The organism is Candidatus Accumulibacter necessarius, from assembly GCF_036625085.1.
The window spans coordinates 228,737-344,079 of the sequence record NZ_JAZKUM010000005.1; the positions used below are offsets into that span (position 1 = coordinate 228,737).

The following is a 115,343-nucleotide window of genomic DNA, read 5'->3' on the forward strand; positions in this document are numbered from 1 at the left end:
CGGGTGCCGGGTAGTTCCCTGATCGATACCGCGCATCCCGATGACCAAACGAGCCTGGGGTTGCCGGCGGCGAACGATCCGCTGATCAGGTCACTGGTCGTGGCTGAGCTCGATCGCGGAGCCGGGAAATCAGGGTCGGCGCACGGCGGCTCCGGCAAGCCGCAATCACCGTTGATCGAGCGGCGGCGGAGCGACCGCCGGCACATCGCGAGGCGACAGGATGATGGCCAGCGGAGCCACTGGCGTGTCGACGATCGGCGGGCAGGCGAGCGCCGGCGTCACGCCAGAGCGGATCTGGCGGTCGCTGATGTTGAGCAGCCGTGGCCTCCCGGCTTGCCCGCCAGGTCAGGCGATCCGGAAGCCATTTGCGTGTTCATCGCCTCGCAGCGCCGAGACCTCGTCGCGGCGCTTGGCTCGGGGCTGGCCAGTCAAACGGGCATGCATCTGGTCGGAGTTTGCCACGCTCAGATCAGGGATATCCGTGCTTTCGTTGCCCATGCCTCGCCTGACCTCATCCTGTTCGACACCGCGCTGCTCGCGCTTTTCGGGGCGGAGTGCCTTGAAGAACTCCGCGAAGCGGTTGTCGACGCAAAGCTCATCCTGATCTGGGATGACGCTCATCCGCTGGCGGTCGAAGAGATCGAAAAGCACGGCATCTGTGGCTGCATTCCGCTCCTCGCGTCAGCCCGTCACTACGCGCAAGCAATCCGTGAGGTGAGTCAGGGTGGGCTATGGCTGCCGCGCTGGATCATGAGTCGGGTATGCCGGCGAATCCTGGTGAGGGAAGGGTCGCCGGCCGAAGCCGCGAGCGCCCCGTCCACCACGCTGCCGGCACTGACCGCGCGCGAGCAGGCGATCGCCAGGCGCGCTGCGGCCGGCAAGACCAACAAGGAGATCGCGATCGAGTTGAACGTCTCCTCCGACACCATCAAGAAACACCTGGGGGCGGTTTTCGACAAGGTCGGTGTGCGCCGACGCAGCCAGTTGGCCTATTGCCTCGCGGTGCCCGGGCAGAGGAGGCCAGAGTAGATGATGACCGGTCGACGAATACGCTGGCGTAGCGCCGCGGCCCAGGGTCCGCGCGATCGGACGTGCCCTGGCGCCCTGCTCTCGGCAGATGCTGGCCGAGCGCCGTGCACTGGCTGTCGCCGCATGGGGTGGGAAAAGCCCTTGCCGTCGCATCCGACGACAGGGGAGCGGAGAGCCCAGGGGAAAGGTCGCCGGCCGTGCAAACGTACCCGTTTGGGGAATAGGCAAGCGGGCCTTCCGAAGTTATGGTTTTGGCACGTTTTGAGATCATCGAGGCGCCATCCGTCCCATTGACCTGGCGACCGAAGAGAACACCAACACCGACGTGCGGGCTGGCAACTGATCGGCCGTCACACGTTCGACGAAGAGCAGTCACGATTTTGCAGGGCAAAGCCGGGGCCGGCAGGGGTGCACGATGCCACCCGGCGACGCCCGAAGAGCACATTAACCATCGATTCAATTTCTTGGAGTAGGCAGCCATGGCGACGACACTGAAGACCAACCAGAGAGACTATTTCCCCGGCGAGACCGTCACCTTGACGCTGGGCGAGTTCGATCCCGGCTCAAGTTTCGTGTTTGCCGTGCGTGACAGCGCTAGCGATCCGGGTGACGATGGTGTGGCCAATGTCTATTCGCCTTTCTGGGTCACCGATGGCGGCTGGGGAGATCGTGATGGTCTGGTGAATGGGCAGATCGTTGCCCAGTGGGTCGTGCCCTCGGATCCCGATGGCTCCGGTCCTCTGGTGGCACCGGCCCTGCACGCCACGCTCGAGGTGACCGCGAGTACCGCGAGCACATCCGGGACGGGCGGGGTGGTCGTCGCGTCGACGACCTTTACGGATGCCAATCCAACCCCGGTACAGTTGTTTTATGTGCCGATGCCGGAGAATCAGCTATTGCAGGCGCTCCAGGCCATCGATACAGGAAATAGTTCTCCTGACCCAGTCAACCCGATGCAGACCTATATCTCCATTGCGGCCTCGAATAGCGGAACATGGATCTACTATGACCACTGGGAAGACGGTTACGAAGCCGATATCTCCAACCCGACTCAGGCCACTACACGGGTCTGGGGGGACGGGAACCTCGCCAATGGCGTTGCACCGGGCACTGTCAATGATCTGATCACCGCGGGCACCGTGCTTGTCCTCAACAATCCGGTGGATACAAACAATCCGCTGCCGACCGACTACGATGGCGGCGACAAATTCGCCGCCTCCAAAACGGTAGCCGTGACGCGCGTTGGCTGGGCAAGCGGCTCCGATACGCTGCTCGCAGGCAGCGTGGAAGTCCTCGATACGAACAACTGGGGGACCAGTTTTCGTGCCCCGGTCGGGCAGAACATCCCTAATACCGACTCTTTCCAGATGTTCGAGTACACCGGCCTGTTCATTCAGGCTGGTGAAGGGGGTGCGGTCATCAATGTGGATGTCAACGCCAACGGCTTGGTCGATGCCGGTGACGTCGTGAATGTAGCGCTCGCCGAGGGAAAGAGTTACCTGGTCAATGACGGAGTCAATATTGGCGCGACGGTCACCTCCAGCAAGCCGGTTCAGGTCGATATCCTGACTGGCGACATTGGTTCCAACTATGAAAGCCGCGATTCTGCACTGTTGCCGACCAATCTGTGGTCGAACAACTACTACACGCCTGTTTCGACTCAGGACGCCAATGCGACCACCGTGTGGCTCTACAATCCCGGCGCGACGTCAATTAATGTGACCTACACGTACCGTTCCAATAGTACGACGACGCCATCAACGACAATCACAGTGGCTGCCAACAGCTACGCCAAGCAGGTCATCCCTGACGGCTCGGGCGCGCGTTTCCATACGGCGAGCGGAGCGAACTTTTACGCCTTCTCGACCACTGACTCGAACAGCGGGCAAAGTGATGGGGGGGGGAACCAAGCCTATGACTGGGGTTTTACCCTGATCCCGCAGTACTCGCTAACGAATCAGGTGCTCATCGGACTTGGAATCGGTCGCGATCCTACATCGGGCACCAATCCCAACGAAAACGGCAATCCGGTCTGGGTCACACCCATCGGCAATGGCAATACGCCGGTCAACGTCTATGTCGATCGCAATAACGATGGCGTGGTTGACCAAACCCTGAGTCTCAGGGAGCTGGAGCGGGCCAAGGTATTCGATCCCGACGGTAACCAGACCGGCATGCGGATCTATACCGATGCGCCAGGGGTGAAATTGGCAGCCGCCTGGGGCCAGGATCCGGCCAGCGCCAGTCCCGGAGCGCCGGGTCTGGACGTCGGCACGGGAGTGCCGCCGTTGCCGCAGTTTGGTGCAGGAAAGAATGGTACGTTACTGGTAGATGCTGACGGTGGTGGGCAAATCACCGCCGGTGACACGCTGTTGTACACGATTACCATCCCGAACATCAGCACCGTGCCCGTGCCAGACGTGAAGCTGCAGGACATTCTGCCTGCGGATACTACGTATATCTCCAACAGCACGAAGATCAATCGCGGTGATGGTCTGGGTTTCGTTTCTATTCCCGATGCCGGAACAACACCCTTCCCCCTGGACGAGGGGGGTGCCATCCTCGGTACGATCCCGGTCGGAAAGACGTACACGGTTACCTTTGAAGCCAGGATTGACGCGTTCAAGGATCTCGATCCGGGACGGATCGCCATCGTGAACAACGGCACGGTCAACGCTCTCGGTGAGACCAAGCCGATTTCCGACACGACGCCCCTCTACTTCTTCACCAATATCGACATCGAGAAGTTCACCAACGGCGAGGACGCGGATACCCCGACTGGTCCCGTACTACTGGTTAACTCACCGGTCGTGTGGACCTATGAGGTGAAGACCACCGGCAACGTCTGGCTTTCGGGAATCTCTGTCACTGACAGCGTTTTTGGCGTGAATCCCGTCAAAGTGGATGCCAACAACGATACGTTCAACGACGGCGACACCAATAAAGACAACATTCTCCAGACAGGTGAAACCTGGCTGTACCAAGCCACTGGCATCGCCACCACGATTGGGCAATACACGAATACCGGCACGGCCACCGGAACGCCGGTCTATGGTAACGGGACAACAGTCGTTCCAGGTTTGGCGAATCCGGTCGTCGACACCGATCCCAGCCATTACTTCGGGTCGAACGCCACCATCGATGTGGAAAAATACGTCTCCATTGACGGTGGCGCGAACTGGGTCGATGCGGACCTGGCCACGGGCCCGTACCTGAGCAGCGGCACCGACCCGCAGTTCAAGTTCGTGGTCACCAACACCGGCAACGTTGATCTGGCCAACGTCACCCTGACCGACAGCGACTTCAACATCGACGGGGCTGACAAGAGCGTGAGCATTGGCGCCCTGGCGGCTGGCGCGAGCTATGAGCTCATCTACGCCGACGCGGCGTGGGCGGCTGGACAACACACCGACACCGCCACGGCGAGCGGTGAGTACACCGACGACAATGGCGACACCACCACCCCGACCGACACGGACGACGCCAACTACTTCGGGTCGAACGCCACCATCGATGTGGAAAAATACGTCTCCATTGACGGTGGCGCGAACTGGGTCGATGCGGACCTGGCCACGGGCCCGTACCTGAGCAGCGGCACCGACCCGCAGTTCAAGTTCGTGGTCACCAACACCGGCAACGTTGATCTGGCCAACGTCACCCTGACCGACAGCGACTTCAACATCGACGGGGCTGACAAGAGCGTGAGCATTGGCGCCCTGGCGGCTGGCGCGAGCTATGAGCTCATCTACGCCGACGCGGCGTGGGCGGCTGGACAACACACCGACACCGCCACGGCGAGCGGTGAGTACACCGACGACAATGGCGACACCACCACCCCGACCGACACGGACGACGCCAACTACTTCGGGTCGAACGCCACCATCGATGTGGAAAAATACGTCTCCATTGACGGTGGCGCGAACTGGGTCGATGCGGACCTGGCCACGGGCCCGTACCTGAGCAGCGGCACCGACCCGCAGTTCAAGTTCGTGGTCACCAACACCGGCAACGTTGATCTGGCCAACGTCACCCTGACCGACAGCGACTTCAACATCGACGGGGCTGACAAGAGCGTGAGCATTGGCGCCCTGGCGGCTGGCGCGAGCTATGAGCTCATCTACGCCGACGCGGCGTGGGCGGCTGGACAACACACCGACACCGCCACGGCGAGCGGTGAGTACACCGACGACAATGGCGACACCACCACCCCGACCGACACGGACGACGCCAACTACTTCGGGTCGAACGCCACCATCGATGTGGAAAAATACGTCTCCATTGACGGTGGCGCGAACTGGGTCGATGCGGACCTGGCCACGGGCCCGTACCTGAGCAGCGGCACCGACCCGCAGTTCAAGTTCGTGGTCACCAACACCGTGACGTTGATCTGGCCAACGTCACCCTGACCGACAGCGACTTCAACATCGACGGGGCTGACGCCGACGCGGCGTGGGCGGCTGGACAACACACCGACACCGCCACGGCGAGCGGTGAGTACACCGACGACAATGGCGACACCACCACCCCGACCGACACGGACGACGCCAACTACTTCGTCGAACGCCACCATCGATGTGGAAAAATACGTCTCCATTGACGGTGGCGCGAACTGGGTCGATGCGGACCTGGCCACGGGCCCGCTCACGCGGCGTGGGCGGCTGGACAACACACCGACACCGCCACGGCGAGCGGTGAGTACACCGACGACAATGGCGACACCACCACCCCGACCGACACGGACGACGCCAACTACTTCGGGTCGAACGCCACCATCGATGTGGAAAAATACATTGACGGTGGCGCGAACTGGGTCGATGCGGACCTGGCCACGGGCCCGTACCTGAGCAGCGGCACCGACCCGCAGTTCAAGTTCGTGGTCACCAACACCGGCAACGTTGATCTGGCCAACGTCACCCTGACCGACAGCGACTTCAACATCGACGGGGCTGACAAGAGCGTGAGCATTGGCGCCCTGGCGGCTGGCGCGAGCTATGAGCTCATCTACGCCGACGCGGCGTGGGCGGCTGGACAACACACCGACACCGCCACGGCGAGCGGTGAGTACACCGACGACAATGGCGACACCACCACCCCGACCGACACGGACGACGCCAACTACTTCGGGTCGAACGCCACCATCGATGTGGAAAAATACGTCTCCATTGACGGTGGCGCGAACTGGGTCGATGCGGACCTGGCCACGGGCCCGTACCTGAGCAGCGGCACCGACCCGCAGTTCAAGTTCGTGGTCACCAACACCGGCAACGTTGATCTGGCCAACGTCACCCTGACCGACAGCGACTTCAACATCGACGGGGCTGACAAGAGCGTGAGCATTGGCGCCCTGGCGGCTGGCGCGAGCTATGAGCTCATCTACGCCGACGCGGCGTGGGCGGCTGGACAACACACCGACACCGCCACGGCGAGCGGTGAGTACACCGACGACAATGGCGACACCACCACCCCGACCGACACGGACGACGCCAACTACTTCGGGTCGAACGCCACCATCGATGTGGAAAAATACGTCTCCATTGACGGTGGCGCGAACTGGGTCGATGCGGACCTGGCCACGGGCCCGTACCTGAGCAGCGGCACCGACCCGCAGTTCAAGTTCGTGGTCACCAACACCGGCAACGTTGATCTGGCCAACGTCACCCTGACCGACAGCGACTTCAACATCGACGGGGCTGACAAGAGCGTGAGCATTGGCGCCCTGGCGGCTGGCGCGAGCTATGAGCTCATCTACGCCGACGCGGCGTGGGCGGCTGGACAACACACCGACACCGCCACGGCGAGCGGTGAGTACACCGACGACAATGGCGACACCACCACCCCGACCGACACGGACGACGCCAACTACTTCGGGTCGAACGCCACCATCGATGTGGAAAAATACGTCTCCATTGACGGTGGCGCGAACTGGGTCGATGCGGACCTGGCCACGGGCCCGTACCTGAGCAGCGGCACCGACCCGCAGTTCAAGTTCGTGGTCACCAACACCGGCAACGTTGATCTGGCCAACGTCACCCTGACCGACAGCGACTTCAACATCGACGGGGCTGACAAGAGCGTGAGCATTGGCGCCCTGGCGGCTGGCGCGAGCTATGAGCTCATCTACGCCGACGCGGCGTGGGCGGCTGGACAACACACCGACACCGCCACGGCGAGCGGTGAGTACACCGACGACAATGGCGACACCACCACCCCGACCGACACGGACGACGCCAACTACTTCGGGTCGAACGCCACCATCGATGTGGAAAAATACGTCTCCATTGACGGTGGCGCGAACTGGGTCGATGCGGACCTGGCCACGGGCCCGTACCTGAGCAGCGGCACCGACCCGCAGTTCAAGTTCGTGGTCACCAACACCGGCAACGTTGATCTGGCCAACGTCACCCTGACCGACAGCGACTTCAACATCGACGGGGCTGACAAGAGCGTGAGCATTGGCGCCCTGGCGGCTGGCGCGAGCTATGAGCTCATCTACGCCGACGCGGCGTGGGCGGCTGGACAACACACCGACACCGCCACGGCGAGCGGTGAGTACACCGACGACAATGGCGACACCACCACCCCGACCGACACGGACGACGCCAACTACTTCGGGTCGAACGCCACCATCGATGTGGAAAAATACGTCTCCATTGACGGTGGCGCGAACTGGGTCGATGCGGACCTGGCCACGGGCCCGTACCTGAGCAGCGGCACCGACCCGCAGTTCAAGTTCGTGGTCACCAACACCGGCAACGTTGATCTGGCCAACGTCACCCTGACCGACAGCGACTTCAACATCGACGGGGCTGACAAGAGCGTGAGCATTGGCGCCCTGGCGGCTGGCGCGAGCTATGAGCTCATCTACGCCGACGCGGCGTGGGCGGCTGGACAACACACCGACACCGCCACGGCGAGCGGTGAGTACACCGACGACAATGGCGACACCACCACCCCGACCGACACGGACGACGCCAACTACTTCGGGTCGAACGCCACCATCGATGTGGAAAAATACGTCTCCATTGACGGTGGCGCGAACTGGGTCGATGCGGACCTGGCCACGGGCCCGTACCTGAGCAGCGGCACCGACCCGCAGTTCAAGTTCGTGGTCACCAACACCGGCAACGTTGATCTGGCCAACGTCACCCTGACCGACAGCGACTTCAACATCGACGGGGCTGACAAGAGCGTGAGCATTGGCGCCCTGGCGGCTGGCGCGAGCTATGAGCTCATCTACGCCGACGCGGCGTGGGCGGCTGGACAACACACCGACACCGCCACGGCGAGCGGTGAGTACACCGACGACAATGGCGACACCACCACCCCGACCGACACGGACGACGCCAACTACTTCGGGTCGAACGCCACCATCGATGTGGAAAAATACGTCTCCATTGACGGTGGCGCGAACTGGGTCGATGCGGACCTGGCCACGGGCCCGTACCTGAGCAGCGGCACCGACCCGCAGTTCAAGTTCGTGGTCACCAACACCGGTGACGTTGATCTGGCCAACGTCACCCTGACCGACAGCGACTTCAACATCGACGGGGCTGACAAGAGCGTGAGCATTGGCGCCCTGGCGGCTGGCGCGAGCTATGAGCTCATCTACGCCGACGCGGCGTGGGCGGCTGGACAACACACCGACACCGCCACGGCGAGCGGTGAGTACACCGACGACAATGGCGACACCACCACCCCGACCGACACGGACGACGCCAACTACTTCGGGTCGAACGCCACCATCGATGTGGAAAAATACGTCTCCATTGACGGTGGCGCGAACTGGGTCGATGCGGACCTGGCCACGGGCCCGTACCTGAGCAGCGGCACCGACCCGCAGTTCAAGTTCGTGGTCACCAACACCGGCAACGTTGATCTGGCCAACGTCACCCTGACCGACAGCGACTTCAACATCGACGGGGCTGACAAGAGCGTGAGCATTGGCGCCCTGGCGGCTGGCGCGAGCTATGAGCTCATCTACGCCGACGCGGCGTGGGCGGCTGGACAACACACCGACACCGCCACGGCGAGCGGTGAGTACACCGACGACAATGGCGACACCACCACCCCGACCGACACGGACGACGCCAACTACTTCGGGTCGAACGCCACCATCGATGTGGAAAAATACGTCTCCATTGACGGTGGCGCGAACTGGGTCGATGCGGACCTGGCCACGGGCCCGTACCTGAGCAGCGGCACCGACCCGCAGTTCAAGTTCGTGGTCACCAACACCGGCAACGTTGATCTGGCCAACGTCACCCTGACCGACAGCGACTTCAACATCGACGGGGCTGACAAGAGCGTGAGCATTGGCGCCCTGGCGGCTGGCGCGAGCTATGAGCTCATCTACGCCGACGCGGCGTGGGCGGCTGGACAACACACCGACACCGCCACGGCGAGCGGTGAGTACACCGACGACAATGGCGACACCACCACCCCGACCGACACGGACGACGCCAACTACTTCGGGTCGAACGCCACCATCGATGTGGAAAAATACGTCTCCATTGACGGTGGCGCGAACTGGGTCGATGCGGACCTGGCCACGGGCCCGTACCTGAGCAGCGGCACCGACCCGCAGTTCAAGTTCGTGGTCACCAACACCGGCAACGTTGATCTGGCCAACGTCACCCTGACCGACAGCGACTTCAACATCGACGGGGCTGACAAGAGCGTGAGCATTGGCGCCCTGGCGGCTGGCGCGAGCTATGAGCTCATCTACGCCGACGCGGCGTGGGCGGCTGGACAACACACCGACACCGCCACGGCGAGCGGTGAGTACACCGACGACAATGGCGACACCACCACCCCGACCGACACGGACGACGCCAACTACTTCGGTTTCGAACCAACCGGCTCCATCGGCGACTTCGTCTGGGAAGACCTCAACTACAACGGGAAGCAGGATGCAAACGAGCCAGGTATTGCCGGCGTCACGGTCAACTTGCTGGACACCAATGGCAACGTTGTCAAAACCACGCAAACGGGTTCCGGCAACGATCTCGGAAAGTATCTGTTTGGCAACGTTGCTCCAGGCGACTACAGCATCCAGGTAGTCAAACCGTCCAATGGCTATTTCTTCACCAAGCCGAATGTTCCCGGTGACGATGCTCTGGATTCAGACGTCGGCGATACGGGCCTTACGGCGATTTTCAATCTATCTGCCGGAGAGAATGATCTGACTGTGGATGCGGGTCTTTATCGCAAGGCCAACCTCGGTGACCTGGTCTGGCTCGACAGGGATAATGACGGTATTCAGGATAGTAATGAGAGGGGTGTGGATAAGGTCATAGTGAAGCTGCTGGACGCCAGCGGAGCACAGGTTGCCATGACCACTACCGATGCTTCTGGCAAGTACCTCTTCAGCAATCTGGACCCAGGCAGTTACAAGCTTGAGTTTGACAAGAGCCTTGCGCTGACCGGGGCGATCTCGGTGGCGAAATATCCGTGGAGCAGCAAGCAGAATCAAGGCAATGATGATGGGCTGGATTCGGATGTCGCAGGTTCTGGATTCAAAGCCACTACGGCCCTCTTCACGCTGGAGTCCGGCGAGAACGATCTGACCCAGGATGCGGCAATCACGCCAATTGTCATCGATCTCAATGGGGATGGCATCAAGACGATTGCCCGCGCCGATTCTCAGGGTACTTTTGATCTGTTGGGTACGGGTAGCGGCATAAACTCCGGGTGGTTGTCGGGTGATGACGGGTTCCTGGTGATCGACCGCAACGGCAACGGCAGCATCGATGACATTTCCGAGATGTTTGGCGGTTCCAGCAAGGGCGACGGGTTTGCCAAACTGGCCAGCTTCGACAGCAACGCTGACGGGATGGTGAATGCCAATGACGCCGACTTCGCCGGCCTCAAGATCTGGCGGGATGTCAATGGCAATCACCAGACCGATGACGGTGAGTTGATGAGCCTGGCGGATGCTGGTCTGGTTGGCTTGTCGATCAGCTACAGCGAGCTGCCGTTCCTGGACGCCAAGGGGAACCTGCATCTTGAGCGTGGCAGCGCAACCCGGGCCGATGGCAGTGTGGTGGACATGACCGATGTCTACTTCAACATTTCGGCCAGCGACGCGGCAGCGGCCGGTGTTCAGGCGCCCACCCTCGCCGAGCTGATGGGTAGCGACAACAGCTTCGACAGTCTGATGACTGATGTGGCGGCGGTTGCAGGACAGGAGCCGTTCGACACGGCCATGGGTGATGCGGCTGATTCCACGAATGGTGGCTGTGCTGCGGATTGGAGTGGGATGAACTCAATGGAGGTGCAGCTTATCGGTCAAGCCGAGGCGTCTTTCTCCGGCGTGTTCTGAGCATTGATTCATTGTCGAGTGCACACTGGTTCTGGTTTGACGCTGAAAGCGTTCCCGGTTTCTCCGGGAGCGGCTTTCAGCGGAACTGGAGTCGGTGTTCGACTTGCCGGAGTTCCTTCCTCAAGGCTCGCTTGTCCATAGGGGCCGTTTATCGCGCAGCCGAACGGCAGCAGATTGTGTGCCGGGTCGGTCGGGGAGAGCGTGGGTGCTGCCAGGAGAGCGTGTCTCCCCGAGGTCAGGCGCGCTGACTTGTCGCGAAGCTTGCCGTGGTGAGGAATGAAGGTGGTGCGCCGGGGTTTTCGGTCGGTGGGGCAGCCTTGCCAATTCGCGGAAGCTGACAGGGTTTGCTGCCGAGAGACCTGTCGTTGTTCTTTGCCGTGGGCCAGAGGCGGAACAGGGCCTTTGGTTTCGTTCAGGGCAAAGCAACGGGGTGTCGACCCTTTTTACAGTTCATTTTTCGACACTCCCTCCGCAGGAGATAAAAATACAATAAATCAATAGCTGAGATCGCCGGGTATGCTTCTTGCTAAATAAAAACCATGGATGGTTTCACTGGTATTCGAATTCAGAGTGTCACATTGTTTAAAGGAGAATAGTCATGAGTCACACGAGTCTCAACTCGTTTCCTGGAGGGGCGCTGAAATGAATCATCTGTCCCGGTTCAGTATTCTAGGAGCCCTCTGTGCGCTAAGTGCCACAGCGTCTGGCGCACCCATTAACCAGGATTTTGAAGTGAATCCGCCAGCGCCACCGCCAGTGGTCGTGCCAGGGTGGCAGATCCTGGGCAACGTCAAGACTACGGGTGCCACAACAGTCATAACCTATAATGGTCCCCAGGATGTATTCCCTTTCCAAAAGCGAATGGCTCAGTTGGTGAGTAACGACGGGCAGGACCACGGCGCGAGCACTGGCGACTACAACCCACCGTCCAATGCCGCGGATCTGGATACTTTCTTCGGTTTGTCCGCCGGAACCCTGGCTACGTCGTATCAGGCGTACAACGGATCAGGGATAAAGCAAACGTTTTCGGGCTCCGCTGGTGAAGTTCTGAGGCAACGCTGGAATTTTTTCTCGACGGAAGACCCAGACCCAGTTTACGGACTTAATGACACGGCTTTTGCCGTGATAACCGGCCCTGGCGTAATCAACCCGTTCATCATCTTTCTGGAGGATTCCTTGGGCGTCGGGAATTCTGGAACCTCCGGATGGAGAACCTTCTCGTACAATCTTCCGGCAGATGGCGATTACACGATTGGCTTCGGCGTCGTAAATGGGGTCGATTACAAATACGATGCCGAGCTTTTCCTGGACGATTTTACGGGTGTTCCAGAGCCCGCTTCTCTCGCGCTCCTCGGGCTCGGCCTGGCTTGCCTCGGCGGCTTGCGCCGGAACAGGTCTGAACGCCTGTAGTTCAAGGGCGAATGGCTGCAATCAGGAAAAAACTCACTGATTGAAAAGGAAAAGCAGTGTCCAATTCGACTTGCCGTGACCAGGTGCCCGATGTGTCGCTGCGGCGGATGCCTTGAGCTGCCGTTCCCGTTGGGCTGAAGCACGGCTGCGAAGCGAAACGCTTTCTTAACCTTTGATAACAGACGAGAGAAAACCTATGAGCAACAAGAAGGATACCCCGAACGATCCGGAGGCTTTGCCGGATGCCGAAGTCGCCAAACCAGCTCAGACGGCTACCCAATCCGTTTCCGTGGCGGTCCGCCTGCAGCCGGTCGAGCATTCGCAACAGCCGATCTTCTCCAACTTCGCCACCGTACAAGCCGGCACCGGTGTCGTCTTTATCGACTTTGGTTTCCTCGAGCCGCAGACGATGGCGCACCTGGCCCGCCTCGGCCAGCCCGGGGTAAGCGTCCCGGAAGCCATTGCTGGCACGCTCGCATGCCGCATGGCCTTGAGTCTCGACACCGTGGCCAACCTGGCGAATCAGTTGAACCAGTTATTACGCAACGCCGCTGCGGCGCAGGGCCAAGCGGCACAGGCCGTGGCGCCAGCAGCAGAGGGTGCGGCAGCAGGGCCGATCCACTGACCACAGGGAAGGGCTGTCACGATCCGCTTCATGCCGTTCGGGCGCGCAGCCCTCAAGGCGCGCCGTTCAGCGCGCGCGGTGCGGGCCACTCCCGCGCCTGGACGCTGTTGAAAAAAAGCCCCGCCTTTTTAGCGGGGCTTTTTTTCGTGGTGCGCCGGGCAGGAACGGTTTTCCGCCCGGGACTCGCTATCCTCGCCGGTTCGCGTTGGCTGCGGGCAATGGGTCGCCATGACCCGTCGGGTTGCTCCTTTCTGCGCCGCCTTGCCGCGGGGTTGTCGCCCGGGAAGCCCGGGGGAATGGTCGGGCTGGCGTGCCAGTCGACCCGGTGTCGATCGAACTTCTGTTGACGGATGGCTGCGGCCTCGGCATTCTCCGCTTCTTGGCCGGTGGCGGTGACTTGGGGGTCAACAACAAGCACGGCCCGGGGCAAGGGCCACTGGTCAATCGAGGCGGAGCCAACAACAACCAAGGAGGAAGGTCATGGATTTCGGTTACGAAGAGTGCTCATCAAAGTCTCACCGCGGCGGCCAGTTGTATCAGATACGGGTGGCCGATCTGCATCCGACCCAGAGCGCGGTCGGGCTCGACGAGGTGTACGCCAAGGCGGAGGCGATGCGCAAGAAGAGCGAGGATGAACTCACGGCCTATCTGATCACCCGGCCGGTGCCGATTGTCATTGGCAATGACAACAAGTTCTGCCTGACCGATCATCACCATCAGGCGCGTGCGGTCTGGGAGGCGGCCAAAAAGAAGAACGAGGCTGGCATCGATCAAGGCAACGCGCGCGTCGTCGTCGAGGTGTTGTACAACTGGAGCGTGCTCAAGGACTACGAGTTCTGGAAGGCGATGCATGGCAATGGCTGGGTTTATCTGTTCAACAGTCAGGGCGGCGGACCGCTGCAACCTGCTTCCCTGCCCAAGCATATCAAGGATTTGCGCAATGACCCGTATCGGGGCCTCGCCTGGTACGTGCGCTCCCGCTTCGGCTACTCAAAACGGCCGGCCGACTTCGCCGAGTTCCAGTGGGCGCAGTATTTCCGCATGCGCCTGATCCTCGACAATCGCCTGCTCAGGAACGAGATCGAGGACGTGGACATCCTGCTTTCCGAGATGAAGGAAGAGGACCGCAACGCCATCGTCGAGGAGGCAATTGCCCTGGCCAGGTCGCCGGAAGCCGCGGGTCTGCCCGGGCATTCAGGGTTCGTCACCCGCGGTTGATGGCGCAGGAAACGGCGGGCGGTAGTGGAACTGCCGTCCGCCGGCGTGGGAGCGCTTGGGGGTAGCCGATACCACGGCTGCCGGGCGAAGACGGCGATCCGCTGTTGCCGCCAATCCCCCGGCGCATTGCCTCTCTGGTGCAGGAGATACGAACATGCGCAATCTGCGTTGCTGGCCGGCAGGTGCTTCGTGGCAGGCTTGGTCGCTCATTCTGTTGACCGCCACTGCCTGTGGTCGGTCGCCGGTTCCGCCGCCCGTTCCGGTGGCTTCGCACGAGATTCGTCCCTTCACCGGAACCTGGATCGCCACCGGTACCCGGCAAACGCTGACCCTTGAACCGGGACGCCAGGCGGCGATCTTCAATCTGACCGGGTCGCTGCTGCTGAGCGGAAAGGAGCGGCTGAAACTCGGCTTCAAGGCGGATGTGATCGGTTTTTCCGATACTTCGCAGGGCATGCAGGGGCGCAGCGTATGGACTGACGACAAGGGCGAAAAGGTTTTCAGCGACTTGCGGGGTCAGGCGGTGGGCCCCGGAAATCTCGTCGAGGGCCGCTTCGTCGGTGGCACCGGTCGTTACGCCGGCGTCAGCGGTGAGTACAGTTTCACCTGGAAGTACCTGGTGGATAATGAGGAGGGGATGGTCAGCGGGCGGGTGGTCGGGCTCAAGGGGTGGGCGCGCCTGGCATCGCCTGGTGCGGCGTCGTCGACTGCAGGAGGCCAGCCATGAATGCGCCGGCATCGGGGGGTCTCGGAATCCTCAAGCAACTCGCGCCACTGGTTCTTGCGATCAGCATCTGGTTTGCCCCGATTCCCGAGGGGCTGACGCGAGAGGCGTGGCAGCTGTTCGCGATTTTTGCCGCGGCGATCTTTGCGGTGATTATCAATGCCTTGCCGCTACTGACCTCGGCGCTGCTCGCCGGCGCTGCCGCGGTTCTCAGCGAAACGGTCGATCCAGCCAAGGTCTTCGGCGGTTTTGCCAACCCCAGCGTGCTCCTGGTCGTCGTTGCCTTTCTCGTCGCGCAGGCGGTGGTCAAGTGTGGATTGGGACGACGGATCAGCCTGCGCGTGGTGACCGTATTCGGCAAATCAACCCTCGGCCTCGCGTACAGCATCTTCATCACCGACGCTCTGATCGCTCCGGGCTTTCCGAGCAATACGGCGCGCGGTGGCGTACTCTACCCGATCATTCTCTCGCTCGCCCAGAGCAGCGGCTCGGTACCGGAGGACGAGAACAGGCGCCGCCTGGGCGGCTATCTGATGTTCTGCGGCATGGCCAGTATCAGCGTTTCGTCGGCACTGTGGCTGACCGCCACCTCGGCCAATCCGATCGGCGTCTCGCTGGCGGCGGAACACGGCTTGCAGGTCAGTTTCGGCTCCTGGTTGCTGGTCGCATCGGTGCCCGCGCTGGCCGCGATCGGCTCGCTGCCGCTGTTGCTCTACCGGCTTTTTCCGCCCGGGGTGACCGACACCCCTGATGCGCCGCACGCCGCTCGCGAAGCGCTGCGCTCGATGGGACCGCTGTCCCGCGATGAGTGGATCACTGCCGTCGTTTTCGCGGTCATGATCTGCGCCTGGATTCTCGCCGGGACCTTGAACCTCAGCCTGACGGGGGTCGCCATTGCCGGCCTCGGCGTCCTGCTTGCAACCCGGGTGCTGACGCTCGAAGACATTTACCTGCAGGGTGGCACCTTGGCCACTTTTCTCTGGCTGGCGGTCCTTTTCGCATTGAGCGGGCAGCTCAACGAGATGGGTTTCATGAGCTATGTCGGGGAAAGGCTGGCTTCGATGCTTGGCGATCTGGACTGGCCGATTGCCTACGTTGTCCTGCTCCTCCTCTACGTGCTCATGCATTACATGTTTGTCAGCCAGTCGGCGCAGGTTCTGGCTCTGCTCGGGGTGTTTCTCGATGTCGGTGTGCAGACCGGCGTGCCCGTGCACCTGATGGGTTTTGCCCTGTTGTTCGCCAGCAGCTACTTCTCGACGCTGACGCCGCAGGGCGGCAGCCAGAACGTCATCTTCGTCGCCAGTGGCTATCTGACCCAGGGCGAACTCTACCGCCTGGGGTTGTTGACGACGGTTTTCTGCACGCTGGTGTTTCTGGTCGTCGGCACACCGTGGATTCTCTGGGTGGGCTGACAGGCTGCTGGTCAACCCCTTGCCAAGCTCCATTCGTACGACAGCAGGGCCGCTTTGTAGTATTCTGCGACCAAGTTGTCTGACAAGCTGACGATCATGGGCACCAAAGAGCTGAAGAAAGTTGTTCGCCGGCCGCGTTTGAGCGAGGAGGTCTGCCTCGCCCTCGAAGGAAGGATTGCGCGCGGCGAACTCAAACCGGGCGAGCGACTGCCGGCCGAGAAGGTGCTGGGCGAGGCCTTCGGCGTCAGCCGCGCGGTCGTTCGCGAAGCGGTGGCACGCCTCAAGGCCGACGGTCGTGTCGAGACGCGGCAGGGAGCCGGCGCCTTTGTCGCGCGCGTGCCGAAATGTCTGAACTTCAGGTTCTGGCAGGGGGACGGTCCGGCGCCGGACGAGCTGCGCGAGATCTTCGAGTTGCGGGCGATGATCGAAAGCTCGATTGCCGAACTGGCCGCGCGCCGTCGGCTGCCGGAGGACCTCGTGGTGATGCGGCGCTCCCTGCTGGCCATGGACGATGCGCTGGCCAACGGCAACGACGGCTCCGAGGCCGATGACGATTTTCATCTGGCGACCGCAGCGGCAACGCACAATGGCTACGCGCATCGCTTGCTGGAGTTCATGGGGCGGCGTTTTTCCGACTCGCGGCGCCTGGCATGGACGCTGCCCGGCCGTACGGGCGATTTGCCGCAGGCGGCCCAGGTCGAACACCGGGCGATCTACGCAGCCATCGCCGCGGGTGATGCCGAGCGTGCACGCTGCGAGGCGCACGCGCACCTGCGCTGCGCCGCCCTGCGCGTCGGGATCGTTCTCTCCGATGATCTGATCAGCGAAAGCGCCGGCGATTTCGCATGACCGTTGCCGTGTCTGGTCAGTGGTCCCGCCAGAGTCATCACTGTCTGAGGATGGAGCATGAGCATGGAAGACACGATTGCCGATCGTCGTTTCAGCATTGACCGAGCGACGCTTATCAGGCACTTGCGCGAGGTGTTGCCGGTGCAGGCGTTACTGGCCGAGGAGGAGGAGATGCGGCCCTATGACTGCGATGGCCTCACCGCCTTTCGGCAGTTGCCGCTGCTGGTCGCCCTGCCGGAAGATGAGGCGCAGGCGCAGGCGGTCCTCAAGGTGTGCCATCAACTGCAGGTGCCGGTGGTGCCACGGGGCGCGGCGACTGGCCTGTCGGGGGGCGCCACGCCCCATCCGGACGGGGTGCTGGTGTCGCTCGCCAAGCTCAAGAGGATCATTCGCGTCGACCCCCTGTCGCGCACTGCGGTGGTGCAACCCGGGGTGCGCAACCTGGCGGTGTCCGAGGCGGCGGCGCCCTTTGGTCTCTACTACGCGCCAGACCCGTCGTCGCAGATCGCCTGCACGATCGGCGGCAATGTCGCCGAGAACGCCGGCGGCGTGCATTGCCTGAAGTATGGCCTGACCGTCCATAACGTGATGCGCGTGCGCGGTCTGACGATCGAAGGCGAGATCGTCGAGTTCGGCAACGCCGCGCTCGACGCCGCCGGTTACGACCTGCTGGCGCTGCTCAACGGCTCGGAAGGCCTGCTGGCGATGATCACCGAGGTGACCGTGAAGCTGACGCCCAAACCCGAGCTGGCGCAGGTGGTGATTGCCTCCTTCGACGATGTCCGCAAAGCCGGCGACGCGGTGGCGAGCATCATCGCGGCCGGCATCATTCCGGCCGGCCTGGAGATGATGGACAAGAAGGCCATCCACGCCGTTGAGCCCTACGTCAACGCCGGTTACGACATGGACGCCGAGGCGATCCTGCTCTGCGAGTCGGACGGGACGCCGGAAGAAGTGGCCGAGGAGATCGGGCGCATGACCGCGGTGCTGGAGAGGAGTGGTGCGGCCGGGATCCGCGTCTCGCAGAACGAAGCCGAGCGGCTGAAGTTCTGGGCCGGACGCAAAGCGGCGTTTCCGGCGGTCGGTCGATTGACGCCCGACTATCTGTGCATGGACGGCACGATTCCCAGAAAGCGTCTGGCGGAGATGCTCGAAGCGATCGCTGCTCTGTCCGGGAAGTACGCGCTGCGTTGTGCCAATGTCTTTCACGCCGGGGATGGCAATCTGCATCCGCTGATCATGTACGACGCCAACCAGCCGGGAGAGCTCGATCGGGCGGCGGCCTTCGGCTCCGAGATCCTCGAACTGTCGGTGCGCTTTGGCGGCACGATCACCGGCGAGCATGGGGTGGGCATCGAGAAGATCCTGCTCATGGCCGAGCAGTTCACCGAGGCCGAGATCGGCGCCTTCCATCGGCTCAAGGCCGCCTTCGACGAGCATGGGCTGCTCAATCCCGGCAAGGGCGTGCCGACGCTTGCCCGTTGTCGCGAATATACCCAGGCGCGTGCCGGCACCGCGTCTCCTTCACCGAGGCTGTGATGGATACCCTGATCGAACACTGGACCGCGCGCATCAGCGAGGCCGCCAGCGCTGGCGGCAAGCTGGCCATTCGCGGTGGCGGCAGCAAGTCGTTTTATGGTGGCCCGGAAGACGGCGAGGCCCTCGACGTCGGCGGCTATCGTGGCATCGTGGCCTACGAACCGACCGAACTGGTGGTCACCGCGCGCGCCGGAACGCCGCTCACCGAACTGGCCGCTACGCTGGCGGAAAAGGGGCAGTGGCTGGCGTTCGAGCCGCCGTATTTCGGGCCGGCAGCGACCGTCGGCGGCATGCTCGCCAGCGGTCTGTCGGGGCCGCGCCGGCAGGCGGTGGGGGCGGTGCGCGATTTCGTTCTGGGCGTGAAACTGCTGAATGGCCTTGGCGAGGTGCTCTCCTTCGGCGGCCAGGTGATGAAGAACGTGGCCGGCTACGATGTCCCGCGGCTGATCGCTGGCAGCCTCGGCACGCTTGGCGTGGTACTCGAGGTGTCGCTGAAGGTGTTGCCGCTGCCGGTGGCCGAGAAGAGCCTGCGTTTTGCGCTCGATGAAGCTGCTGCGCTGCGGAGGCTTAACCAGTGGGGCGGCCGGCCATTGCCGATCTCGGCGTCGGCCTGGCACGATGGGATATTGACGCTGCGCCTGTCGGGGGCGGCGGCGGCGGTCGCGGCCGCGCAGCGGACGCTCGCCGGGGAGGTTCTGGAGGACGCCGAGGCGGCGGCGTTCTGGTCTTCATTGCGCGAGCAGACGCACGCCTTCTTCGCCGGCGATGCGCCGCTGTGGCGGCTGTCGCTGCCTTCGGTCGCGCCACCGCAGGCGTTCGGGCCGACGCTGATCGAATGGGGCGGCGCGCAGCGCTGGCTGCGCGCAGGCGATGCGACGGCGATCCGCGCGGCGGCGACACAAGCGGGTGGTCACGCAACGCTGTTCCGCGCTAACGACGCCCTGAAGACCGCGGTCGGCGTTTTCCAGCCGCTGACCGAACCGCTGGCGCGGATTCATCGCAATCTGAAGCGCGCCTTCGATCCGCAGGCGGTATTCAACCCTGGCCGGCTCTATCCCGGACTCTGAAAGTTCGCTGACCATGCAAACCAATCTGGCTGATTTCATCAAGGACACGGCTGCCGGGCGCGAGGCGGATGCGATTCTGCGTAGCTGCGTGCACTGCGGCTTCTGTACCGCCACCTGCCCAACCTTCCAGTTGCTCGGCGACGAACTCGACGGGCCTCGCGGTCGCATCTATCTGATCAAGCAGATGCTCGAAGGGCAGCCAGTGACCGAAAAGACGCAGCTCCATCTCGATCGCTGTCTGAGCTGCCGTGCCTGCGAGACGACCTGTCCGTCCGGCGTCAAGTATCACCGCCTGCTCGAGATCGGGCGCGAGGTGCTCGAGGAGCGGGTGCCGCGTTCGTTGGCCAGCCGGGCGACGCGTTTCCTGCTTTGCGAGGCACTGCCGCGCAACTGGATCTTCAAGCCGGCGGTGAGGATTGGACAACTGATGCGACCGCTGTTGCCGGCGGTGCTGGCCGACAAGGTGCCGATGGCCGCCGGGGGCGTCCGCCTTCCCTGGCCGCAGCCGGCCGGGCACAAGCGACGGATGATTGCACTCGCCGGGTGTGTGCAACCGACCTTGACGCCGAACACCAATGCCGCGACGGCACGCGTCCTCGACCGGCTCGGTATCGAGTTGATCGAGGTGCCGGGTGCCGCCTGTTGTGGCGCCTTGCGTTATCACCTGCACGCACAGGAAAAGGCGCTCGACGACATGCGGCAGGTCATCGACGCCTGGTGGCCGCAGGTCGAGAGCGGGCAGGTCGAAGGCTTCGTGATGACCGCGTCGGGTTGCGGTGAGCATGTAAGGGTCTATGGCGAGTTGCTGCAACATGATCCGGCCTATGCCGACAAGGCGGCGCGGATTGCCGCTCTGACGCGCGATGCCTCCGAGGTGCTTGCCGCCGAGCAGGATCGCCTGGCCGAGTTGCTGCGCCAGGCTGCCGTCGGCACCGGCCAGCGGGTGGCCTTTCATTCGCCGTGTACCTTGCAGCATGCGCAGAAGATCCGCGGGGTCGTCGAAGCGCTGCTGGCGGCTGCCGGTTACCAGCTCTCGCCGGTGGCCGATCCGCACCTGTGCTGCGGTTCGGCGGGCACCTATTCGATCAGCCAGCCGGTGCTGGCGACACAGCTGCGCGACAACAAGCTGGCGGCCATGGCGGCCGGTTCGCCGGCCGTTCTGGTGACCGCCAACATCGGCTGCCAGACGCACCTGCAGGGCGGCAGTACGATGCCGGTGCGGCACTGGATCGAGCTGATCGACGAGCGCTTGCGTGCGGCTTCCTGAGCCGTACCGGCAAGGCCAGCAGGGGCGCGATGGAAATTGATTGTCAGGGGTGCAGTGATGAGGTGCCTGGCCGGACTGTCGATTCGCCACTTCCCGAGCACTTCAATATCGCCGTCGACGTTTGTGGCCGATGGGCCGAGGACCGCAGCCGCTTCGCGCTGTACTACGAGGACGAGGAGGGTTTTACCTCGGCGCATACCTTCTGGGACATCCAGCGCGAGGCGAACCGCCTGTCCAATGTGCTGGCTGCACTTGGCACGCTGCGTGGTGATCGGGTGGCAATCCTCCTGCCGCAATGCCCGGAAGCCGCGATCGCGCAGATCGCCATCTACCAGCTGGGCGCTGTCGCAGTCCCTTTGTCGCAACGCCTGGCTCCCGATGCGCTGGCCTATCGGCTGGGCGATTCCGGGGCGCACCTGGCGATCGTCGATCAAACGACTCAGCACGGGTTGCTGCCGCTTCGCCAGCAACTGCCGGAGCTGCGGCACGTGCTTGGCATCGGTGGCGCTGCCGGCGAGGGCGTCAGGCGGTGGGCCGAAGTGCTGGCGCATGCCTCGCCACGCTACACGCCGGCAGCCACTGCGGCGAGCGACCCGGCTATGATCCTTTATGGCGGCGACACGCCCAGGATGCCGAAGCGTACGTTGATGGCACATTGCGTGCTGTTTGGCGAGCTCGGTGGGTACGTTTGCGCGCATGACGGGTTTCCGCAGCCGCGTGACCTGTTCTGGTCGCCTGTCGACTGGGCGTCGCCCGACGGTCTCTGGAAGGTGCTGTTGCCGACCTGGCACTTCGGCGTGCCGTTGCTGGCGTACAAGGGGCATGTCGATGGCGGCAGGGCGTTTTCCCTGATGGAGAAGTATGGGGTACGCAACTGCTTTCTCCCGCTGACGACCTTGAGCAGGATGATGGCGGCGGCACCCGAGCCGAGGGCGACCTATGATCTGGATTTGCGCACGCTGACAAGCGGCGGCGAGGCGGTTGGTCAGGCAGTGCTGCAGTGGGCCAGGGAGAAACTCGGCGTCTCGATCCATGAGATGTTCGGGTAGATCGAGATGAAGTCCGGGTCTGGCACCCTGCGAGCCGCCGAAAGCGATAGAATTTGTCATCGCTGGCCCAATGACCACGGGTGGCAGGGTCCACGCGTCAATGAAGGGAACAAATCCGGGTGTGCCAGGAGAGGGATGGTATGAGCGAACAGGCTGAGCAGACGACCCGCGTGACCCGGGAGCGGCGGCAAAACCTGCCTCTGCGCTCGGCTTTCGATGATGCCTTCGTGATGATCGAGCCGTTTTTCGACCCGGAGCAGGGCTGGGCCGGGCAGTCGCTCGAACATCTGGCGTATCGCATCGTGCGCGAGAATTTTCCGCTGCTGAGTGCGGAGGAGGTGCATCTCGTGGTAGTTGCGGCGCACCGGGTGTATATCGAGCGTTATCCGGACCGGAGTGGTCATCTGCCGCGCCCGGGAAATCTGCGACAGGTTACCCTCTGAACAGCAGGGAATTCCACCTGGCAGGCGCCGCAGCCTGCCGCCAGCCGGCCGTTCCCACGGCGGCCGGTGCCGCGCGGCCACGGAGACAGCCAGACGATGCCGATTTCAGTTGATGCCTGTGTCGCCCAGCATCAGGGTGATCGCCGTGAGCAGCAGGACCGGGTGGCCATCCTGCCGCATCCGCGAGGCGGGGGCGTAGCGCTGGCCGTGGTGGCGGATGGCATGGGCGGCCATACCGGCGGCGTCATTGCTGCGCAGCAGGTGATCCATACCGCGCGTACCAATCTCGAAGGATTTTCAGCGCGCACGGAATCGGCACGCCACCTGCTGCAGTCATGCATCAATGAAGCGCACATGCTGATCAAGGCATCACGTTTCATGAACGAAAAGGATCCACACAGCACCGTCGTGATGCTGCTCTTGCAGCCCGGCAAGGTGAGCTGGGCGCACTGCGGCGACAGCCGCGTGTATCATTTTCGTGGCGACAGCCTGGTTTTTCGCAGCACCGATCATTCCTACGTCGAACAACTGGTGGTTCAGGGCCGGATCACGCCCGAGCAGGCGCTCGTCCATCCTAACCGGAACATTCTGTTGACCTCGCTCGGTGGCGTTGACGCACCCAGGATCGCTTTTGGCGAAGCCGAGGGCCTGCAGCCGGGGGATACTTTTCTGCTGTGCTCGGATGGCCTCTGGGCCTATTTCACCGATCAGGAACTGGCGTGGGTGATCAATGGCTCGGCTTCGGCGCGCGAAGCATCCGAGTTGCTGATCGGCCGGGCGCGGGCGATGGGCAATGGCGATGGCGACAACATCTCGATCGCGATCCTCAAACTGGTGGAGGCGCCGCCCGCGTAGCAGGCGGCTGCGGCAAGGCCTGTCCTACTTTCGTCCCAGCCCGCCGAGCAGTGCCGCTACCGGGCGGAGTGGCTTGTGCGGGTGTTCGCTGCGGACCAGTGCTTTCTCGCCGTTCCTGTCGATCGCTGCGGCGACCGGATGCGGTTGCGCACTCTCGTAAGGTTTGTTGAAGTCGAAACCGTCGGCGGCGATGTGTGACGGGCGGCTGCCACCGTGCCTGTGGGCGCTTTCGCGCTGAGCGCCGCGGTTCGCCGTGCGCTCGCCGGGGGGTGTCGCCAACGGCGCGACGACCGGTGGCGGTGCCGCAGGCCGACGGTGTTGAGCGCGTTTGTCGCCGGGCGGGTAGGTATAGTTGTATTCCGGTTCGAAGCCGGGAACAGCGACCTGCTCGACCTGAATCCTGATCAGCTTTTCAATCTCGACCAGATACTGGACTTCACTCGCCGAAACCAGAGAAATCGCCGTGCCCGGCTTGCCGGCACGGCCCGTGCGTCCGATACGGTGGATGTAGTCCTCCGGTGTTCGCGGTAGTTCAAAGTTGATGACGTGCGGTAGTTCGTCGATATCGAGGCCGCGAGCCGCGACGTCGGTGGCGACCAGCACCAGGACCGAACCCTCCTTGAAGGCCTCGAGCGCCTTCAGTCGCTCCTGCTGGCTCTTGTCGCCATGGATCGAGTCCGCGGCGATTCCCGCTCGCTGCAGTTCGCGCGCCAAGCGGTTGGTTTCAATCTTGGTCCGGGTGAAGACCAGCACCTGATTGAAGTCGGCCGATTTCAGCAGCTTGACCAGCAGCGCCCGCTTGGCCTCGGCGGCCACCGGATGGACGCGGTGGGTGATCGTGTCGGACACGGTATTGCGCTTGGCGACTTCGATCAACACCGGCGATTTGAGCATGCCGTCGGCCAGTTTCTTGATCTCTTCCGAGAACGTCGCCGAGAACAGCAGACTCTGCCGCTGCCTGGGCAGCAGGTTGATGATGCGCGTGACGTCGGGGATGAAGCCCATGTCCAGCATGCGATCCGCCTCGTCGAGCACGAGCGCCTGCACGCTGGCGAAGTTGAGGCACTTCTGCTCGACGAGATCGAGCAGCCGGCCGGGGGTGGCGACCAGCACCTCTACGCCGCAGCGGATCTCGGCGATCTGCGGCTTGATGTCGACGCCACCAAAAACGCAGCAGCTCCTGATCGGAACATGCCTGCTGTAGGTCTTGACCGACTCGTGCACCTGGATTGCCAGTTCGCGCGTCGGCGCCAGCATCAAAACGCGGACCGGGTGGCGAGCGGGCGAAGGACTTGGGCTGGCGAAGGGAAGGATGCGCTGCAGCAGCGGCAGCGTGAAGGCGGCCGTCTTGCCGGTGCCGGTCTGCGCGCCACCCATCAGATCCTGACCGGCGAGGATGACGGGTATCGCCTGGGCCTGGATCGGGGTCGGCTCCGTGTAGCCCTGGTCGGCAACGGCTTTCAGCAGGTCAGGCGCCAGGCCGAGGTCATCAAAATGCATAGGCTGAGCCTTCAAATCAGTCAAAACAGTCAAAAATCAATCCCATATGAGCCATAATTATACATCGTCAGGCCCTCATACGGCTTGACGATGCCGGTCAGGCAGAGCTCGACGATCGTTGTCCTGGCGCGGCGAAGCGCGAAGCCATGTTCGCAGGCCGGGGGTAGTGCCCCATTGAGCCGACCAACAGCGTGGAGGAAGCATGAAGAAGAGATACCTTGGCCACAGCCCCTTGCAGGTATCGGAGGTCTGCCTCGGCACAATGACCTTCGGGCAGCAGAACAGCGAGTCGGAGGCGCATGCGCAACTGGACCGCGCGTCTGCCGCCGGCATCAACTTCATCGACACCGCAGAAATGTATCCGGTTCCCCCGCGGGCAGGAACCTGCGGCCGAACCGAGCAGATCGTCGGCAACTGGCTGGTCAGGCAGCCGCGGCAGCAGGTGGTGGTCGCGACCAAGGCGGCCGGCCCGGCGCGCGGGTTGAACTGGATTCGCGGCGGCAGGCTGGCCTTCGATCTCGCCAGTCTGCGCGCCGCGGTTGAAGGCTCGCTGCAACGGCTGCGCACCGACTACGTTGATCTCTACCAATTGCATTGGCCGGCGCGCAATCAGCCGATGTTCGGCCAGTGGCAGTTCGATCCAGCGAAAGAGCATGCGGCGACAGCCATCATCGAAACCCTGGAAGCATTGGCGACGCTGGTGCGCGAGGGCAAGATTCGCTACTTCGGTCTGTCCAACGAACATCCCTGGGGAGTGATGGAATTCGTTCGCCTGGCCAAGGAACACGATCTGCCGCGTCCGGTTTCGCTGCAGAATGCCTACAGTCTGCTCAACCGGGTCTACGAGAACGGCCTCGCCGAGGTCTGCTACCGCGAGAACGTCAGCCTGTTGCCGTATTCACCGCTGGCCTTCGGCACGCTCTCCGGCAAGTACCTGGCGGACCCGAAAGCCGCCGGCCGGATCACCGAGTTTGCCGGCTTCGGCCAGCGCTATGCGAAGCCGAACGTTGCGCCGGCTGTGGCTGCGTATGCCGAGCTGGCTTACCGGCACAGCCTGACGCAGACCCAACTGGCGCTGGCTTTTGTCTATTCGCGCTGGTTCGTTGCCAGCACGATCATCGGTGCCACCAGCATGGCGCAACTCGACGAGAACCTCGCTGCCCTGGCGATCCAGCTGCCACCGGCGGTGCTGGCCGAGATCGACGAGATTCACTTGCGGTATACCAATCCGGCGCCCTGAGGGGCGAGGAGAACCTGCAGCTATTGCTTTGGGGCCGCTTTCTGCTCCGTTGTGGCCTCTGATGCAGGCTCCTCGGCCACCGCCGGCTTCTTCTTCCTGGTTCCGGGGGGCTGCGGTGGTGGCAGTTGGGGCTCGACTGTTTCCAGCTTGTTCTCGCGCATGTAGGCATCCATGTCACGCCAGCCCTGGTAGATCGATGCCTTGGACAGCCATGAGTAGATCGAATAGCAGTCTTCGATCGCGCGTCCGGACTGCCGGCAGGCACTGCCGACCGCCTGTCCCTCGGCGTCCAGGCGTGCTGCCTTGACCGCCGGGGCCTCGATTCCCAGTTTTTGCTGGATGAGGTCGCAGCCGGAGAGGCCGAGCAGCAGGGAGCTGGCAATCAGGAGGGCGTGCATCGGCTTCAGTAGCTGGTCGAACACGACGTTCTCTAGGGAAAGGGGATCGGAAGCCGAATTGTAAACACATTAGGGCGAAACCGCGCTGCGCCGTCCTGCGGCGCAAATTGGACAACCTGAGCTATGGCCGTCGGCTGCCGTTATAATCAGGACTTTTTTCTGATTGCAAAGGATTGCCATGCATTTGCGCAAAATTCTCCCGGCCGCGCTGGCGCTTGCTCTCGCCGTGCCGTTTTCTTCATTGACGGTTGCGGCACCGACAGAAATCGAGCTGTCGCATCAACTTGACGAAGAACGCGCCGAGCGCCTCGAGAAACTGGTCGAGCGTTTCAACTCGCGGCAGAAGGATACCCAGGTCAAGGTGGTACGCCGCGTCCAGGGCGATGCGCCCAAGGACCTCAATCTGGTGACGCGTGAGGAGCAGGCGCGCTTTATTGCCGCCAAGAGTGCCTTCAAACCGCTGCACCAGGTGATGAAGGACGAGAATGTGCCCTTTGACGGTAGCAAGCTGGCACCCGAGTTGCGTGTCGGCCTGGCCGATGCCAAAGGGAATCTGATCGCGCTGCCGGTCGGCCTGTCCACCCCGATCCTCTTCATCAACAAGGCCGCTTTCCGAAAGGCCGGTCTTGACCCGGAAAAGCCGCCGAAGACCTGGGCCGAAATGCAGGTCGCGGCTGACAAGCTGTTCGACGCCGGTAGCACGTGTCCGTACACCACCTCGTGGCCGGCCTGGGTGCACATCGACAACCTCAGTTCCTGGCATGGCGTCGAGGTGGCGGACGCGAAGGGCAAGCTGAACTTCAATGGTCTGGTTCAGGTCAAGCACACGGCGATGCTCACCACCTGGGCAAAGGCCAGGTTCTTCGTCTCGTTCGGTCGTCGCGACGAGGCGGACAACCGCTTCGCAGCCGGCGAGTGCGGCATGCTGACCAGTTCGTCTTCGCTCAGCGGCGCGCTGCGCGATAGCCGCAAGCTGGAGATCGGTGTTTCGTCGCTGCCGTATCACGACGATGTGCAGGGCGCGCCGAAGCAGACGCTGGCGGGGGGCTACTCGTTGTGGGTGGGCGGTGGCCAGAAGCCGGCCGAATACAAGGGGGTGGCCCAGTTTGTCAGTTTCCTGCTGGAGCCTGACCTGCAGGTGGAACTCACAGCCGCCTCAGGCTTCCTGCCAATGACCTCGGCTGCCCGTGCCGCGGCGGGCAGCAAGCTGTTGAAAGCTGATGTTGCTGGCCTCAATGTCGCCTACGCTCAGCTGCAGGGCCCGGGTGCGCTGCGTGCACTGCGCGTTTCCGAGATCGAGAAGGTGCGGATCATCGTCGAAGAGGAACTCGAGGCAGCCTGGTCCGGCAAGACGCCAGCCAAGCAGGCGCTCGACGTCGCTGTCGAGCGTGGCAACGTCATCCTGCACGCCGCAACGGCAGCGAAGCCGGCAGCGAAGCCGGCAGCGTCGAAGAAGTGATTGCTCCGCAGCTCGGCTGGCCCCTGCCGCGCGTCTTTGCGCACCGCTGTGGCGGTGCGCTGGCGCCGGAGAATACCTTGGCCGGGCTGCGGATCGCCGCCCGGCTTGGCCTGCGGGCGGTCGAGTTTGATGTGATGCTGTCAGCCGATGGTTCGCCGTGGGTGCTGCACGACGAAACCCTGGTCCGGACGACTGACGGCTTCGGTCGGGTGTGCGAAACCGACGATGCGCAACTGCGCTGCCTCGACGCCGGTGCTCACCAGCATCCGGCGTTCGCCGGCGAGCCGGTGCCGACGCTGGAATCGGCAGCGGTCGCGTGTCGCCAGCTGGGTTTGCTGGCCAACGTGGAGATCAAGCCGGCAGCCGGTTTCGAGGCGCTGACCGGCGAGGTGGTGGCGCGCAGCGTCCGGGCGCTTTGGCCCGGCGACGATCTGCCGCTGGTGTCGTCTTTCTCGGAAATGGCCCTGGCGACTGCACGCGCGGCCGTGCCCGAGTTGCCGCTCGGTTGCCTGTACGAGCGTCCGCCGTCCGACTGGCTGGCGCGCGTCAGGCAGTTCGGGGCCGTGACCCTGCATTGTGATGCCGCGTTTCTTGACGACGAAGTGCTGCGGGAAGCACTCGCCGGTGGTATTCCTGTCCTCTGCTACACGGTGAATGATCCATCAATCGCCGCCGCGCTTTATCGGCGGGGCGTCGCGGCGGTGTTCAGCGACCGCATCGACTGCCTGGTCGACGACTAGTAGTTCGTGCCGTCAATAAGATTACAAATGAAATTGATGCATTCTCGTGCAAGGCAAGGCGCAAACCACAGCCATAGCCGTAGCTATGGCGAGGATTTGCAACGCCGCATGGCGCGAGAAGGCGCGATTTCATGTAATTGGTTTGGCGGAACGAACTACTAGCTCGGCCCATCGCCATCGAGCGGGCAGCGCCGGTCACGGTTTCACCCCCTTTGCGCCCGGAAGCACCGGGCCGACAGCGCTCAAGGCGTTGCGGCCGGGTGATTGACCGGTTGCGAATCCGACTTTCAAGTTAGAATCGCAGCTCTTTGAACGAGCCCCGAACCGGGATGGACCACGATGAAAAGCGCTGAAATCCGCGAGAAGTTCCTCAAGTTCTTCGAATCCAAAGGGCACCAGATCGTTGCCTCGAGTTCGCTCGTGCCGCATGCAGATCCGACGCTGCTGTTTACCAACGCGGGCATGAACCAGTTCAAGGACGTTTTTCTGGGTTTCGACAAACGACCCTACCTGCGGGCGACGACCTCGCAGAAGTGTGTGCGCGCCGGCGGCAAACACAACGACCTCGAAAACGTGGGCTATACCGCGCGCCACCATACCTTCTTCGAGATGCTGGGCAATTTCTCTTTCGGTGACTACTTCAAGCTCGATGCGATCCGCTACGCCTGGGAACTGCTGGTCGAGGTGTACCAGTTGCCGCCCGACCGGCTGTGGGTCACGGTCTATGCCGAAGACCAGGAGGCCTATGACATCTGGACACGCGAGATCGGCGTGCCAGCGGAGCGGGTGGTGCGCATCGGAGATAACAAGGGCGCGCGCTACGCCTCCGACAACTTCTGGATGATGGGTGATACCGGCCCCTGCGGACCGTGTACGGAAATCTTCTACGACCATGGTGAAGGCATCCCCGGTGGGCCACCGGGATCGCCTGACGAAGACGGCGACCGTTACATCGAGATCTGGAACAACGTCTTCATGCAGTTCAACCGTGACGAGGCCGGCGTCATGCATCCGCTACCGAAGCCCTCGGTGGACACCGGCATGGGCCTCGAGCGCACGGCCGCGGTTCTCCAGCACGTCCATAGCAACTACGAGATCGATCTGTTCGTCCGCCTGATCGCCGCCGCCGCGCGTGAAACCTCGTCTGCCGACCTAGCCAGTCCTTCCTTGCGGGTGCTTGCCGACCACATCCGCGCCTGCGCGTTCCTGGTCTCCGACGGCGTGATCCCGGGCAACGAGGGACGTGGCTACGTCCTGCGGCGGATCATCCGGCGCGCGATCCGGCATGGCTACAAACTCGGTGCCCGCACGGCCTTCTTCCACCGCATGGTGCCCGACCTGGTTGCCGAAATGGGTGCTGCGTATCCCGAACTGGCCAGCAACCAGGCGCGCGTGACCGAGGTGTTGCGGCAGGAAGAGGTCCGCTTCTTCGAGACCATAGAGCACGGCATGAGCATCCTCGAGGGCGAACTCGCGGCGATGGCCGGCCAGGGTGTTTTCAACGGTGCCACCGCCTTCAAGCTGCACGATACCTTTGGCTTCCCGCTCGATCTGACGGCCGACGTCTGCCGCGAGCGCGGTGTCAGCGTAGACGTCGCCGCTTTCGATGCCGCGATGGCGCAGCAGAAGGAGCAGGCGCGCGCCGCCGGCAAATTCAGGATGGCCACGGCGCTCGACTACGACGGACCGGCGACCAATTTCCATGGTTACGAGGCGCTCGAATTCGGCGGCAAGGTCCTGGCGCTATACCGCGATGGCAGCCCGGTCGAGCAACTGAAGGAGGGCGAACTCGGCGTCATCGTGCTCGACGAGACACCGTTCTACGCCGAATCCGGCGGTCAGGTCGGCGACCGCGGGCTGCTGCAGGGCGCGCAGGGCATCTTTGCGGTCGAGGACACGCAGAAGATCCAGGCCGCCGTTTTTGGCCATCAGGGGGTCGTCAGGACTGGCCTGATCAGCGTTGGCGACGGTGTTTTGGCCAGGGTGGACGTGCAGGCGCGTGCCCGCACGGTGCGCAACCACTCGGCGACGCATCTGATGCACAAGGCCCTGCGCGAGGTGCTCGGCGGCCATGTGCAACAGAAGGGTTCGCTGGTCGATGCCGAAAAGACGCGTTTCGACTTTGCCCACTCTGCTCCGATGAGCGCTGAAGAAATTCGCCGCGTTGAAGTCATCGTCAACAACGAGATTCTCGCCAACACGGCGGCCCAAGCGTGCGTCATGCCGATCGAGGAGGCCCAGAGGTCGGGCGCGATGATGCTCTTTGGCGAGAAGTACGGCGACGAGGTGCGCGTGCTGACCATCGGTTCGTCGAAGGAACTCTGCGGCGGGGTCCATGTGAAGCGGAGTGGCGATATCGGCCTGTTCAAGATTGTCGCCGAGACCGGCGTTGCTGCCGGCGTCAGGCGCGTCGAGGCGGTGACCGGTGAGACGGCACTGGCGCTCGTGCAGCAGCAGCAGGCGATGCTGGCTGACGCTGCGGCTGCCTTCAAGGCGCCAGTTTCCGAGGTGCCGGCCAAACTCGCCCAGGTGCTCGACAATGTGCGCACGCTGGAGAGGGAACTGTCACGCATCAAAGCCAGACTGGCCTCGGCGCAGGGCGACGAGCTGCTGGCACAGGCCGTCGACGTCAAGGGTGCCAGGGTGCTGGCCGCGGTCATGGACGGCGCCGACGTGAACGCCCTGCGCTCAACGATCGACAAGCTGCGCGACAAGCTTAAGAGCGCTGCCGTCGTGCTCGCTTCGGCCAGCGACGGCAAGGTGACGCTGATCGCCGGCGTCACCCCTGATCTGACCGGTAAGATCAAGGCCGGCGAACTCGTCAACATGGTCGCCCGTCAGGTCGGCGGCAAGGGTGGCGGTCGTCCGGACATGGCGCAGGCCGGCGGTAACGAGCCGGCGCATCTGCCGGCGGCGCTGGCATCAGTGTGCGCCTGGGTCGACCAGCGGCTTTGAGCAAGCAGAAAAGCGAGCCGGCATCGGCGATGCAGCAAGGGACAAGTGGATGGCCTGCTCGGTCCCGTCAGCCCTTCCCACCAACGGTGGGTCGGGGAGAAGTCTCCCTCCCCTTGAAGGGGAGGGAGGTGGCAACGTCGTCGCGAGTCGCGACGAACCCTTTCGATTGCGCCTGATGCAGCACTTTGCCAGTGACAACTACGCGGGTATTTGCCCGGAAGCGCTGAGCGCCCTGCTGGCGGCCAACGATGGCCATGTCCGCTCATACGGCGAGGACCCATGGACGCTGCGCGTCGCCGATCGCTTGCGCGAGCTGTTCGAAACCGATTGCGACGTGTACTTCGTCTTCAACGGTACGGCGGCCAATTCCCTGGCCCTGGCGGCGCTTTGCCAGCCCTACCATAGCGTCATCTGCCACCAGCTGGCGCACGTCGAGACCGACGAATGCGGCGCGCCGCAGTTCTTCTCCAATGGCGCCAAGCTGCTGGCGGTCGCCGGGGAGCAGGGCAAGCTGACGCCGGCGTCGATCGCTGAGGTGGTCACCCGCCGGACCGACATCCACTATCCGAAGCCGAAGGTGGTGACGCTGACGCAGGCGACCGAGGTCGGCACCGTGTACCGGCCGGACGAGCTGCGCGCGATCGCCGATACGGCGCGTGCGCATGGCCTGCGCGTGCATATGGACGGCGCGCGCTTTGCCAATGCCGTTGCCGGTCTTGGCGTCAGCCCGGCCGAGGTGACCTGGCGCGCCGGCGTCGATGTCTTGTGCTTCGGTGGTACCAAGATGGGCTTGCCAGCCGGCGAGGCCGTTGTTTTCTTCGATCGCAAGCTGTCGGATGATTTTGCCTATCGCTGCAAGCAGGCCGGTCAACTCGCTTCGAAGATGCGCTTCCTGTCGGCGCCGTGGCTCGGCATTCTCGAAGAGGGCGCCTGGTTGCGCCACGCCGCGCATGCCAACGCGATGGCACGGCGGCTGGCGGCCGGCCTGGCGGAAGCTACCGGCTGGCCAGCGCTGTTTCCGGTGCAGGCGAACGGCGTTTTCGTTCACCTGCCGAGCCGTGTGGAGGCCGGCCTGCGCGAGCGCGGCTGGTTGTTCTACAATTTCATCGGCGCCGGTGGCGCGCGCTTCATGTGCGCCTGGGACACGGCACCCGAGACAGTCGATCGTCTGGTCGCCGACATCCGCGAGCTGGCGACCGGTTCCGAATGAGCGACTGGCGCTTCTGTCCGCTGTGCAGCGCCGGGCTCGAGACGCACGATGTTGGTGGCTTGCCGCGACTGATCTGCCGGGCCCGGTGCGGCTTCGTGCATTGGGACAATCCGGCGCCGGTGCTGGCGGCGCTGGTCGAATACGATGGCCGCATCCTGCTGGCGCGCAACCACACCTGGGCAGCCGGTGCTTTCGGCTTGATCACCGGCTTTCTCGAACGCGATGAGGCGCCGGCGGCTGGCGTTGCGCGCGAGGTCAGGGAGGAACTGGGTCTGGAAACCGACGCGGTGACGCTGATCGGCGTTTATCCCTTCGCCCGCAGGCACGAGGTGATCATTGCCTATCATGTCCTGGCGAATGGCGAGATCCGTCTCAACGAGGAGCTCGCCGAATTCCGCCTGATTGTCCCCGAAAAGCTCAAGGCCTGGGATTTTGGCACCGGACTGGTGGTCCGTGACTGGCTGGCGCGTCGCCGGGTGGGGTCATAGCGGACTGGTGCAATAGAGATCTGAGTCATAAGCGCTTAGACTTTCGCTATCACCTGAGGGTTGTGTCGATGGGCAAATTCGTTCAGGCCGAGACTCCCGCGAGCTTTGGGGCCCGCTTGGCCGAGTTTCGCAAGGTGGCAGGATTCACGCAGGTCGAGCTGGCCGGAGAACTGGGTATCTCGCAGCGCTTGCTGGCAATCGAGAAGTTAGACGTGACCGAGAAGCGCCAGTTGCTCCAGTTGCTTGACGCCTTCATCGAGCGCGGGCAGTGGAAGCGCAGAGCACAGGCGGGCGGGGCGCGGTGACGTTCTTCGCCTTCGATTGGGATGCCAACAAGGCGCGGACCAATCTCGCCAAGCATGGGATATCGTTCCGCCTGGCCACGTCGGTGTTCCGCGATCCGTTGGCGCTGACCATCTTCGACGAGGAGCGCAGCGACGACGAAGACCGCTGGGTAACGCTGGGCCAGGCGCAGAACGGGCAGGTGCTGGTGGTGGTCCACACCAGCGATGACGTGCGCAGAACAGAATTGCACATCCGCATCATTTCGGCGCGGCGCGCCGATCCGGCGGAAGTGCTCAACTATGAACAGACGCCGCGTTAGCGGCCAAGGGTGACCCGATGAAGGACAGGTACGATTTTAGCAAGGGCGTGCGTGGCAAGTTCTACAAGCCCGATGCCGTCTTCCGGCTACCGGTCTATCTCGACGAGAAGGTGCAGGACTATCTCGCCGCCAAGGCCGACGCCAAGGGCGTCGAGCTTGCCGACTTGGTGAACGACATGCTCAGGAAGGATATCGAGCTCATCGAGATGGCCAAGTAGCCAACTCGACGACGACCGCCCGCAAGCAACAGGTGATCATTGCCTATCATGTCCTGGCGCACGGGGAGTTCCGGCTGATTGCTCGCGAAAAACTCAAGGCCTGGGATTTTGGCACAGGACTGGTAGTCCGTGACTGGCTGGCGCGTCCCCGGGTCGGATCATAGCCGACGGGTGCAATCACTGTGCGACTCTGCTGGTCAGAGAGTCGCTCATTGCACGTCCAAAGGCGTATCGTCACCCGGCATCCGGGTATCGCGGCCATGCTTGTGATCATGCAGTCGTCCAAGGGTGCCTTCGACCAACCGGATCAGCTTCTCAGTCGCCCCGTCAACGGCTTGGTGCACGCTGGCAGCATGTGAAGTGACGGCAAGGGGATGGTAGCTCTCAAGACGAGCCTCCATCATGCAGCGCTTGTCGTTCTGTCCTCCCTGCATCTCTTTCGTTGGCCCGTTTTCATCGCTCAGATGCACTTCAACGCGCGTAATGTGATCGCTGAGGTGGCTCAAGCCATGTTCGACGACCCTGCGAACGTGAGCGGCCAGCGCTTCATTGCCTGCAATATTGTGGTCGGTATTGATCTGGATTTGCATGCTGTTCTCCTTGTGTTGGTCATGGGCTCAAGACCCGTGGGATGGCGGTGAAGGCTTGGGTTCGACCACCTGTTTCGCAGCTTCGACCGCCGCCGTTTGTGATTGAACGACCACCGTGGTGCAGAAGCCGGCAAGCTGTTGAAGCACGCTCTGCACCGCCCGATTGGCCGAAACGACGCCGCCGTAGGGATCCGCAGTCGCGGTTGCAACGTTCTCATCGAAGACGCGCGACGCCAGCACCCGGCGCGTTGTGCTGTCGACGATATGGGCGCGTAGCGTGAAACGGACGCGACTCGGCTGGCTGCTGAAGTCCTGCTGCAGGCGAAGGATCTCGGTGTCGAGCCTCAGTTCGCCAGCGGCAGCGGTCGGCGCCAGGAGAACGGAGCGGAAGGTCCCGCTGCTCTCGATCACGGCGACGATCAGCGGCGCCAGCATGCGCGCCGGGGTGTCGACCCACTCACTATGAGCAAAATAGTCGAGCCTGTGGGCCTCGCGGACGTAGATGATGCGCCGGCTGTCGAAGCCCGCTGCCGCCTGTGGGGGATTGACGATCAATGTTGGCGCGCCGATCGAGCCGGCTGCCCGAGCCGTTCTAGCGCTTTCGCTCTCGCCGCTCGCGCTGTCGAGCGAGTAGAAGGCAGGCGGCAGCGTCGCCGGCGAACGGAGCGCACTGCAGCCGCCGATCAAGGTCAGCAGCACGCCGATGTGGCACAGCAGGCCGACTCTTGCGATGGACCAAGGGATCATGGCTGTCGTGCTCCTGTTGATGAGGATTCGCCGGGCCCGTCTGGTACCGGCCGGTGACCGAAGAGGAGGCCCGACGGATTACGTTCGGTTTGCTCGGCAAGGCGCCGCAGCGAGGTCGACAACACCGAGAGTTCTTCAAGCAGCCGCTCCAGTTGGGGCAGCGTTTCCGTGCTGAAGCGCTGCAGGTCGGCGCCGACCGCGTCGACCGTCTTGCCCGCGCTGGCGCTGGTGCGGGTGACCGCCGTCCCCATTTTCCCGACGGCGTCGGCGCTGCGTCCGATGCGATCGAGCGTCGGTCCGATCTGCGCGGTTGCGCGTGAGGTGTTTTCAAAAGTGCGGGCGGCATCGATGATGCCCGCATCGAGCGCGTCCTTGCGTGCGGCGATGGTGTGTGCGACCAGGGCCATATCGGCGAGCGCGCTGGCGAACGCAGTCCGGTTTTCATTGCTGAGCAGGGCATTGATGTTGTTCGACAGGCTGTCCACCTTGGTCAGCACGGTGGTGAGCACATTCTCCAGTCGCGCACTGAGCGATGGCTTGGTGCGAATCACCGGATACTCGCTTCCTTCGCTGGCGAGCAGTGGCGGCGCATCGCGCGTGCCGCCACTGAGTTCGACATAGGCGATGCCGGTCAAACCCTGTGTCTTCAGGACCGCGACGGTGTCTTCCCTGATGGGCGTGCCGCGCTCGATCGCGAACAGCAGGTTCACCTGTTCCGGATTGCCTGGGTCCAGACGAATCTGTCGAACCTTGCCGACGTCGACGCCGTTGTACTTGACCGGTGCGTTGAGATTGAGACCGGCCACCGACTCGAAGACGATCGCCCGATAGATGTCATGGCTTTTCTGGAAAGCACCGCCCGAGGCGAACCAGAGAACGCCGGCGACAAGCACCGAGCCGAGGACGAGGACGAATGCACCGACAAGCGGATAGTTCACTTTGGTTTCGATGATGGCCTCACGATCTTTGTGCCGCAGCCAGGTGTTCTTCCTGTTCCTGCGCCGCTCGCCCGCGCGGCCCGTCGAAGAACATGCGGATGGCGGGATGGTCCATGTGCGAGAGCTCGGACATCGAGCCAATCCCTTGCACCTTCCCCTCGCCGAGAACGACGACGCGGTCGGCCACCTGCCACAACAGGTCAAGATCGTGCGTGATCATGACGATGGTCAGACCAAACAGGTCGCGTAGCTTGCCAACGAGCTGGTCGACGCCGCCGGCGCTGTCGGGGTCGAGGCCGGCGGTTGGCTCGTCGAGAAACAGCAATTCCGGGATCGAGTGCCAAGGCGCGGGCGAGCGAGGCGCGCTTGATCATTCCGCCACTGAGCTCTGCCGGATACTGCGCGCCGACCTCCGGCTCGAGGCCGGTGATGGCGAGCTTCCAGGCCGCGATTTCGTCGATCAGGCGGTCGTCGAGCCGGCTGTGCTCGCGCAGCGGCAGCCCGACATTCTCCTTGACCGTCAGCGAGCCGAACAGGCCGCCATGCTGGAACATCACACCCCAGCGCTGGCACAGCGCGTGTGCCGCATCATCGCTGATATTCTCCAGGTCGACGCCGAGCACCCGGATTGAACCCGAGTCCGGGCGCTGCAGCAGGATCATTTCCCGCAGCAGCGTCGACTTGCCGGAGCCGCTGCCGCCAATCAGCGCCAGGATCTCTGAACGCCGCACCTGGAGGTCAATTTGCGAATGTACGACATGTTCGCCGAAGCGCGTCGAGACCTTGCTCAGTTCGATGACCACGTCCGTCGCCTGCCTGTCACTGCCCACCTCAGAGGTCCAGTACACTGAAGGCGACGGAGAACAGGGCATCGGCGACGATCACCAGGAAAATCGACTGAACGACGCTGCGTGTGGTCTGGCGGCCGACGCTGTCGGCACCGCCACGGGTGCGAAAACCGTGAAAGCAACCGACCACGGCGATGATGAACGCGAACACCGGTGCCTTGCAGACGCCGACCAGATAGGCGGTGACGCTGACTGCCTTGACCAGGCGGTCGAGAAACTCGCCGAAGCCGACTCCCAGTTGTGCGCGCGCCATGAGCATGCCACCGAACACGCCGAGCAGGTCGGCGAAGACAGTCAGCAGTGGCAGCGCGATGGACAGGGCGAGGACCTTGGGCAAAACGAGCAGGTCCAGCGGGGCGATGCCGAGCGCGCGCAGGGCGTCAATTTCCTCGTTCACCGACATCGTCCCGATCTGCGCCGCATAGGCCGAGCCCGAGCGCCCGGCAACGATGATGGCCGTCATCAGCGGCGCGAACTCGCGCAGCATGGAGAGCCCGACGAGATCGGCAATGAAGATGTTGGCGCCGTACTGCCTGAGCTGATCGGCGCCCTGATAGGCGACGACGATCCCGAGCAGGAAGGAAAGCAGCCCGACGATGGGCAGTGCGTCGAAGCCGGCGCTGCGCAGGTTGGACAACATGGGCCGCCATCTAAATCGCACCGGATGCGCGAGGCATCTGGTAAAGGCCAGCGCAATCTCGCCGACAAAGCCGAGCAGTGCCATGCCTTGTTCGAGGCTGCCGGCAGCGCTTCGGCCCAGGTGTTCGAGATGTGATGAAGGGACAGATGAAACCGGGAGGAGGGCGCTTGTGACCGGCACTTGAGTCGATAGATCCTTCCCCACCATTGCAAGCAGTCTGGCGAACTCCGGGCGGAAGTCACGCAGGTGGACGGCGCTTCCCGCAGCACGCAGCTGACGCAGAAGCTTTTGCAGGACCCAGGCACCAGCGGTGTCGAGTGCTTCGATGCCGGCACAATCGACCACCACTCCCGATCCGGCTGGTGCGGACAGTGCCGCGAGTCGTGGAGCGAGGGTACCGAGCCCGCGCGCCGTCCAGGCTCCCGACAGCGCGAACTCCTGTGGCGCTGCCTGGGCGATTGCGGCGGGTGTCGTCAACAAGGTGTTCATGGATGATGAGCACGGTAGACGATACGCTTTTCCCCTTATGTACGGAGGCGCACAGAATGCCACCACGGACGGATCAACGATGCCTTGGTCGCCGAACGACGCTTATGTACGCCAGCGCACATACGGCCAGCCCGGTTCGAGGGAGAATTTTCAAGGAGATAAACGCGGGTAACCGGGATCCCTGACCCGACCCGGGTGGCGTCGCTGAAGCTGCATTCACGGAGAACGAGATGCTGGTGACCTTTGCAACCGATGCTCATGCCGATATCACCCTATGCGGGGATGTCGCGCTGGCGATGCTGACGATGATGGAACATCACGAAACCGTTCCCGGCGCGATTCTGGCGGAGGACGTTCCGGTGGCCCTGGGCCAGCTCACAGCCGCGATCGATGCACAGAAGGCCTCGCCGTCAGCTGAGGACAAGGGTGCGGATCATCCGGTGGCGGTCAGCACGGATAATCAGGCGCTGCCATTGATTGATCTCCTTGCAGCCGCGGCAAGGGCCGGATCCTACGTCAGGTGGCAGTACGAAGTCATGCGGGAGCAAGACGAAGTCGATTGGCGGCGAAGCCCGCTCAGCTGATGATCCTTGTTCATCTGCACAGACTCGTCAGGACCTACGTTTGCCTGTGCGCTGGTCAGGCGGCAGGGTGTTCAGCGCCGGCGAAGACAAATCCGGCGCCCTGGAAAGAAGAATTCAACCGTGGACACGCCGACGCTTTTCACGGAGCGCGTCAAAGGTGGAGGAGATGGTCGCGATGACAATCAAACCAAAGGATTTCCAGGTACAGGAAGGCGACAAGGTCGAACTGGACAAGTGGCCGACCGAGGTGCCTCCGGCTTACCCATCGACAAAGGCGTACCAGACACTGCTCGACGAACAGGTGGACGAACTGAGTGACTTGCAACGCTTGCTCTACGCGTCCAACCGCCATGCAGTGCTGCTGATTTTTCAGGCCATGGACGCGGCCGGCAAGGATGGCGCCATTCGCCATGTGATGTCAGGCGTCAACCCCCAAGGCTGCCAGGTGTTCAGTTTCAAACACCCGAGTGCCGCCGAACTCGAGCACGATTTTCTCTGGCGTACCTCGCAATGCCTGCCGGAGCGCGGCCGGATCGGCATCTTCAACCGATCATATTACGAGGAGGTGCTGATCGTGCGGGTCCATCCGGAGATTTTGCGTGGTCAAGGCCTGCCGGATGCAGATATTGACGAAAAAACGATCTGGCGAGAGCGCTATCGTTCCATCCTCGACCTGGAGGCGCATCTTTTTCGCAACGGCACACGCATCATCAAGTTCTTCCTGCACCTTTCCCGGGAAGAACAGCGCAGGCGCTTTCTCGAGCGCATCGACGAGCCCGACAAGAGCTGGAAATTCAGTCTGGCCGACATCGAAGAACGGGCTTTCTGGCCACAGTACATGCAGGCCTATGAAGCGTGCCTGAGCGCGACCAGCACGAAAATCGCCCCCTGGTATGTGGTGCCCGCCGACGACAAGAGGAATGCGCGGCTGATCGTTTCGCGCATCATTCTGGAGACCTTCAAATCGCTCAGGATGCGCTACCCGGAATCCGGCGCCGAGCGCCAGCAGGAATTGCTCGCGATCCGCCAGCGGCTGATGGCGGAAGAACCCGGAAGCTGATCCCGTCCGCCGATGGCTGGCCCACCGAATGTCGGACCCCGGGCCGCTCACCCGATTCCCGCCACCGGATCGGCGGCCGTCGGCAGTGCGGTGGCTGCGCCCTTGCGGCTGATCGCTTCGCTGACGACCAGCGTAGCGCAACATCGCCGGCTGGGTCGGACCCCCGCCGTCTGCGCAGCAGGTGACCGGTATCGTATGATATGGCTTTGAGCAGAGCCGGCCCCCGGGTCGGTTCTGCTCGTCAACAACGGCCGCCGGGATGCCGGATGACCGCCCACGGACGAGGGAAAGAAGCCGGGATGACGAAGCGACTGACTATCTGCCTGAGTGTGGTCCTTGCCACCACAATGACCTCCCCGGCAGCGTTTGCCTATGACGAAGCGAGAGCGGTCGATGATTGCGTGCAAAAGATCCGCTACTCGGATTCCCGATATTCGCGGGCTCATGAAACGCGGGCCGAAAGGACCGCTCATCATTCCTACAAGGTGAGCGGCTTGATCCGGTCCGGCGACGACAGGGATCATCGTTTCACCTGCCGCATCGATAATCGTGACGTAGTCAGTTGGAGGGTCGATCAGCACAACGCATTGTCCGGTGATGATGGCAGCAATTCGGCCCCTCTGGTCGGCGCGGGCGTCCTCGCCCTGATCGCCATTGCCGCTATCGCCGGCAACCAGCGCGACATGGAACGTGGAGAAAAGCGCAGCTCGTATGACCGGGGCGAGACCTCGCCTTTCGACGATATTCGATACCTGACGAGGGAGTGCGCGCGCGAAGTCCGTTTCCAGATCGAGCGGGATCACGGTGAGGTCCGCGAACTGGAACTGACCTATCCGCACTTGCGTGACCAAACCCTGAGCGGAGATGGCCGGGTTTCCTTCGAACGAGGCGGTTACCGCGAGCTTTCCTTCAGCTGTGACTTCGACCGCCGGGGCAACATTGACGACGGGTACTACAGCTATCGTGGCCGCTGAGGCCGAGACTCCGGCGGCGCGGCGAACCCGACCGCGTGCACGTTCCCGCGCCTTCTCGGCCAACGCCGTCGGGGTGAGGCAGCATCCCTTTGGCCGCGAGAGGAATCGGCACAATGAATCGCTTCAAGGTGATCACGGTCGCCGTTACTCTGCTCGCCCTGTTGGCGGTGCCGGTTGTCAACCGCAGGATCCGTGCCAGCCTGGCCGCCCCGCGCCTGCGGGAGACCGGCGTCCCCGATGGCCTGCCCTGGCGCGAGGTGCACATTCCCACCCAGCGCGGCAAGACCCTGTTCGGCTGGTTCATTCCGGCCAGCGAAGCCGCACCGGCGCTCGCCGTCGTCCACGGTTGGGGAGGCAATGCCGAGATGATGCTGCCGCTGGCAGGGCCGTTGCATGCGGCCGGCTATAGCGTGCTTTTCTTTGATGCGCGCAGCCACGGGCGCAGCGATGGCGACAGCTTCGCTTCCCTGCCGCGCTTTGCGGAGGATCTCGAGCATGCGGTCGACTGGTTGCAGGGGCAGCGCGAAGTCGATGCCAGCCGCGTCGGAGTCATCGGCCATTCGGTTGGGGCAGGTGCTGCGCTGCTGCTGGCTTCCCGCCGGCCGGATCTGGCCGCTGCTGTGAGCCTGGCCGCCTTTGCTCATCCGGCTGGCATCATGCGGCGCTGGCTCAAGCTGAAACGGATTCCCTACTGGCCGTTGGGCGCCTACATTTTGCATTATGTGCAGTACGTCATCGGGCACCGCTTCGACGACATTGCCCCCTGTTACACCATTCGCTCGGCAAACTGTCCGGTCCTGCTGGCGCACGGCACCGACGACCAGATGGTGCCGGTCAGCGAAGCGCAGGAAATCTACGCCAACCGCCGTGATGAGCGGGTTCATCTGTTGCTGATGCCCGGTAGCCACGACGAATACGGTGAAATCGAGCGTCACATCGGGACGGTGATCGGCTTTCTCGACGCTGCCATGCGCGACTCGTCCGGTGAGCCGTGGGTGCTGCCAGAAACGGGAGAGACACAGTGAAAAGAAGATACTGGGCCATCCTCGTCCTGCTTCTCCTCATTGGCCTGGACTGGTACATCCGTGCACCGGATTCCCGATCGCGCGAACTGACGGCAGCCATCGAGGCGCAAGCCAGCGCGAAACTGAAAAGCTATCCTTATACCTTCCGGGTCATGAAAGTGAACGGCGAAACGGCGATCATGAGTACCCCACGGAACGTTGAGGTGCCGGCGTCCAGGGCGCTTGGCGTGCTCTTTCCGGGACTCGACACCAAGGATCCGAATGATCCGCCTTTCATTGCCGCCCAGCGGTTGCTCGGAGAAGTGCAGTCCGAGGCTCGCTCCATTGTGCTCTCCGAGCACGGTATCAGGGAAGTGCGGTGGGAACTGGACCGCGACTGGCTCACCGCGCATCACATCGAAGTGCCCCGCAAATAGCCGGCAGGTGGCGATTTCTGTCCGGCTCATGGCGGATCACAAGCAGCGAGAAGGGATGGAATCCTGATGAACCAGGAAGACCTGTGGAGTAGTCGCTACCGGGATGCCGGCGAGCAATACCTGTTCGGTACCGAGCCGAATCGCTTTCTCGCGCATCGGCTTGGCCTCCTGCAGAATGGCCGGACTGCGCTGTCGGTGGCCGATGGCGAGGGCAGGAACTCGGTCTGGCTGGCCGAACAGGGGCTGGAGGTCAGCGCGATTGAAATCTCTCCGGTGGCCATCGACAAGGCCCGACGGCTGGCCGCTGGTCGCCAGGTCGATGTCCGCTTCCTGCTGGCCGACATGCTCGGGCCGGAGTGGCCACCGGCAGAACTGCACGACACCTTCGACTGGGTGATTGGCATCTTCATCCAGTTCGTCGGCCCAGCAGAAAGGGAACGGCAGTTTGCGGCGATGAAGCAGCTGGCTCGTCCGGGCGGGCGCATCCTGCTGCAGGGCTACACGCCGAAGCAGCTCGACTACCGCACCGGCGGGCCGTCCGCCGTCGAAAACCTGTACACTGAAGAACTGCTGCGCGCCGCCTTTGCCGACTGGAAGATCGAGGAACTTGTGGCCTACGAGGACGAGATCTCCGAGGGCATGGGGCACAAGGGCCGCTCGGCACTGATTGGCCTGGTGGCGCGCAAGCCCTGATCGGGCGGTACCGGTTTGCCTGCCATCCCGGGAAAAGAGGAATTCAGCTGCCAACGCTCGAACCACTCGTTCAGCGGGCGGGTTCCACCCAGGCCGGCGAGCCTGTGGTCGATCGCATCATGGTTGCCCCACACCACGTCTGCCAGGTTGCCGTCGGTTACGCGGGCTTCGATTTCGTGGCAGTAAAGTCCGCGGTTGCGCTGCACGTAAAAGCCATAGGTACGACAGGCCACTGGCCGTTGGGCATAGACCGGGCAGGCGTTGGTGGTCTGGTCCAGCAGCGGGCAGACGATGGGGCGCCACGGCTGGCCGACCAGGGCGCCCAGGTCGCGGCTGATGGCCTGAAGGCGCTCTGGCGACAGCGCCGCCAGGCCTTCTCGCAGAAAACGCCATTCCGCCGCCGTCAGTTGAGGGATTTCCGCCAGGCGCCGACAGCAACCGGCGCAGCCCTTGCCGCACAGCCATTCCGGGTGCGCTTCCCGGATCGCTTGAACGCGCTCGTCGATATCGTGCTGGAGTCGGGACAGGGTGTTCAGGCACAGGGTGGTCATCTTCTGGCTCCGATCATCGTGGAAAGCCAAGGGCTGTGGCGCGGATCAGGTCGACGCAATTTGGCTCCCATCGGCAGGAAGAAAAGGCAGGCGGGTAGAACGGTCATACCCGCTTGTCTGCTTCGCGAGTCACCTGCCCAACACTGACCGACAAGTGGCACTCAGCCTACGAACTTGAATCGCCGCTGTCAATCTTCCTGACCTGTCAGATGACGGGCACGTCGGCGATCTCCGCGCAGGCTGACGAGGCACGAACCATAACTGCCATTCGCGGGGGAGGAGGCGGATTCAACCTCGGGAACGCCTTTACTGTTGCTCGGAGAAACAAGAAGGGCCGTCAGATTGACGGCCCTTCGACTGGTTCAGGTGCTGCGAAGCCTATGCGCGCACCCGGCGGCGAAGGCCTGCCAGACCGGTGAGTGCTATGCCGAGCAGGGCGAGCGAACCGGGTTCCGGGGTCGGGTTGGGGTCGATGGGCTGGAAGGTGTCACGGAACTCCCAATTCACGATGTCGTGAAAGCCGCCGGCGGATCCAGTCCCGGACGTGAATCCCACAAATGCGTTGGTCTGGCCCAACTCGGCAACCAGATCCGCGGTGCGGGAGAGCGTCGCGGCGACGGGGCGGGCATTGGTCTGAGAAAGACGCACCTCGATCAGGTCGTTAACGCCATCGTAGTCAACCCAGGCAAACCAATCGCTCCCGTTGTTCATGCGCGTCCCTATCGGCTGGGTGGAGCCATTGAAGTTGCCACCGAGGTTGATGCCGATATGGTTGCCGTTGGGGTCGTTGAGTCCCGGCCCGTTGTCCCATGTATCTAACTCGACGCCGACGCTCTTCGCAATACCGAGATACCCGATACCCCCGCCAATACCTCCGGCCGTGTTGGCTACCGTCTGTACGACGAAGACGATGCCGTCGGCGCCCTGCCCGTCACCGTCGGAGATCCCTTGCGGGTTGCTGATGTTGAACGTGAATTTGGTGCTGAACGAGGCCTGGTTTGCCAGGTTGATGGAATTGGTCAGGAAAGCGCTGCCGCTCTGATTCAGGTTGTTCGTCAGACGCAGAACCTTCCGGTTGCTGGCATCGGTTACCGGATCGGCGATGGCAGCTGTGGCGCCATTCTGTTGAAAAGCAGAGAGGTCCGAAAAGTCGCCATAAGTGACCGTCAGCGCGCTCGCCGGCCCAATGGACATGGCCGCTGCGATGCCGGCGACCGTTGTAATGATTTTTTTCATGGGTTGCTCCAAGGTTTGTCTGAAATGGCTTGGTAGATGTGCGTAATGCCCTGTCTGTATCTCTACGATTCAATGCGGCGGGTGAGTGTCGCTAACCCGGCGAGACAGTTGACCCTGCGGGCTCAGTCCTGCGATATTGAGACACTTACCAAGAAGCAATGTCCATGCCAACCTTGACGATGAACAAAAATATAGAGCTAAATCAGTCAATTAAATGGATCTTGGCGACGGCAAAAGTGAGCAGAAGGGCTCGCGTGTAAAAAATGTCGACACATTTCGCCAACTGGTAGACTCTGGTTCGAGGGCGGTCTCAAGCACGTGACGGCACTGGTGGAGGTCAAAGGGGAAGATCGACAGAGGTGATCTTGAATGTCCCTTTTGAGCTGCCGGCAGACCCGGTCAGCTCCAAGTTTGCGGCTTTTTGCTGTTCGTTTGGCTATGGCGACCGCGCCGGGTCGTCTTGCGACCCCGTTACCGTATTGCTCGGCCGTTCGGATTTGGACGGGGCCATCGCCGGGTAAACCTCGATGCCCCTGTCGGGACGAACGAGGGGCAGGTCCCTTACGTACCCTATCCCGCATCTTTCTGTGCGAACCGGACCCACTTCGTGGGCAAGACCCGGGGTATGCGCGCCAGCGTACCGACGGCGTGCGCCGGTTCTCGTAGTCTTATTGCCAACGGTGTCGGGTTGACCTCGGAGGCTTGCCCTCGGGCGGTTTCTGCCAGTCAGCCTCGTTCCGTTCCCGCTGTCGCGATGGCCCGATCAGCCGACGCCCCACACGACCACTGGAAGCTGATCATCTCCGGGGGATTGCTCACCATCGCGTGGGTGGTTCCACCAGGCCAAGCAGAAGGAATCATCATGAACTACTCGAACCTGATTGCCGCAACACTGACGACGCTCGCGTTGAGCGCCTGTTTCACCCTTCCTGCCGGTCCGGCCGGGCCGCAAGGCGCGACCGGTAGCACCGGCGCCACCGGCAACACCGGCAACACGGGCAACACTGGCTATACCGGCGCCACCGGCGACACCGGTGCCACCGGCCACACCGGCGCAACGGGATACACCGGAGCCACGGGCGGTACGGGTGACACGGGCGCCACCGGCAGTACTGGCGCCAGGGGCAACACCGGCGCAACTGGCAAGACAAGCGGTGGCACCACGGTGATCGTTCCCGCTCGCTAGGCTTGCTCGCGGATAGCGCCCGGGGATCTCTTGCTTACCAAGCGTGACAGCGCGTCACAAGACAGGGGTCATCGTCTCCCTGTGCTGGCGCGTTGAATAACGATATTGACAAGGAGAGGTCCCGAATGAAGCGTTTGCTATTCGCCGCGGTGCTGGCGGCCGCCACGGTGGCCGGTAGCCTGCCGGCCCGTGCCACCGATGTGGCCCTGTCGGTCAGTATCGGTCAGCCCGGCTACTATGGTCGAATCGACATCGGAGGCTATCCCCCGCCGCGGGTCATCTACGGGCAACCGGTGGTCATCGAGCCGGTACCGGTTGGCCGGCCGCCGGTCTACCTGAACGTACCCCCGGGCCACGCGAAGCACTGGCACAAGAACTGCCACCGGTACAATGCCTGCGGCGAACGGGTCTATTTTGTCCAGAACAACTGGTATCAGCGCGAATACGTTCCGCGTTACCACCAGTACCACGCCGACCGGCGATACGATCGACGCGACGACTACAGGGATCACTACCGCGACGATCGTCGCGGCGATGACAAGCACAACCGCCACGGTGACGACCGCGACCATGGCCGTAATCGCTGATCGTTGGCTTAGCCTCTCCCGGGGCTGATGCGTGCGCGATTGACGCCAGACGCCCGGCGCGTCAGCTTGCTCTGACGTCTGTGCGTCGGCGCACAGACAGTGCGTGCCGGCGGGAATGACAATAGCCGGACAACCAGAGGGTTCGGCAGCTTGCCGGGCCGGGGCTCGCGAACGACTGCTGCGCGCAGGCCCGTGGTTGATTTCCGGAGAACATCATGAACAAACTGTTGCCAACCTTCGCATTTCAGGCCGGCCGCCGGCCTTCGCCCCTTTTCCTGCAGAACGTGCTCCTGGCCGTTGCTGTGGCAGCGACGTGCGTGCCGCTTTCGGCCACGGCTGCGGCTGACGTTGTCGGGACGACCGCCACCAGCACTTCGCAAAGCGAGGCCGCATGGACGAGCGGCGGTGTCAGCGAGGAGGGGCGGGAGGAAATGCGCCAGGTGGCTTCGCGCTACAATGTGCACGTGATGTTCAGCGAGCAGCGCGGCAGTTACCTCGCCGGAATTCCCTTCACTGTGGTCCGATTGGCTTCTGGCAAGGAGCAGCAGATCGCTTCTGCGGTCAGCGAAGGGCCACTGCTCTACCTCAAGCTGGCACCGGGCGCTTATCGCATTGCCGCCGAAGTTGACGGAGTCTGGCAAAAACAGCAGGTCCGCGTCGGCGCCGGCGGAAGTCCGGCAAGGATGTCATTTGTCTTCCGGGGCAAGTGATCTGTTCGGCAGAAGGGTCTCCGAATCGCTGGCAGGTCGCCGCGCACGGGGCATAGGGCTGGCGGGAGAGGGCCGGCAGCGTTCACAGACAGCATGATCCGCTTTGATCAGCACTTGTGGCATCGCTTCAAGGCGATAGCGGTACCTTACTGGTTCGGGGAAGACAAATGGCCAGCCCGCGGCCTGCTTGCCCTGCTGGTCTTGTTGTTGCTGGGTCAGACCGGCGTCGACGTGCTGTTCAACCAGTTGACGGGGGAGTTCACCTCGGCGCTGGCGGCCAGGGACGAAGACAGATTCTGGAATTCCATCAAGCTGTGCCTCGCCGTCCTGATCGTTGCGGTGCCGATCCATGCCTTTTACTACTACGTGCGGGACAAGCTCGCTCTCCACTGGCGGCGCTGGTTGACGCGGCATCTTCTCGGCAGCTATTTCAGCAGGCGAGCTTACTTCTACTTTGTCAGATTGTCTTTCAATCTAATGCTGAGAGCATGGCGGCTTGCTTTCTGTAGGCGGATTCCATGGCTTTGTGCCGCCGTCGATGCCTATCGATGATGGATGCCGCGAGGTCTTCGTCGGTGACGATCTTGGTAGGCAGCCGATGGCGCATGATCTCTATCAAGTCACGGCAGGAGAGCAGTTCAGCCGTCTCGCGATGGGCCAGGCGCTCCTTGGCCAGGAACATGGTGGCGATCATGACCAGGGCCATGTGATGGTGCCACGCCTGCCAGCGGCGGACCTGATACTCGGCCATGCCGCAGGCGCTCTTGGCCTCTCGGAAGGACTGCTCGACGAAATGGCGCGCTCCCTGCATTTCCGCCAAGCGGCGCAAAGACGCCCTGGGCTTGGCATTGGACAGGCCGAATTTGAGTTTCGTCCCATCGAGTTCCCGTCGTACCAGGAGATGCCAACGGCTCGCCAACGGCGCCTCGCCGTCCCAGACCCACACCCGCTGGGTGAGATAGTCGGCCATCACCTCGCCCTTCTCGCCGTCACGGATCGACAGACGCCCCCAGGCGGATGCCGACTGCGTGGCTGCCCACGCGGCCACCGTCATGGGCACCGCCGTGGTCCGCAGCCGACGGGGCGCTCGACCCTTCGACGAACGACGAGCCGCCACCGCGGGTGCGGGATCCTGGAGATAGATCGCCTGATCCGAATGCACCTCAGCGAAGAAGATCTCTCCCTCGACATCCAGTTCCCCGAGCAGCCAGGGCAAGTGCCCGTAGCCGCCATCAAAGGCGACGAAAGAGAAGTGCAAGCCTTCCCGCCTCAGGCGAATTACCATGTCCAGAGCGATCTCGCCCTTGGTGCGGAACGTCTGCGCCTCCTCAGGCACCCCCACCGCCTCGCAACGTGTCGTATCTTTGGCCCACTTCTCCGGCAGATACAAGTCGGCATCCACCACGCTTGCTACGCCATCGCGCGTCACCGCCGCGAAGACGCCCACCTGACAGTTATCGACCTTCCCCAAGCGACCGTTCCACTGCCGCGCCACGCCCGCGGACATGTTTCCCTTCTTCCCGAACGCGCTCTCGTCCAGGAGTAGAGCGCTGGGATAGCCGAAGTGGGCGTTGGCATCGACCACCAGTTGCCGACGCACCGCGCGCCGATCCCAATTGGATTCGCTAAGCATATGATGCAGTGGCTGATAGCGGCTGTCGGATACGGTTTCCGCCATGCACTCCAGGTTACGGCGCGAACTCTGGAACAGCCCGTGCAGATACCGGCGCGCGGTGTCTTCTACCGAACGGGTCCGGCTTCGAAAGCAATGGAGATAGGGCGCGAAGTGCGAATCGAAGTGCTCGAGTGCCGAAGCGACCAGCGAAGATATGCTATCGACGTAATGGAGTTGACATTGTCATTTACAACTCCATGAATAGATTAAACAATCACGACGTATGGCATTCTAGCACATGACAAACGCAGATCACAGGAAGGCGAATACGAATCTGACAAAGTAGAATTACTACCGGCTGAATGCCAGTAGCGAGATCGACAACCCGGATCAGCGCGTTGCCGAAGACATCAAGACCTTTACCCAGGAGTCGCTCCGCTTTCTGCTAGTGCTGGTCGGCGCACTGCTGCAACTCGTCGCGTTTGCTGGGGTGCTGTGGTCGATCTCCCGAGACCTGGTCGCTTTTCTGGTCGTTTACGCAATTGTCGGCACCGCAGTGACCATCCTGCTTTTCGGCAAGGTCCTGATCGGGCTGAATTTCTACCAGCTGAAACGTGAGGCTGATTTTCGCTTCAGCCTGGTGCGCATACGGGAGAACGCGGAAGCCATTGCTTTCTATCGCGGCGAGGCACAGGAGTCACGGCAGGTTGGCGGGTATTTTGATGAGGTCTTCAGGAATTTCACGAAACTGATCAAGGCGCAACTGAATCTGAACCTGTTCCAGTATGGTTACCGGTTCATGACCATCATCCTGCCCGTGGCAATCATCGCCGGGCGGGTGATATCGGGGGAACTGGAAGTTGGGCGGGCGATCCAGGCGGCCGGTGCTTTTGCGGCGATATTGAGCGCGCTGACGGTGATCGTGGACAACTTCGAAACGTTCAGCCGGTTTGCGGCAGGAATTGATCGCCTGTATGGCTTCGCCCGGTTCGTCGCCGGGAAGGAAGACCCGCCACCGATGGCCGGGGAAAATATTGCCTTCGCCCGGAATTCCCGCCTGGCGATTGAAAACCTCACCCTCCACACGCCCAACCATGCGCGGACACTGATCAAAAACCTCTCGCTGACGATCAATCCGGGCGAGGGCGTGTTGATCGTCGGCGCCAGCGGTTGCGGGAAAAGCTCGTTGTTGCGCGCCATTGCCGGCCTGTGGCGCTCGGGCAGCGGCCGCATCATCCAGCCAGCTGCCAGCGACATGATGTTTCTGCCGCAACGGCCCTACATGCTGCTGGGTAGTCTCCGCAGCCAGTTGCTGTATCCGCTGCAGGATCGCGAGATCACGGATGAGGAACTTCTGCGGGCGCTGGAGAGCGTCAACCTGCCGGATATCGCCAAGCATTTCGGCGGTCTGGATGCCGAACTGGACTGGGCAAAGGTACTGTCGGTGGGCGAGCAACAACGCGTCGCTCTTGCCCGGGTACTGCTCGCCGCACCCCGCTACGCCATCCTCGATGAAGCGACCAGCGCCCTCGATATCGCCAACGAGGACAGCCTGTATCGGCAGTTGGCGGCGAGTGGCACGACCCTGGTCAGCGTCGGCCATCGTCCCTCGATCCTGAAGTATCACCCGCAGGTGCTGGAACTTGCGGGCAGCGGCGGCTGGCAGCTCTATGCGGCGAGGGACTATCGATTTGATCGCTAGCGGCGCTGGTTCTCCCATGGCCGAGGCTCAGTGACCACCAGGCTTCCTCGCGCGCCGGGGCTCGCCGGCACAGCCGCCGGGCGCACGCTGACCAACCGCCTGCAGGTTGTCGCGCTGGCAGGGCGGGGATTTAGGCGATTTCCCGAGAGGGAGGGAGATACCGATAGCCGATAGCCGTTATCCCCGCGAAAGCGGGGAGCCACCGTTCGGCCCAATGTAGGGCAGAGTCTGGACTGGATTCCCGCTTGCGCGGGAATGACGGAAATCCTGGACGGTTTGGGATGGCAATGCCTGGAATTCGCCTCAATTCGCCTTAGATCTGGGACTTGAAGTACTTGAAGGAATGAATGAAGGCGTCGCGAATCTTCTCCATTTCGGCAACCATGGCGTCCCAGGAATCCTCGCCGGCGGCCTTGAGTTCGTCGAGCTTGGTGAGGGCAAGCTGGGATTGCTCACGGAGCTTGGCCATCTCGTCGGCGTATTTTGCCCGCGCATCGGCTTTCGCTTCCTTTGCTTTGGCTTCCAGCTCGCCCATCTTTGCATTCACCTCGTCGAGTTGAAGTTTCATCTTCTCGATGTAGTCGTCTCTTTTTGACATGGCTATGACTCCTTGTGGTTGAAAAGGTGGAAAAAGTTGAAAGGTTCTGGTTTGCGAGCGTTCAGGCAGCAGTCTGTAGCGCCTGGATGTCTTATGGTCCCTTTGCTTAAGGATAGGCAGACGAGGACCGGCAGTCTGTGCGCTGGCGTACAAAGGCAGGCGAAGCCTGGTCCAAACGGCGCCGAGCACCGGTGTTCGGTCGTGCCTGGTGAGGCGGCCCGGAAGGCATCAGCCAGAGCCAGCAACCGTGGACCTCTCTTCGCGCGACGCTGCAGGGTGCGGTAACGCACAGACGTGGCTTGCCCCGGTCGTCCACCCTCCGGGTTGGAAGAAGACCCTAGGAGGAAGACCGTGAGCCGCATGACCTCAGCTTTCCGGCCTTCAGCGCCGCCATCGGCGCTTTCGCCGCCGCCATGGACGCCCACGCCCGCCCCTTGCCTTGTCGACAGGGGCAGCCACCTGGTCATTGCAGAGGGCCAGCAGCCTGAAATCCAGGCCATTCGACAGCCTGCTGCCGAACACGTTGAAATCGACTGTCTGCGCCACCAACCCGAGCCAAGGCTCGCGCTGGCCTGTGACCAGGGTGTCGCCAACGCGGAGTACGGCGCTAGGCAGGCGTCCATAGTATCGGCCGTCTCCGTGTTCCTGGGTTTGTTCCTCATCGTCGAATCATTCGGCCCCTTCCTGATGGGCGTCTGGCTGGTATCCAACCAGCACGTGCTGGCCCTCTTTGGCGTGCCGACGAACAGTGGGCTGCAGACCCTGATGCTCCTGCAACTGGTTGTCGGGGGCAATGTCATGCTGTTCGCCAGTGGCAGCGGAACGGGCTCTCCGTGGCCGTCGCGCCCGCCGACAGCGCTCTTCGCGCTGCTTCTGCTCGCCCAGGTGGCGACCACGCTGATCTGCGCCACGGGCGTACTGGTCGAGCCGATCTCATGGCAGGTCATCGGCTGGGTGTGGGCCTACAACCTCATGTGGCTGGTGATCCTGCGCGGCATCTGGCTGACTGTCGAGTACTTGGCCCTCTGCCGTGCCGCACCTGGGTTTGAACAGGGAGGCAGGGCGCCATCGACCGCTGCCGCCACACCTGCCAGCCAACGTGGCGACCGCCTCCGGCCATACCTGATCAGCAGTGAGCGGGCGTCAGGTGATCGACTGCCGTAAGGACCGCTGAGCGGCCAAGCGATGCGACGCGCTGACAGGAAGCGCGGATTGCCTGTGCGCTGCCGTACAGACCGCGCCGTGTCCTTAGCCTACCTTGCGTGGACCGAGTGCCGGACCCCTGGTCCCGACGCTGCGGCCAACTGACGAAACCAATCCTTTGGAGATATGACTATGAACTACGAAGATCGCGATACTTATGGCATGTACAAGGACCATGGCACCAGCGAACCCGGACCGGATCAGCGGCGCGGCCCCGGCCCCGAGATGATGGGCGCCAACACGCTCGTCGGCAACTCGGTCTATAACCATCAGGATGAAGATCTGGGCGACATCAAGGAGATCATGCTCGATCTGCGCAACGGCACGGTGGCCTACGCGGTGCTTTCCTTCGGCGGCTTCCTCGGCATGGGCGAGAAGCTCTTCGCGGTGCCGTGGCACGCCTTGACGCTGGATACGCTGAACAAGCGCTTTGTCCTGAAGGTCGAGAAGGCGCGCCTGGAGCACGCGCCAGGTTTTGACAAAGGCCACTGGCCGAACATGGCGGACCAGTCCTGGGCACGGGAAATCCATTCCTATTACGGGACCCAGCCGCATTGACCTGTGCAGGTTTTTTGTTGGGTGCTTTCGCCGGCAGCCACCGGCGAGCACCGCCGCAAGACCCTGGCAAGTCATTGCCGCCTATGTTCGCCGGCGCACAGAAATTAGCGAGCGCGAAGGGGAGAATTCATCTTGAGCTCAGCAGCCGACGAAGAAGGGTGAAGCCCCGATCGCGGCCTCAAGACTGGTCAAGGCTCGATTCAGGCGTTCCTTGACGTGAGCTCGAATTCAGCCTGAAACAAACTGGAAAGGATAGTCGACATGTTGTACACCATCGCCGTCATTCTCGTCATCTTGTGGCTCCTTGGTTTGGTGACGTCTTACACCATGGGGGGCTTCATTCACATTCTCCTGGTCATCGCCATCGTGTCGATCCTGGTCAACGTCATCAGCGGGCGTCGCTCCGGCTGAGTCCACCCTGGCCGCTGGCCAGGGCAACGGGAAACTGGAAAATCATGATCATTGGCAACAGCAAATTTGCTTTTCTCGCTCTGGTGGCTGCGGGGTGCCTCGCGGCTTTTGCCATCGGCCGTCGCTCCCGCCCGCTCGACAAGCAGCAACTCGAGGACGGCTTGCGCACCTGGGAGGACGAGGGCGGAAATCTGGCCCGGTCCGGCGGTTGGGCAATGCGCGCTCGAGGGGGCCCGCCGTAAGCGCCCGAGTCTTGTTGACTCGTGCGCCAATCCCTTGAATCGCGATTGGTCCGGGCAGCGTCCATCCACCAACCAACCGAGGACCCACAAATGAAAGCATCTGCCCTGAAAGAAGTGTCGGCGGAGCGGTCGCCGCTTTCCGACATCAAGACCTTGCGCCAACGGGCGCGCGAGCGCATCGAGGATGGCGCGGTCACGGCCGGCTATGCCGCCGACCGCGAGAATGTGATAGAGACACTGAACGAGGCGCTCGCCACCGAGCTGGTCTGCGTGCTGCGCTACAAACGCCACTACTTCATGGCAGCGGGCATTCACGCGGCGCCGGTCGCCGCCGAGTTTCTGGCGCATGCGACCGAGGAAATGGCGCATGCCGACCTGCTCGCCAAGCGCATTATCGAGCTCGGCGGCGAGCCGAATTTCTCACCCGACGGGCTGGCAGCGCGCAGCCATGCGGAATATGTCGAGGGTGATTCGCTCAAGAGCATGATTACGGAAGACCTGATTGCCGAGCGCATCGCCATCGAAAGCTATCGCGAGATGATTGCCTACCTCGGCAATCGTGATCCCAGCACGGTGCGCATGCTGGAGGAAATACTGGCCAGCGAAGAGGAGCATGCCGAAGACCTGTCGTCGCTCCTCAAGGGCATGAAGGATTACGGGAAGGTCTGATCGCGACGAACGTGCGCGCCTTCTTGTTGATCTCGCTGATCTCGTGCCACACTGAAGGGAGTTCAAGGACTGCGACCCGATGAAAGCGACGAGCAAGATCATGGCTGCGTCTGCAGCAGCGACCCTCTTGGTCGCGCTGGCGGCGGCGGCATCGTTGTCGTCTTTCCGGCAGATCGAGGAAGGTGCACAGGCGCGCCAGCGTAGCCATCTTGCCATCAGCAGCGCAGACGATCTGCTGTCTTCGCTGAGAGATGCGGAGATCAGCCAGCGTGCTTATTCACTGAGCGGCGATCAAGCCTTGCTTGAACCGTATCCGGCGGCGCGCGATCGCATCCGCGGCCATCTGGAGCAATTGCGTCGGCTCGCCGCGCTCGGTGTTGCCGAGAAGAATCTCGATGCGCTGGGCCCATTGATGGCTGCCAAACTCGCGGAAATGTCGCAGGTGGTCGCGTTGCGCCGTGATGGTGACTCGGTCGCTGCACTGAAGCTGGCGCGCAGTGCCGAGGGGCGGCAGTTGATGGATTCGATTCGCGCCGAAATCAGTGGCGTCGTTGCTGTGGAGGAAGCCTCGCTGCGACAGCAGGAAGCGGACTTCAAGTCGATCCTGCGCCGCTTGCTGGCAGTCGTCGTCAGCGCGAGTGCCCTGTTGCTCCTGTTGGCATTCGCCTTCGCCCACCGGATCCATCGACCCGCACGGCCGCGACTCAGGACTTCCGGGGAGCTCGAAACAGGCCACTTGTTCGAGGCTCAGGAAGTGGTCAATGAGCAACTGCAGCAGGCCAATGCGACCTTGCGCAACAGCGAGGAGAGGCTTGCCGTGACGCTCAACTCGATCGGTGACGCGGTCATAGCCACGGATGCGCGAGCGCGCGTGATGCGCATGAATCCGGTGGCCGAGCAGCTGACCGGCTGGGCACAGGCGGAAGCCACAGGTCGTCCGGTGGAGGACGTGTTTCACATCGTCAACCAGGAAACCCGTCAACCGTCGACGATCCCGGTCATGGAAACCCTGGCCCATGGCACAAAACAGGGCCTGGCCAACCACACCGTACTGATCGCGCGCGACGGTAGCGAGCGGGCAATCGCCGACAGTTGCGCACCGATTCGCGACCGGGACGGCCAGATTTTGGGTGCCGTGCTGGTGTTCCGTGATGTCACCGAGGAATATGCCGCGCAGCAGGCCTTGCGCGACAGCACCGCGCTGATTGAGGCGATTCTCAAGACCGTGGTGGACGGCATCATCACCCTGCAGGCCGGCAGCGGCCGCATCGAGACCGTCAACCCGGCAGCCGAGCAGATGTTTGGCTACACCGCGGCAGAACTGATCGGACAGGACTTCAGCCTGCTCATACCCGAGCTTGCGCAGGGCCAGAGCGCGGCTTCCCTCGAGCATTACAGTGCGAGCCCTGAGGCGCGCGCGATGGGTCTCGGACGCGAAGTCGTCGGCCGGCGCAAGGAGGGTAGCGCTTTCCCGCTGGAGATCGCGGCGAGCGAAATGTGGCTCGGCGGCCAGCGTTACTTCACCGGTATTCTGCGCGATATCACGGCGCGCAAGCAGGCCGACGCGGCATTGCTCAAAGCGGGGGCTTTGCAGAGTGCGATCTTCAATAGTGCCAACTTCTCGAGTATCGCTACCGACGCCCGCGGCGTCATTCAGATCTTCAACGTCGGCGCCGAACACATGCTGGGTTACTCGGCAGCGGAAGTGCTGAACAGGATCACGCCGGCTGACATCTCCGATCCTGCGGAAGTGATCGCCCGTGCCAGGGCGTTGAGCCTCGAGCTGGGGACGCCAATTGCGCCTGGCTTCGAAGCATTGGTGTTCAAGGCGTCGCGCGGCATCGGCGATGTCTACGAGTTGACCTACATCCGCAAGGACGGCAGCCGCTTGCCAGCCGAGGTATCCGTGACCGCCCTGCGTGACCCGCAGGACTCGATTATCGGTTACCTGTTGATCGGCACCGACAATACCGAGCGCCAGCGGATCGCGGCCGAGCGCGCGCTGCTCGATCAGCTCTTGCGGGACAAGAATGCCGAGCTCGAGGGCGCCAGATTGGTGGCTGAGCGGGCCAATCTTGCCAAGTCAGACTTCCTTTCCGGCATGAGCCACGAGTTGCGCACGCCGCTCAGTGCGATCCTCGGTTTTGCCCAACTCATCGAATCCGGCTCGCCGCAGCCGACGCTTTCCCAGAAGCGAAGCATCGATCAGATTCTCAAGGCCGGATGGTACCTGCTGGAGTTGATCAACGAAATCCTCGATCTCGCGCTGATCGAGTCCGGCAAGCTGTCGTTGTCGATGGAACCGGTGTCGCTGACCGAAGTGATGTACGAATGCGAGGCGATGATCGAGCCACAGGCGCTCACGCGTGGCATCAGCGTGGCTTTTTCCCGCTGCGAAGCGCCGTACTTCGTGCGCGCCGACCGGACACGGGTGAAGCAGATCCTCATCAACCTGCTTTCCAACGCGATCAAGTACAACAAGGTGGGTGGAAGGGTCAGCGTCGAGTGCACGCCGAGCACACCGGAATCGATGCGGATCAGCGTCCGTGACACGGGCGCAGGCCTCGCACCGGAACAGTTGGCGCAGCTCTTCCAGCCGTTCAACCGACTCGGCCAGAAGGCGAATGTCGAGGAAGGCACAGGTATCGGCCTGATGGTGTGCAAGCGACTGGTCGAATTGATGGGCGGCATCATCGGCGTCGAAAGCGTTGTCGGCAAAGGCTGCGTGTTCTGGATCGAACTGGACCTGATCAGCGGACCGGAAGCAACGGCTCGTGCCGCCGAGCCGACGCGGTTTGTCCAGGCGCAAGTCAGCGGCGACGCACCCGTGCTCACCGTGCTCTACGTCGAGGACAATCCGGCGAATCTGATGCTGGTCGAGGATCTCGTGGCCCGCCGGCCCGATATTCGTTTGCTGAGTGCGCGGGATGGCAAGCGCGGCATCGAGATTGCCCGTGCCTCGCTGCCGGATGTCATCCTGATGGACATCAACCTGCCCGGCATCAGCGGCCTCCAGGCACTGAGAATTCTGGCAGAAGACCCGACCACGGCGCATATACCGGTCGTCGCGCTCAGTGCCAATGCCATCCCGCGTGATATCGAGAAAGGCCTGCAAGCCGGATTCTTCCGCTATCTGACAAAACCGATCAAGGTCAATGAGTTCATGGATACGCTGGACGTCGCACTGAAATTTGCCAGGGCGGAGATGGTCCGTTTAGCCAGACGGGACCTGGTATGAGGGTTACTGACGTGAATCGGGCGAAACGTCGCCCCGCCCCCAGGCCATGTTCCTGAAACGCTTGCGGCAGGCAACGAGTGGGCGTCATCGGGCGCTCGAGTGCCAATTGCCTTTGCTTGACCCTCGGCTGTCGCGCCAGAGCTATCACCGGATCGTCAGCCGATTTTTCGGCTACTACGAGCCGCTGGAAGCGCGCTTGCTGAGCTTGCCGTGGTGGCATGAGATCGGCGTGGACTACGCCGCCGAACGGCGCAAGACCCCACGCCTGGAGAGCGATTTGATCGCCCTCGGTGAGACGCCCGAGGCCCTGGCAAGGTTGCCGCGCTGCGCGGAATTGCCGGCGGTCGCTTCGATTCCGCAGGTCTTCGGCTGCCTTTACGTGATCGAAGGGGCGACCCTTGGCGGGCAGCTCATCAGCAGGCACCTGCAGGCACACCTGGGTCTCTCACCTGCGTCGGGCGCCGCGTTCTTCAACGGCTACGGCGTGCAAACCGGTCGGCGCTGGCAAGCATTCGGTGCAACCCTGACCGCGCTGGTGCAACGGACAGGCGGGGAAGACGATATCATCGCGAGCGCCAACGACACCTTCGCGACCATCGATGAATGGCTATTTCCGACATCAGGAACACGGGCGACCCACCCATGACCGACAATCCGACCGAAACCACACCGCTGCCCTGGGGCGATGGCCCCTACAGTATCAAGCGCCATGGCACCACCCTCACCACCTGCGACAGCGAGCCGGTGCAGACGCCGGGTTGCATCCAGGCACACGGCGCGCTGCTGGTGGTGCGACTCGGTGACCTGACGATTCTGCAGGTAAGCGAGAACACCGGCCAGCATCTGGGTGAGTCGCCGGAGCAATTGCTGGGTCAGCCTGTTGCGCGGGTCGTCGGATCGGCAAACGAAGCGTGTCTGCGCGAGATGCTGGGGCGCGAGTCGCTTGCCGGTAGCGCAGCCTACGCTTTCACGCTGCCGGCGCGCGAGGGCAGAAGCCCACTGGATGTTTGCGTGCACACCGTTGAAGGCGTCGCCGTGCTGGAGTTCGAGTCCACCGGCAGGGCCGCAGGTCAGGTGGACGCCAATTTTTTCGGTTTGGTCACCTCGGCGGTCAGCCGCCTGCAAGCCGCCGACGGCCTGCGCGAATTTTGCCAGCGTGTGACAAACGAAGTGCGTAGCATCACCGGGCTCGACCGCGTGATGGTTTACCGCTTCCATCCTGACAACCACGGTGAGGTGTTCGCCGAGAGCAAGCGCGAGGACCTGCACCCCTGGCTGGGGCTGCATTACCCCGAGAGCGATATTCCCAAACCAGCACGGGAGATCTACAAAAACATGTGGATTCGGCCACTCCCGAATGCCGCCGGAACGCTGGTGGAGCTGGTTCCACTCGCCAACCCCGACTCCGGCCGTCCGCTCAACATGACCCATTGCGCGCTGCGCGGAGCCTCGGTCATGTATACCGAGTACCTGGCGAACATGGGCGTCGCGGCATCGCTGACGATGCCGATCCTGGTCGATGGCGAGCTTTGGGGCTTGATTGCCTGTCATCACCTGGTACCGGTGCACTTCCCTCACCAGGTCCGCGCCGCGTGTGAACTGCTGGCTCAGGTCGCGTCGCTGCAACTCAAGTCGGCGGAGCGCAACGAGCAACTCGCTTATCGCCTGAAGCTGGAGCGTGTACACCAGCAACTGGTCGCCATCGCCGCGCAGGAGGGTGATCTGATGGCCTTGTCGGACCGCCATCCGTCCTTGCTCGACGCGATCGACGCCGGCGGCGCCGCCCTCTATCACCTGGACCGTTGGTGGTGCGCGGGCATCACGCCGGGGGTGGCGCAGCTCGATGCGCTGGCCGGTTGGCTTGACCAACGTCCTGAATTTGCTTCGACGACGCGGCCGGCGTTCGTCACCGATTCGCTCGCCCGCGACTATCCGGCTGGCGCCGGGATCGCGGATGTCGCCAGCGGCGTACTAGCAGTTCGGGTCTCGCACCGGCGGCGCGATCTCATCCTGTGGTTCCGGCCAGAGACGCTGCAGACAGTGAACTGGGCGGGTTACCCACACGAGAAGCTGCTCGTCACCGGGCCGCACGGGTCTCGCCTGACGCCACGTCATTCGTTCGAGCTGTTCGTTGAATCCGTCCGTGCGCGCGCTCTCCCATGGTCAACCATGGAAGTTGACGCAGCCTTGCGCCTGCGCTTTCTGGTCATGGAACTGGTCATCTCGCGCGCCGAGCGCCTGGCAGAGTTGAACGTCGATCTCACCAGCAGCAACGAAGAACTCGACGCCTTCGCCTATGTCGCCTCGCATGATCTCAAGGAGCCGCTGCGCGGCATCAACCGCTACGCGCATCAACTGCTCGAGAACGCGCAAGCGCTCAATGCCGAGAACCGCCAGCACGTGGACAGTCTGATGCGCCTGACCGTGCGCATGGACAGCCTGCTCGATTCGCTCCTGCACTTTGCCCGCGTTGGCCGGACGAGCCTGGAATTCGAAACCGTAGACCTCAACGAAGCGGTCGCGGAGGCACTCGAGATGATCGGCGTGCGCCGGACGGAGAATACGTGCAGCATCGAATTGCCGCGTCCGCTGCCCACCATACAGAGTGACCACGTGCGCGTCCGCGAGATTTTCAGCAACCTGCTGAGCAACGCGCTCAAGTACAACCGCCAGGCGTGCCCCAGAATCGAGGTGGGCTACCTGGCGCCGGACGAACCCGGCGCGCGCCCAAACGCGCCCGCCGAAGCCAATGAGCAAGTCATTTATTACGTGCGCGACGACGGCATCGGCATCGAGCGGCGGCACTTCGACCAGATCTTTCGCATGTTCAAGCGGCTGCACGGTCGCAAGGAGTTTGGCGGCGGCGTCGGAGCCGGGCTGACCATCGTCCAGAAGCTGGTCCAGCGCCACGGTGGCCGCATCTGGCTCGATTCGACCGAAGGTGTCGGCAGCACCTTCTATTTCACCCTGCCGAGCCCGGACGAGGTCCGGCCATGATGCTCGCGCGGCACATTCTCGTCGTCGAGGATTCCGACGAGGATTTTGCGACCGTGCTCGATGCGGCGCGGTGCGCTGGTGTGCCCAATGAAATCCGCCGTGCCACCTCCGGTGACGAGTGCCTGCAGCAGTTGCGCTTGTCTGCGCTGAAGCATGACGCCCTCCCGGCACTCGTCCTGCTGGACCTGAACACTCCCAAGTGCGATGGCCGCGACGCCTTGCGGGAAATCAAGCAGGACGACCGCCTGCGCGCCCTGCCGCTGGTGGTGTTGACGACCTCGGCGAATCCGCGTGATCTGCGTTTCTGCTACGCCAGCGGCGCCAACGCGTATCACGTCAAACCGGTGCAATACCGGGATCACCTGAGAATCCTGGAACAGATCTTCGACTACTGGTTGAAGAGCGCCGTTTTGCCCAACTGAACCAGACTTCAGCAAGATGAAGAACCAGCTCTGGCACATTCTGATCATCGACGACAGCCCGGACGATCGCGCCGATCTCCGGCAGATGCTGCTGCGCGGCTCGGATCGGCGCTATCGCTTCAGCGAGGCGGAACTGGGCGCCGACGGCCTGCGTCAATTGCAGCAAACGCGCGAGGGCCCCTACGATTGCATCCTGCTTGACTATTGCCTGCCCGACATGAACGCGGAGGAGCTGCTGGCGGCCTTCTGTGCTAGCGCGGATTTGCCCCCGTGCCCGGTGGTGGTGGTCACCGGGTCCGGCAGAGCGGATGGCCGCAAGTTGCTCCGTGCTGGTGCGCAGGACTACATCGGCAAGGACTGGACGACACCCGAAAGCCTGACACGTGCAGTCGAAAACTCCAGGGAACGTTTCGCGTTGCTGGCTGATCGCGCTGAGGCGAGGGAAGTGCTACGGACCGAGCGTGAGCGGCTCGATCTGGCGCTCACCTACGGGAACATGGGCATTTATGAGTGGCACATGGTGGACGACAGGCTCTGGTGGTCAGCCGAGCTTTACCGCGTGTTCGGCGTCACACCGGAGACTTTCATCCCGACACTTGACACATTCAGCGCGCTGCTCCATCCGGATGACCGGGAAGTTTTCTGGCAGAACGTCGCCGAATCGATTGCGCAACGCCAACCGTTCCTGAACGAGTTTCGCATCGTGCCTCCGGACGGCAAGGTGCGATGGATCGCCGACCGCGGACAGACGGAATACGACGCCGAGGGTCGGGGCTTGCGCCACTTCGGCGTGGCGTTCGATGTCACCGAGGGCAAGGTCGCCGAGGCGAAGCTGATCGAGGCCAAAGTCGCGGCCGAAATAGCCAACAACGCCAAGTCCGATTTCCTCTCCAGCATGAGTCATGAGCTGCGCACACCGCTGCATGCCATCCTCGGTTTCGCCCAGTTGATCGATTTGGCTTCGCCGCCGCCAACACCCGCGCAGAAGCGAAGCATCGATCAAGTTCTCAAGGCCGGGTGGCACCTGCTGGGGCTGATCAACGAAGTTCTCGATCTGGCGCTGATCGAGTCCGGGAAGCTCTCGCTGTCGATGGAACCGGTCGCGTTGGCCGAGGTCCTGCGCGATTGCGAGGCCATGGTGGAACCAGAAGCGCAAAAGCAGGGCATCAGCGTGGCGTTCGCGCCCTTCGAAGCCGGTTGCTCGGTCGATGCTGACCCGACACGGGTGAAACAGGTGATCATCAACCTGCTGTCCAACGCAATCAAGTACAACAAACCCGGCGGCGCGGTTTGCGTGACGTGCGCCCCGAGCCCGCCGGAGTCGATGCGTATCAGCGTTCGCGATACCGGTGAGGGCCTGACCCCCGGGCAGCTGGCGCAACTCTTCCAGCCATTCAATCGTCTGGGTCAAAAGGTGCCGGGCGAAGAAGGTACGGGCATCGGCCTGGTGGTCTGCAAGAGGCTGGTGGATGCAATGAACGGCAGGATTGGCGTTGACAGCACGGTTGGCCAGGGCAGCGTCTTCTGGGTCGAACTCAAGCTGACGACTGAAGCGCAAGCCGCCAGCTACGCCGCTGAACCAACGGGGCTCGTCCAGGAGGCGCAAGTTCTCGGTGAGGCACCCCTGCACACCCTGCTCTACGTCGAGGACAACCCGGCCAATCTGCTGCTGGTCGAGGAAATCCTTCTGCGCCGCAGCGATATCCACCTGTTGAGTGCGCGGAACGCCAACCAGGGCATCAGGCTGGCGCGCTCCTTTCTGCCGGATGTCATCCTGATGGACGTCAATCTGCCTGACATCAGCGGCAGCAGCGCGCTGAAAATCCTGGCGGACGATCCGGCAACGGCGCATATCCCGGTGCTCGCCCTGAGTGCCGACGCCAATCCCGGCGATATCGAAAAAGGTCTGCTGGCAGGCTTCTTCCGTTATCTCACCAAGCCGATCAAGGTCAACGAGTTCATGAAAACGCTGGACGAGGCCTTGAGATCCGCGAAAACAGACGCTGCCGTCGCAGCCAAAGAGGAAGAAGTCTGATGATTACCGCGCGCGAAATCCTTGCAGCCAGCATCCTGATCGTTGACGATCAGGAGTCCAATATCCTCTTGCTCGAGCAAATGCTGGATGAGGCCGGCTACACATCCATTGCTTCGACGATGGATCCGAGCGAGGTGTGTACGCTGCACCGCAAGCATCGCTACGACCTGATCCTGCTTGACCTGCAGATGCCCGGCATGGATGGCTTTCAGGTCATGGAAACCCTGAAGACCAACGAGGAAGAGGCCTACCTGCCGGTGCTCGTGATCACTGCCCAGCCGGGCCACAAGCTGCGCGCCCTCCAGGCCGGCGCCAGGGATTTCATCAGCAAGCCCTTCGATCTGGTGGAAGTGCAGATGCGCATCCGCAACATGCTGGAAGTCCGCTTGCTGTACAAGAAACTCGCCGAGTACAACGCCATTCTCGAACAGACGGTGCAGGAACGCACCGCCGAACTGCGCGAAAGCGAAGCCCGGTATCGCAGCCTGACCGAACTGGCCTCGGACTGGTATTGGGAACAGGACGAGAACATGAATTTCACCAAGGTCTCGGGTCCCGTCCTGGAGATGCTCGGCATCCGGGTCGGCCCCCTGCTGGGCGAATCAGTTGGTCTTGAGGACGCAGGCTGGGATGAGTCGGAGCGTGCCGTGCTGCAGGCGGCCATTGCCGCCCGGCAACCGTTCCTTGATTTTCTTTTCCACCGCGTCAACGCGGATGGCTCGCAACAGCAGTTCCGGGTGAGCGGCGAGCCAATGTTCAACCGTTCCTGCCGCTTCATCGGTTACCGCGGAATCGGGGTTGAAGTCACCAGCAAGAACGAGAACCCGTGATCTGGACGCGCCGCGATGCCAACACCTCATAGTCCGCAGCAAAACCATCTTCTCGCCGCCCTGCCGACGGCGGAGTTCGAAGCCCTGGCGACGCATCTGGAACTGGTTCCGATGCGGCTTGGCGACATGCTCTACGAACCGGGCAGACAGTTGTCGCACGCCTATTTCCCGACGACATCGATCGTTTCGCTGCATTACGTGATGGCGTCGGGCGCGTCGGCCGAATCGGCAGGCGTGGGCAATGAAGGTGTCGTCGGCGTGGCGTTGTTCATGGGGGGAGACACCACGCCAAGCTCGGCCGTGGTGCAGACCGCCGGCCATGCTTATCGGCTGGAGGCCCGCGTTCTGAAGCAGGAATTCAGCCGGGCGGGCTCGCTGCAAGCCTTGTTGCTGCGTTACACGCAGGCGTTGATGACGCAGATGGCGCAGATCGCGGCCTGCAATCGCCACCATTCGGTGGAACAGCAACTCTGCCGCTGGCTGTTGATGACGCTCGACCGCCTGCCGGGCAACGAGCTGGTGATGACTCAGGAACTGATCTCCGGCATGCTCGGGGTACGCCGAGAAGGGATTACCGAAGCCGCCGGGAGATTGCAGCGAGACGGTCTCATTCTCTATCGCCGGGGTCACATCACGGTGCTTGATCGCCGCGGCCTCGAGAAGCACGCCTGCGAGTGCTACGCCGTGGTGAGCAATGAATTGATCCGCCTGCTGTCCGATGTGCAGCATCGTCAGAGCATCTCCTCGCTGGCAGACTGAGCTGCGGCCAGCGCGAGCCCTCATCCTCATGCAGCTGTGAGTACGGCATCCTGACCGCCAGGCGGTCGGTGTTGAGCAGGCAACGCCACTTATGTTCGCCAGCGGACAGACAGGGGCGCAGCTGCGGCCTAAGCTGAAGCATCCGAGTCGAAAGGGGCGTTCCTGCAGTGGGCTGCCAGGCAGCCGTTGCAGCCCGCGCGCTCCTGGCGAAGACACGTGTATGCACCGCGATGCTTGCCAAAGCATTGCTCCTCAACTCATCAGATGAAGGAACGACAATGAACAGAATCCAAATGAACGCGCTGGCACTGGCAGTCAGTCTCGGTTTCAGTGCCGGCGCCATGGCAGAAAACATGTCGAAGGCCGATTACTCGACGGCAAAAGACAAGATCGCGGCCGAGTACAAGTCGGGCAAGGCGGCGTGCAATTCGCTCTCCGCCAATGCCAAGGATGTCTGCGTCGCGCAGGCCAAGGGTGTACAGAAGGTGGCACGCGCCGATCTTGACGCCAGCTACAAGCCCAGCACGAAAGCCCACTACGAGGCGCTCGTCGCCAAAGCCGAAGCTGACTATGGGGTTGCCAGGGAGAAGTGCGACGACTTGTCCGGCAACGCGAAGGACGTGTGCGTGAAGGAAGCGAAAGCGGCAGAGACGACCGCCAAGGCTGACGCCAAAGCACAGATGAAGACGGCCAACGCGAACGCTTCGGCCAAGGAGACTTCGAGCGATGCGCGCAGCAAGGCGAGCAGCGAGAAGGCCGACGCCCGCAAGGACGCGACAGCGGACAAGGTCGACGCGCAGTACGCCGTGGCGAAGGAAAAGTGCGACGCCATGGCCGGCGCCGCCAAGGATGACTGTCTGGCCAAGGCGAAGGCAAGCGCGGGCAAGTAGTCAGCGGCGCTCGCGCAGGCACGATGCCATGAAAAAACAAGCTTTGACAAAGAGGTAACAGCATGAAGACAAGACAGGGATTTACAGTCGGCGCAGTTGCCGCCGCATTGCTGCTCGGCGTGGCAGGGTGTTCCGGGATGTCGGCGCAGGGCAAGAACACCGCTGTCGGTGCCGGTGTGGGTGCCGTCGGCGGCGCGGTTCTGACCGGTGGTAGCGCGGCGGGAACCGTGGGTGGTGCAGCCGTCGGCGGCATCATCGGCCACGAAGTCAGCAAGTAGAGAGGATCCGGATGCGATGCGCCTGACTTTCCCGGCCGGCGCGTTTCCATCACTCATTGCCCTGATCCCCGGCGAGAGTCACCGACAGGCTTGCTCTTGCCGTCGGGTGAGTGGGCCACCAGGAGACAATACGTATGTGGAACTTTGGGAAGACCAGCGGCACAGCCCTGGTGATCGGTACCTTGCTTGTCGCACTCTCGGGCTGCCAGAAGCAGGAAGGTCCGGCAGAGAAAGCCGGCAAGGAAGTCGACAAGGCGGCACAGACAGTCGGCAAGCAGATCGAGAAAGCGGGTGAAAGCATCCAGGACACAGCAAAGGGAGACAAGAAGTAAACGGGCGCGTGGCTGGTCCTTCCGCCAGCCTGCGGAAGAGGCGCTTGGTGCCAGTCAGGACAGGCCGCAGATTTCCTCCGGACCCTGAGACCGGACTGGGCGCGACGATGCATTGCGCTCAGCCTGAGCCTGGTCGCCGCAGGCGCTTCAGGCGAGCAATATTCAGCAAACCACTTATCCAACAACGACAAGGAATCCTCATGAAATACTCCATCATGCTTTCTGCAGCACTCATCGCACTGGCCGTGACCGCGTGCGACAAAAAACCAGCAGTCGTCAATGCGCCGCCCGCGACCGTGGTGACGGTTCCGGGGCCAGCGGGTCCGGCAGGTGCCACGGGATCAACTGGCGCGACCGGATCCACCGGTTCGAGCGGGGCGACAGGCGCAACCGGCAGCACGGGCACGACCGGAGCGACCGGTGAGCCCGGCAAAACGGGGGGAGATACGGTGGTCGTCGTTCCCGGCCAGGCTCCCGCGCGCTGATTCACTGTCGCCGCGGCGCTGTGGTCCGCGTGAGGGGCCTGGTGTTCAAGCCCCTCGCTGTTCAGCCAGCATGCTTTCACCTGAAGTCGTCGTTGTGAATGCGTGGTGCTTGAACAGCGAGAGGGCATTGCGTGCAACAGACAGGGCTTCGAAGTCGGTGGCCGAGTCCCGGTGGTGCGTCTGTCGGCTGATCAACAGGAAGACCGTTTCCGGCTCGTGCGCGGCTTGACAGAAACAACCTGCAGGGTTTCCCTGCGGCTTTTTTACCGTGCGCTCTTCAAGAGGCAATCCGGGGTACGAGTCGGTTCAGCGGGTCAGCTTTGGCGAGGATGCTAGCACCGTACGCAAGAACAACGCCCCTCAGAACCTGTCTTGCCTGAAGAAGATCGTGTTCAACAGGATTCGCCTGGATACTGCCGACAAGAGCGAGCGCAGCCTGCGCCTGAAGCGCAAGCGCGCCGCTTCGAAGGAGGGCGACGTCCGGATGCGAATACTGGGCCTCAATTCCCTGGGCCTCACTTCGCAGCCATGCTGGCGGCTAAGCGGTGTGCAATCAATGCACGAACAGCGCAATAAGAATGATGATCGGGATGGGTACGCCTGGAAACAGCAAACAGCATAAGGGATCGCATGTTGGCCTCCTCCAGTGAAGTATGTTATTTCCATGAATCTCAGGCTTGTGCGCGGCCACACTGATCCGGCAGGGCAACTTCTCATCAAATGGCGTGTGACGGAAATCCCGATCGCCGTCTGCGGTCGCTGCCGGTGCGATGTTCCAGATTCCCGGCCCCCCCCAGCCCGCGCGCCAAGGCATGCGAACTCCGGCGCTGATGTTCCCGCCGGTCCTCGAAGTGGGAATACCTGCAATTACATAGGGAAGCGTCACAGCCTGGTAACGGCAGACGCGGCGCTTCTTGAGCCAGAAACCGCTGCTCCTCAAGACGCCTCGCGCTCGCGCAGCCATCGTTGCCTGGCTTTATTGCGACGCCCCGATAGGGAGAGACGGGCTGGCTGTCGGCCTGCTCACCTTGCGCTGTGACGCGTTTGCGCGGCCGCGAGAGCCAGACAGCAAAGCCAACCAAACAACAAATGACTAGTAGCCAAGCTGTCATAGTTTCTCCTTCCCTGCGATTCGTTCAGTCATGGACCTGCGTGCGCCCGAAGTCCAGCCTCGGTTTCATCGCCGTCTCCGCCTGCTATGTGCTGTGTCCGCCTCTGGCAGGCAGAATCCGGGCAGCCCGCTATAACCTGCCCGTCAGCAACAGAATGAGCAGGATGAGCACCACCAGGCCAATACCACCGCTGGGCCCGTAACCCCAACTCCGGCTGTGCGGCCAGGCTGGAATCGCGCCGATCAGCAGCAAGACCACCACAATCAGCAGAATTGTTCCCAATGACATTTCATTTCTCCTTAAAGTCAATCATGACGGCGCAGCATTCGAGCCTGCTCGCGCTGCGCACTCGCGGCGCCTTCCTCGGTGCGCCGAACCTTGTCTTTCACCCGCTCTGTGGGTTGCTGCCTGACAGCGCTCGTCGCCTCAGGTTTGCCGGCGACCATCGTGGGCCGCTGCAATCGCTGCCTGTCCTTGACGAAGATGTTACTCAAACAGAGGCAAACTTCTGTACGGCAGCGCACACTTCGGAGCCCACGCCTGAGTCCGCCGGCTTGCGCCCCGCCAGGCCAGGTGGGCGCCATGTACGCCATGTGTACGCTGGCGCACAGACTGTGTGCCGGGTGAGGCAGACCATGGGCTTGGCGGGACAGAGTGTCTGCGCTCGAGTAAAGGGCTTGCTGTCGGGAAGGACCGCCGCGGCGGCCAGGTGCGGCCATCCGGCCTCTTGTCAATGGCAATGAGGCGCTGCTGCCACCGGCAGCGCTCACCTCGTTAATTCACAACACACAACAGCAGGAGACATGATGAATACCGAACTGATCACAACACAGGGCAACGTCGAAGGCACCAGGGACAAGCTCGCCAAGGATCTCAGGACCGTGGTCGCCGATGCCGACTACCTGCTGAAGGAGGTGGCCAATTCGACCGCCGAAGAATTTGCGGCAGCGCGCACGAGGGTTGGTGCCAAGCTGTCCGAGGCCAGATCCCGGCTTGACGAAGCGCGAATCGCGGTCACGGACAGAGCCAGACACACCGCCGACGTCACCCACGAGTACATGATGGACAACCCCTGGAAGGTCGTCGGGCTGGCCGCGGTCATCGGGCTGATCATCGGCGTCATTGCCAGTCGCCGCTGAGTCACGAGACAGGGTGACCGGCAGGCTGGCAGACCGTATCGAGAAGGCGGTCGAGACGCACTGCAGCCGCGACAACGCCAGGGCTCTCGTCACCGACTGCCCGAACGAGTGAACGGCTCGGCCTCGCCGTAGAAAAACCTGTCGATATCAGCAGTCTCAGTCTCAGGACCCCGAGCGACGAAATGCGTAAAATGGTCGGCGAAGTGCGCCGACCAGGCGCCGGGGAGAAATAATGACGCCGGGACACCTGAAGAAGAAGGCCAACTCGCCATCGTTGGAGGTTCCGCTTGCACCTGTCAATTTGGCAGCGGCAGAGACTCCCTCAACCGCTTCCTTCCCGATCGTTGGCATCGGCGCCTCGGCCGGCGGGCTGGCAGCATTCGAGGCCTTTTTTTCCGGTATGCCCAGCGACGCCGAACCCGGCATGGCCTTCGTGCTGGTTCAGCACCTGGCACCGGACCACAAAAGCATTCTCTCCGACCTCATTCAGCGCTATACCCGCATGCAGGTCTTCGAGGTTGCCGACGGGATGGTGGTGCAGCCCAATTGCGCCTATATCATCCCGCCCAACCGCGACATGGCGTGTCTGCATGGCGCACTGCAATTGCTCGAGCCTTCCGAGCCGCGCGGACATCGCCTGCCCATTGACTTTCTCTTTCGCTCGCTGGCCCTCGACCAGAAGGAACGGGCAATCGGCATTGTGCTCTCCGGCACCGGCAGCGACGGCACGGCGGGCGTGCGGGCGATCAAGGACGAGGGCGGCATGGTCATGACGCAGAGCCCCGATTCCGCCGAGTACGACGGCATGCCGCGCAGCGCGCTCGATACCGGCCTGGTGGACTACGTCCTGCCGCCGGCCGAGATGCCTGCTCAGCTGATCGGTTACGCCACACATGCCTTCGGCCAACGCGCGCGCGCAGTTGCCGTCGCTGGGCCGAAGAGCGAACTGGCGCTGAAGAAGATCGTCGTTCTGCTGCGTGCCCAGACCGGTCACGATTTTTCCCAATACAAGCCGAGCACCATCCAACGCCGCATCGAACGGCGGATGGCCGTGCACCAGATCAAAGCGCTGGACAGCTACGTCAGGTACCTGCAGGAGACGCCGTCCGAGGTCGAGGCGCTGTTTCGTGACCTGTTGATTGGCGTGACCAATTTCTTCCGCGATCCGGAGGCCTTCGCGGTGCTGGAGAAGCAGGTCATTCCGACGCTGTTTGCCGACCACCCGGCAGGCGCGGTGATCCGCGTCTGGTCGGCGGGATGTTCCACTGGCGAGGAGGCATATTCGATTGCCATCCTGCTGCAGGAACACATGGAGGCACTCAAGCAAAGCTATACGATCCAGGTCTTTGCCACCGACATTGACAGCCGGGCGATCGCCACCGCGCGCAGTGGCCTGTATCCGGCCAGCATCGCCGCCGACCTGTCGCCGCAGAGGCTGGCGCGGTTCTTCACGGCGGTGCCCGACGGCAGCGCCTACCGAATCAACAAAGGTATCCGCGACCTGCTGGTCTTCTCGGAGCAGGATGTGATCAAGGATCCGCCGTTTTCCAGACTCGACCTGATCAGTTGCCGCAACCTCCTGATCTACATGGGCGCCGAGTTGCAGAAAAGGCTCATTCCGCTGTTCCACTACGTGCTCAGGCCGGGGGGTACACTGTTCCTCGGCACCTCCGAAGGCGTGGGCGAGTTTGCCGACCTCTTTGCCGTGCTCGACCGCCACGCCAAGCTGTATCAGCGCAAGGAGCATTTTTCCAGCACCCGGCGCATGACCCTGGGACGCTTTCTGCCACCCCGGATGGCGATCGATGCGGCGCCCACCGGTGGCGGCAAGCCTGGCTCGCGTGCCAGGCTGCCACTGCGCGAGCTGACCGAACAGGCGCTTCTGCAACAGCTTGCCCCGGCCAGCGCGCTGGTCAATGGCCAGGGTGACATCCTTTACCTGCACGGCCGGACCGGCATGTACCTGGAGCCAGCCGCCGGCGAGTCGGGCGTCAACAACATCCTGCGAATGGCCCGCGAAGGGCTGCGGCAAGATCTGAGCATGGCCCTGCACAAAGCGGCCAACAGCAGTCAGCGCGTGCACTGCCCGGGGCTGCAGGTGAAAACCAACAGCCACTTCGCGCGCGTCGATCTGACCGTCTGCCCGCTGTCGGCCGACCCTGAAGTGATGCCGGAGTCGCCTTTGTACCTGGTCATGCTGCAGGACTCCGTTGCCACGGATCAGGCGCAGCCGGCCGTGCCGGCAGCCAGCGGCAGGGCAGCCGCTCCTGACGAAGGCCCTGAGGCGAAAGCCGCGTCGCACACGCTGGCGCGCATCGCCGTCCTCGAGCAGGAGTTGCGGGCCAAGGACGAATATCTCCAGACTACCCAGGAAGAACTGGAGACCTCGAACGAAGAGCTCAAGTCATCGAACGAGGAAATGCAGTCGGTGAACGAAGAACTGCAATCGACCAACGAGGAACTGGAAACCTCGAAGGAAGAATTGCAGTCGGTCAACGAGGAACTGGCCACGGTCAACGCCGAGTTGCAAGCCAAGGTGATCGATTTGTCGCGCACCAACAACGACATGAACAATCTCCTCGCCGGCACCGGCATCGGCACCGTCTTTGTGGACCACCAACTGCGCATCCTGCGCTTCACACCGGCCGCCAGCGGCATCATCAACCTCATCCAGAGCGACATCGGCCGGCCGGTGGCCCACATTGTCTCCAACCTGGCCGGCTACGAGGGTCTCGTGGCAGACACCCGGGCCGTGCTGAATACGCTGATCCACAAGGAGGTGGACGTGCAGACCAGGGAAGGCAAGTGGTACACGATGCGCATCCAGCCCTACCGAACGCTGGATAATGTGATCGAGGGTGCAGTGATCTCGTTTTTGGACATCACCGAAACGGTGCAGACACGGGAGGCGTTGCGCGCCGCGAATGATCTGTGCCGCCTGGCGGTGATCGTGCGCGATGCACACGATGCCATCACCGTGCAGGATCTGGAGGGCCGGATCCTGGTCTGGAACCCGGGAGCCGTACGGATGTATGGCTGGGCCGAAGGCGAGGCGCTGCGGATGAACGTGCGCGACCTGATTCCGCCGGAGTTGCGCGAGGAGACTTTGCTGACCCTGCGGCAGCTTGCCCAGGCTGAAGTCCTGGAGCCGTATCGTGGCCAACGGCTCACCAAATACGGTGCGGTGGTCAATGTCTCGATGATCTCGACCGTCTTGATGGATGCGGCCGGCGAGGTCTATGCCATCGCGACCACGGAAAGGGCGAGCGAAGTCGTCAGGGATCGTCGGAAAACAGGAAGGTGATCGATGAGCATACAGGACAAACGCCATTCAGCACTCAGAGTCCCCCCCCCCCGCAATGGGTGAACCATTGACTGCCGGGCAGGGGCTGCGCGAGCAGGCCGAGGCGTTGTTTCTCGAAGAGTCGGCGCTGGCGCCCGCCGGGCGTGAAAGCCTGTCGCTCGAAGATACGGAGCGGCTGCTCCATGAGCTGCGCGTGCATCAGATCGAGCTGGAGATGCAGAACGAGGAATTACGTCAGGCGCAGGCGCTGCTCGACACCGAGAGGGCACGCTATTTTGACCTTTATGACCTGGCGCCGGTCGGCTACTGCACCTTGAGCGAAACGGGGCTGATCCTGCAAAGCAATCTGGCCGCGGCAACCCTGCTCGGCAGCACCCGTGCTGGACTGGTCATGCAACCGATCAGCCGTTTCATCCTCAAGGTGGACCAGGACATCCACTATCTGCACCGCAGGAACGTGGTTGATAACGGCGAACCGCAGGCCTGCGAGTTGCGGCTGATGAAGGGTGACGGGACGGCATTCTGGGCGCATGTCGCGTCGGCTGTCGCGCAAGAGGCGAATGGCACGGTCGTTCTGCGCGTCCTCCTGAGCGACGTCACCCAGCGCAAGCTGGCGGAAGCCGAGCGGGCAATGTTCGATCAGACGCTGCAGGACCAGAACGCCGAGCTGAAACGTCTCAGGCTCGTGGCGGAAACGGCCAACCTGGCAAAATCGGAGTTCCTGTCGAGCATGAGTCATGAGCTACGCACGCCGCTCAGTGCGATCCTCGGTTTTGCCCAGCTCATCGAATCCGGGTCTCCCAAGCCGACGCCCTCGCAACAGCGAAGCATCGATCAGATTCTCAAGGCGGGGTGGCACCTGCTCGGGCTGATCAACGAAGTTCTCGATCTCGCGATGATCGAGTCCGGCAAACTGTTACTGGCAATGGAACCGATATCGCTGCCCGAAGTGATCGCCGAATGCCAGGACATGGTCAAACCGCAGGCGGAGCAAAATGAGGTCAGCTTGTCCTTTGCCGGGTGCGTGGCCCCCTGTTTCGTCCTGGCCGACCGGAAACGGTTGAAGCAGATCCTGATCAACCTTCTTGCCAATGCAATCAAGTACAACAAGGCCGGCGGAGCGGTCACGATGGATTGTAGCCCGAGCCAGCCGGATGCGATGCGCATCAGCGTTCAGGACACCGGTGCAGGACTCGCCCCGGAACAACTGGCACAGCTGTTCCAGCCGTTCAATCGTCTCGGACAGGAGGCGGCTTCGGATGAGGGGACAGGTATTGGCCTGGTCGTGTGCAAGCGGCTGATTGAAGCGATGGGAGGCGTCATCGGCGTCGAGAGCGCGGTCGGCAAAGGCAGCGTGTTCTGGATCGAGCTGACGCTGGCGACTGAAGACCGGGCGATTGCCGACACGGCTGGACTCGTGCCGGTCGCCCAGGCACCAGAGCCGGTTGGCCAGCCCTTGCGCACCGTGCTCTATGTCGAGGACAACACCGCGAATCTGATGTTGGTCGAGGAGATCGTCGCGCGCCGCGTCGATGTGCGACTGCTGACCGCGCGGGATGGGCGCCACGGCATCGAGATCGCCTGCGCTTCCCGACCCGATGTCATCCTGATGGACATCAGTCTGCCGGACATCAGCGGTGTCGAAGCGCTGCAAGTTCTGGCAGGAAATCCGGCAACAGCTCACATCCCGGTGATTGCGATCAGCGCCAATGCCATACCCCGCGATATTGAGAAAGGTCTGGCGGCAGGATTCTTCCGCTACCTGACGAAGCCGATCAGGGTGAACGAGTTACTGGAGACGCTGGACATGGCCCTGCAATTCGCCAGGACCGGTGCGGGCAAGCGCGCCACCGATGGGGCCAGCACGCCAGGCAGTCCATGAGCCTGCGGGTCTTGTCAAAGGGCGCGTCAGCCGCCTCATTTGGCCGCTATGTGCGCCAGCGAACAGTGTTTCCGCGATTTATCGCGCAAGCTGTGCTCAGGGATTGAATGTGTATGGTGGTGCGAACCGTCGTTCGAGGTTCGCCTGCCAGCACCGCTGAATTCTGTTTTCCATTCCCCTGAGGAGTCACACCATGCTTGCCGTTAGCCCAGAACTGATCAACTCCGTCGAGATCAACACCCAGGCCTTCATGACCCTGTCGAAAATCGCATTTTCCAGCCTGGAGCGTTTGGCCACCCTGAACCTGAATGCAACTCGCCTCGCCTTCGAAGAGGGCACCAGCGGCTTCGCTTCGCTGCTCCAGACCAAGGACGCCAGTGAGCAGCAGAAGGTGCTCGGCGCCACGCCCGGAAAAGCGACCAACAGCGCCGCCGCCTACCTGCAGGGGGTGCAGGAAATAGCCGCTGACACCCAGAGCGAAGTCACCAAGCTGGTCACCTCGTATTTTTCTTCGCAAGGCCGGGGCGCAAACGCCAGCACGGGTGCCCTGAAGGGGTTCGAATTATTCAAGGGCTTTGCGCAGCAGATTACCGACATGACCGCCGCCAACACCAAGGTGGTCGGCGACGCAACGGCCCGTATCGCCAGCGCAACTACCGCTCTTGCCAGGAAAGGCACGTAAGGGCTCGCCTACGCTCCTGCCGTGAAAGCCGCAGATCAGTGGCCCCGCGACCGCTGTCGCTGGGTGCTGCTTGCCGCGCCTGCGAGTGATGACGCAGCTTCCGATGCATCGGCGAGCGATGCGGAGAGCGGTTGGCCGGGGAGGTCGCGGGGGGTGTACGTCTGTCATCGCGACGCCACGGCTGATCTGTTCGCCGGCTACCGGCGACGGCATCCTCGACTCACCAAGCTCATCCAGGTATCTGCGGCAACTGGCAGTGGTCGCGACCACGCGGCTGGCGATTCCGCGCACGGACAGCGCGCATGCCCCCGCTGCAATGGCTGGGTGTACCGCATCCCGCGACGGTTCGTCGATGGGCTGCTGAATATTCTTAGGCCGGTACACCGCTATCGCTGCCGCTCGGTCACCTGTGGTTGGGAAGGGAACCTGCGCGTGCGGCGGGATACCCTGCCGAGCCTGCGCCGGCGTTAGCCGGGCGAGGGACGATACGGCGCATCACAGTCAGTCGCCTGATGTGCGCCACCGTACAGATTTAGCCAGGTCAGGCGGCTAGTCTTGCAGTGCATCCCGAGTCGCCGTCAAGCCAGTCCAGTCATCAGGCACTTCAGACACGCCGTGCGCGCTGCGACGATGGATGCTCGATGGGCAATTCCGCCCGTCGGATTCCGGAGCAGGGGAGTTTGACATGAACTGGGATATCGTTGAAGGCAACTGGAAGCAATTCAAGGGCAAAGTGAAGATGCAGTGGGGCAAACTGACAGACGACCATCTGGATGTGATTGCCGGCAAGCGCACCGAGTTGGCGGGTAAGCTCCAGGAGAGCTATGGCATCAGCAAGGACGAGGCCGAAGAGCAGATCAAGAGCTTTGAAGAGATCAACAAGGACTACCGTCCATAGAGCGCCGCATGGGCCAACTACGCAGCGCGTCGCGCTCCGCCATGCGCTGCGCCACCCGGGTGCTCCTCGTTGAGGACAATGGCGGTGACGCCGAATTGATTCAGCAGTCTCTTGGCGGGGCGGGCGAAGGCTCGTTTGGCGTCGAACGGGTGTCGCGGCTCTCGGATGCGCTTGCTCGACTGGGCCGGGGCGGTATCGAGGTACTGCTGCTTGACCTTGCGCTGCCCGACGGCCAGGGTCTCGACGCCTTCGATCAGGTGTTCCGGGCGGCGCCCAATGCCCTGATCCTCGTTCTCGGTACAGCGAGTGATGAAGCCATCGCGCGCAAGGCGGTGCAGCGCGGCGCCAGCGACTATCTCATCAAGGGCCATGTCGACGCCCACTGGTTACCGCGGGCACTGCGTTACCTGCTCGACCGCAAGGCGACGCGCGACGCGCTGCGGGCCAGCGAGCTACGCTTCCGGGCGATGAGCGACGCCTCCCCGCTGGGAATCTTCGTCTCCGATGTGCAGGGTGACTGTGTGTACACGAATGCCGCCTATCACAGGATATCGGGGCTGACCTTCGAGGAGACGCTGGGCACCAAGTGGAGCACGGCAATCCATCCCGACGATCGCCAGCGTGTACTCGCCGAGTGGCGCGATGCGGCAGGCGGTGGCGCATCATTTCAGACGGAATTTCGCTTCCTGCAGCCGAACGGGAGTGTTGTCTGGGCGCGGGTCAACAGCGCGGCGATGAACGACGGGTTGGCCGTGAACGGTGGCGTGAAGACGGTTGAGGATATCAGCCAACGCAAGGCGGCCGAGTTCGCCTTGCAAGCGGTCGAAGAAGCCCTGTTCGAAGAAAGGGAGCGGGCCCAGGTGACCCTGGACTCCATCGGTGACGCTGTGCTGACGACCGATCTCCAGGGCAAGGTGACCTATCTGAATGTGGCGGCCGAGGCGCTGACCGGCTGGTCGCGCGAGGACGCGCTGGGGCGGCCGCTGTCGGAGGTGTTCCACATCATCGATGGCGGGACACGCCAGGCGGCTCCGGATCCTGCGCAGCAAGCCATCAAGGAGAACCGGACCGTCGGGCTGGCCGCGGATAGCATCCTGGTCCGCCGTGATGGCGGCGAGTCGGCGATCGAGGATTCCGCCGCTCCGATCCATGACCGGGACGGCCGCGTCGCCGGCGCGGTCATCGTCTTCCACGACGTCAGCGAATCCGGGCCATGGTGCTGAAGATGGCGCATCTGGCCCACCACGATTTCCTCACCGGTCTGCCCAATCGGGCGCTGCTGACCGAACGGCTCTCGCAGGCGATCGGGCTGGCGCGTCGGCGCGGCAAACAGGTGGCACTGCTCTTCGTAGACCTGGATTACTTCAAGCACATCAACGATTCGCTGGGGCATGCGGTCGGCGATCAGGTGCTGCAGTCCGCGGCTCGCCGTTTGTCCGCCTGTGTGCGTACGACGGACACGGTCTGCCGCCAGGGCGGTGACGAATTCGTGATTCTGCTGGCCGAGATCGAGCAGCCGCAGGACGCGGCCCTGGTCGCCGAAAAGTTGCTCGTCGCGCTAGCCGAGCCGCAGCTCATTGGCCAACACGAGATCCATGTGACCCTGAGCATCGGGATCAGCGTTTACCCCGATGACGGCATCGATGGCGACACGGTGATGGAGAACGCCGACGCCGCGATGTATCACGCCAAGGCAAGCGGCCGTAACAACTACCAGTTCTTCACTGCCGGCATGAACAGCCACGCCGTTCGCCGGCTGTTCGTCGAAACCGGGCTGCGGCGTGCCCTCAGGCAGAGTGAGTTTCGCCTGCATTATCAGCCGCAGATCGATCTCGCCTCAGGCGCGATGACCGGTACCGAGGCCCTCATCCGCTGGCTTGATCCGGTGCTCGGACTGATTGAACCGGAGCAGTTCGTGCCGATCGCGGAAGAATGCGGTCTCATCGTGCCGATTGGCCGCTGGGTGCTGCGCGAGGCGTGCAGGCAGGTCCGGTCCTGGCTCGATGCGGGCTTGCACGCGGTGCCCGTGGCGGTCAACATTTCCGCCCTGGAGTTCAGGCACCAGGGCTTTGTCGACGAGGTGGCCCTGATCCTGAAGGAGACCGGTCTCGCCCCGCGCTATCTGGAACTGGAACTGACCGAAAACATTCTCATGCATGACACGGAGTCGTCGGCGCAGGTGCTCGCTTCACTCAAGGCGATGGGGGTGCAGCTGGCGATCGATGATTTTGGTACCGGCTATTCGAGCCTGGGTTACCTGAAGCGTTTTCCGATCGACACCCTGAAAATCGACCAATCCTTCGTGCAGGACCTGGCGACCGATGCGGACGACGCGACCATCGTCAGCGCCGTGATCGGCATGGGACGCAACCTCAAGCAGCGGGTCATTGCCGAGGGCGTGGAAACGCAAGAGCAACTGGCGTTCCTGCGGACTCAGCGCTGCGCGCAAGGGCAAGGCTTTCTCTTCAACCGTCCGTTGCCCGCCGAGGACTTCGCGCACCTGCTGGTAACCGTTTAGGGCACGGCCATCGCGGAGGCGGACAACTATGTGCGCCAGCGTACCGACCACCGGTGCCCATGCCACTATGCTGTTTCCACGGTGTCAGCGCAGCATGAGGGGTGAAATCTCGGGCAGCTTCGCTCGCCGTCCAGCAGAACGTCGCGTCAGGGCCAGTAACGATTGGCAAGGTCAATTCCTGACGGCTCGCGACAGCGATGTCGCCAGCGGCGCAGGTTCCTTTCGGCCTCGTCACGGGGTTCATCGTCGGCAGGACCGTGCGTCGGTTGGGAGCGGTCGGAGTGGTTGGTAGAAGATCGAGTCAGGAATTCCCCGTTTTACTCATATCTGGAGAATGAACCATGAACCAAATCAGCAAGTATCTTTCCTCAGTTCTTCTGGCCGTCACGCTGGTGACTGCTGTCGGCTGCAGCTCCACCTCAAAGCAGGAGGGGACTGGCGAGTACGTTGACGACACCGTCATCACCAGCAAGGTGAAGGCGGCGGTTTTCAATGAGCCGATGCTGAAATCGGCAGAAATCAACGTTGAGACCTTCAAGGGCGTGGTGCAGCTGAGCGGCTTCGTCAGCTCGCAGGCGGCGGCGAACAAGGCGACCGAAGTGGCACGCGGCGTTGGTGGTGTGAAATCCGTCAAGAACGACATGCGGATCAAGTAGGCGATTGTTGATCACCGGCCATTGCCGGATACACTGTCCGACAATGGCCGCGCGGCTCATCGCTCAGTCCCGATGACAGCCCGATGACCGCAGTCGTCACTCCGGAAGCCGGCGCCTCAACCGGCAGTCAATCGCCGGCTGCTGCCGAGCCGCCGGTGTCGCGGTCGGCCGAGGGTGAGCATGGGCACGGGCGCCTGGCTCCGGCCATCCTCGCGACGGTTGCTGTGGTCTTCGCCCTGGACTGGGCGCAAAGCCTGTGCATTTCCCTGCTCCTCGGTATTCTCTTCGCCTACAGTCTCAATCCACTCATCGTCTGGCTGGAGCGGATCAGGCTGCCGCGCTTCCTGGGGACCACTCTGGTGATGCTGAGTGTCTTCGGCGCGCTTGTCCTGGGGACCTACGGCTTGCGCGGGGAGATGCAGACGATCCTTGACCAGTTGCCCGAGGCGGTGAGCAAGTTGTCGGCTGGCCTCGCCAGTCTGCGCAAGGGCCAGGCCAGCACCATGCAGATGGTGGAAACCGCCGCCAGCGAGATCGAAAAGGCGACCGCTCAGGCGGCAGGCAAGCGGTCGTCGCACAAACAAGCTGCGACCCGCGTCGTCATTGATGCCCCCGGTTTCGGACTCGGCAACTTCCTCTGGGTGGGTTCGCTGGGGGCTGCCGGCCTGATCGCCCAGGCAGCAATGGTCTTCTTCCTGACCTTCTTTCTTCTGCTCTCCGGCGACACCTACAAGCGAAAGCTGGTGCGACTCGCCGGACCGTCGCTGACGGACAGAAAGCTCACCGTGCGCATCCTCGATGACATCAACACATCGATCCAGCGCTATATGCTGATGATTCTGGTGACCAACGCGCTGGTTGGCGTGCTCACCTGGATCGCCCTGTACACGATCGGCCTCGACAACGCGGGCGCCTGGGCGGTGGCCGCAAGTGTGCTGCACATCGTTCCATACTTCGGGCCGGCGGTCACGGCCGCAGCCATTGCCATGGCGGCCTTCATACAGTTCAACAGCCTGTCGACGGTCCTGCTGGCCGCCGGCACGTCGCTGGCAATCGCCACGCTCGTCGGCACCTTCGTCACCACCTGGATGACCGGTCGCATCGCCAGAATGAACACGGCAGCGGTGTTCGTCACGCTGCTCTTCTGGACATGGTTGTGGGGTGTCTGGGGCATGCTGCTGAGCTGTCCAATCGCGGTGATCGTCAAGGTGGTGGCCGAGAACGTTGAGCAACTGCAGCCAGTGGCTGAGTTGCTGGCAGACTAGCGGGTGGATTGCCCGCCATGCGCTTGCGATCTGACCCCCTGGAAAGGACTCCCCCTGACTTGAACGCTGGCAAAAAGCTCACTGGCTACCTCGAGCAACTGCGAGCGCGCCTTGGCGGTGGCAGGATGCCTCCGCTTGCCGACGAGGACGAAGCCCCGTTACGCGCGGAGTTGTTCAGCGCGACCCAGATGGAGCAACACGGCAAGGCCCTCGCGCTATCGCATTCGCTGGCTGCGGGGCGGGCCGCGGACCAGCTCCTGGAGCGGCTGGCAGCCAACGAAAGCGCCCTCGTCGCTGTCTGCAGGCTGCTGACCGCGGCCGTCAGCGAGAACCGCCGGATCACGCCGGCCGGGGAGTGGTTGCTCGACAACTTCTATCTCATCGAAGAGCAGATCAGCACGGCCAGGCGGCATTTGCCCAAGGGGTACAGCCGCCAACTCCCGCGTTTGGCCCGCGGGCCGTCGGCTGACTGTCCGCGCGTCTATGACCTGGCCCTGGAGGCGATCGCGCATGGCGATGGGCGCGTCGACACGGAAACGCTCAGTCGCTTTGTCGCCGCCTACCAGACCGTCACGGCCCTCAAGCTGGGCGAGTTGTGGGCGATTCCGATCATGCTCCGGCTGGCTCTGATCGAGAATCTTCGACGCGTCGGCGTGCGCATTGCCGCCGCCTGGGACGCGCGACATCTGGCCGACTCGTGGGCCGACCGGATGACGGAAGCCGCCGGCAGCGATCCCGGCAGCCTGATACTGGTGATCGCCGACATGGCGCGCTCGGATCCACCGATGGTTGGCGCCTTCGTCGCCGAGCTGGCGCGCCGCCTGCAGGGGCGGGGTCCGGCGCTGATCTTGCCCTTGAACTGGATCGAGCAGCGACTTTCGGAGTCGGGGCTGACGATCGAGCACCTGGTGCAGTTGGAGAACCAGCAACAGGCTTCCGATCAGGTCTCGATCAGCAACAGCCTCGGCAGTCTGCGGGCGCTTGGCGCGCTGGACTGGCGCCAGTTCGTCGAGACCATGAGCGTCGTCGAGCAGGTGCTGCTCATGGATCCGGGCGCTGTCTATGGCCGGATGGATTTTGCCACCCGCGATCGCTATCGCCACGCGACCGAAGAGATAGCCAGGAAGTGCCGCCTGACAGAAGGAGAGGTGGCTCGCCACGCCGTCGAACTGGCGCGTGCTGGCGCTTCGCTCACCCCTGGCGGGGAAGTCTCCGGGCGCTCCGGGCACGTGGGTTTCTACCTGATCGACAAGGGCTTGCCCGATCTCCTGCGGCTGGCCGGAGTGCACCCTTCCGGCCCTGAAGTCTGGCTGAAGACGGTGGCTCGGTTCCCCTTGTTCCTCTACCTCGGCGGGATGCTGCTGATCTCCGTCCTCCTCGGCGCGGGTCTGCTGGCACAGGCACTGGCTGCCGGGCTGCCCGCCGGAGTGGTCGAACTCGCACTGCTACCGATCGCCTTCCTCCTGCTCCTCGGCGTCAGCCAGTCGGCCGTCGTGCTGATGAACTGGCTGGCAAGCCTGCTGGTGAAGCCGAAGCCGTTGCCCAGGATGGACTTCGCCAAAGGCATCCCGCCAACTTGCCGGACGTTGGTGGTGGTGCCGACGATGCTCGCCAGTCAGGCGGACGTCGAGCAACTGGTCGAGGCGCTCGAGGTCAGGTTTCTGGGTAATCGCGATGAGTACCTGCACTTCGGCCTGCTGACCGATTTTCGCGATGCGCATCTGGCATCGCTCCCTGAGGACGAATCGCTGCTGCGACTGGCACGGACAAGGATCGACGAGCTCAACGACAAATACGCTCGTGGTGGTGAGGGAAGCCGGAGCAGTACCTTCTTCCTCTTCCATCGGGCGCGGCGATGGAACGTCCAGGACCGGATCTGGATGGGCTACGAGCGCAAGCGGGGCAAGCTGGCGGCTCTGAACGCGCTGCTGCGAAGCGGCGCCGGGGCGCTCTCCGACAATGGCTTTTCGCTCGTCGTCGGTGACACGACAGTACTTTCCGGCGTCCGCTACGTCATCACCCTGGATACCGACACGCAGCTACCGCGCGACGCGGCGCGGCAGTTTGTCGGCGCCATGGCGCACCCGTTGAATCGCCCGCACTATGACCAGGCCAGGCGGCTGGTCACCGAGGGTTACGGCATCCTGCAACCGCGCGTGGCGATCAGCCTGCCGGGGACGAACCGCTCGCGCTATGCGCGACTCTACGGCGGGGAGCCTGGCATCGACCCTTATACGCGTGTCTCTTCCGATGTCTACCAGGACGTTTTCGGCGAAGGTTCATTCGTCGGCAAAGGGATCTACGACGTCGATGCCTTCGAGCAAGCCGTTGGCGGCCGTTTTCCCGAGAACCGCATCCTCAGCCATGACCTGCTCGAAGGATGCTACGCGCGGGCAGGGCTGTTGAGCGATGTGCAGTTGTACGAGGATTATCCGGCCCGCTACAGCGCCGACGTGAGCCGCCGCTACCGCTGGATCCGTGGGGACTGGCAGCTTGCCGGCTGGCTTCTGAGCCGCGTGCCGGCGGTCGTGGCTGCCAGGCGTGCAGGCAAGGGGGCAACGGCGAACGACGCAGGGGACAACGCGCGCCGAGAGAATCCGCTTTCCGCGTTGTCGCAGTGGAAGCTGGTCGACAACCTGCGCCGGAGTCTCGTTGCCCCGGCGTTGCTCCTCCTCTTGCTGTTGGGCTGGACGCTGCTGTCGTCGTTGGTCTGGTCATGGACCCTGAGCGTGATCGGCATCGTCCTGTTGCCCTGGCTGTGCGCTTCGCTCGTCGAACTGTGTCGCAAGCCGGCGGAGGTGCTGTTGGGACAGCACCTGACAGCCGTCGCCCGTTCGGCTTCCCGGCACTTGCTGCAGGCAGCCTTCGAGTTGGCCTGCCTGCCCTACGAGGCGTTTTTCAGTCTCGATGCGATCGTGCGCACGAGCTGGCGGCTGCTGATCACGCGCCGGCGACTGCTCGAATGGAACCCTTCGAGTGACGCGGATCGCCAGCCGGACCAGCGGGCGCGCAGCGAGCTTGCCCTCTCCTGGCGGTCAATGTGGATCGGTCCAGTGATCGCCATTGGCGTGGCCATCCAGCTGGCGGCGTCGACACCGATGGTGCTGGCGGTTGCGGGGCCGGTTCTGCTCCTGTGGTTCTTCTCACCTGTCATCGCCTGGTGGATCAGTCTGCCGCTCGCTCGCCGCAAGGCGACCCTGACGGCCGAGCAGACCCTTTTCTTGCGTGGGCTTTCGCGTCGGACCTGGGCCTTCTTCGAGAACCTGGTTGGCCAGGAGGATCATTGGCTGCCGCCAGACAACTACCAGAAGTATCGCGTCACCGCGGTCGCGCACCGGACGTCGCCGACCAACGTCGGCATGGCGCTGCTGGCCAATCTGTCGGCGTATGACTTCGGCTACCTGCCGGTCGGTCCGCTCGTCGAGCGAACGGCGAACACCCTGCGCACGTTGAACGGGCTTGAGCAGCACCGGGGGCACTTCTACAACTGGTACGACACGCAGACGCTGCAGCCGCTGTCGCCACGGTATATCTCGACGGTGGACAGCGGTAACCTGGCGGGCCACCTGTTGACCTTGCGTGCGGGTTTGCTCGCCCTGGGCGATGACCAACTGCTGGGAGCGAGGCTGTTCGACGGCCTGGCTGACACCTATCGGATTCTCGTCCACGAGGCAGGTCAGGCGGCAGCGGTGGATGGCGTCGCGGCGCGCACCCTGGCGGCGTTCGGCAAGCAACTGGCAGCCGTTGCCGCTTCCCCGCCAGAGACGCTCGCGGCACTCCAGTCATGCCTTGAGCGCCTGGCGTCCAGCGCCGTCGAACTCGCTGGCGAGTTTGTGCCCGGCCTCGATGGTGTCGGCGACAACTCGCCCGAGAGCGAAGAGGCAAAGCTGCCGGCGGAGTGGGCCGAGGCGCTGGCCCGGCAATGCCGCACGGCGCTGGATGAGCTTGCCTTGCTCACGCCCTGGGTATGGTTGCCGGAGCCACCGAGTGAGCTGGCGGTGGCGAGCCTCGCCGGTATCGCCGAAATGCCGACGCTGCGCGGACTGGCCAGGCTGGACGCGGAGGTGTCGGCGAGCATTGCCAAGTTGCTCGGCGCAGCGACGACCGCCGGGCAGCGCGGCTGGCTTGCCGATCTGCAGCGGCAGATCAGGACAGGCAGCGTGCGTGCCAGGGACCGGTTGACGACCCTTGAGCGTCTGGCCATGCAAGCCGGCGACCTCGCGCGCATGGAGTATGATTTTCTGTTCGACAAGACGCGCCATCTGTTGGCCATTGGTTACAACGTGGACGAACGACGGGTGGACTCGGGTTACTACGACCTGCTGGCCTCTGAAGCTCGGCTATGTTGTTTCGTCGGTATTGCGCAGGGGCAACTGCCGCAGGAGAGCTGGTTCGCGCTTGGACGCCTGCTCACCAGTACCAGCGGCGAACCGGTACTGCTGTCGTGGAGCGGTTCGATGTTCGAGTACCTGATGCCTTTGCTGGTGATGCCTGCCTACGAGCAGACGCTGCTCGACCAGACCTGCAAGGCAGCGGTGGCGAGACAGATCGAGTATGGCAACCAGCGTGGCGTCCCCTGGGGAATCTCGGAATCCGGCTACAACACGGTGGACTTGCAGCTCAATTACCAGTATCGCGCCTTCGGCGTGCCGGGCCTCGGTCTGAAGCGCGGACTCGCCGAGGATCTGGTCATTGCGCCCTATGCCTCGGTGCTGGCACTGATGGTGGCGCCCGAAGAAGCCTGCCGAAATCTCCAGCGACTGGCCGCCCAGGGATTCATTGGCCGCTTCGGCTTCTTCGAGGCGATCGACTATACGCCCGCCCGACAGCGACGCGGGCAGTCACGGGTGGTGGTCCGCTCGTTCATGGCGCATCACCAGGGGATGAGCCTGCTCGCGCTGGCGTACTTGCTTCTGGAGCGCCCGATGCAGCGGCGGTTCAAGTCGGATCGGCTGTTCCAGGCGGTCATGCTGCTACTCCAGGAACGCGTTCCGAGGGCAACGGCCTTGTTTTCGCATACCGCGCAACTCTCGGACGTGCGCTCGACGTCGATCGGCGCGGAAGTGCCGATCCGGGTGTTCAGCAACCCCGACACGCCGGCACCGGAGGTGCAGCTGTTGTCGAATGGTCGCTACCATGTGATGGTGACCAACGCGGGCGGCGGCTACAGTCGCTGGAAGGATCTGGCCGTCACCCGCTGGCACGAAGACGCCACCTGCGATCACTGGGGCAGCTTCTGTTACGTCCGCGAGGTGACCGGCGGCGTCAGTGGCGACCCCTGGTCGACCGCTCATCAGCCGACGCTCAAGCGAGCAGAGAGTTACGAAGCGATCTTCTCCGAGGGGCGTGCCGAGTTTCGCCGCCGCGATGCCGTCGCCAACGGCTCTGGCGACTTCGAAACCTACACCGAGATCGTCGTCTCGCCGGAGGATGATATCGAGCTGCGCCGGGTCCGGATCACCAATCGATCGCGACAGCGCAGGGAGATCGAGGTCACGAGTTACGCCGAAGTGGTGATCGCGCCGCCGGCTGCGGACGCACATCACCCGGCGTTCAGCAACCTCTTCGTGCAGACCGAGATCCTGCGAGATCGACGTGCGATCCTCTGTACCCGTCGGCCGCGCTCGCTTGGCGAGCAGGCGCCCTGGATGCTTCATCTGATGGTGGTGCACGGGGCCGAGACGGGCGAGGCGTCCTGCGAGACTGATCGCTCACGCTTTGTCGGCCGGACAAGAAACCTCGGCGATCCGCTGGCGATGGGTCATTCGGCGCCGCTCTCGGGGAGCGATGGGTCGGTGCTGGATCCGATCGTTGCCATTCGCTGTCGCATGGTGCTCGATCCGGAGAGTTCGGCGATCGTCGATATCGTTTCGGGTATCGGTGAGACCCGTGACCTGGCGGTCAGCCTGGTTGAAAAATACCAGGATCAGCACCTCGCGAACCGCGTCTTCGAGCTGGCCTGGACTCACAGCCAGGTGGTCCTGCAACAGCTCAATGCCACTGAAGCCGAGTCACAGCTGCATGCGCGCCTGGCAAGTTCGGTGATCTACGCCAACGCGTCGCTGCGCGCCAGTGCCGAGGTATTGATCAGGAATCGCCGCGGACAGTCCGGGCTCTGGGGTTACGCCATCTCCGGCGATCTGCCGATTGTCCTCTTGCAGATTGCCGACGGGGCCAACATTGACCTCGTGCGCCAGCTCGTACAGGCGCATGCTTACTGGCGTCTGAAGGGACTGGCGGTGGACCTGGTGATCTGGAACGAGGATCACGCCGGTTACCGGCAGCAGTTGCAGGAACAGATCATGGGACTCATCGCCGCCGGCTTGGGTGCGAGCGTGATCGATCGACCGGGCGGCATCTTCGTGCGGCAGGCCGAGCAGATTTCGCCTGAGGACCGCATTCTGTTCCAGGCGGCTGCGCGCGCCGTGATCACCGACAGCCGGGGAACGCTGGCGGAACAGCTTGACCATCGTCACCCGATTGAACCGCGCCCGCCGCGCTTCAAGCCGAGACGAACCCGGCGACGCGAGGCCTCAACTGACCTCCGTTCCGCGCCCGGGTCGCCGCCTCGGGACCTGATTCTGTTCAACGGTTTCGGCGGCTTCAGTCGGGACGGACGCGAGTACGTGATCACGCTTGCGGCGGATCAGGTCACGCCGGCGCCCTGGGTGAACGTCCTGGCGAATCCGTACTTCGGGACGGTCATCTCGGAGAGCGGCGTCGCCTACACCTGGAGCGAGAACGCACACGAATTCCGCCTGACGCCCTGGCACAACGACCCGGTGAGTGATGCGGGCGGCGAAGCGCTTTACCTGCGCGACGAAAAGACCGGTCACTTCTGGTCGCCGACACCGCTGCCCGCCGGCGCGGCGACGCCCTACGTCACCCGGCACGGATTCGGATACAGCGTCTTCGAGACCCACGCGGAAGGCATTCACTCCGAATTGTCCGTGTATGTGGCCACCGACGCCGCCGTCAAGTTCTCGGTGTTGAAGGTGCGCAACGAATCGGGCCGGCCGCGCAGGCTGTCGGCGACCGGTTATGTCGAGTGGGTGCTGGGCGATCTGCGTGCCAAATCGCTGATGCATGTGATCACCGAAATCGACCACCGCAGCGGCACGCTTTACGCGCGCAACCCGTATAGTCCGGAGTTCGCCGAGCGGGTTGCCTTCTTCGACGTCGACCACCCGGGGCGTCACCTGACTGGCGACCGCACGGAGTTTCTCGGGCGCAATGGTTCGCTGCGAGATCCGGCCGCCATGCACCGCTCGCGTCTTTCAGGCAAGGTCGGCGCCGGGCTGGATCCTTGCGGGGCGATTCAGGTCACTTTCGAACTGGCCGGCGGGCAGGAGCGGGAAATCGTCTTTCGGCTTGGTGTCGGGCGCAACGCCTACGAGGCGAGCAAGCTGATGCGACGCTTCCGCGGTGTCCTGGCGGCGCGCAGCGCACTCGAAGCCGTCGGGCAGCAGTGGCAGCACACGCTTGGTGCGGTCCAGGTCGAAACCCCCGACCCGTCGGTCAATGTGCTGGCCAACGGCTGGCTGGTGTACCAGACTCTGGGGTGTCGTGTCTGGGCCCGCAGCGGTTACTACCAGTCGGGCGGCGCCTTCGGCTTCCGCGACCAGCTGCAGGACGTGATGGCCCTGAATCACGCCGCGCCCGGCCTGCTCCGGGAACACCTCCTGCTGTGCGCGAGCCGTCAGTACCAGGAGGGTGATGTCCAGCACTGGTGGCATCCGCCCTCGGGTCGGGGTGTGAGGACCCATTGTTCCGACGACTATCTCTGGCTGCCCCTGGCGGTGTGCCGCTACGTCACGAGCAGCGGCGACGCCGGGGTGCTGGATGAGCCGGTGCACTTTCTGGAGGGTCGCCCGGTCAACCCGGACGACGACTCCTACTACGATCTGCCCGGCCAGTCGGCCGACCTCGCCAGCCTGTACGAGCACTGCGTGCGTGCCATCCGGCATGGTTTGCGCTTTGGCGCGCGCGGCCTGCCGCTGATGGGCTCCGGCGACTGGAACGACGGCATGAACCTGGTGGGGATGCAGGGCAAGGGCGAAAGTGTCTGGCTGGGCTTCTTCCTCTGCGAAGTGCTGAGGCAGTTCGCCGGACTGGCGAGTGCCCATGGTGATGCCTCCTTTGCTGAACTTTGCCGCGAGGAGGGCGGGCGTCTGCGCCGGAACATCGAGCAGCATGCCTGGGATGGTGAGTGGTACCGCCGCGCCTGGTTTGACGATGGCACAGTCCTCGGTTCGGCGAGCAACAGCGAATGCCGGATCGATTCCATCTCGCAGAGCTGGTCGGTGCTCTCCGGTGCCGGCGACGGGGCGGGCAACATGGCGCACGCCCGACAGGCGATGCAGTCGGTCGACCAGCGGCTGGTGCGTCGCGAGGACGCGCTGGTTCAGCTCCTCGATCCACCGTTCGACCGGTCGACCCTTAATCCCGGCTACATCCGGGGCTATGTGCCGGGCGTGCGGGAGAACGGCGGGCAGTACACGCATGGGGCGGTCTGGGCGGCGATGGCGTTTGCCGCGCTCGGCGACGCCGGGCGTGCCTGGGAGTTGCTGAGGATGATCAACCCGGTGAACCATGCGCTGTCGGCTGCGGCAGTTGCGACCTACAAGCTCGAACCCTACGTCGTCGCGGCCGACGTCTACGCGCTCAAGCCACATGTCGGCCGCGGCGGCTGGAGCTGGTATACCGGCTCTGCCGGCTGGCTGTACCGGCTGATCGTCGAGTCGCTGCTGGGCCTGCGACGCGAAGCGAACGAGCTGCGTTTCGCTCCCTGCCTGCCGGCGGATTGGCGGGGCTTCAGGATCCACTACCGCTATCAGGAAACCCTGTACGACATTACCGTCTCGCAGACGCGCGCCATCGATCCTGGCCGGAGCGGTGTGACGCGCATCACGGTTGATGGCGTCGAGCAGGTCGAGCGGGTGATTACCCTGGTCGACGATCGTCGCGAACACCTGGTCACGGTGAGCGTGTATGTCCAGTAGCCACTGCCAGGCTGGACTGGTCAGGCCATCGGGCAAGCGGTCGGAGAGCGTGCTGCTCGCTGGCCAGCGATCGGGCTGGGGCGGCTGCGCACGCACCGGCCTGGTGATCAGCTGCGAGCATGGCGGCAACCGGATTCCGGTGCCGTATGGCGAGCTGTTTGGCGCCCATGGGGCGCTGCTGGACACTCACCGCGGCTACGATTTCGGGGCATTGATCATGGCCAGAGTTCTGGCCAGGGAATTTGCTGCGCCACTGGTGGCCTCGACCGTCAGCCGCCTGCTGGTTGACCTGAACCGATCCGTCGGCCATCCGCGTCTCCATTCCGAAGCGACGCGCGGGATGCCTGCAGCGATGCGTCAGCAGCTCTTGCAGCAGCATTACCAGCCTTATCGCTCGCAAGCCGACCACCTGGTCAGACGGGCGATCGCCGATTACGGACGGGTGATCCACATCTCGTCGCACAGCTTTACGCCAGAGCTCGACGGCACGGTGCGAAATGCCGATATCGGGCTGCTCTACGACCCGCACCGTCCCGGCGAGGCCGATCTCTGCGCCCGCTGGCGAGATTCACTCAAGGCCTGTGCTCCCGCGCTGACGGTTCGCCGCAATTATCCGTATGCCGGCAAGGGCGATGGTCTGACCGCCTGGTTTCGTCGGCATCTGCCGCCCGACGCCTATGTCGGCATCGAGCTCGAGATCAACCAGAAGCACGTGTTCACGCCGAGTCGACGGTGGATGGCCCTGCGCCAGGTAATTGTCGACTCGCTGCGCCGGACGCTGACAAGCCGCGGTGAAGGGGTGGCCGAGTAGCCGCAGGCGACCACCCGCAAACTGACCCCCAACCGTCAGTGCATGCCGCAGGCTGCGCTGGCATTCAACAGGAGCCCCGCATGAAGATCCGCATCGGCTACGAACTGGTTTACGACTGCCCGCAGTCCACCCCGATGATCCTGACCCTGAGCGTGCACTACACACGCATCTCGGACCTCCTCATCCCGGACCACCTGATCACCGATCCGCCCGTTCCGCTCACTGCCTATCGCGACAGCTATGGCAACTGGTGCAGCCGTATCGTCGCCCCGAGGGGTCTGCTCAGGCTGTCCACCGATGCGCTGGTGAAGGATAGCGGTCAGGCAGATATGGTCGCCTGGCAGGCGAGGCAGATTCCTGTACAGGAACTGCCTGACGACACGCTGCTGTTCCTGTTGGGGAGTCGATACTGCGAGACCGATCGCCTGTCCGAGATCGCCTGGCAGCTGTTCGGCCAGTCGCCGGTCGGCTGGGGGCGTGTGCAGGCGATCTGCGACTACGTTCATGGCCACCTCACCTTCGGCTACCAGCACGCGCGGCACACCAAGACCGCCTGGGAAGCTTTCCAGGAGGGGACGGGCGTTTGCCGTGACTACGCGCATCTGGCGATCGCGTTCTGTCGCTGCATGAACATCCCCGCTCGCTACTGTACCGGCTACCTGGGCGACATCGGCATGCCGCCACCCTATGGACCGATGGATTTCTCGGGCTGGTTCGAGGCCTATCTTGACGGTCAGTGGTACACCTTCGACGCCCGCAACAATACCCCGCGTATCGGCCGCGTCTTGATTGCCCGTGGCCGCGACGCCGCCGACGTCGCCATCAGCAGCACCTTCGGTCCCAATACCCTGAAGAGTTTCATGGTCCGGACCGACGAGGTGAGCGGCTAGCACACCGACACAACGATATGGCAAGACGCACGCGAAAAGCCCCCCTGACCCGCGCCTTGCAGCGCACTTTGAACGTCATCACGCGGCAGGTGACCCGCACCGTTTCGCAGGCCATGACGCGGGCGCTGCAGGCGCCGCCGAGTGTAGTCGCACCTTCAGCTGCGCAACGGGTGCCAGTTCGAAACGCCGATTGCAGGCTGGGTCTGGTTGTCGGCCTGGCGGGCGCGCGGCGCTATTGGCTGTACAAGCCGCCAGGGCTGCGCCGCACTGAGCGGCTGCCGCTGGTAGTCATGCTGCACGGCTGCGGGCAGAACGCCGAAGCCTTGGCTGCGAGCAGTCAGATGAACCGGATCGCCGAGCGTCAGCGTTTTCTGGTGCTCTACCCGGAGCAGGGTCGCCTTGCCAATGCGGCCGGCTGCTGGAACTGGTACGAAACCCGTTCGGGTCGGGCGCAGGGTGAGGCTGGCACCATCGAGGCGGCGATCGACCAGGTTTGCCTGCTGCAACCGGTCGATCCGGAGCGGATCGCGCTGGCCGGTCTCTCGGCGGGTGCCGGGATGGCGGCGCTGCTGGCGACGCGCCGCCCGGAGCGCTTTCGGGCGATTGCGATGCATTCGGGCATTGCACCAGGCGTTGCCTATTCTCCGGCGACCGCGCTGATGGCGATGGGTGGGCGCCAGGCACGAGCTCTGCCACTGGCGCCGCTCGCTGCGGGCGTGCGTCTGCCCGGGCTGCTGGTGATCCATGGCAGTAGCGACCCAGTGGTGGCGCCCAGCAATGGGGCGGAAGCGGCGCGATCATGGGCAGCTCGCATCGGCGCAAAGGCGGGTACGCCTCGCACCGTGCAACGTGGCGCGCGCTATGCCGCGACAATCACCGACTACCGCTGCGGGCGCCGGTTGGTTGCCAGTCTCTGTGAGGTCAAGGGGCTTGGCCATGCGTGGAGCGGCGGAGCCGCGGGGCAGGCCTGCAGCGATCCAAAAGGCCCGGACGCGTCGCGCATGATCTGGGCTTTCATGGTCAAGCAATTCGCCAGGGGAGGGGACTAACGCCGTTGCGCACGAGGATCCGCTCGCCGTTCCGACGTTCGCCTTCTCTGCACCCTCGCGCGTTGCCACTGCGGACATGGCAGGCAACGGTGTTGACGGCCGTCGCCCTCGCGCGCACGAGGATAGGCTGACGCGTGTCGCGAAGAGGAGCCGCCGGGAAGCTTCCGAGGCGGCCTTCGACGCTTTACCGAAGCCCGAAAAACGACAAGATCGCGAGGATGATGACGATCAAGCCGACAATATAGACGATGTTGTTCATGAGGTTACCTTTGTGTCGGTTAAGTGAGCCAATCGCCCTCAAGCGCTATCGAGAAGAAGCGATTGGCCAATCACGAGGTTCAACTCTACCTGTCTCAAAGCAGGCAATCTGTACGCGGGCGCACGCAAAAGTTCTCGCCACCGAAAGCGGGCGAATGAGCGATGGCGAATCCCTGCTCAACGGATACGGCAAATTACCCCAGCACATTCCGATGTCTGATCCCGTAATACAAATGAATCTCCCTCACCCAGGATGCATCGGCGATGTTGGGCGAACTGTTCTTGTGGAACCCCGGTGCGTCCTGGAGGCCGGTCTTGGCGACATTGAGTACGACGCGTTCATGTTCCACATCGACGGTCAAGGCATCCCACGGCACCGGGAAAACCTTCTCGCCCATGCCGACGATGGCCCCGAAGGACAGCAGCGCGTACAGCACCTTGCCACTGCGCACGTCCAGCATGAAGTCCTTGACGTCACCCAGCTTTTCGCCTTCATGGCTGTAGACCGTGTAGTCGAAGAGGGTGCTTGCCCACATGACTATCGATGCGGGACCATCGACTTCGACTTCGCTTTCACCGATCGGCGGGATAATCACGTCCACTTCCGGTCAGGACAGTGACTGAGAAACACTCAGGAACACCTGGGTACTTGCCGACCGACGGCCCGCCCGGCAAGCGCGAGCCCTTGCGGCGCCAGTCAGGGGACTGCTGCGGCGATCTACAGGCTCTTCGCAACGTCATTCTTGAGATCACCATAGTCCGCTTGCACGTCGCCAGCGGCGTTCTTGACTTTCCCTTTCTGTTCCAGCGTCTTGTTGCCGGTCAGCTTGCCGGCGACTTCCTTCACTTTGCCTTCTGCCTGCTTGAGTCGGCCCTTGACTTGATCTTTGTTCACGGTTTTCTCCTGATGGTCGATTGGGGCGATTGCCCGGAGCGTCGTGCCAGGCTCCTGGCCGGCGCAACACTCAGGATGGACGCAAGAGCCCTTCCCGTCGGTGCGACAGCGCACACACAGGACATCTCCTGGCGATCAGGGTGAATCAGCGGCTCTATTTCCGCTCAGGGGGCTGCCGCAACCAGTTGCTGGCGGATGGTGGCGACGATCTGCGCTGGCGGTTGGCCATGGGGCAGCGCCACCGCGAGCCTTCCCTGCGCATCGATGACGTAGGTCACCGAAGAGTGGTCTACGGCGTACTGCCCTTCGGCGTTCGGTGGCTGCTTCTGGTACCTCGCGCCATACTGCTGGGCGACGGCAGCGATCTGCTGCGGCGTGCCGGTGAGGCCGATCAGGCCTGGGTGAAAGAAGGGGGCGTAGTCCTTGAGACGGTCGGGCGTATCGCGCTCCGGGTCGAGCGAGACGAAGATCGCCTGCACGCGCTGGCGTTCGCCAGCTTCGAGTTCGGAAAGGGCCTGCGCCAGCAGCGACAGCGACGTGGGGCAGACATCCGGGCAGTAGGTGTAGCCGAAGTAGATCAACACCACTTTGCCGCGATAGTCCTTGAGGGCCACCGGCCCCTGCGGCCCCTGCAGGGTAAAATCGCCGCCAGGCGGGCGGGCGGACTGCGGCAGCTGGCTGTGCGGCTCGACGCGGGAGATCGCCCTGGGCGAGACGGGTTCCCAGAAGGCTGCGAGGTAGAGCAGAACGCCGCTCAACCCGATGATCAGCACAATCAGGAGGCCTCTCGTTCTCACTGGCGTCTTGCCGGAGTCAGTTGCCGGTGACGAAGCGGAAAGGAACCGCGACGAGGGCCTTGCCGGTATCGACGAGCACGGTGGCCTCCCACTCCATGCCGCCGGTAATGCACACCGGCAGGCTGGCCTGCCCGGCGAAGCGGTGGTCGTTGCCGCTCTGTCTTTCCAGTTGCGACCGGTTGTAGCCCATCCTCATTTCGGTGCCGGTAAAATCGACCTCGACTTTTCGCACTTCGCTGCCGCTGAAATTGGCCTCTAATTGCAGCGTCTTGAGCGCCGGGATCGGCCGTGGTTCGATCGAGAAGCCGATTTGCCCACCATCCGGCAGCGTCGCGACGCAGGCCTGCTGGCTCAGGTTGCAACTCGACAGCGGCAGCGCGACATCGGTCTTGGGATTGAGCAGCGGTGCCAGCTTGTAGCCGACGACGCCGAGGATGGCAAGTCCGAGCAGAATGGTGGCGTCGAGGAGGAGGTTCTTGGTCATCGTCTGAGGGTGAGGATCGGCCGGCGGCTGTGCGGCGCCTGCATTATCGCCTGATGAGAGGCTGCCGGATTATCGGCCAGGGCATGTCCCCACGGCGTGCGGCATATTGCCGCAGCGGCGCTGGGCCGCCTGGCGACCGACTGGCGGCAAGGTGACTGCCCAGGAATCACCGCTTCGCGTCTACTGCGGCGCAACTTGACAATTATCAACGCCACCCGGCGAGCTCATTGCTAGATTGGTTGCATCGATTCACATGGACCACGGAGTTGGCAGTGAAGAAAGTCATTCTGGCGGCCCTTCTGGCAATGATCGCCGCGCTTGCTGCCCAGGCCGGGCCGCCGGCACACAGGGCCGAGGGTATCGAAGGCAAGGATTACCGGTGGAACGTGCCGACGGGAGAGAAGCTCGAGGCGCTGAAGCTCAAGGGTGACAGGAAGCGCGGTGAGGAAGCCTACGAGGTATGCGTTGGCTGCCACCTTCCGTCGGGTGCTGGCCGCCCGGACGGGACCTTCCCGCAGCTGGCCGGGCAGCATAGCACCGTGCTTCTCAAGCAGATGGCGGACATCCGCGCCGGTCTGCGCGACAACCCGACGATGTACCCGTTCGCTGCGACCTTGACCGACGCGCAGGAACTGGCCGACGTCGCTGCTTACATCGAGCAGCTTTGTATCCCGCGGGAACACGGCAGGTACGAGGGCAAGGATGCCGACAGACAGGTGGCAATCGGCAGAGCACTCTACGAAAAGGAGTGCAAGGATTGCCACGGGGCCAGCGGGGAGGGGGTCAAGGAAAAGTTCTACCCGGTGATCGCCGGCCAGCACTACCGGTACCTGCTGCGGCAAATGACCGAGATCCGCGACGGGCGACGACGCAACGCCAACCCGGAGATGGTCCGGATCATCGAGAAGTACAGCAACGACCAGCTGGTCGCCATTGCGGCCTACCAGTCCAGCCTGGTGATGCCGGGCAGCCTGTGCAAGGCCAAGGGGCCAGCGAACCGGAAGTAGGCAGGACTTGCGCTGGTGGCACCTGCGCTGGAAGTGCAAAGGCGCGCCGGTAAGGCTTGTAGCAATCACATTTGCGCCAACGGCGCCGTTTGAGTGACACCCATGACTAGACTATTGACGCTGCTGGTGACCGTTCTGCTGGCTGCCTGCGCCTCGCCAAACCTGCGCGGTACCGGTGATCTCGGGCTGGTCATCGAGCGCGCCAGCGGCCAGGTGACCCTGGTGGACACCAGTCGGCGCCAACCCTATGCGCGTATCGCCGGCCTCGGTGACCTGTCGCATGCCTCCGTGGTCTACTCGCGCGATGGCCGCTACGCCTACGTCTTCGGCCGCGACGGCGGGCTGACCAAGGTCGACCTGCTCGAGGCGCGGGTGGTCAAGCGCGTACTGCAGTCGGGCAATGCGATCGGCGGTGCGATCTCGCAGGATGGGCGAATCGTCGTCGCACAGAACTACACGCCGGGCGGCATCAAGGCCTTCGATGCCGAAACGCTTGAACTGCTCTCGGAAGTGCCGGCGGAGTACGCCCCAGGCAGCCTTTCAAAAGTCGTCGGCCTGGCGGATTTGTCGGGTAATCGCTTTGCCTATGCGCTCTTTGATGGCGGCGAGATCTGGGTGAGCGACTTCTCCGACCCCAGACGTCCGCAGACGCAGCGCTATCCGGCGGGGCAACAGCCCTACGACGGGCTGGTGACGCCGGACGGTCGCTACTACCTGGCCGGGCTCTTCGGCGAGGATGGCGTCGCCCTGCTCGACACCTGGCAGCCAGAGCAGGGCAGTCGCCGCATCCTGCAGAACTATGGGCGGGGCGAGGAGAAGCTGCCGGTTTTCAAGATGCCGCACCTGCGTGGCTGGTCGATGGCGCAGGGGAATGCCTATCTACCGGCGATTGGACGGCACGAGGTGCTGGTCGTTGCCGGCGGCAGCTGGCAGGAAGTGGCTCGCATCAAGGTGAAGGGTCAGCCGGTGTTCGTCATGGCGCGGCCGGATGGCCGGCAGGTGTGGGTGAATTACGCGTTTCCGGATAACGGCTGGGTCGAGGTGATCGATACACTGAGCGGCCAGGTGATAAAGACGCTCGCGCCGGGCAAGGCCATCCTGCACATGGAATTCACGCCGCGTGGCGAAGCGGTCTGGCTTTCCGCGCGCGACGACAACCGGGTCGTGATCTACGACACCGCGACCTTCGAGAAAGTCGGCGAGTTTGCGGCGCAGGCGCCGAGCGGCATCTTCTTCACCAGCCGCGGCAACCGAACAGGGTTTTGATGGAAATGCGGGAAGGGGCGCTCGATTTCCGCCTGCTGAATGAGTTTCAGCGCGACTTTCCGCTCTGTTCGGCGCCCTTTGCCGAGCTGGCGTGCCGCCTGGGGGTTCCCGAGGGTACTGTCCTGCGGGGGCTTGAGGCGCTGCGCCGCGAAGGCAAGATCGCGCGCGTCGGCGCGGTCTTCGCGCCCAAGCGAATCGGCGCCAGCACGCTGGCAGCGATGGCGGTGCCACCGGCGAAGCTTGCTGCAATCGCCGAGGTGGTCAACCGCTTCCCGGAAGTCAACCACAATTACGAGCGCGAGCACCGCTACAACCTCTGGTTTGTCGTCACGGCCGGATCGGAAGGGCGTTTGGAGGCCGCCCTTGCGGCTATCGAACAGGCAGTGGGCTGGCCGATGCTCCGGCTGCCGCTGCTGCACGAATACCACATCGACCTCGGCTTTGCGCTCGATGGCAGGGACGAACGGCCGACCAGAGGCGCCACTTTGCACAGCCACGCTTTCATACCGCCGACGCCGCTCGACGAGGACGGGCGTCGCCTGGTCATGGTCCTGCAGGAGGGGCTGCCGCTGTTCATCCGTCCGTTTGCGGTGCTTGCCAGCCGTCTCCGCTGTGATGAGGGCGAGGTCATCGAACGTATTCGACGCTGGTGTGCCGAGGGCATCATCAAGCGCTTCGGAGTGATCGTCAGGCACCACGAGCTCGGCTATACGGCCAACGCGATGCTGGTGCACGATGTTCCCGATGCCGGTGTCGACGAAGTTGGCGAGCGGCTGGCGCGTGCCGGCGGTGTGACGCTGTGCTACCGGCGCCCACGCGTGCCGCCGGAATGGCGCTACAACCTGTTCTGCATGATTCACGGCCAGGCTCGGGCCCAAGTCGAGGCCAGGATCGCCGAACTTCGGGTACAGCTGAAGCTCTCCGATTACGCTTGCGATACCCTCTTCTCGCTGACTCGCTTCAAGCAGGGTGGCGCGCGTTATGCGTGAGCCAACGCAGATTGACGCGCTGGACCGCGCGATCATCGATGGTCTGCAGGGTGGTTTTCCGATTTGCGAGCGGCCTTATGCCCAGGTCGCCGCCGGACTCGGGATGAGCGAGGCGGAATTGCTCGAGCGTCTGCAGCGGATGCTCGACGCGCGGCTGCTGACCCGCTTCGGGCCAATGTTTCAGGTCGAAAGGATGGGCGGTGCCTTTGTGCTGGCAGCGCTGCGTGTGCCCGAAGGAGATTGGCAGCGGGTGCTCGAGGTCGTTAACGCCTTGCCCGAAGTCGCCCACAACTACCGCCGCGAAAGCGAGCGCGGCGGCGGGTTCAACATGTGGTTCGTGCTGGCCACCGAGAGCGAGGCCGGCATCGATGCTGCGATACACCGGATCGAAGCGGCGAGCGGCCTGCCGGTTTTTCCCTTTCCGAAACTGCAGGAGTACTTTGTCGAGATGAAGCTGGTGGTGCGGGCATGAACGGGACCTTCGACGCCGTCGACCGGCGCCTCGTTCTGGCGACCCAGGGTGGCCTGCCGCTGGTCCCTCGCCCGTATCATCAGTTGGCCGAGCAGGTCGGCATTCCAGCCGAGGAAGTGATGGCCCGCCTGGCGCGCATGCTCGAGAGAGGCGCTATCCGCCGTATCGGCGCCGTACCCAATCACTACGCGATCGGCTATACGGCCAACGGAATGAGCGTCTGGGATGTGCCGGACGGGTGCATCGACGAACTCGGGCGGCAGGTTGGCGAGCTTGCTTTCGTCACCCACTGCTACCATCGGCCGCGCCGGCTTCCGGACTGGCCGTACAACCTGTTTGCCATGGTGCATGGCGGTTCCCGCGCCGAGGTGATGGCCAAGGTGACGGAGATCGCCCGGATCATTGGCTCTGATTGCCGGGCGCATGATGTGCTTTTTTCGACTCGCATTCTCAAGAAGACAGGCCTCAGAATCGGTGCCTGAGGGGTGGTGGGACGATGGCGATCTCGCGCCGAACCGGCTTGAAACCGGTAGCGATGTCACCATCTAACCGGCACCGATCGTGGTGTCTGGAGTTGCCAGGATGAGTGCATCAAGAATAGTGGTTTGCCCGCATTGCCATCGCCCCAACCGGGTCCCCGAAGCGCGTCTCAGCGAGGGGGGACACTGCGGTCATTGCCAGTTTCCGCTGTTTGACGGAGCTCCGGTGGCGTTGACCGCTGCCAGCTTCGAGCAGCACGTCGGGCGCTCTGAATTACCGATCGTGATCGACTTCTGGGCACCGTGGTGTGGCCCCTGTCGAGCGATGGCGCCGGCGTTCGCTCAGGCCGCGCGGCAGCTCGAGCCGGATTTTCGCCTGGCCAAGGTCAATACCGAAGACGAGCAGGCGCTCGCCGCCCGCTTTGGCATTCGCTCGATCCCGACGCTAATGATCTTCCGCGGCGGGCGAGAGGTCGCCCGGCAAGCCGGCGCCATGGATGTGGCAGGCATCGTGCGCTGGGCCCGGTCGAGCGGCTGAGCATTTGCTGGCCGGGTTTCCGGGGGGTTCCGTGCAGCGCCAGGCGCTGGCAGGATGGGGAAGGGCTGCGGGCGATGCGCTCACACCTGATATTGTTCGACCGCCTTGCGCATGCGGCGAACGGTGGCACTCAGGGACTCGACCATGGCTTCGGTTTGCCGGGTCACCGCCACGTTCTCGTCGGTCATCAGCGCGACGCGCTCGACGTTCCGCGCGAGCTCGGTCATCGCCGCCTGCTGCTGACTCGAGGAGTGAGTAATCTCGCTGACCATGGCAACGGTGGTGCTCATCTGCTCGTTGATGCCGCGCAGCGCTTCGCGGGCTTCCTGCACCAGGCGCACACTCTCCTCGACCTCGTGCGCGCCGCTGCGCATCCCTTCAACCGCCTGCCTGGTTTCGCTCTGGATGCTGCCGATCATCAGGGTGATTTCCTGTGTCGCCTTGCCGGTCCGTTCGGCGAGTTTACGCACCTCGTCGGCGACCACCGAAAAGCCGCGCCCCGCTTCGCCCGCACGTGCAGCCTCGATGGCCGCGTTGAGCGCCAGCAGATTGGTCTGGTCAGCAACTTCCTTGATGACCGCGACGATCCGGCTGATCTCCTCGGAGCGCTGACCCAGCGACTCGACCTGCTGTGCCGACGCCTTGACCGTCTCGGCCAGTGAGAGAATGGTCTGGCTCGCCCGCAGCGAAAGCTCCTCGCCAGCCTGCGCCACCGCCCCCGCCTTGTGCGCCGCCGCCTCGGTACTGCCGGCATGCGCCGCCACCTTGCCGATCGACTCCGACACTTCCTCGACCGCTGCCGCAGACGCGGTAGTGGCGTCGTTCTGGACGATCGCCGATCGGTTGACCTCGAGAACGCCCGCCTGCACCTCCCGGTTGGCGTTCTCGACCTGTTTCGCGCTGTCGGCCATGCCTTGTACCGTCGCCTGCACCGAGGCGATGAAGCGGTCGGCGAGGCGCGCGACGTGTCCGATAAGGTCGCGCCGGTTGATCTTCAGGCGCGTCTTGAGATCGCCGGTGGCGAGGACCGATTCGAGGTAGTCGGCGGTCGCCGCGAGGTCGCGCGCGACCCGCGGCGTCACCCAGAACAGGAAGAACAAGGCATAGACCACCGCGATGGCCGACAGCACGTGGTCCAGACGACCGAAGAGCACGTTCTCCGTCAGGCTGGCGAGCAGCGCCAGGAGGCCGGGGAGAATGGCCAGCAGGCCCATGATCAGCATCTGCGTCGGCAATTTGGCGAACCACTCGACACCGCCCGGCAAGGCCCGCACGATGCGGCCGTGCTCGACGCGCAAGGATTTGTCGCCCTGCCGGATCCGGCGGTAGGCGTCTTCGGCGGCAGCCGTCTCGTGCCGGGTTGGCCGCGCGCGCACCGACTGATAGCCGACGATCTGGCCGTGTTCGCGCACCGGCGACGCGTTGGCGACGACCCAGTAGTAACCGCCGTCCTTGCGGCGGTTCTTGACCAGGCCACTCCAGGGGCGACCGGCCGCGAGGTCGGCCCAGAGGTCGGCGAAAGCCGCTTCCGGCATTTCGGGGTGGCGGACGAGGTTATGGGGCTGTCCGATCATCTCTTCGCGGGTGTAGCCGCTGATCCGGGCGAAAGCCTCGTTGGCTTCCTCGATCACGCCCTTGAGATTGGTACGGGAGTAAATGAACTCATCGTCGGGAACGATCGTTTCGGCCATGGTCACGGGCTGGTTGTTTCGCATCGGAGGCTCCGGTTCGTCTACAAATTCCTGCGATAGTGCCTGCTTGGCGCTGATCCGACAAGCCTCACTTGGGCTTTGCGCTGTTCCGGCCGATGTCCGTTCACCCCTGGCGGGCGGAGTCCCGGACAATGCTGCGAAAGTGCTCGACTTGCCGTCTCCGGCCGGGCTTTCCGCTGGTCGGGCAAACGGTTCATCGGGTCGAGGCGGAGGCACATGTATGAGGGGAAAGAGTCAATGCCTGGACACATCTGTTCGGCGCGCTGTTCGCGGTCACGGGATAGGTTGTCCTCGTGGAACTGGTCACTGCCCGCGGTGTGCTGTATGCGACCGGGATCATCTTCCAGGTGTGCGACCCCCGGCTCAGGCATGCGCATGGCGTGTGATTGTGCGCCTGCACGCTCCCAGCACCTACCAGGCGCCGATTGAGCCTGGGTGTCGTCCTCGCCCGTGGGGGCGCCCTGCATCTCCCAGAGCGGGGGTGCACAGCTTCTCAGCAGGCGTGCCGGCGAGGGTGGTTCGCCCAGACAACGGCGTCGGTGATGACGGCGATGACGCAGCAGCCGTTCCAGGCCCGGCCGATCGCCTGACCAGTTGCTGGCCGGGTTTCCGTTCGAAAGCTAGGTGCTGGCAGGCTGGGGGACTGCGGCGGCGATTGAAGAAAGATGGTCATTAGCCGGCGGACGGTTGATCTCGACCGAGACATGCACCAGTTCCTCGTGCTGGCCGAGAAGCTGCCTGACGGCCTCGGCGGTGACCATGGTGTCCTCGGTGACGAGACTGACAATCACCGCGAACTTCTCGCGGCCGACGCGCCAGACATGCAGGTCGACGATCTCCGGTGCCATCGGCCAGCCCGGCTTTTCGGCGATCGCCTGACGAATTTCTGCCACCACCGGGTGATCCATCTCCCGGTCAAGAAGCACACGGCCGGTATCGCGGATCAGTCCCAGCGCCCAGCGGGCGACGAGAACTGCGCCGACGATACCCATCAGCGGGTCTAGCCAGTCCCAGCCGTAGAGCATGCCTCCGAGCAGGGCGACGATGGCCAGCACCGAGGTGGCGGCATCGGCGATGACATGCAGATAGGCGGCGCGCAGATTGAGGTCATGATCACCGTGGCCATGGTGAGCGTGTTCGGCATGGTCGTGGTGGTGATCGTCGTGATGCTGACCAGAGCCGTGGTCGTGCGAGTGACCATGGTCGTGCGCACCGCCGAGGATCAGCGCGCAGACGACATTCACCGCCAGTCCGAGGACCGCGACGACGATCGCCTCGCTGAAACGGATCGGTTGCGGCGAGAAGATGCGCTCGAGCGAACCGGCCACCATCATCAGCGCCACACCGATGAGGAAGATGGCGCTGGCGAAGCCGGCGAGCACTTCGATTTTCCAGGTGCCGAAGGCAAAGCGATGGTCGCCGGCGTAGCGCCTCGCCGCTGCGTAGGCCAGCGCCGAGAGGCCGATGGCCACGGCATGCGAACTCATGTGCCAGCCGTCGGCAAGCAGGGCCATCGAGTTGTACCACCAGCCGGCGGCAATCTCGATGATCATCGTTGCGGCGGTAATCAGCATCACCAGGCGCGTGCCCTTTTCGGCAGCGAGATTGCCTTCGTCGAAGACGTGCGTGTGGATCCAGGGGGAGAGGTCGCGGCTGCGCATGCGTGGTCCTTGCCGGGCAATCAGAGGTACTTGGTGAGTTCCTTGAACTCGCGGATGGTGTCGTCGGGACTGCGCGATCCGTCGCGCACCGCCTGGTCGAGACAATGATCGATGTGGTCGTGCACCAGAGCCTTCTTGGCGCTGGCGACAGCACGCTCAACGGCCTGCAGTTGCTGGGCGATCTCCAGGCAGGGACGGCTGTCCTCAAGCATGGTGAGAATGCTCTTGAGGTGGCCCTCGGCGCGCTTCAGGCGCTTGATGATTTCCGGATGCGAGGCGTGCGTGCTCATGGCGTATCCTATCCCCCAGGATAGGATTGGCAAGGCAATTGGCGGCGAACGGTTGACCGCTCGATCCCCGGGGGCACCAGCTGGTCGTTGCATTCGCTCTCCTGAAAGCAGGTTCAGGGATGACTACGGAGGCGCTTGCCCTGCTTTGAGAGCAGCGACGTTTTCAGCTACAATCTGGATTTCCCGCTGCAGTCATCTCCATGATCAAATACGTATTCGTCACTGGCGGCGTGGTTTCATCCCTGGGCAAGGGTATCGCCGCCGCATCCTGGGAGCAATCCTCGAGTCGCGCGGCATCAAGGTCACCCACCTCAAGCTCGACCCGTACATCAACGTCGATCCCGGAACGATGAGTCCGTTCCAGCACGGCGAGGTCTTCGTGACCGAGGACGGCGCCGAGACCGACCTCGACCTTGGGCACTACGAGCGCTTCACCAATGCCCGCATGGAGCGGCGCAACAACTTCACGACGGGCCAGATCTACGATTCGGTGATCAAGAAGGAGCGGCGTGGCGAGTATCTCGGCAAGACGGTGCAGGTGATTCCGCACATTACCGACGAGATCAAGGCGCACATCCGGCGCGGCGCCGAAGGGGCCGACCTGGCAATCATCGAAGTCGGTGGCACGGTGGGCGACATCGAGTCGCTTCCGTTCCTGGAAGCAATCCGCCAGATGGGTCTGCAGGAAGGCCGCAACAACGCCTGCTACATGCACCTGACGCTGGTACCGTATATTTCGACTGCCGGCGAGCTCAAGACCAAGCCGACGCAGCACTCGGTCAAGGAGTTGCGGGAGATCGGCATTCAGCCGGACATTCTTCTCTGTCGTACCGACCGACCGATCCCGGAGGACGACAAGCGGAAGATGGCCCTGTTCTGCAACGTGCAGCGCGAGGCCGTGATCGAGGCGCGGGATGCTGATTCGATCTACAAGATTCCAGCCATGCTGCACGACCAGATGCTCGACGAGATCGTCTGCCACAAGCTCGGCATTCTGGCCAAGGCCGCTGACCTGACGGTGTGGAAGAGGATCGTGTATGCCCTTGAGCACCCTGAGCGGCTGCTCAACGTCGCCTTTGTCGGCAAGTATGTCGACCTGACCGAATCCTACAAGTCGCTGACCGAAGCCCTGGTCCATGCCGGCGTTGCCACCCGCAGCAAGGTCAAGGTCAGCTACATCGACTCAGAAGAAATCGAGCGTAGCGGTTGTGGCGCCTTGCAGGGCATGGATGCCATTCTGGTTCCTGGCGGTTTCGGACGACGCGGCACCGAGGGCAAGATTGCGGCGATTCGCCACGCCCGCGAGAACGGGATTCCCTTCCTCGGCATCTGTCTCGGAATGCAGCTCGCCGTCGTCGAGTTCGCCCGTCACGTCGCCGGCATGTACGGCGCGCACAGCACCGAGTTCGACCCGGGCTCCCCCTACCCGGTGGTGGGTCTGATTACCGAATGGCAGGACGCTTCGGGACGGATCGAGAAGCGTGACGAAAACTCCGACCTGGGCGGCACGATGCGCCTTGGCGGTCAGGTCTGCCAGCTTGGCGAAGGGACGATGGCCCGGGAGATTTACGGGCAGGCAGAGATCGTTGAACGCCATCGCCACCGCTACGAGGTCAACAGCACGCTGCTCGGCGAGCTGCAGGCGAATGGCCTGGTGGTTTCCGGGCGGGCGCCGGTGACCGATCTCTGCGAAATCGTCGAACTGCCGAAAGACGGGTCGAACGCGCACCCATGGTTTCTCGGTTGTCAGTTTCATCCCGAGTTCACTTCTTCGCCACGCAAGGGTCACCCGTTGTTCACGTCTTTTGTTCAGGCGGCTGCGGCGTATCGGGCGCAGGCATGAAGCTCTGCGACTTCAACGCCGGAATCGACCAGCCGCTGTTCCTGATCGCCGGTCCGTGCACGGCGGAGTCGCTGGAGTTGTGCGTCGAGGTCGCCGGGCAGATGAAGGAAATCTGTGCTGGTCTGGGTCTGCCCTACATCTTCAAGGCCTCCTACGACAAGGCCAACCGCAGCTCGGGGCGCTCCCCGCGCGGGCCGGGTATCGACGGCGGTCTGCAGATTCTCTCGGAAGTGCGTCGCCAGATCGGCGTCCCGGTGCTGACCGACGTCCATCGCGAGCAGGACATCGCCGCCGTGGCTGCCGTGGTGGATGTCCTGCAGACGCCCGCTTTTCTTTGCCGCCAGACCGACTTCATCCAGGCCGTTGCAGCTGCCGGCAAGCCGGTGAATATCAAGAAGGGGCAGTTTCTCGCGCCAGGCGACATGCGCAACGTGGTCGCCAAGGCCAGGGATGCTGCGGCTGGCGCCGATACGATCATGGTCTGCGAGCGCGGCGTTTCTTTTGGCTACAATAACCTCGTGTCGGACATGCGCAGTCTGGCAATCATGCGCGAGAGCGCCTGCCCGGTGGTTTTCGATGCGACCCATTCGGTGCAGTTGCCAGGCGGGCAGGGCACTGTCTCCGGTGGCCAGCGAGAGTTCGTGCCGGTGCTGGCGAGAGCTGCCGTGGCTGCAGGGATTCCGGGCTTTTCATGGAAACGCATCCGCGCCCGGAGATGGCGCTGTCCGATGGACCGAACAGTTGGCCGCTGCATCGCATGCAGAGCCTGCTGACGACGCTGGTGGCGCTCGATCGCGCCGTCAAGGCGGCCGGCCTGGAGGAACTCGGCTGATGGCCGCCTACCTGCTGGCGGAGGCGACGGTCAGCGATCCGCTCGCCTACGAGGGCTACCAGACGCTGGCGCAGGCGGCGATTGCGCAGTATGGCGGCCGCTACCGTGCACGCGGCGGCCGGGTCGAGGTTCTCGAAGGCGGCTGGACGAAGCCCGAGCGGCCTGGTGATTGTCGAATTCGATTCTCTCGAGCAGGCGAAGCGCTTCCATGATTCGCCCGAATACCAGGCAGCCAGAGCGGCGTGCCGGGGTGCGGCAGAAATGAACCTGCTGGTCGTTGAGGGTTTGCCTCTCTAACATTTTGCAGACAAAGGAAAGACCATGAGCTCTGTCGTTGATGTTGTCGCCCGCGAGGTTCTCGACTCGCGCGGCAACCCTACCGTCGAATGTGACGTTCTGCTCGAGTCCGGGGTCATGGGTCGGGCCGCTGTGCCTTCCGGTGCCTCGACCGGCTCGCGTGAAGCGATCGAGTTACGTGACGGCGATGCCGCTCGCTATCTCGGCAAGGGGGTGCTGCAGGCCGTCGAGAATGTGAACACCGAGATTTCCGAGGCGATCATTGGCCTCGATGCCCAGGAACAGGCGTTCATCGATCAGACGCTGATTCATCTCGACGGCACCGACAACAAGGCGCGTCTCGGTGCCAACGCCATGCTCGCGGTTTCGATGGCGGTGGCCAAGGCGGCGGCCGAGGAATCCGGCCTGCCGCTCTACCGCTATTTTGGTGGTTCCGGGCCGATGCAGATGCCGGTGCCGATGATGAACATCATCAACGGTGGCGAACACGCCAACAACAGCCTCGACTTCCAGGAGTTCATGATCCTGCCGGTGAGTCAGAATTCGTTCCGCGAAGCACTGCGTTGCGGCGCCGAGGTCTTTCACGCGCTGAAGAAGCTGCTGCACAAGAAGGGCTTCTCGACTGCGGTTGGCGACGAAGGCGGTTTTGCGCCCAATCTTGGCAGTCATGCCGAAGGCCCTGCAGCTGATCCTGCAGGCGATCGAGAACGCCGGCTACGGCCCTGGCGACGACGTGCTGATTGGTCTCGATTGCGCGGCTTCGGAACTGTACCGGGACGGCCGCTACCATCTGGCCGGCGAGAGCCTGCAGTTGAGTTCGCACGAACTGGTGGATTACCTGGCCAATCTCGCCGATCGCTTCCCGATCGTTTCGATCGAGGACGGCATGGCCGAGGGCGACTGGGATGGCTGGAAAGTGCTCACCGGCCGTCTCGGCAAAGGGGTGCAGATCGTTGGCGACGATGTCTTCGTGACCAACACCCGGATTTTCAAGGAAGGCATCAAGCAGGGCATCGGCAACTCGATCCTGATCAAGATCAATCAGATCGGCACGCTCTCGGAGACCTTCGCGGCGATCGAAATGGCCAAGCGCGCGGCCTACACCGCGGTCATTTCGCACCGCTCGGGCGAGACCGAGGACAGTACCATTGCCGATATCGCCGTCGGCATGAACGCGCTGCAGATCAAGACCGGTTCGCTGTCACGTTCCGATCGCATCGCCAAGTACAACCAGTTGCTGCGGATCGAGGAGGATCTCGGGGACACGGCCGGCTATCCGGGCCGTGACGCCTTCTACAATCTCTCCTGATCCCCGGACTTTCGCGCTCCGCTCCGATGCGCTGGCTGGCTGTCGCCCTGCTGGTGGTGATTGTCCTGCTGCAGCATCCGCTGTGGCTGGGCAAGGGCGGCTGGTTGCGGGTCTGGGATGTCGATCGGCAGTTGCAGCAACAGAAGGAAACCAACCAGCAGCTCGAGATGCGCAACGCCGGCTCGATGCCGAAGTGCGTGACCTCAAGCAGGGTTACGACGCGATCGAGGAGCGTGCCCGTTTCGAACTCGGCATGGTCAAGCAGGACGAGGTTTTTGTGCAGATTCCCCGACAAGCCGGCGAGTGACAAGGCCGCGGCACCGGCGGCCGGGAACTCGGCCAGCGGCGCGCGCGTGCCGGCCAAGCCGGCCAGGCCTTAGGGGCAGGGCCTGGCGGACCTGGGAGCCTATTCCGGCAGTTCGATCTTGCCCGAGACGGTCGCGCTGATCAGCGTGTCGCCAGGCTCGACGCGGCATCGGCGCGGCCTCGGCCGAGGCCAGCGCGGCCGAGCGCATCATGGGCATCGGCGGCGGCGGCCGCTGCTGCTGATCGTCAGGTGACTGATCCGATAAGGCTTGCCGAACGCATCGGCGATCACCTTGGCGCGGGCCTTGAAGGCGGCAAGCGCATCGATCATGGCCTCGTTTTCGGCCTTTTTCCGAGTTTCCGGCGCCGGCAGCATGGCCAGGCTGGCGACGCCCAGCGAGGCCTGAAGCTTGCCCAGCAACTCGGAGAGGGCTGCGGTGTCGGCAGACTCGAGGGTCAGTTCCGAGCGCATTCGCCAGCCTTCGATCCTGTTGCCCTTGCCGTAGACCGGATAGGTGTGCGTGGCTCCGCTCTGCGTCTTGACGCTGCTGTAGGCCTCGGCCGTCTTCAGGCCGTCGGCAATCAGGCCGTTCACTCGCCGGGCCAGTTCGCCCGGCGCGGCGCCTGACGCTTCGGCAAATAACGTTGCGCGGGCGAGGTCGTTGGCTGCCGGCCGACTGGCCTCCGCCGCCAGCTCGATGGTCGTGACATTGCCGGCTGCCGCAGCCGTTGCCGAGGTGGCGAATAGCAGGGCGAGCAGGGGCATTGCCTGCAGTAGAGGTCGAAAAGCTTTCATGGCATCTCCGGGTTTGTCGTGTTCGAGAAGGGCGAGCTTCTGCAGGCTCTCGTTTGCCGGGCAGTTTCCGGGGTGAGCGATGCGGCCTGCAAAGGTCCGATTGTAACGGGATCCAGGTGTCGCTTTTTGGTAGTCAGACGCCGGGAAGCTTGGTTAGAATCCGCTTCACCCGCTCGCTGCGTGCGATCGGGAAGGGCTTTTGAGGGGGAACCATGCTGAAAGCAGGACAGGCAGCGCCGATGTTCGTCCTCCCCGATGCGGATATGGAACTCATCGACATTGCCCGGTTCAGGGGAGGAAACATGTCATTCTCTTTTTCTATCCGAGAGATGACGCGCCGTGCTGTACCTTGCAGGCAACCGATTTTTCCGATCATGAGGACGAATTCGCGCGGCTGGACTGCCTGATCATCGGCATCAGCCGTGACGACTGCATCAGGCACGCGGAGTTTCGGGACAAGCATGGTATTTCGGTGTGTCTTCTTTCCGATGCCGAAGGCTCGGCGTGTGAACAATACGGTGTGTGGCAGGCGAGAGAAGTGAATGGTGTCACCAAGTATGGCATCGTGCGCTCGACTTTTTTCATCGACAAACAAGGCGTTCTCCGTCTCGCGCTTTACGGAGTTAACGCCAAAGGCCACGCGCTGGCAATGCTGCGCGCGGTTAAGGAACTCAATTCATGAACATGCAAGTTGCCAAGAATACGGTTGTCACCCTCGACTACAGCGTCACCGATACCGAGGGCGAACTGGTCGATGCCGGTCAGGAACCCCTCGTCTATCTGCACGGCGGCTATGACGACATTTTTCCGATGATCGAAGAAGCCATGCACGGGAAGCGGATTGGCGAGTCGGTGGTGGTCAAGATGCAGCCCGACGACGCCTTCGGTGAGTACGATGCCGCCCTGGTCCAGCTCGAACCTCGTAGCCAGTTTCCCCTGGAATTGCAGGTTGGCATGCAGTTTGAAGGGGTGCCTGAGGGCGCTGACGACGAGGATGACGAAGACGTCCTGATTTATCGGGTGACCGAGATCGCCGACGACAAGGTGGTGCTCGATGGCAACCACCCACTGGCCGGGATGGCCCTGGTGTTTACCTGTACGGTGACCGACGTTCGTCCGGCCACGGCTGAAGAAATCAGCCATGGGCATACGCACGACGATAGCTGCGACGACGAGGATTGACTGCCACTCAAGGTGTCTTCCGAAGGGCTGGCGGTTAGCTCCCACGGTTGCTGGCAGCCGGTTTGCCCTGGCCGTGCCGCCAGCTTTCCCGGTCGCCAGGAGAAAGTCAGTCAGCGCTGTCGCCAGCTCCTGATCCGTTGGTGTGCGAGCCGGGGAGGCCGGGCCTGAAGTGACAGCCGCCATCTCGACCATCGCTGTACCGCAGCGGCTGCTGCGCGGAGACCGGCGGCCGCGCGTGGCACTTGTGGGCCGCGCGCGTACAGGCAAGAGCAGCCTGTTTCTAGCCGCCTCCAGCACCTCGCCGCAGCACCGGCGACTGCTGCGCGACGGGGACGCCTATGGCGAATGTCTGGTCGACATCGGACTCGAGCAGATTTCTCTGGTCGACCTGCCGGCCGTCGATTCCCTGCACTCGCTGAGCGCACACGACCGCATCCTGGTCAAGTATCTTCTCTGGGGTGACCGTTGGCCGCCGGTGGCTGCGCACGAAGCGGAACAGCCAACCGTTGCCTTCCATTCCCCCGATGTCCTGATCCAGGTGGTCGATGCCACCGCGCTGCAACGCGACCTGGAACTGACGCTCGAATTGACCCTGCTCGGCAGACCGCTGGTGATCGCCCTCAACCGCGTCGACGAAGCGCGTCGCAAGGGCCTCTACATCAATACCGGGGCGCTGGCGGACCGGTTGGGGGTGCCGGTCGTGGCGACCGTGGCGCACATGGGTCTGGGGGTCGCGGAGCTGTTTCGCGCTGCCCTGGGGGCAGCGCGAAGCGGGACCGTGCCGGTCACCCAGTCGCCAAGCGAGTACATCGATGAGGCCCTGAAGCCCTTGCGCGCGCTGGTCGCCCGACCGGAAGTCGGGGACGCCTTTCAAGTGCCGTGGCGCTTCCTGCTCATGCAGTTGGCGGAAAACAACGACTATTTCCTGCAGGAGCTGGGTTGTCACTTTTCGCAACTGCTGCCCGAGGTGCTCGCCGCGCGCCGCGCTGCCGAGCGTTACCTGCCCCGCCCGCTGTCAGACGAACTGCACGCCGACCGGCATCATCGGGCGGCATTGCTCTTCGAGAACGTGACCCGTTTCGGTGGCCTGGCCGATGCCGGGCGCTGGCAGCGCTTGCTCGACGGTGTGTTCCTGCATCCCCGCTGGGGTCTGGTCGGCAGCCTGGCGGTGTTCGCCCTGGTGCTGCTGATGGTGTTCAAGGTCAGCACGATGCTCGACGGGTGGACGGCGGCACCCTTGGTGGAGTGGGCGCAGCGGTGGCAGCCGGCGTCTACCGCCGGGGTGGTCGGACGGGCAGTACTCGACGGTCTGATCGGGCTGGTCGGTATCGTCATCCCCTACATGCTGCCGCTGGTGCTCCTGCTGGTCGCGCTGGAGGAGTCCGGAATCATGCACCGGGTGGCCTTTGTCGTTGACCGGGGTTTTCACCGCATTGGCCTGCACGGCGGCGTGGCCGCTCCCTTTCTCGTCGGCTTGGGCTGCAACGTACCGGCGATCTCGATGGTGGCGGCGACCAGCAGCGGCAAGGATCGCATCGTTGCCACCCTGCTGCTGGCCTTCGTTCCCTGTTCGGCACGCTCGGCAATCATTCTGGCGATGGGCGGCAAGTATCTCGGGGCTCTGGGTGTCTTTGCCATCTTTGCCCTGACCTTTGTCGTGCTGACCGTGCTGGGTGGGTTGCTGGCCAGGCGGTATGCCGACCTGGCGGTCGGTCTGATCCAGGAGATCCCGCCGTATGCGCTGCCACGCTGGCGAGGGCTGCTGGCGAAAACCTGGGAGCGGACCCGCGACATCGTCACCATCGTGACGCCCCTGCTGGTTGCGGGCAGTGTGCTGCTGGCGCTGCTCAACCACTTCGGCGCCGACCGGACGATCAACCTCCTGCTGTCACCGATCACCCACTGGTGGCTCGGCCTGCCGGTGTTGCTCGGCGTGCCGATCCTGTTTGGTGTCCTGCGCAAGGAACTTTCCTTGCTGATGGTCTATCAGGCGCTGGGGACGATGGAAATCGTGCCGCTCCTCGACTGGGTGCAGATCGCCACTTTCCTGGTCTTCATCACCTTCTACATTCCCTGTGTGTCGACCTTTGCCGTGATGCTCAGGACCATTGGCGCGCGCCAGGCGTGGTTCTCGATCGGCTTGTCGGTCGCCGTCGCCTTGCTCATCAGCGGCGCCGTCCGTCTGCTGCTGGAAATGTGGTGCGTGCTCTTGCCTTGACTGGCCGGGGAAGAGCACCAATGCCCGGCACGCCGGTGACCCACGTTGCGGCGACAGCTAGCGCAGCAGTTTGCCGGCGCGATTGAGGATGGTAATGTCCACGAAGCGTGAGCCAGCATGTCGCTTGGGCGAAAAGCTGATGAACACGCCACCGGCGTCATAGTCCCTGATCGCTTCGATCGTATCGCGCAGTTTCTTGCGCGTCGGGTTGGGGCCGGCACGGCGCAGCGCTTCAGCCAGTACCTTTGCCCCAAGGTAACCTTCAACGAAGGTGTGGTTGAGGGTCACGTCCTTGGGCTTGAACCGGGCAAAGTGGGTCTGTATCTCCCGGATCAGGGCAACGGTATGACTGCCCGGGTCGGGAACGACCTGCGTCAGCGCCAGCCCCTCTGCCCTGTCGGCGCCGATCCGCTGCACCACCTGCGCCGCATCGGTGACCGAAAGTGCGACGTACTGGGCAAAGTTTCCCGCTTCGCGCGACTGTTTGAGAAACTCGGCGCTGGCTGCGGTATTGGCAATCAGTATCACCGCTTGCGGTTTCGCGGCAGCAATGGTCTTGACGGCGGCGGCGACGTTGGTGGTGTTCTTTTCGTAGGATCCCTTGGCTTCCAGCGAACCACCGGACTTCCTGACCGCCTGCTCGGCACTGAGCAGCGCTCCCTGGCCAAAGGCGTCGTCCTGATAGAGGACGGCAAAGCGAGTGTAGCCGGTGGTGGCGTACTGGTCGGTGATTTTCTCGATTTCCTCTGCGTAGCTGGCGCGGGTCATGAACAGGAACGGGTCGTTCCTTCGCACCAGCGATTCTGCACCTGAGCGTATCGCGATCAGGGGAATGCCGGCTTCACTGAGGACCTTCTGCTCGAGCATCGCCTCGACATTGCCGGTGCCGACGAAACCGATGAACGCCAGGGGCTGCGATTCCTTCAGCATGTCGCGCGCCTGACGAACCGTCTCCTCGGTCTTGTAGCCGTCATCCCGGGTGACCAGTTGAATCCTGGCGCCGTGAACTCCCCCCTCGGCATTGACCGCGTCGAAGCACAGTTTCGCACCTGCCCGCATGTGCGTTCCCGTGGGCGCCAGCGGACCGCTGAAAGCTGCGACCTGGCCGACGACAATGTCGCTGGCGGTCGCCGCCAGTGGCGTCAGAACGAAGAGGACGACAGCCAGCACGGTGCGCAGCAAGCCGATCTGTTTCATGATCGATTCCTCCTCAGGCGGTTATCTCAATTAAGTCTAGAGCTTGGCGTCGCTGATGTCGACGGCCTTGTTCGCGGCCGAAAATCAGCGCCGCCGGTAGGGGTGAACCTCGAAGCGGAAAAGCTGCGGATACTCGCTATCGACGATGACTTTCACCCAGCCCATGAGCGGATAGCCAAAGGTCTCCAGGCGAGTGAAGTTGCTGATCGGCCGACCCGTCGTCGGATCGCGCAACGGCTGGTCGATGCGCTGCCAGTGCGTATCGCCGTGGATGAGCAGGACCTGACCCGGGAAGGCCAGGGCCTCGCTGCTCAGCGTTTCCAGCAGATCGCGGTAACCGACGTGCGTCAGGCCGGCGGTGTGGTGCTTGAAGCCAGGGTTGCCCTGCATGACGATGACGATGCCGGCCGACCGCTCACGGTGCGCGGCGGCAAATCCTTGCCGCAGCCAATCAATCACCACCGGGTTGCGGGCCAGATACTCGTCGCGCGGCGCGCGCCCGATGCCGAAATGGTTGTTCGGACCCGGGACATTGAGCGACACGAAGATCACCGGGCCCAAACGCCAGCGCAGGTGCTCCGGGTAGCCGCCGGCCTGCTGTTCGACAGCGATCGTCTTTCTGCCGAGCGAGCGCGGCTCGGCGAAGAACAGCTGGCGCAGCTTCTGCAGTCGCTCGACCGGGTCGAAATGGCCCGCCGCCAGCTGCCGGCAGTCAGTCCATTCGTTGTCGCCCGGGACATAGACCAGGGGCACGGTTGAAGCGTCAAGGAGCGCCCGGCGGTCGAGGAAGACCGCGTCGCTGCAAACCAGCCTGCTGTCTTTGAAGTCGCCGGCGTGGACGATCAGGCTGGCATGTTCGGCGGCGATGTCATCCAGCATCCGCGGCAGTTCGCGCCGCTCGTAATCGCTGTACGGGGTGTCGCCGATGGCGGCAAAGCGCCAGGTTTCAGCCGCTGTCGTCCCGGCGAGCAGCAGGCCGAAGGCGGCGGCAAGCAGCTTGAGGGCGGTTGGCTTCGATGGGCTGTTCATGGCAGGAGCGATTTCAGCTCGTAGAGCGCGTCGAGCGCCTCGCGCGGCGTCAGTCGGTCGGGATCGATGGCACGCAGCCGGTCGATCACCGGCGACGCCGCCGGCTCCTGCGCTTCAGCGGCGCTGGATAGCGCGCTGGCAAAAAGATCCGGCTGCAGGGGGTTGATCGACGCCCGCTGTTCAAATTCGCGCAACTGTCGCCGGGCCGCCTTCAGTACCGACGAGGGAATCCCGGCCAGCGCGGCGACCTGAATGCCGTAACTCTGGTTGGCCGGGCCTTCCTCGACAGCGTGCAGGAAGACGATGCGCTCGCCATGTTCGATGGCGTCCAGATGGACATTGGCCAGGTCCGAGTACTCGTTGGCGAGCAGCGTCAGTTCGAAGTAGTGGGTGGCAAACAGCGTCAGGCAGCGGTTCCTTTCGAGCAGGTGGCGACAGATGGCGAAAGCCAGCGCCATGCCGTCAAAGGTCGAGGTGCCGCGCCCGACCTCGTCCATCAGCACCAGGCTGCGATCGGTGGCGTGATGCAGGATGGCGGCGGATTCGGTCATCTCGACCATGAAGGTCGAACGGCCACCGGCAAGATCATCGGCGGCGCCGATGCGGGTGAAGATCTGGTCGAGCGGGCCGAGAACGGCGCGGGCTGCCGGTACGTAGCTGCCGATATGGGCGAGCAGGGCGATCAGCGCCGTCTGTCGCATGTAGGTGGACTTGCCGCCCATGTTCGGGCCGGTGATCAGCAGCAGGCGCCGCTCGTCAGCCAGGCGGGTATCGTTGGCGATGAAGGCTTCGCCGTCGGCGAGCTGGCCTTCGACGACCGGGTGCCGACCCCCCTCGATCAGCAGCCCCGGTTCGGACGAGAACTGCGGTCGGCAGTAGTTGCGGAGTTGTGCCGTATCGGCGAAACCCGTGAGCAGATCGAGGCTGGCCACCGCCTGGGCGATCTGCTGCAGCTGCGGCAGGTCGGCCTGCAAGGCGCCGAGAACACCATCGTAGAGCAGCTTTTCGCGCCCCAGGGCTCGGTCCTGTGCCGACAGGGCCTTGTCCTCGAAGGCCTTGAGTTCCGGCGTCAGGTAGCGCTCGGCGCTCTTCAGCGTTTGCCGGCGACGATAATCCTCGG

The 115,343-nt window shown here is 63.2% G+C and carries 97 protein-coding genes and 8 pseudogenes (1 of these 105 cut by a window edge); 81 read left to right on the top strand and 24 right to left on the bottom strand.

Translation table 11 applies throughout. The features are described 5' to 3' along the window. Positions 1–3 precede the first annotated feature (3 nt). From V5B44_RS14950 to V5B44_RS15020, 15 genes are all read left to right on the top strand, one after another. On the top strand, positions 4–1,029 hold the full coding sequence (locus V5B44_RS14950; RefSeq protein ID WP_332359806.1) for a helix-turn-helix transcriptional regulator: 1,026 nt from the start codon (positions 4–6) through the stop codon (positions 1,027–1,029). Between the two features lie 479 nt (positions 1,030–1,508). After that, a complete protein-coding gene (locus V5B44_RS14955; RefSeq protein ID WP_332359807.1) occupies positions 1,509–5,435 on the top strand; it encodes a DUF7507 domain-containing protein in 3,927 nt (1,308 codons plus the stop codon). 371 nt (positions 5,436–5,806) lie between these two features. Next, positions 5,807–11,350 carry a DUF7507 domain-containing protein gene (locus tag V5B44_RS14960; protein WP_332359808.1) on the top strand — a complete coding sequence of 1,848 codons (5,544 nt, stop codon included), beginning with the start codon at positions 5,807–5,809 and terminating at the stop codon, positions 11,348–11,350. A gap of 642 nt (positions 11,351–11,992) precedes the next feature. Further along, entirely contained in the window at positions 11,993–12,760 is a 768-nt protein-coding gene (locus V5B44_RS14965) for a PEP-CTERM sorting domain-containing protein (protein ID WP_332359809.1), read from the top strand. A gap of 196 nt (positions 12,761–12,956) precedes the next feature. Then, positions 12,957–13,385: a hypothetical protein gene (locus V5B44_RS14970; protein ID WP_332359810.1), complete on the top strand. Its 429-nt coding sequence runs from the start codon at positions 12,957–12,959 to the stop codon at positions 13,383–13,385. Positions 13,386–13,865: 480 nt separating this feature from the next. Further along, complete coding sequence (locus V5B44_RS14975; RefSeq protein WP_332359812.1) at positions 13,866–14,603, top strand: ParB/Srx family N-terminal domain-containing protein; 738 nt, start codon at positions 13,866–13,868, stop codon at positions 14,601–14,603. Between the two features lie 154 nt (positions 14,604–14,757). Further along, a complete protein-coding gene (locus tag V5B44_RS14980; RefSeq protein ID WP_332359813.1) occupies positions 14,758–15,330 on the top strand; it encodes a hypothetical protein in 573 nt (190 codons plus the stop codon). Further along, entirely contained in the window at positions 15,327–16,739 is a 1,413-nt protein-coding gene (locus V5B44_RS14985; RefSeq protein ID WP_332359814.1) for a DASS family sodium-coupled anion symporter, read from the top strand. Before V5B44_RS14980 ends, V5B44_RS14985 begins: the two co-directional genes overlap by 4 nt. Before the next feature lie 96 nt (positions 16,740–16,835). After that, positions 16,836–17,588 (top strand): FadR/GntR family transcriptional regulator, encoded by a 753-nt coding sequence (locus V5B44_RS14990; protein WP_332359815.1) that lies wholly within the window; start codon positions 16,836–16,838, stop codon positions 17,586–17,588. A 63-nt stretch (positions 17,589–17,651) separates the two neighbouring features. Next, positions 17,652–19,127 (top strand): FAD-linked oxidase C-terminal domain-containing protein, encoded by a 1,476-nt coding sequence (locus V5B44_RS14995; RefSeq protein ID WP_434735471.1) that lies wholly within the window; start codon positions 17,652–17,654, stop codon positions 19,125–19,127. Further along, positions 19,127–20,194: a glycolate oxidase subunit GlcE gene (gene glcE, locus V5B44_RS15000; RefSeq protein ID WP_332359817.1), complete on the top strand. Its 1,068-nt coding sequence runs from the start codon at positions 19,127–19,129 to the stop codon at positions 20,192–20,194. The genes V5B44_RS14995 and glcE overlap by 1 nt, the downstream gene beginning before the upstream one ends. Positions 20,195–20,207: 13 nt before the next feature. Then, positions 20,208–21,461, top strand: coding sequence for a glycolate oxidase subunit GlcF (gene glcF / locus V5B44_RS15005; protein WP_332359818.1), 1,254 nt, complete (start codon positions 20,208–20,210; stop codon positions 21,459–21,461). A gap of 29 nt (positions 21,462–21,490) precedes the next feature. Beyond that, positions 21,491–22,510 carry an AMP-binding protein gene (locus V5B44_RS15010; protein WP_332359819.1) on the top strand — a complete coding sequence of 340 codons (1,020 nt, stop codon included), beginning with the start codon at positions 21,491–21,493 and terminating at the stop codon, positions 22,508–22,510. A 140-nt stretch (positions 22,511–22,650) separates the two neighbouring features. Beyond that, positions 22,651–22,953 carry a hypothetical protein gene (locus tag V5B44_RS15015; RefSeq protein ID WP_332359820.1) on the top strand — a complete coding sequence of 101 codons (303 nt, stop codon included), beginning with the start codon at positions 22,651–22,653 and terminating at the stop codon, positions 22,951–22,953. Between the two features lie 96 nt (positions 22,954–23,049). After that, positions 23,050–23,808 carry a PP2C family protein-serine/threonine phosphatase gene (locus V5B44_RS15020; RefSeq protein ID WP_332359821.1) on the top strand — a complete coding sequence of 253 codons (759 nt, stop codon included), beginning with the start codon at positions 23,050–23,052 and terminating at the stop codon, positions 23,806–23,808. A 24-nt stretch (positions 23,809–23,832) separates the two neighbouring features. Here the strand turns inward: V5B44_RS15020 and V5B44_RS15025 are convergent, their stop codons facing one another. Continuing rightward, entirely contained in the window at positions 23,833–25,308 is a 1,476-nt protein-coding gene (locus tag V5B44_RS15025; protein ID WP_332359822.1) for a DEAD/DEAH box helicase, read from the bottom strand. Positions 25,309–25,510: 202 nt separating this feature from the next. Between V5B44_RS15025 and V5B44_RS15030 the strand changes: the two genes are divergently transcribed. Further along, positions 25,511–26,548, top strand: a complete 1,038-nt coding sequence (locus tag V5B44_RS15030; protein WP_332359823.1) for an aldo/keto reductase — start codon at positions 25,511–25,513, stop codon at positions 26,546–26,548. Positions 26,549–26,568: 20 nt separating this feature from the next. On the opposite strand, the gene V5B44_RS15035 is transcribed toward V5B44_RS15030, so the two are convergent. Beyond that, on the bottom strand, positions 26,569–26,970 hold the full coding sequence (locus V5B44_RS15035; RefSeq protein ID WP_332359824.1) for a hypothetical protein: 402 nt from the start codon (positions 26,968–26,970) through the stop codon (positions 26,569–26,571). A gap of 154 nt (positions 26,971–27,124) precedes the next feature. Between V5B44_RS15035 and V5B44_RS15040 the strand changes: the two genes are divergently transcribed. From V5B44_RS15040 to V5B44_RS15080, 9 genes are all read left to right on the top strand, one after another. Further along, positions 27,125–28,405, top strand: a complete 1,281-nt coding sequence (locus tag V5B44_RS15040; protein ID WP_332359825.1) for an extracellular solute-binding protein — start codon at positions 27,125–27,127, stop codon at positions 28,403–28,405. Then, entirely contained in the window at positions 28,402–29,145 is a 744-nt protein-coding gene (gene ugpQ, locus V5B44_RS15045) for a glycerophosphodiester phosphodiesterase (protein ID WP_332359826.1), read from the top strand. The genes V5B44_RS15040 and ugpQ overlap by 4 nt, the downstream gene beginning before the upstream one ends. A 339-nt stretch (positions 29,146–29,484) precedes the next feature. Then, positions 29,485–32,100 (top strand): alanine--tRNA ligase, encoded by a 2,616-nt coding sequence (gene alaS, locus V5B44_RS15050; protein ID WP_332359828.1) that lies wholly within the window; start codon positions 29,485–29,487, stop codon positions 32,098–32,100. A 175-nt stretch (positions 32,101–32,275) separates the two neighbouring features. Next, on the top strand, positions 32,276–33,310 hold the full coding sequence (locus V5B44_RS15055) for a threonine aldolase family protein (protein WP_332359829.1): 1,035 nt from the start codon (positions 32,276–32,278) through the stop codon (positions 33,308–33,310). Then, positions 33,307–33,798, top strand: a complete 492-nt coding sequence (locus tag V5B44_RS15060) for an NUDIX domain-containing protein (protein ID WP_332359830.1) — start codon at positions 33,307–33,309, stop codon at positions 33,796–33,798. Before V5B44_RS15055 ends, V5B44_RS15060 begins: the two co-directional genes overlap by 4 nt. Before the next feature lie 68 nt (positions 33,799–33,866). After that, positions 33,867–34,103 carry a helix-turn-helix domain-containing protein gene (locus V5B44_RS15065; protein WP_332359831.1) on the top strand — a complete coding sequence of 79 codons (237 nt, stop codon included), beginning with the start codon at positions 33,867–33,869 and terminating at the stop codon, positions 34,101–34,103. Further along, positions 34,100–34,402 (top strand): BrnT family toxin, encoded by a 303-nt coding sequence (locus V5B44_RS15070; RefSeq protein WP_332359832.1) that lies wholly within the window; start codon positions 34,100–34,102, stop codon positions 34,400–34,402. The genes V5B44_RS15065 and V5B44_RS15070 overlap by 4 nt, the downstream gene beginning before the upstream one ends. A 17-nt stretch (positions 34,403–34,419) precedes the next feature. Next, entirely contained in the window at positions 34,420–34,620 is a 201-nt protein-coding gene (locus tag V5B44_RS15075) for a hypothetical protein (RefSeq protein ID WP_332359833.1), read from the top strand. Between the two features lie 32 nt (positions 34,621–34,652). After that, a complete protein-coding gene (locus V5B44_RS15080) occupies positions 34,653–34,784 on the top strand; it encodes a hypothetical protein (protein WP_332359834.1) in 132 nt (43 codons plus the stop codon). Positions 34,785–34,829: 45 nt separating this feature from the next. Here V5B44_RS15080 and V5B44_RS15085 read toward each other — a convergent pair whose 3' ends face one another. From V5B44_RS15085 to V5B44_RS15105, 5 genes and pseudogenes are all read right to left on the bottom strand, one after another. Further along, positions 34,830–35,210, bottom strand: a complete 381-nt coding sequence (locus V5B44_RS15085; protein ID WP_332359835.1) for an HPF/RaiA family ribosome-associated protein — start codon at positions 35,208–35,210, stop codon at positions 34,830–34,832. A 27-nt stretch (positions 35,211–35,237) separates the two neighbouring features. Then, complete coding sequence (locus tag V5B44_RS15090) at positions 35,238–35,957, bottom strand: ABC-type transport auxiliary lipoprotein family protein (RefSeq protein WP_332359836.1); 720 nt, start codon at positions 35,955–35,957, stop codon at positions 35,238–35,240. Further along, positions 35,954–36,895: an MlaD family protein gene (locus V5B44_RS15095; protein ID WP_332359837.1), complete on the bottom strand. Its 942-nt coding sequence runs from the start codon at positions 36,893–36,895 to the stop codon at positions 35,954–35,956. Before V5B44_RS15095 ends, V5B44_RS15090 begins: the two co-directional genes overlap by 4 nt. A gap of 19 nt (positions 36,896–36,914) precedes the next feature. Next, a pseudogene (locus V5B44_RS15100) lies at positions 36,915–37,767 on the bottom strand (ABC transporter ATP-binding protein). Then, complete coding sequence (locus tag V5B44_RS15105) at positions 37,727–38,872, bottom strand: MlaE family lipid ABC transporter permease subunit (RefSeq protein WP_332359838.1); 1,146 nt, start codon at positions 38,870–38,872, stop codon at positions 37,727–37,729. Before V5B44_RS15105 ends, V5B44_RS15100 begins: the two are co-directional and overlap by 41 nt. Before the next feature lie 230 nt (positions 38,873–39,102). Here V5B44_RS15105 and V5B44_RS15110 point away from each other — a divergent pair, with 230 nt between their 5' ends. The 6 genes from V5B44_RS15110 to V5B44_RS15135 all read left to right on the top strand — a co-directional run bounded on the left by V5B44_RS15110 (position 39,103) and on the right by V5B44_RS15135 (position 43,624). Continuing rightward, positions 39,103–39,456 (top strand): DUF1840 domain-containing protein, encoded by a 354-nt coding sequence (locus V5B44_RS15110; protein WP_332359839.1) that lies wholly within the window; start codon positions 39,103–39,105, stop codon positions 39,454–39,456. Positions 39,457–39,631: 175 nt separating this feature from the next. Continuing rightward, the gene (locus V5B44_RS15115; RefSeq protein WP_332359840.1) at positions 39,632–40,516 is read left to right on the top strand and encodes an ADP-polyphosphate phosphotransferase; all 885 of its coding nucleotides are present in this window, start codon (positions 39,632–39,634) and stop codon (positions 40,514–40,516) included. 299 nt (positions 40,517–40,815) lie between these two features. Further along, a complete protein-coding gene (locus tag V5B44_RS15120) occupies positions 40,816–41,490 on the top strand; it encodes a hypothetical protein (protein WP_332359841.1) in 675 nt (224 codons plus the stop codon). A gap of 113 nt (positions 41,491–41,603) precedes the next feature. Further along, positions 41,604–42,515: an alpha/beta hydrolase gene (locus V5B44_RS15125; protein ID WP_332359842.1), complete on the top strand. Its 912-nt coding sequence runs from the start codon at positions 41,604–41,606 to the stop codon at positions 42,513–42,515. Further along, positions 42,512–42,931 carry a hypothetical protein gene (locus V5B44_RS15130; RefSeq protein ID WP_332359843.1) on the top strand — a complete coding sequence of 140 codons (420 nt, stop codon included), beginning with the start codon at positions 42,512–42,514 and terminating at the stop codon, positions 42,929–42,931. The genes V5B44_RS15125 and V5B44_RS15130 overlap by 4 nt, the downstream gene beginning before the upstream one ends. Before the next feature lie 66 nt (positions 42,932–42,997). Further along, on the top strand, positions 42,998–43,624 hold the full coding sequence (locus tag V5B44_RS15135) for an SAM-dependent methyltransferase (protein ID WP_332359844.1): 627 nt from the start codon (positions 42,998–43,000) through the stop codon (positions 43,622–43,624). Here the strand turns inward: V5B44_RS15135 and V5B44_RS15140 are convergent. Beyond that, on the bottom strand, positions 43,546–44,175 hold the full coding sequence (locus V5B44_RS15140) for a YkgJ family cysteine cluster protein (RefSeq protein WP_332359846.1): 630 nt from the start codon (positions 44,173–44,175) through the stop codon (positions 43,546–43,548). The genes V5B44_RS15135 and V5B44_RS15140 overlap by 79 nt on opposite strands. Positions 44,176–44,553: 378 nt before the next feature. After that, a complete protein-coding gene (locus V5B44_RS15145) occupies positions 44,554–45,411 on the bottom strand; it encodes a lectin-like domain-containing protein (RefSeq protein ID WP_332359847.1) in 858 nt (285 codons plus the stop codon). 862 nt (positions 45,412–46,273) lie between these two features. On the opposite strand from V5B44_RS15145, the gene V5B44_RS15150 reads away from it, so the two are divergent. From V5B44_RS15150 to V5B44_RS15165, 4 genes are all read left to right on the top strand, one after another. Further along, positions 46,274–46,597 (top strand): collagen-like protein, encoded by a 324-nt coding sequence (locus V5B44_RS15150; RefSeq protein ID WP_332359848.1) that lies wholly within the window; start codon positions 46,274–46,276, stop codon positions 46,595–46,597. 125 nt (positions 46,598–46,722) lie between these two features. Then, positions 46,723–47,184, top strand: coding sequence for a hypothetical protein (locus tag V5B44_RS15155; RefSeq protein ID WP_332359849.1), 462 nt, complete (start codon positions 46,723–46,725; stop codon positions 47,182–47,184). Between the two features lie 215 nt (positions 47,185–47,399). Next, complete coding sequence (locus V5B44_RS15160) at positions 47,400–47,894, top strand: hypothetical protein (RefSeq protein WP_332359850.1); 495 nt, start codon at positions 47,400–47,402, stop codon at positions 47,892–47,894. 93 nt (positions 47,895–47,987) lie between these two features. Then, positions 47,988–48,446 carry a hypothetical protein gene (locus V5B44_RS15165; RefSeq protein WP_434735460.1) on the top strand — a complete coding sequence of 153 codons (459 nt, stop codon included), beginning with the start codon at positions 47,988–47,990 and terminating at the stop codon, positions 48,444–48,446. Here the strand turns inward: V5B44_RS15165 and V5B44_RS15170 are convergent. Then, positions 48,364–49,725: an IS701 family transposase gene (locus V5B44_RS15170; RefSeq protein WP_332360054.1), complete on the bottom strand. Its 1,362-nt coding sequence runs from the start codon at positions 49,723–49,725 to the stop codon at positions 48,364–48,366. The two genes, V5B44_RS15165 and V5B44_RS15170, sit on opposite strands and share 83 nt — an antisense overlap. 133 nt (positions 49,726–49,858) lie before the next feature. On the opposite strand from V5B44_RS15170, the pseudogene V5B44_RS15175 reads away from it, so the two are divergent. Next, positions 49,859–51,211, top strand: a pseudogene (locus tag V5B44_RS15175) (ABC transporter ATP-binding protein/permease); the annotation flags it as partial. 313 nt (positions 51,212–51,524) lie between these two features. On the opposite strand, the gene V5B44_RS15180 reads toward V5B44_RS15175, so the two are convergent. Then, positions 51,525–51,809 (bottom strand): hypothetical protein, encoded by a 285-nt coding sequence (locus V5B44_RS15180; protein WP_332359851.1) that lies wholly within the window; start codon positions 51,807–51,809, stop codon positions 51,525–51,527. Between the two features lie 351 nt (positions 51,810–52,160). Here V5B44_RS15180 and V5B44_RS15185 point away from each other — a divergent pair, with 351 nt between their 5' ends. The 17 genes and pseudogenes from V5B44_RS15185 to V5B44_RS15270 form a co-directional block, all read left to right on the top strand. Then, complete coding sequence (locus V5B44_RS15185) at positions 52,161–52,973, top strand: hypothetical protein (RefSeq protein WP_332359852.1); 813 nt, start codon at positions 52,161–52,163, stop codon at positions 52,971–52,973. 171 nt (positions 52,974–53,144) lie between these two features. Further along, entirely contained in the window at positions 53,145–53,570 is a 426-nt protein-coding gene (locus V5B44_RS15190; RefSeq protein ID WP_332359853.1) for a PRC-barrel domain-containing protein, read from the top strand. Positions 53,571–53,831: 261 nt separating this feature from the next. Further along, entirely contained in the window at positions 53,832–53,981 is a 150-nt protein-coding gene (locus tag V5B44_RS15195; RefSeq protein ID WP_287631906.1) for a lmo0937 family membrane protein, read from the top strand. A 44-nt stretch (positions 53,982–54,025) separates the two neighbouring features. Continuing rightward, positions 54,026–54,223: a hypothetical protein gene (locus tag V5B44_RS15200; protein ID WP_332359854.1), complete on the top strand. Its 198-nt coding sequence runs from the start codon at positions 54,026–54,028 to the stop codon at positions 54,221–54,223. 90 nt (positions 54,224–54,313) lie between these two features. Beyond that, entirely contained in the window at positions 54,314–54,892 is a 579-nt protein-coding gene (locus tag V5B44_RS15205; protein ID WP_332359855.1) for a ferritin-like domain-containing protein, read from the top strand. 79 nt (positions 54,893–54,971) lie between these two features. After that, positions 54,972–58,130 (top strand): PAS domain S-box protein, encoded by a 3,159-nt coding sequence (locus V5B44_RS15215; RefSeq protein ID WP_434735461.1) that lies wholly within the window; start codon positions 54,972–54,974, stop codon positions 58,128–58,130. Between the two features lie 46 nt (positions 58,131–58,176). After that, positions 58,177–58,776 carry a biliverdin-producing heme oxygenase gene (locus V5B44_RS15220; protein WP_332359856.1) on the top strand — a complete coding sequence of 200 codons (600 nt, stop codon included), beginning with the start codon at positions 58,177–58,179 and terminating at the stop codon, positions 58,774–58,776. Further along, positions 58,773–61,127, top strand: coding sequence for an ATP-binding protein (locus V5B44_RS15225; RefSeq protein ID WP_332359857.1), 2,355 nt, complete (start codon positions 58,773–58,775; stop codon positions 61,125–61,127). The genes V5B44_RS15220 and V5B44_RS15225 overlap by 4 nt, the downstream gene beginning before the upstream one ends. Then, positions 61,124–61,549 (top strand): response regulator, encoded by a 426-nt coding sequence (locus V5B44_RS15230; RefSeq protein WP_332359858.1) that lies wholly within the window; start codon positions 61,124–61,126, stop codon positions 61,547–61,549. Before V5B44_RS15225 ends, V5B44_RS15230 begins: the two co-directional genes overlap by 4 nt. A gap of 16 nt (positions 61,550–61,565) precedes the next feature. Next, entirely contained in the window at positions 61,566–63,584 is a 2,019-nt protein-coding gene (locus V5B44_RS15235; protein ID WP_332359859.1) for a hybrid sensor histidine kinase/response regulator, read from the top strand. Continuing rightward, positions 63,584–64,414 carry a response regulator gene (locus V5B44_RS15240; protein WP_332359860.1) on the top strand — a complete coding sequence of 277 codons (831 nt, stop codon included), beginning with the start codon at positions 63,584–63,586 and terminating at the stop codon, positions 64,412–64,414. Before V5B44_RS15235 ends, V5B44_RS15240 begins: the two co-directional genes overlap by 1 nt. Before the next feature lie 15 nt (positions 64,415–64,429). Then, positions 64,430–65,173 carry a Crp/Fnr family transcriptional regulator gene (locus V5B44_RS15245; protein WP_332359861.1) on the top strand — a complete coding sequence of 248 codons (744 nt, stop codon included), beginning with the start codon at positions 64,430–64,432 and terminating at the stop codon, positions 65,171–65,173. 278 nt (positions 65,174–65,451) lie between these two features. Then, a complete protein-coding gene (locus V5B44_RS15250) occupies positions 65,452–66,063 on the top strand; it encodes a hypothetical protein (protein WP_332359862.1) in 612 nt (203 codons plus the stop codon). A 62-nt stretch (positions 66,064–66,125) separates the two neighbouring features. Continuing rightward, on the top strand, positions 66,126–66,341 hold the full coding sequence (locus V5B44_RS15255; RefSeq protein WP_332359863.1) for a glycine zipper 2TM domain-containing protein: 216 nt from the start codon (positions 66,126–66,128) through the stop codon (positions 66,339–66,341). A 134-nt stretch (positions 66,342–66,475) separates the two neighbouring features. Beyond that, entirely contained in the window at positions 66,476–66,673 is a 198-nt protein-coding gene (locus tag V5B44_RS15260) for a hypothetical protein (RefSeq protein ID WP_332359864.1), read from the top strand. A 200-nt stretch (positions 66,674–66,873) separates the two neighbouring features. Next, on the top strand, positions 66,874–67,158 hold the full coding sequence (locus V5B44_RS15265; RefSeq protein ID WP_332359865.1) for a collagen-like protein: 285 nt from the start codon (positions 66,874–66,876) through the stop codon (positions 67,156–67,158). Between the two features lie 313 nt (positions 67,159–67,471). Beyond that, positions 67,472–67,672 (top strand): annotated as a pseudogene (locus V5B44_RS15270) (ISAs1 family transposase); the annotation flags it as partial. Positions 67,673–68,399: 727 nt separating this feature from the next. Here V5B44_RS15270 and V5B44_RS15275 read toward each other — a convergent pair. Then, complete coding sequence (locus tag V5B44_RS15275) at positions 68,400–68,558, bottom strand: DUF3309 family protein (RefSeq protein WP_332359866.1); 159 nt, start codon at positions 68,556–68,558, stop codon at positions 68,400–68,402. Between the two features lie 17 nt (positions 68,559–68,575). Continuing rightward, the gene (locus V5B44_RS15280; protein ID WP_332359867.1) at positions 68,576–68,764 is read right to left on the bottom strand and encodes a hypothetical protein; all 189 of its coding nucleotides are present in this window, start codon (positions 68,762–68,764) and stop codon (positions 68,576–68,578) included. 309 nt (positions 68,765–69,073) lie between these two features. Between V5B44_RS15280 and V5B44_RS15285 the strand changes: the two genes are divergently transcribed. From V5B44_RS15285 to V5B44_RS15345, 13 genes are all read left to right on the top strand, one after another. Further along, entirely contained in the window at positions 69,074–69,409 is a 336-nt protein-coding gene (locus tag V5B44_RS15285) for a DUF883 family protein (RefSeq protein ID WP_332359868.1), read from the top strand. 232 nt (positions 69,410–69,641) lie between these two features. Then, complete coding sequence (locus V5B44_RS15290) at positions 69,642–72,713, top strand: chemotaxis protein CheB (RefSeq protein ID WP_332359869.1); 3,072 nt, start codon at positions 69,642–69,644, stop codon at positions 72,711–72,713. A 55-nt stretch (positions 72,714–72,768) separates the two neighbouring features. Next, positions 72,769–74,595 carry a hybrid sensor histidine kinase/response regulator gene (locus tag V5B44_RS15295; protein WP_332359870.1) on the top strand — a complete coding sequence of 609 codons (1,827 nt, stop codon included), beginning with the start codon at positions 72,769–72,771 and terminating at the stop codon, positions 74,593–74,595. 193 nt (positions 74,596–74,788) lie between these two features. Then, positions 74,789–75,277 carry a phasin family protein gene (locus V5B44_RS15300; RefSeq protein ID WP_332359871.1) on the top strand — a complete coding sequence of 163 codons (489 nt, stop codon included), beginning with the start codon at positions 74,789–74,791 and terminating at the stop codon, positions 75,275–75,277. Positions 75,278–75,962: 685 nt separating this feature from the next. Continuing rightward, a complete protein-coding gene (locus V5B44_RS15305; RefSeq protein ID WP_332344657.1) occupies positions 75,963–76,175 on the top strand; it encodes a CsbD family protein in 213 nt (70 codons plus the stop codon). An 8-nt stretch (positions 76,176–76,183) separates the two neighbouring features. Beyond that, positions 76,184–77,398: a PAS domain S-box protein gene (locus V5B44_RS15310; protein WP_332359872.1), complete on the top strand. Its 1,215-nt coding sequence runs from the start codon at positions 76,184–76,186 to the stop codon at positions 77,396–77,398. Beyond that, on the top strand, positions 77,389–78,693 hold the full coding sequence (locus V5B44_RS15315) for a putative bifunctional diguanylate cyclase/phosphodiesterase (RefSeq protein WP_332359873.1): 1,305 nt from the start codon (positions 77,389–77,391) through the stop codon (positions 78,691–78,693). Before V5B44_RS15310 ends, V5B44_RS15315 begins: the two co-directional genes overlap by 10 nt. A gap of 341 nt (positions 78,694–79,034) precedes the next feature. Beyond that, complete coding sequence (locus V5B44_RS15320; protein WP_287634516.1) at positions 79,035–79,349, top strand: BON domain-containing protein; 315 nt, start codon at positions 79,035–79,037, stop codon at positions 79,347–79,349. A gap of 83 nt (positions 79,350–79,432) precedes the next feature. Next, positions 79,433–80,614, top strand: a complete 1,182-nt coding sequence (locus tag V5B44_RS15325) for an AI-2E family transporter (protein WP_332359874.1) — start codon at positions 79,433–79,435, stop codon at positions 80,612–80,614. A 125-nt stretch (positions 80,615–80,739) separates the two neighbouring features. After that, entirely contained in the window at positions 80,740–89,616 is an 8,877-nt protein-coding gene (locus tag V5B44_RS15330; RefSeq protein ID WP_332360056.1) for a GH36-type glycosyl hydrolase domain-containing protein, read from the top strand. Next, positions 89,606–90,427: an N-formylglutamate amidohydrolase gene (locus V5B44_RS15335; protein WP_332359875.1), complete on the top strand. Its 822-nt coding sequence runs from the start codon at positions 89,606–89,608 to the stop codon at positions 90,425–90,427. Before V5B44_RS15330 ends, V5B44_RS15335 begins: the two co-directional genes overlap by 11 nt. A gap of 80 nt (positions 90,428–90,507) precedes the next feature. After that, positions 90,508–91,317, top strand: a complete 810-nt coding sequence (locus tag V5B44_RS15340; protein ID WP_332359876.1) for a transglutaminase-like domain-containing protein — start codon at positions 90,508–90,510, stop codon at positions 91,315–91,317. Between the two features lie 68 nt (positions 91,318–91,385). Further along, positions 91,386–92,366: an extracellular catalytic domain type 1 short-chain-length polyhydroxyalkanoate depolymerase gene (locus V5B44_RS15345; protein WP_332359877.1), complete on the top strand. Its 981-nt coding sequence runs from the start codon at positions 91,386–91,388 to the stop codon at positions 92,364–92,366. 452 nt (positions 92,367–92,818) lie between these two features. Here V5B44_RS15345 and V5B44_RS15350 read toward each other — a convergent pair whose 3' ends face one another. The 4 genes from V5B44_RS15350 to V5B44_RS15365 all read right to left on the bottom strand — a co-directional run bounded on the left by V5B44_RS15350 (position 92,819) and on the right by V5B44_RS15365 (position 94,800). Then, the gene (locus V5B44_RS15350; RefSeq protein WP_332359878.1) at positions 92,819–93,220 is read right to left on the bottom strand and encodes a PRC-barrel domain-containing protein; all 402 of its coding nucleotides are present in this window, start codon (positions 93,218–93,220) and stop codon (positions 92,819–92,821) included. Positions 93,221–93,342: 122 nt separating this feature from the next. After that, positions 93,343–93,519 carry a CsbD family protein gene (locus V5B44_RS15355; protein WP_287634519.1) on the bottom strand — a complete coding sequence of 59 codons (177 nt, stop codon included), beginning with the start codon at positions 93,517–93,519 and terminating at the stop codon, positions 93,343–93,345. A gap of 164 nt (positions 93,520–93,683) precedes the next feature. Further along, positions 93,684–94,316: an SCO family protein gene (locus V5B44_RS15360; RefSeq protein WP_332359879.1), complete on the bottom strand. Its 633-nt coding sequence runs from the start codon at positions 94,314–94,316 to the stop codon at positions 93,684–93,686. A 16-nt stretch (positions 94,317–94,332) separates the two neighbouring features. Beyond that, positions 94,333–94,800, bottom strand: a complete 468-nt coding sequence (locus V5B44_RS15365; protein WP_332359880.1) for a hypothetical protein — start codon at positions 94,798–94,800, stop codon at positions 94,333–94,335. Positions 94,801–95,072: 272 nt separating this feature from the next. On the opposite strand from V5B44_RS15365, the gene V5B44_RS15370 reads away from it, so the two are divergent. From V5B44_RS15370 to trxC, 6 genes are all read left to right on the top strand, one after another. Continuing rightward, positions 95,073–95,807, top strand: coding sequence for a c-type cytochrome (locus tag V5B44_RS15370; protein WP_332359881.1), 735 nt, complete (start codon positions 95,073–95,075; stop codon positions 95,805–95,807). A gap of 102 nt (positions 95,808–95,909) precedes the next feature. Beyond that, positions 95,910–97,073 (top strand): cytochrome D1 domain-containing protein, encoded by a 1,164-nt coding sequence (locus V5B44_RS15375; protein WP_332359882.1) that lies wholly within the window; start codon positions 95,910–95,912, stop codon positions 97,071–97,073. Positions 97,074–97,078: 5 nt separating this feature from the next. Beyond that, on the top strand, positions 97,079–98,062 hold the full coding sequence (ahbB, locus tag V5B44_RS15380; protein WP_332360057.1) for a siroheme decarboxylase subunit beta: 984 nt from the start codon (positions 97,079–97,081) through the stop codon (positions 98,060–98,062). Next, on the top strand, positions 98,055–98,534 hold the full coding sequence (locus tag V5B44_RS15385; protein ID WP_332359883.1) for an Lrp/AsnC family transcriptional regulator: 480 nt from the start codon (positions 98,055–98,057) through the stop codon (positions 98,532–98,534). The genes ahbB (V5B44_RS15380) and V5B44_RS15385 overlap by 8 nt, the downstream gene beginning before the upstream one ends. Further along, on the top strand, positions 98,531–99,016 hold the full coding sequence (gene ahbB / locus V5B44_RS15390) for a siroheme decarboxylase subunit beta (protein WP_332359884.1): 486 nt from the start codon (positions 98,531–98,533) through the stop codon (positions 99,014–99,016). The genes V5B44_RS15385 and ahbB (V5B44_RS15390) overlap by 4 nt, the downstream gene beginning before the upstream one ends. A 100-nt stretch (positions 99,017–99,116) precedes the next feature. Next, on the top strand, positions 99,117–99,551 hold the full coding sequence (gene trxC / locus V5B44_RS15395; protein WP_332359885.1) for a thioredoxin TrxC: 435 nt from the start codon (positions 99,117–99,119) through the stop codon (positions 99,549–99,551). Between the two features lie 80 nt (positions 99,552–99,631). Here trxC and V5B44_RS15400 read toward each other — a convergent pair whose 3' ends face one another. From V5B44_RS15400 to V5B44_RS15410, 3 genes are all read right to left on the bottom strand, one after another. Next, entirely contained in the window at positions 99,632–101,266 is a 1,635-nt protein-coding gene (locus tag V5B44_RS15400; protein ID WP_332359886.1) for a methyl-accepting chemotaxis protein, read from the bottom strand. A 617-nt stretch (positions 101,267–101,883) separates the two neighbouring features. Then, the gene (gene dmeF, locus V5B44_RS15405) at positions 101,884–102,924 is read right to left on the bottom strand and encodes a CDF family Co(II)/Ni(II) efflux transporter DmeF (RefSeq protein WP_332359887.1); all 1,041 of its coding nucleotides are present in this window, start codon (positions 102,922–102,924) and stop codon (positions 101,884–101,886) included. A gap of 20 nt (positions 102,925–102,944) precedes the next feature. Beyond that, complete coding sequence (locus V5B44_RS15410; protein ID WP_332359888.1) at positions 102,945–103,214, bottom strand: metal-sensing transcriptional repressor; 270 nt, start codon at positions 103,212–103,214, stop codon at positions 102,945–102,947. Positions 103,215–103,414: 200 nt separating this feature from the next. On the opposite strand from V5B44_RS15410, the pseudogene V5B44_RS15415 reads away from it, so the two are divergent. The 6 genes and pseudogenes from V5B44_RS15415 to ftsB all read left to right on the top strand — a co-directional run bounded on the left by V5B44_RS15415 (position 103,415) and on the right by ftsB (position 107,802). Next, positions 103,415–105,057: pseudogene (locus V5B44_RS15415) on the top strand (CTP synthase). After that, a pseudogene (gene kdsA / locus V5B44_RS15420) lies at positions 105,054–105,889 on the top strand (3-deoxy-8-phosphooctulonate synthase). Before V5B44_RS15415 ends, kdsA begins: the two co-directional pseudogenes overlap by 4 nt. Further along, positions 105,889–106,101 (top strand): DUF1330 domain-containing protein, encoded by a 213-nt coding sequence (locus V5B44_RS15425; RefSeq protein WP_332359889.1) that lies wholly within the window; start codon positions 105,889–105,891, stop codon positions 106,099–106,101. The pseudogene kdsA and the gene V5B44_RS15425 overlap by 1 nt, the downstream one beginning before the upstream one ends. Continuing rightward, positions 106,055–106,186 (top strand): DUF1330 domain-containing protein, encoded by a 132-nt coding sequence (locus tag V5B44_RS15430; RefSeq protein ID WP_332359890.1) that lies wholly within the window; start codon positions 106,055–106,057, stop codon positions 106,184–106,186. The genes V5B44_RS15425 and V5B44_RS15430 overlap by 47 nt, the downstream gene beginning before the upstream one ends. Positions 106,187–106,210: 24 nt before the next feature. Further along, positions 106,211–107,495, top strand: a pseudogene (gene eno, locus V5B44_RS15435) (phosphopyruvate hydratase). A 26-nt stretch (positions 107,496–107,521) separates the two neighbouring features. Beyond that, a pseudogene (gene ftsB / locus V5B44_RS15440) lies at positions 107,522–107,802 on the top strand (cell division protein FtsB). A gap of 207 nt (positions 107,803–108,009) precedes the next feature. On the opposite strand, the gene V5B44_RS15445 reads toward ftsB, so the two are convergent. Beyond that, the gene (locus V5B44_RS15445) at positions 108,010–108,597 is read right to left on the bottom strand and encodes an SIMPL domain-containing protein (RefSeq protein ID WP_332359891.1); all 588 of its coding nucleotides are present in this window, start codon (positions 108,595–108,597) and stop codon (positions 108,010–108,012) included. Positions 108,598–108,809: 212 nt separating this feature from the next. On the opposite strand from V5B44_RS15445, the pseudogene V5B44_RS15450 reads away from it, so the two are divergent. The 3 genes and pseudogenes from V5B44_RS15450 (at position 108,810) to V5B44_RS15460 (ending at position 111,997) form a co-directional block, all read left to right on the top strand. Then, a pseudogene (locus tag V5B44_RS15450) lies at positions 108,810–109,279 on the top strand (peroxiredoxin). A 2-nt stretch (positions 109,280–109,281) separates the two neighbouring features. After that, complete coding sequence (locus V5B44_RS15455) at positions 109,282–109,779, top strand: FKBP-type peptidyl-prolyl cis-trans isomerase (RefSeq protein WP_332360058.1); 498 nt, start codon at positions 109,282–109,284, stop codon at positions 109,777–109,779. Positions 109,780–109,948: 169 nt separating this feature from the next. Continuing rightward, positions 109,949–111,997 (top strand): ferrous iron transporter B, encoded by a 2,049-nt coding sequence (locus V5B44_RS15460; RefSeq protein ID WP_332359892.1) that lies wholly within the window; start codon positions 109,949–109,951, stop codon positions 111,995–111,997. 57 nt (positions 111,998–112,054) lie between these two features. Here the strand turns inward: V5B44_RS15460 and V5B44_RS15465 are convergent, their stop codons facing one another. The 3 genes from V5B44_RS15465 to mutS all read right to left on the bottom strand — a co-directional run. Continuing rightward, complete coding sequence (locus tag V5B44_RS15465) at positions 112,055–113,194, bottom strand: ABC transporter substrate-binding protein (RefSeq protein WP_332359893.1); 1,140 nt, start codon at positions 113,192–113,194, stop codon at positions 112,055–112,057. An 84-nt stretch (positions 113,195–113,278) separates the two neighbouring features. Further along, positions 113,279–114,223 (bottom strand): metallophosphoesterase, encoded by a 945-nt coding sequence (locus tag V5B44_RS15470; protein WP_332359894.1) that lies wholly within the window; start codon positions 114,221–114,223, stop codon positions 113,279–113,281. Further along, a protein-coding gene (gene mutS, locus V5B44_RS15475) for a DNA mismatch repair protein MutS (RefSeq protein ID WP_332359895.1) crosses the window boundary here: on the bottom strand, positions 114,220–115,343 show its 3' portion. It continues 1,474 nt past the right edge of the window; the window shows 1,124 of its 2,598 coding nt (coding positions 1,475–2,598); the start codon falls outside the window, past its right edge; its stop codon occupies positions 114,220–114,222. The genes V5B44_RS15470 and mutS overlap by 4 nt, the downstream gene beginning before the upstream one ends.

Coding starts and splice junctions, on each gene's coding strand:
- V5B44_RS14955 (WP_332359807.1), top strand. CDS start 1,509: ATGGCGACGACACTGAAGACCAACCAGAGAGACTATTTCCCCGGCGAG.
- V5B44_RS14965 (WP_332359809.1), top strand. CDS start 11,993: ATGAATCATCTGTCCCGGTTCAGTATTCTAGGAGCCCTCTGTGCGCTA.
- V5B44_RS14970 (WP_332359810.1), top strand. CDS start 12,957: ATGAGCAACAAGAAGGATACCCCGAACGATCCGGAGGCTTTGCCGGAT.
- V5B44_RS14975 (WP_332359812.1), top strand. CDS start 13,866: ATGGATTTCGGTTACGAAGAGTGCTCATCAAAGTCTCACCGCGGCGGC.
- V5B44_RS14980 (WP_332359813.1), top strand. CDS start 14,758: ATGCGCAATCTGCGTTGCTGGCCGGCAGGTGCTTCGTGGCAGGCTTGG.
- V5B44_RS14985 (WP_332359814.1), top strand. CDS start 15,327: ATGAATGCGCCGGCATCGGGGGGTCTCGGAATCCTCAAGCAACTCGCG.
- V5B44_RS14990 (WP_332359815.1), top strand. CDS start 16,836: ATGGGCACCAAAGAGCTGAAGAAAGTTGTTCGCCGGCCGCGTTTGAGC.
- V5B44_RS14995 (WP_434735471.1), top strand. CDS start 17,652: ATGGAAGACACGATTGCCGATCGTCGTTTCAGCATTGACCGAGCGACG.
- glcE (WP_332359817.1), top strand. CDS start 19,127: ATGGATACCCTGATCGAACACTGGACCGCGCGCATCAGCGAGGCCGCC.
- glcF (WP_332359818.1), top strand. CDS start 20,208: ATGCAAACCAATCTGGCTGATTTCATCAAGGACACGGCTGCCGGGCGC.
- V5B44_RS15010 (WP_332359819.1), top strand. CDS start 21,491: ATGGAAATTGATTGTCAGGGGTGCAGTGATGAGGTGCCTGGCCGGACT.
- V5B44_RS15015 (WP_332359820.1), top strand. CDS start 22,651: ATGAGCGAACAGGCTGAGCAGACGACCCGCGTGACCCGGGAGCGGCGG.
- V5B44_RS15020 (WP_332359821.1), top strand. CDS start 23,050: ATGCCGATTTCAGTTGATGCCTGTGTCGCCCAGCATCAGGGTGATCGC.
- V5B44_RS15025 (WP_332359822.1), bottom strand. CDS start 25,308: ATGCATTTTGATGACCTCGGCCTGGCGCCTGACCTGCTGAAAGCCGTT.
- V5B44_RS15030 (WP_332359823.1), top strand. CDS start 25,511: ATGAAGAAGAGATACCTTGGCCACAGCCCCTTGCAGGTATCGGAGGTC.
- V5B44_RS15040 (WP_332359825.1), top strand. CDS start 27,125: ATGCATTTGCGCAAAATTCTCCCGGCCGCGCTGGCGCTTGCTCTCGCC.
- alaS (WP_332359828.1), top strand. CDS start 29,485: ATGAAAAGCGCTGAAATCCGCGAGAAGTTCCTCAAGTTCTTCGAATCC.
- V5B44_RS15055 (WP_332359829.1), top strand. CDS start 32,276: ATGCAGCACTTTGCCAGTGACAACTACGCGGGTATTTGCCCGGAAGCG.
- V5B44_RS15060 (WP_332359830.1), top strand. CDS start 33,307: ATGAGCGACTGGCGCTTCTGTCCGCTGTGCAGCGCCGGGCTCGAGACG.
- V5B44_RS15065 (WP_332359831.1), top strand. CDS start 33,867: ATGGGCAAATTCGTTCAGGCCGAGACTCCCGCGAGCTTTGGGGCCCGC.
- V5B44_RS15075 (WP_332359833.1), top strand. CDS start 34,420: ATGAAGGACAGGTACGATTTTAGCAAGGGCGTGCGTGGCAAGTTCTAC.
- V5B44_RS15085 (WP_332359835.1), bottom strand. CDS start 35,210: ATGCAAATCCAGATCAATACCGACCACAATATTGCAGGCAATGAAGCG.
- V5B44_RS15090 (WP_332359836.1), bottom strand. CDS start 35,957: ATGATCCCTTGGTCCATCGCAAGAGTCGGCCTGCTGTGCCACATCGGC.
- V5B44_RS15105 (WP_332359838.1), bottom strand. CDS start 38,872: ATGAACACCTTGTTGACGACACCCGCCGCAATCGCCCAGGCAGCGCCA.
- V5B44_RS15110 (WP_332359839.1), top strand. CDS start 39,103: ATGCTGGTGACCTTTGCAACCGATGCTCATGCCGATATCACCCTATGC.
- V5B44_RS15115 (WP_332359840.1), top strand. CDS start 39,632: ATGACAATCAAACCAAAGGATTTCCAGGTACAGGAAGGCGACAAGGTC.
- V5B44_RS15120 (WP_332359841.1), top strand. CDS start 40,816: ATGACGAAGCGACTGACTATCTGCCTGAGTGTGGTCCTTGCCACCACA.
- V5B44_RS15125 (WP_332359842.1), top strand. CDS start 41,604: ATGAATCGCTTCAAGGTGATCACGGTCGCCGTTACTCTGCTCGCCCTG.
- V5B44_RS15135 (WP_332359844.1), top strand. CDS start 42,998: ATGAACCAGGAAGACCTGTGGAGTAGTCGCTACCGGGATGCCGGCGAG.
- V5B44_RS15140 (WP_332359846.1), bottom strand. CDS start 44,175: ATGACCACCCTGTGCCTGAACACCCTGTCCCGACTCCAGCACGATATC.
- V5B44_RS15145 (WP_332359847.1), bottom strand. CDS start 45,411: ATGAAAAAAATCATTACAACGGTCGCCGGCATCGCAGCGGCCATGTCC.
- V5B44_RS15150 (WP_332359848.1), top strand. CDS start 46,274: ATGAACTACTCGAACCTGATTGCCGCAACACTGACGACGCTCGCGTTG.
- V5B44_RS15155 (WP_332359849.1), top strand. CDS start 46,723: ATGAAGCGTTTGCTATTCGCCGCGGTGCTGGCGGCCGCCACGGTGGCC.
- V5B44_RS15160 (WP_332359850.1), top strand. CDS start 47,400: ATGAACAAACTGTTGCCAACCTTCGCATTTCAGGCCGGCCGCCGGCCT.
- V5B44_RS15165 (WP_434735460.1), top strand. CDS start 47,988: ATGATCCGCTTTGATCAGCACTTGTGGCATCGCTTCAAGGCGATAGCG.
- V5B44_RS15180 (WP_332359851.1), bottom strand. CDS start 51,809: ATGTCAAAAAGAGACGACTACATCGAGAAGATGAAACTTCAACTCGAC.
- V5B44_RS15190 (WP_332359853.1), top strand. CDS start 53,145: ATGAACTACGAAGATCGCGATACTTATGGCATGTACAAGGACCATGGC.
- V5B44_RS15195 (WP_287631906.1), top strand. CDS start 53,832: ATGTTGTACACCATCGCCGTCATTCTCGTCATCTTGTGGCTCCTTGGT.
- V5B44_RS15200 (WP_332359854.1), top strand. CDS start 54,026: ATGATCATTGGCAACAGCAAATTTGCTTTTCTCGCTCTGGTGGCTGCG.
- V5B44_RS15205 (WP_332359855.1), top strand. CDS start 54,314: ATGAAAGCATCTGCCCTGAAAGAAGTGTCGGCGGAGCGGTCGCCGCTT.
- V5B44_RS15215 (WP_434735461.1), top strand. CDS start 54,972: ATGAAAGCGACGAGCAAGATCATGGCTGCGTCTGCAGCAGCGACCCTC.
- V5B44_RS15220 (WP_332359856.1), top strand. CDS start 58,177: ATGTTCCTGAAACGCTTGCGGCAGGCAACGAGTGGGCGTCATCGGGCG.
- V5B44_RS15225 (WP_332359857.1), top strand. CDS start 58,773: ATGACCGACAATCCGACCGAAACCACACCGCTGCCCTGGGGCGATGGC.
- V5B44_RS15230 (WP_332359858.1), top strand. CDS start 61,124: ATGATGCTCGCGCGGCACATTCTCGTCGTCGAGGATTCCGACGAGGAT.
- V5B44_RS15235 (WP_332359859.1), top strand. CDS start 61,566: ATGAAGAACCAGCTCTGGCACATTCTGATCATCGACGACAGCCCGGAC.
- V5B44_RS15240 (WP_332359860.1), top strand. CDS start 63,584: ATGATTACCGCGCGCGAAATCCTTGCAGCCAGCATCCTGATCGTTGAC.
- V5B44_RS15245 (WP_332359861.1), top strand. CDS start 64,430: ATGCCAACACCTCATAGTCCGCAGCAAAACCATCTTCTCGCCGCCCTG.
- V5B44_RS15250 (WP_332359862.1), top strand. CDS start 65,452: ATGAACAGAATCCAAATGAACGCGCTGGCACTGGCAGTCAGTCTCGGT.
- V5B44_RS15255 (WP_332359863.1), top strand. CDS start 66,126: ATGAAGACAAGACAGGGATTTACAGTCGGCGCAGTTGCCGCCGCATTG.
- V5B44_RS15260 (WP_332359864.1), top strand. CDS start 66,476: ATGTGGAACTTTGGGAAGACCAGCGGCACAGCCCTGGTGATCGGTACC.
- V5B44_RS15265 (WP_332359865.1), top strand. CDS start 66,874: ATGAAATACTCCATCATGCTTTCTGCAGCACTCATCGCACTGGCCGTG.
- V5B44_RS15275 (WP_332359866.1), bottom strand. CDS start 68,558: ATGTCATTGGGAACAATTCTGCTGATTGTGGTGGTCTTGCTGCTGATC.
- V5B44_RS15285 (WP_332359868.1), top strand. CDS start 69,074: ATGATGAATACCGAACTGATCACAACACAGGGCAACGTCGAAGGCACC.
- V5B44_RS15290 (WP_332359869.1), top strand. CDS start 69,642: ATGACGCCGGGACACCTGAAGAAGAAGGCCAACTCGCCATCGTTGGAG.
- V5B44_RS15295 (WP_332359870.1), top strand. CDS start 72,769: ATGGGTGAACCATTGACTGCCGGGCAGGGGCTGCGCGAGCAGGCCGAG.
- V5B44_RS15300 (WP_332359871.1), top strand. CDS start 74,789: ATGCTTGCCGTTAGCCCAGAACTGATCAACTCCGTCGAGATCAACACC.
- V5B44_RS15305 (WP_332344657.1), top strand. CDS start 75,963: ATGAACTGGGATATCGTTGAAGGCAACTGGAAGCAATTCAAGGGCAAA.
- V5B44_RS15310 (WP_332359872.1), top strand. CDS start 76,184: ATGGGCCAACTACGCAGCGCGTCGCGCTCCGCCATGCGCTGCGCCACC.
- V5B44_RS15315 (WP_332359873.1), top strand. CDS start 77,389: ATGGTGCTGAAGATGGCGCATCTGGCCCACCACGATTTCCTCACCGGT.
- V5B44_RS15320 (WP_287634516.1), top strand. CDS start 79,035: ATGAACCAAATCAGCAAGTATCTTTCCTCAGTTCTTCTGGCCGTCACG.
- V5B44_RS15325 (WP_332359874.1), top strand. CDS start 79,433: ATGACCGCAGTCGTCACTCCGGAAGCCGGCGCCTCAACCGGCAGTCAA.
- V5B44_RS15330 (WP_332360056.1), top strand. CDS start 80,740: ATGCCTCCGCTTGCCGACGAGGACGAAGCCCCGTTACGCGCGGAGTTG.
- V5B44_RS15335 (WP_332359875.1), top strand. CDS start 89,606: ATGTCCAGTAGCCACTGCCAGGCTGGACTGGTCAGGCCATCGGGCAAG.
- V5B44_RS15340 (WP_332359876.1), top strand. CDS start 90,508: ATGAAGATCCGCATCGGCTACGAACTGGTTTACGACTGCCCGCAGTCC.
- V5B44_RS15365 (WP_332359880.1), bottom strand. CDS start 94,800: ATGACCAAGAACCTCCTCCTCGACGCCACCATTCTGCTCGGACTTGCC.
- V5B44_RS15375 (WP_332359882.1), top strand. CDS start 95,910: ATGACTAGACTATTGACGCTGCTGGTGACCGTTCTGCTGGCTGCCTGC.
- ahbB (WP_332360057.1), top strand. CDS start 97,079: ATGCGGGAAGGGGCGCTCGATTTCCGCCTGCTGAATGAGTTTCAGCGC.
- V5B44_RS15385 (WP_332359883.1), top strand. CDS start 98,055: ATGCGTGAGCCAACGCAGATTGACGCGCTGGACCGCGCGATCATCGAT.
- ahbB (WP_332359884.1), top strand. CDS start 98,531: ATGAACGGGACCTTCGACGCCGTCGACCGGCGCCTCGTTCTGGCGACC.
- trxC (WP_332359885.1), top strand. CDS start 99,117: ATGAGTGCATCAAGAATAGTGGTTTGCCCGCATTGCCATCGCCCCAAC.
- V5B44_RS15400 (WP_332359886.1), bottom strand. CDS start 101,266: ATGCGAAACAACCAGCCCGTGACCATGGCCGAAACGATCGTTCCCGAC.
- dmeF (WP_332359887.1), bottom strand. CDS start 102,924: ATGCGCAGCCGCGACCTCTCCCCCTGGATCCACACGCACGTCTTCGAC.
- V5B44_RS15410 (WP_332359888.1), bottom strand. CDS start 103,214: ATGAGCACGCACGCCTCGCATCCGGAAATCATCAAGCGCCTGAAGCGC.
- V5B44_RS15425 (WP_332359889.1), top strand. CDS start 105,889: ATGGCCGCCTACCTGCTGGCGGAGGCGACGGTCAGCGATCCGCTCGCC.
- V5B44_RS15445 (WP_332359891.1), bottom strand. CDS start 108,597: ATGAAAGCTTTTCGACCTCTACTGCAGGCAATGCCCCTGCTCGCCCTG.
- V5B44_RS15455 (WP_332360058.1), top strand. CDS start 109,282: ATGCAAGTTGCCAAGAATACGGTTGTCACCCTCGACTACAGCGTCACC.
- V5B44_RS15465 (WP_332359893.1), bottom strand. CDS start 113,194: ATGAAACAGATCGGCTTGCTGCGCACCGTGCTGGCTGTCGTCCTCTTC.
- V5B44_RS15470 (WP_332359894.1), bottom strand. CDS start 114,223: ATGAACAGCCCATCGAAGCCAACCGCCCTCAAGCTGCTTGCCGCCGCC.